Source organism: Mesorhizobium sp. B1-1-7, from assembly GCF_006442705.1.
Taxonomy (GTDB): domain Bacteria; phylum Pseudomonadota; class Alphaproteobacteria; order Rhizobiales; family Rhizobiaceae; genus Mesorhizobium; species Mesorhizobium opportunistum.
This window is the reverse complement of sequence record NZ_VFWQ01000003.1, coordinates 227,461-338,289: the sequence shown is the minus strand read 5'-3', so window position 1 is coordinate 338,289 and position 110,829 is coordinate 227,461. Positions and strand designations below refer to the sequence as shown.

The following is a 110,829-nucleotide window of genomic DNA, read 5'->3' as shown; positions in this document are numbered from 1 at the left end:
CGCTGATCCGCGAACCGCGGATCGCGCCGCGCATCAAGGAAATCGTGCTGATGGGCGGCGGCTTCTTCGAAGGCGGCAACGTCACCCCGACGGCCGAATTCAACATCTATGTCGATCCGCAGGCGGCCGACCTGGTGTTCAAGTCCGGCATTCCGATCGTGATGATGCCGCTCGACGTCACCCACAAGGCGCTGACCACAGCCAAGCGCACGCAGGCCTTCCGCAAACTCGGCACCAAGGTCGGCATCGCCGCCGCCGAGATGCTGGAATTCTTCGAGCGCTTCGACGAGGAGAAATACGGCACCGACGGCGGCCCGCTGCACGATCCCTGCGTCATCGCCTATCTGCTGAAACCGGACCTGTTCAAGGGCCGCAACTGCAACGTCAGCGTGGAAACCGCTTCGGAGCTGACCATGGGCATGACCGTCATCGACTGGTGGGGCGTCACCAATCGGAAAAAGAACGCCATGGTGATGCGCGACATCGACCATGACGGATTTTTCGCGCTGCTGGTGGAAAGGCTGGGGCGGCTTTAGGGGCCGTCCTTTTGCCTTCTCCCCCTGCGGGAGAAGGTGGCCGAGCGAAGCTCGGTCGGATGAGGGGTGCTCCAGGGAACACCAACGTCTCACTCTGCTGGAACACCCCTCATCCGTCTCGGCGCTGCGCGCCGATCCACCTTCTCCCACAGGGGGAGAAGGAGGCAAGGTTCCGCTTCACTTCGACCGTGAAAACGCCAGCCACAGGCCGCCGCCGACCAGGAAGCTGCCGCTGATCCTGGACATGAGCTTGATACGGCTGGCCGACAGCAGGCGCCCGGCGCGGCCGGCAGCGAGCGCATAGGACGAATCCGAGAAGGCGGCGAAGATCATGGCGGTGAGGCCCATGACGGCGATCTGCAGCGAATAATTGCCTTGCGGGGCGATGAACTGCGGGAAGAAAGCGCCGAAGAACACCAGCGTCTTGGGATTGCTCAGCGCCACCAGCAGGCCCTGCAGGAAGAAGCCGCCGCGCGGCTTTCGCGCCGTTCCGTCGGCATTCAGCGTGCCCTTGGAGCGGAACATCTGCACGCCCATCCAGATCAGGTAGGCGGCGCCGATCAGCCTGACCCATTCGAACCAGTGGCCCATGCCCGCGATCAGCGTGTTGAGGCCGATGCCGACGATGGCGATCATGATGGCAAGCCCGGCCTGCGTGCCGGCGACATTGGCAAGGCCGGCGCGGGAGCCGTGGCGGATGCTGTTGGCGATGATCAGCGTGACCGTCGGACCGGGCACAAGGATGATGACGATGCAGGCGAGGACATAGGCGGCGTAGAGTTCCAGCGACATGGATTTTTCCCTTGGAATGCCGCCGATGCGGTGCGGCTGGCGGCAATCAATGCATGGCGGCGATGGCGATGCAAGCCGGCGCGCGAAGCGTTGCGATACGCCGATGCGCCCGGGTCAGGCGCCGGCCTGCCAGGGCAGTGTCGCCTCATAGGCCGCCGCCGCCTTGAGCACGGCGAGGTCGGCGCGCGGCCGGCCGATCAGCTGCATGCCCATTGGCCGGCCCTTGTCGTCGAAGCCAATGGGCACGTTGACCGCCGGGCAGCCGCCCAGCGTGGCGAAGGCCGAAACCTGCATCCAGCGATGATAGCTGTCCATCGCCCGGCCGGCGACCTCGCGCGGCCAGTGGGTGCCGACGTCGAAGGGAAAGACCTGCGCGGTCGGCAGCGCGATGAGGTCGAAGCGATCGAAGATCGACAGCAGCATCCGATGCCAGGACGTGCGGATGACCGATGCCGCGCGGATCTGCGGTGCCGTCAGCCGCATTGCGTTTTCCACCTCCCAGATGGCTTCCGGCTTCAGCAGGCCACGCCTGGAAGGATCGTCATAATGGGTTTTGAGCGCACAGCCGCTGCTGGCCTGGCGCAGCGTCACGAAGGCCTGCCACAGCGCCTCCAAATCGAAATCCGGCTTGAAAGGGTCGGCCAGGAAGGATGCTTCCGCGAACCGGCCGAGTGCCGCCTCGCAGAGGTCGAGGATGCCCGGTTCGACCGGCAGATGGCCGCCGAGATCGCCGAACCAGGCGATGCGGCCGCCTTTCACCGGCGTTCCAAGCTCCTCGAGGAACGAGCCTTCCTTCTCATAGGACAAGGGCGCTTGCGGATGGTAACCCGCCTGCACGTCGAGCAGCAGCGCCATGTCGGCGACATTGCGGCCCATCGGCCCGTCGACGCCCATCTGTGCGTGGAAGACCTCGAAGTCCGGCCCGCCGGGGACAAGCCCCTGCGACGGGCGGAAGCCGTAGACGTTGTTCCAGGCCGCCGGATTGCGCAGCGAGCCGCCGAAATCGCTGCCATCGGCGACGGGCACCATGTCGAGCGCCAGCGCCACCGCCGCGCCGCCGCTCGATCCGCCGGCGGTGAGCGCCGGATCGAAAGCGTTCAGTGTCGGCCCGAATACGGGGTTGTAGGTGTTCGAGCCGAGCCCGAATTCGGGGACATTGGTCTTGCCGATGATGATGGCGCCGGCGCTGCGGATGCGCTCGACGAAGAAATCGTCTTCCTGGGGCACGAAATCGGCGAAGATCGGCGAGCCGAAAGAGGTTCTGAGGCCGGTGGTCGAGGCGAGGTCCTTGATGGCGATCGGCAGGCCGAAGAGCGGGCCTGTATCGTCCTCCCGGCGACTATCGGCCGCATCGGCCTCGCGCAGGATGTCGCCACGGTCGCGCAAGGAGACGATGGCGTTGACCTGCGGATTGACCGCCTCGATGCGGTCGAGGAAGGCCGCCACCACCTCGCGCACGGAAAGTTTCTTGTGCCGGATCGCGGCGGCCAGGTCGATCGCCGACAGGCGGCAGATGTCACCGGCCGGCGGCACGGCATGTTTCGTCTGGGGACGCGTCATTTCAGCTGACTTCCCGCAAGGCTTGATCGACATCCTTGGCCAGCGGGATTGCCGGCTGGGCGCCGGGCTTGAGGCATGCCAGCGAGCCGGCCGCACCGGCGCGCGCCAGCGCCTTGTCGAGCGCAAGGCCGGACGACAGGCCGGCGGCGAAGTAACCGCAGAACGTGTCGCCGGCGCCGACCGTGTCGACAGGCGCGATCTTCATGGCCGGAACAGTCAGGAAGTCGGCTGGCGTCGCCGCCATGACGCCGTCGCCGCCGAGTGTGACGACGATGGTGCGGCCGGTTTTCGCCGCGAAGTCGCGCATGCGTGCCGCCCGGTCGCGGCCGCTCAGCTTCAACGCTTCGCCATAGAGGTCGAACTCGGTCTCGTTGGCGATCGCGTAGTCGGCCTTGCCGAGGAAGGCCGCTGCTTCGCCCTGGAAGGGCGCCGTGTTGAGCACGGTGATGGCGCCGGCCGCCCTGGCCTGGTCGAGTACTGCATCGACGGTCGCCAGCGGGATCTCGTGCTGCAAAAGCACGATATCGCCCTTTTTCAGAAAGGCCTTGGAGAGGTCGCCGGGCAGGACGGAAGCGTTGGCGCCCGGCACCACGGCGATGATGTTCTCGCCGTCATCGCCGACCATGATCAGCGCCGTACCCGTCGAGGCAAAGGTTTCGGCGACGCCGGACAGGTCGACCTTGCCGTCGCGCAGCAGTGCCAGCGCCTCCGCGGCGAAGCTGTCCTTGCCAACGGCGCCCACCATGCGCACTTGGCCACCGGCGCGCGCGGCGGCCAGCGCCTGGTTGGCGCCCTTGCCGCCTGGCGCGGTGGCGAAACTCGAGCCGCTCACCGTCTCGCCAGGGCTCGGCAATCGGTCGACATTGGCGATAAGATCGAGGTTGATCGAGCCGACAACGATAATCAAGCAAGGCCTCCTGCCGGTACAAATTCAAGACGCCGGAGCGTCGCTTGCGCATCCTGCCGACGCACGTCGCTCCAATCGCGCGGGAAGCTAGCCTGTAAGGCCGCAGCTTGCCAGACCACGCGAGTGGTCCAGCCGGATTTGTCCTGCCGGAGCCTATTCGCAGCGCACGGTGACCGTGCCCTGATAGCTGCCGGCAGGAAAGATTCCGCTCGATTTGGTGGCGATGAGGTCGACCTGCATGCTGTGCGTTCCGTTGACGACCTTCTGCGCCACGCTGCCGGTGTTGTCGACCCCGGCACCATCGAGGCGGAAGACCGAGGCAAAGGTCACGTTGGTGCCGCCGCCGCTCGGCGCGGACGAGAATGCGGCAGGCGCTGGGGCCGAAACGGAATAGCAGTCCAGCAGGTTGAACAGGGAGCACAGCAGCGAGCTTGCCACGATGGTCGCGCTCGCGCTCGATCCGCCTGCCTGCTTGGAACTCAGTATGCCGATGGCCGGATTGGCGGTCATCGTCCCCGATCCCCCGACCATGATGGTGCAAGTGCCGATGATAGCGGCCTGCGCCGGAAGGCAAAGGCCGGCAAGTGCGGCAATCGCCAGCAGCGCGCGGTTATTTCTTCTTCTTTTTCCTGCCGTCGCCATTTCCGGTCCTGATGCTCCAGCCTTCATTGGCCCACCCAGGTGACGCGGCCGTGGGCGCGGCGGCGACGCTCGCCGTCTGGCCGTCGGCACCGAGGCCCATCTTGAGAAGTTTCAGCTCCAGCTGCAGGCGCTCGACCTCAAGTTCGTAGAGGCGGCTGCAATCGACACGCTTGGGCGTACGCCCGATCGGGATCACCACGCGGCCGTAGGTGGCGACGTCATTGTTCGACTGGCTGTTGCCTCTGATGACGCCGAGATCGAGATAGGCGCCGCTTCCCGAAACCGCCGAGCGGCAGGTGGTGCCGTCAGCGGCATGAACCTCGTCCTGGCCCTGGGGCAAGGTGACGCCGGGCAGGTTGAAGCCGCTCTCGTTCTGGTTGAGGTTGTAGACATCCTCGGCCAGCACCGGACTGATCCCCGCCGACGCGGCCGCGAGCGCGGCTGTCAGGACTTGCGGCGCCCAAAAAACTTTCCGCATATCTGTGCCCTTATCTGCGTCTGTTGATTGGGGAAGGGGATGCTTTCGGTACAGATACGCACTTTACGCTCGGCGGCGCCGTCGAAGGGCACGACCACAAGGACAGGGCGGGAAGCCTGGGAAGCGAGTTGAAAGGCAGGCGGAGATATCCTGGCGTCCACCGGCTCAAAATCCTGATCGTAGACATGGATTTCGACCTTGATCTTCCGATCGTAGGGATTGGCCGGGAAAACGCGAACCGCGAAGACGTCGGTGAAGCTGTTGACCTCGCCGCGCATCGGCGACATCGACTGGGCGCCGGCGGCAATCGGCAGCAAGCCGAGAGTCAGGGCCATCAGGATTCGAGCTTGTTTCAAGGATACCTCCTTCGCGATGACGCTATTCGCAGCGCAGCGTGACCGTTGCCTGATAGTTTCCGTTCGCGAAGCGGTTGCTGCCGCCCTTGGTGCCGGCGAGATGGACCGAGACGAGGTCGGCGCCGGGTGTGCCGATGCTGGTGGCCGAGCCGGTCTCGGCGATGGAATGCGCGCCGGCGGCGAAGTAGGTCGGCGTCCAGGTGGTCGAGGTGGTGTCGGCGGACGGCACCGTGGTGGTGGTGACGGGATCGACGCTCAGCGACACGCCTCCGGTTGTCGTCAGCGTGACGGTTCCGGCTGAGCCGCCGCTGTTGTGGGAACTGAGGGACTGGAGATCGGGACTGACCATCATCGTGCCATTGGTGGCAACGACAAGCGTGCAGGTCGGGTTGATCGTGCCATTGAAAGTGACGTTCTGCGTTGTGGCCAATGCGGCCCGGTCAAAACAGACAACCAGCAGAGCGGCGCCGAAGGCGGCGCGAAACGACAGCATCGAGACCCTCCTATCAAGCCGGCTCGCCCGAATTAATACAGGTCATCATCGCGGTATCGTGGTTAATTTAGCGTTAACTTAAATAATAGACGAAAATAACATTCGTAATAACCATAGGTTGTTGCTGGTTGCATAAAGGAAAATTCGGAACAACAATCGCAGTAATACTCAATCAGAACGGCATTTATATATTTCTTCGGCGAAAATAGAAAAATCGACATTCACGTCGACACTTGCCCGGCCTCCCATCCAAGGATGGCGCGCTTGCGGGTCAGGCCCCAGTGATAGCCGGTGAGGTCGCCGGACTTGCCGATGGCGCGGTGGCAGGGAACCACGAAGGAGAGCGGATTGGCGCCGTTGGCGGCGCCGACCGCCCGGCTGGCGCTTGGCGCGCCTATGCTGGCGGCGATCGAGGAATAGGTGCGGGCCTTGCCCATCGGGATCTTGAGCAGCGCCTCCCAGACACGAACCTGGAAGTCGGTACCGATCATGACGACATGCAGCGGCTGATCGGGACGCCACAGCGTCGGGTCGAAGATGCGCGCGGCATAGGGGCCGGTCGCGGCCATGTCCTCGACATAGTTGGCGTTCGGCCAGCGGCTTGACATGTCGGCGAAGGCGGTGCGCTCCTCGCCCGGATCGCTGAAGGCAAGGCCGGCAAGTCCGCGGTCGGTGGCCATGATCAGGGCGGTGCCGAACGGCGAGGGGTGATAGCCGTAGCGGATGGTGAGGCCCGCGCCGCGCGTCTTGTAGTCGCCCGGCGACATCGCCTCATGGGTGACGAACAGGTCATGCAGCCGGCCGGGGCCGGACATGCCAAGTTCGAACGAGGTTTCAAGCAGCGGCATGCCGGAATCGAGCAATCTGCGCGCATGGTCCAGCGTCACTGCCTGGAGGAACGCCTTGGGCGACAGGCCGGCCCAGCGGGTGAAGAGTTTTTGCAGGCCGGTCGGTGTCTCGCCGACCTCTTCGGCCAGTTCTTCCAGCGATGGCTGGTCACGGTAGTCGAGGCTGATCTTCTCGATGGCGCGGCGCACGATCTCGTAGTCGCTGCCTTGCGGCGTGATGTCCTTCTCGAGGACTGCTGTGTGTGTGCTCATGGAAGCATCTCCTTGAGCCGGAATATCGCCCCTTGGGGCGCCGATCGCCACCCGAAACTTGCCTTCTTGCGGCGCATACCCAGATAGACACCCAATTTCGAACCACGAGGCACCGATGGCTGGCGAGAAAGTGCATCTGACCGGGGAAAGGGAAACCTTGCTGATGACGCTCTACGGCAAGGCGCTGGAGAGCCGGCTGCCCAATTCGCTGCTGGAGGACCATTTTGCCGACGAGGCGGTTGGCAAGATCGACTATGATTTTGCCAGGCTCAAGGTCGACGTCAATCTTGGCATCGGCCTGGCGATCCGGGCCAAGACACTGGACGTCCACGTGCAGGATTTTCTAGCCAGAAATCCCGGCGCCATCGTGCTGCATCTGGGTTGCGGGCTCGATACGCGTGTCTTTCGGGTCGATCCACCATCAGGCGTGGACTGGTTCGACGTCGACTATCCCGAGGCCATCGAACTCAGGCGCAAACTTTACCCGCCACGCGATCGCTACCATTTGGTCGGTTCGTCGCTGACCCATCCCGATTGGCTGGCTGAAATGCCGCGCAACCGCGCAGCCATCGTCGTGGCGGAGGGGCTGACGCCCTATCTCCCGGCCGAAGAAGGGCCACGCCTGCTTTCGAGGCTTGTCTCCCATCTTGCCGGCGGCGAGCTGATATTCGACGCCTATAGCCGTTTCGGCCTGAAGCTGCTTCGCCTCAATCCGGCGGTCAGGGCGACAGGCGCCGAGGTCCATTGGGCGATCGAGGATCCGCACGAGCTGGAACTGGCGATTCCGAAGCTGCGGTTCGTCGAGGATATCCCAGCCTACAAGCCCGAACACGCCGCCCGCATGGGCTGGCCCGCCAAGCTGTTCGTTCGCCTCTGGAAGCACATTCCCGCATTGCGCAAGATCGGCAGGCTTTTGCGCTACAGGTTCTGAATACGTTGTTTGCCGTAGTTCCCCGGGTTGAACGATGGGCCGCATTCGACCCTTCTCTGCCGCTGGTCGTTATGAATGACGTTCCTCATTCCGGGCGCCAAGGTGGCCAAAGCTGTCGCATGTTTTGGGGAATTTCGCGATGCCAAACTGGCATGGGCTCTTTTCAATTTCAGATTCGACGGTCGCAAATGACTGTGCAATCTGGCATTCTTTAGGCCCAATCATGATTGACCGGAGGAACAATGAGCGATCATCAAGAACACAACCCATTTGATGGCCCTCAGATGCAGGGAATGCATTACGAGCGGGCCGATATGTCGGGCGCTCATTTCGATGGTGTAAACCTCGCAGACGCACGATTTTACGCAGTTTTGACTAAGGCAAAATTCACCGACACCAATTTAAGCGAAGCGCTTTTTGACGATATCAGCCTTGCAGACGCGCGCTTTAACAACGTCAATCTGTCCGGAACCACCATCACGAACGCAAATCTATCGCGATTGACCATACGCGATGTCACATTGGCAAATTCAGACATCAAAGACGCCGATTTGACTGGGATGCGGATCAACGGCGTTCTCGTAACCGATCTATTCATGGCCTATGAACAGACGAAAACCTAAAGAAACCAGACTTGCGCGACAGATTTTTTGCAAACATTGGAAGTCCGCTTTATCGCATCGTCAGCCCGGAAGCTGACTGATCGGTTCACCAAAAGCTGCCCATCCAGGGGAGCCGAACCCACCGACATTAGGACTGGGCACCAGGTCGCGCGCAACCCGTCAAATCCTCTGCGCAGAGCTACTAGCGCGTCTTGGCGGTCGCGAGCGCCAGTGAAAAGGCTGTGGCAAAACTCTCGCGTGACTCGGGATCGAGAAAGCCGCCGATTGGTACGTTCTGGCCTTGCCCCTCGACCGTCATTTTGGTGATCCCGATCTCGGCGTGGCGGGCGACCGAAAACCTTGCCCAGAACGGATTGAAGCGATGCGCTTCCGATTTTCCGGAGGGTGCGGTCTTGCGGATGTCGAGGCTGGTGCGGGAGACCGACACCTCCTCGCGGGCGCGGGCAGCCCGATAGTTGACGCGAAAGGCGATGTAGACGGCAACCACGTCGAGGCCGAAGAAGCCGAACACCGGCCAGGCGCCGCGCGACAGGAAAAACGCGCCCGTCACCAGCCAGCCGAACAGCAGCGCTCCCATCAGCACGAAGAAACCCGTCCTGCCCAGCGACCGGTGTGGGGTCAGCAGTGCCTGGAAGAATGGTTCGTCGGCCTGGAATGAGGCGTTTGTGTCGCTCATGACTGGATATTATAGGAAGGGAATGGCGAGCCCCAAGTCCAAAGAGTCTTCCATGCCCAAAAAAGAACTCGCTCCCGGCCGGCGTGACGGCTCGAACGCCAAACCACGCCCACGTCCGGCACGGGGTTCGTCGCGCTACAGCCCGGCCGAAGTGCACGAGATATTCCGGCGCTTTTCCGTCCAGCGGCCGGAGCCGAAGGGCGAACTCGAACACATCAACGCCTTCACGCTGCTGGTGGCGGTGGTGCTGTCGGCGCAGGCGACAGATGCCGGCGTCAACAAGGCGACACGAGCCCTGTTCAAGGCCGCCGATACGCCGCAGAAGATGCTGGCGCTGGGTGAGGCCAAGGTTGGCGACCACATCAGAACCATCGGCCTGTGGCGCAACAAGGCCAAGAACGTCATCGCGTTGTCCGAAGCGCTGATCCGCGACCATGGCGGCGCGGTGCCTGACGACCGCGACGAGCTGGTCAAGTTGCCCGGGGTCGGACGCAAGACCGCCAATGTCGTGCTCAACATGGCTTTCGGCCAGCATACGATGGCGGTCGACACGCATATTTTCCGGATCGGCAACCGGCTCGGGCTGGCGCCCGGCAAAACGCCGGAGCAGGTCGAGCAGGGGCTGCTAAGGATAATCCCGGACGAATACATGCGCCATGCGCATCACTGGCTGATCCTGCATGGCCGCTATGTCTGCAAGGCGCGCAAACCGGATTGCCCGGCCTGCGTCATTGCCGACATCTGCAAGGCGGAGGTGAAGACGACCAGCATTCCGGCGCCCCTGGTGCCGATCGCTCCGCTCGAAACGGTTGCCGCTGGTTAGTAGCCGTAGCCGCGCGCCATCGCCGCCGCGAAGACCGGGATCAGCAGGAAGACGAAGGCTTCGGCGCGGATATAGGTCTTGACCGAAGCCAGTTCGGTTGCTGGTACGGCGAAGGCTGGATTGGCGCTGGCCTGCCTGTTCCAGGAGATGAAACGGATGGTCGGGATGATCGACAGCAGGCCGACAACACCAAACGCCGCCATCTTGGCCCAGAACACCCAGTTGTAGACGTAGAATTCCCAACCCTTGAGGCCCCAGAAGACACGGCCGATGCCGACGATGATGATCAGCGCAGCGATGATGCCATAGTGGCGGTCGATGCCAGCGAGCCGCTTGAGCGTGGCGGCGGCGAGGTCGCCGCGGATCAGCACGAACTCGGCGCCGATGGTGCCCGCAAGGGAAAACACCAGCAGATGATGGACGATGGCAAGCACAAGGTCAGTGGTGTCCATGCTCATTCCCTTGGGTTTGATGACGGCACCAGAAGGGTGCTTGAATCCGCCTGCCGGGAAAATAACACTCCCGGACAAAATTCCCAGAGCGAGCTTGTGTAGCGCCACGGCGCCCTGGACGATGGCGCGTGTCGCCCTGGCCCTTGCGCCGCAGCGGCGATTTGATAAGCGCTGACGACCAGCGAGGCAGATCATCATGAACAATCCGCACGGCGTTCCGGTCATCGAGACGCAGCGAACCATCCTGCGGGCGCATCGGCTCGGCGATTTCGATGCCTATGTCGCCATGTGGGCCGATCCGATCGTCACCCGCTTCATCGGCGGCAAGCCACGCACGCGCGAGGAAAGCTGGATCCGCTTCCTGCGCCACGCCGGCCTATGGTCGCTGCTCGGCTACGGCTTCTGGGCCATCGAGGAGAAGGCGACGGGCCGCTTCGTCGGCGAGGCCGGTTTTCATGACCTGAAGCGCGATATCCAGCCATCGATAGAGGGTATCCCGGAGGCTGGCTGGGCGCTGGCGCCGACGGTGCATGGCGCCGGCCTTGCCACCGAGGTCGTCGGCCGCGTGCTTTCATGGGGTGAAGAGACATTCGGGCGCACGAAAACCGTCTGCATCATCGATCCGGAGAATACCGCCTCATTGAACGTCGCGACGAAGTGCGGCTACCGGGAAGTGGTTCGGACAAGCTATCACGACGCCCCGATCGTCCTGCTGGAGCGGCAGCCTTAAAACCTGGATTGGAGACCTTGGCCCGCCTTGCGGCGCAGCTTGCGCGCCTGATCGGCTCAAGGATCGGCGGTGTCGGCTGTGGCTGGAGTGCTTCTCGGGCCGAGCGCACCGCCGAGGCATCGAAGGGCTGCGGCATGGCGATCCCATAGCCCTGGGCATTGACGCCGATCGCCGGCAGAGCGGCTGCAATGCCGTCGCTTTCGACGACCTCGGCGATGGTGCGCTTGCCCATGGCCTTGCCTCAGGCAGCGTCGACCGGCAGGGGCTCGGGAAGCTTCAAGGTCTTCACCAGCGTCGAGAGATCGGGCTCATCGATGAGCATCGCCGCGTCGGCCGGCGCCAGCCAGGCCCGCTGCCGCCGCTTGGCTTCCTGCCAGTCGGCAAGCTCTTCCGTCACTTCAAGCAGATAGACGATGACGTCGACGCGGACAAAACGGTTGGCCAGCCGCTTCCAGTAGGAATAGAGGCCCGCCGGCTGCTTCAGCGTCCTGCCGAGCACGCCGGCTTCCTCTTGCGCCTCGATGGTGGCCGCCTTGCGCCCGCTCTTGCCTTTCATTGGCCAGCCCTTGGGCACGATGAAGCGTCTCGTCGTTCTCGATGTGACCAGCATCACCTCGATGCCGCCGTGCGCGTTCAGCCGAAAGGGGATAGCCGCCACCTGGCGGATCCTCTCGCCTTTCTTGGCTTTGCGCACGGCCTTTTTCTTGGTGGCTGCCATTCGTAAAAATCCAGTCGGTGCAGTGCCCCATAGCGTGATGCGGCATCTTTGCAAAACCCAAACTGCCGCAGGGGCACTTGAAGGCCCCTACCATGTAAGTCGGCTAAATAAAAGAAGGTAGCCGCCTGTCAGCGGCAGGTGCTCACGGCGGTGTTGCCAATTATCTGCGTCTGACAGCTCGGCTTGACCCGCGGCACGACCGGCTGCGGCGGCTGGACGATCACGCGGTCCTGGGCACGATACTGTTGCTGCTGCTGCTGGAATTGCTGGCGCTGAACCCGGTTCTGCAAGGCCTGCAGGTCGTTCTGCTGGATCTGGGCATTGCCGTTGGCCGAGGGTATGACGATCTGCGCGGAAGCAGATTGACCAAAGCCCGCCAGGACCACAGCGGCCAGTAGCGCCGCGGCAATGGCCGCCGGTGTTCGACGCGCTGACATTCGCTCGTTCCTGCAAAAAATCCTGTTCATCCCTTGCATATAGGGCGTTTGTCCGGCGATGCCATGGCCGGCACATGGATCGCCTTCGCGGCGGCGGAGAATCTGCCCGGCAACCCAGCATTGCACTTGACGGAAGCGATCGATTCGCCGCTCTATCGGGTTGGCGCCGGTCTCGAAACGAATGGCGTCAATGGTGTCGGCGTGTCCGTCAGGTACAACGGCGCTTTCGGGGAAACGGTCAAACAGAATGCAGTCAGCGCGTCTCTCAAGGTCGGTTTCCAGGCTGGCTCGAGGCGGAGCTGGGCGGGAGAGATCTTGATGCGGAAGTCCGTGTATTTCGTGGCGATGCTGGGTGCCGCCTGCATCGCCGGCCTGCCGGCAGCGGCGGCGCAAACCAAGGGCGACAAGGTGGCGGCGCCGCCGGCAGCCGATGCGCCACAACTGCCCGGCGGGGCATCGGCACTGTCCGAAACCCATGGCGACTGGACCGTCAACTGCCAGATATCGGGCACGAACAAGATCTGCAGCCTGTCGCATCAACAGTTCAACAAGCAAAACAACCAGCGCCTGCTGGCGATAGAACTGTCGAGCAAGACCGGCGATGACGCGACGGGTACGCTCGCCTTGCCGTTCGGACTGGCGCTCGCCAAGGGCGTCAGCCTGACCATCGACGACCAGAAACTCGACGGCAGCCTGTCATTCAACACGTGTCAGGCGGTCGGCTGCCTGGTGCCGGTGGCGTTCGATGCCAACACCACGCCGCTGCTCAAGACGGGCACGACGCTCAAGATCGACGCCTTCGCCGCCGATACCGGCCAGGCGGTGAGTTTCTCCATTCCACTCAACGGTTTCGGTGGGGCGCTGGCTCGAACCGCGGAACTCCTGTCCAATTGACGGAGCAGTTCACTGTCAACGGAACCGGTGAACTGCTCTAACTCTTTGTTTTGACGCAATTCCCAAGGGAAAGCGCTACGCGCTTTTCCCGGGAAAACCGTTCACACTTTTCCTGGAATTGCTCTGACGGCGATCGTTTTCAGCCGCTCGGCGATGAGGGCGGCGAGCCGTGCCGCCACCTCGTCCTTGGTCATCTCGGGCCATTCCTCGACACCGGCCTCGGACACGATCCGCACCCGGTTGCGATCACCGCCCATCACGCCCGAAGCGCCGATGCCGCTTTCCTGCGACACGTCGTTGGCGACGATGAAATCGGCGCCCTTCTTCCTGAGCTTGGCCTCGGCGTTGCGCAGGAGATCCTGGGTCTCGGCCGCGAAGCCGACGACAAGGCGGGGCCGCTGCTTGTGATGGCCGACCCCTGCAAGGATGTCGGGGTTCTCGACCATGCGCAGTACCGGTGGCCCTTCGCCAGCCACCTTCTTGATCTTTTCATCGGCTGAATTTTCGGTGCGCCAGTCGGCGACGGCGGCGACGAACACCGCCGCGTCGGCGGGCAGGAGCTGTTCCACCGCGTCACGCATTTCCTGTGCACGCTCGACATGGATGGTCTTCACGCCGGCGGGATCGGCGATGCCGACAGGACCGGAGACGAGGCGCACGTCGGCGCCAAGCCTTGCCAATGCGGCGGCGATCGCATGGCCCTGCTTGCCGGACGAACGGTTGGCGATATAGCGCACCGGGTCGATCGGCTCGTGCGTCGGGCCGGAGGTGACGATAATCTTGCGCCCCGCCAGCGGCTTGGGGCCGACATCGAGCAGCGCCTCGACGGCGGCCACGATCTCCAGCGGTTCGGCCATGCGGCCTTCGCCGGCCTCGTTGCTCTCGGCCATCTCGCCTTTGGCCGGGCCGACGAAGCCGACGCCATCCTTGCCCAGGGTCGCGCGATTGCGGCGGGTGGCGGGGTGTGACCACATCCTGGGGTTCATGGCCGGCGCCATCAGCACCGGCTTGTCGGTGGCGATGAGCACTGTCGAGGCAAGATCGTTGGCATGGCCGTTGGCGAGCTTGGCCATCAGGTCGGCGGTGGCGGGAGCGACCACCAAAAGGTCGGCTTCGCGCGACAGCCTGATGTGGCCGACATCGTGCTCGTCGTTGCGGTCGAACAGTTCGGTGAAGACATGATCGGCCGAGAGCGCGCCGACCGACAATGTGGTGACGAATTCCTGCGCCGCCAGTGTCATGACCACGCGCACCTTGGCACCGCGCTCGCGCAGCCGGCGGATGAGATCGAGCGATTTGTAGGCGGCGATGCCACCGCCGATGATGAGCAGGATGCGTTTGCCGGAAAGGGCACCGCGCGGCGACATCTTGCCTGCCGGGGCGGCAGCCGGGATCGCCGTACCGTGCACGCTGGTCAGCTCGCGCAGGGTCTTTTCTATCTGGTCGATACGGGCTGGCCCGATCTGGTCGATACGGGCCGGCCCGATCTGCCCGTCGACAGCGGCCCGGATCATCACCCGCGCCTGTTCTTCCATGGAACGGTTATTGTCCGCCGCCAGTCGGCGCAGCAGTTCCTTGACCTCATCGTCGAGATTGCGGATCGTGATGCTAGCCATATGATTGCACTTTGCCGAGATTGATCGATTGCAATGGTATCAATGCAATCAAATGCTCGCAAGCTATGGCGCTATGGCGATAGCCGAGCCTAAAAGATCTTCCAGGCGATATAGACCAGCGTCAGCGCGATCACCCATAACGCGACGCGGCCGGAGCGGCTGTAGCGCGCTTCGGCCTTGCCGATGGCGCGAGCGGTGGCCTCGTCGAAGCGCAGTCCGTGCTCGGCCATCAAGTCGATCTCGCGCGACAGCCGCTCGGTGCGGACCGCAAGCTCAGGCACCTGGCGAAGCAGCGCCAGCATCGCCTTGCCGCCGTCGCGCGCATCGGCCATCAGGCCACGCGGGCCGAGATTGCCTGATATCCAGCCGCCGACGACCGGTTCGGCCGTCTTCCACATGTTGAAGCCCGGATCGAGCGTACGCGCCACGCCCTCGACCACCACCATGGTCTTCTGCAGCAGGATCAGTTCGGGCCGTGTCGCCATGTCGAAGAGCTCGGTCACCTCGAACAGCAGCGTCAGAAGCTTGGCCATCGAAATCGTTTCGGCCGGCTGGCCATGGATCGGCTCTCCGATGGCGCGGATCGCCTGCGCGAAGGCCGAGACATTGTGCTGGCGCGGAACGTAGCCAGCCTCGAAATGGACTTCGGCAACGCGCAAATAGTCGCGCGTGATGAAGCCGTAGAGGATTTCCGCGAGAAAGCGGCGCTCCTTCTTGCCGAGCCGGCCGGCGATGCCGAGATCGACGGCGACGATGGTGCCGTTTGCTTCGACGAACAAATTGCCCGGATGCATATCGGCATGGAAGAAGCCGTCGCGCAGCGTATGGCGCAGGAAGGACTGGATGAGGTTAGCGGCGATCGCCTTCAGATCGTGGCCGGCGGCTTCGAGGCCGACAATGTCGTTCATCTTGACGCCGTCGACCCACTCCATGGTCAGCACGTCACGGCCGGTGCGCTCCCAGTCGACGGATGGCACGCGAAAACCAGGATCATTCCTGGTGCTTTCGCCGAGTTCCGAGAGTGCCGCCGCCTCGAGGCGCAGATCCATCTCGATCCTGGTGGTCTGCGCCAGCGTCTCGGTCACCTCCACCGGCCGCAGCCGGCGTGACGACGGGATGTATTTCTCCTGCAGGCGCGCGGCCAGAAAATAGCTTTCGAGGTCCTGGAAGAAGCGGCGGCGCACGCCCGGCCGGATCACCTTGACCGCCACCTTGGTCACGGCGCCAGCCTGGACGGTTTCAGCGGCATGAACTTGGGCGATCGAGGCAGCGGCGACCGGATCGCCGAATTGCGTGTAGAGATCGCCTATCTTGCGCCCGAGCGAAGCCTCGATGGCCGCGACCGCCTCGGCCTTCGGGAAGGTGTGCATCTTGTCTTGCAGCATGGCGAGATCGAGCGCCATGTCGTTGCCGACGACGTCGGGCCGTGTCGCCAGGAATTGGCCGAGCTTGACATAGGATGGTCCGAGCCGGACCACTGCCTTGGCCAGCCGGTCGCTGCGCTCATAGGCCAGCGCGCGGCGGCGGGTGAACAGGCGCGCCAGCCGCCAGCCGAGTTTCGGCAGGCCTGAGAGTTCCTCGCCCGGCAAGGCGGCGACGACGCCCTCGCGCACCAGCACCCAGCCGGCCCGCACGAGCCTGAAACCGGCGCCGACGCTGCTCATGGCTGCATCCATCCGGTCGGTTCAAGGAACCGACTGGAGCCATATCGAGGATGGGAAATGCGGTCGAACCTCAAAGCTTCCAGCCCGAATGCAGTGCCGCGATGCCGCCGGAATAATTGCGGAAGGAAACGCGGTCGAAGCCCGCGTGCGTGATCATGGAGGCAAAGTTTGCCTGGTTGGGGAATTTCGCGATCGATTCGACCAGATAGGAATAGGGCTCGCCGTCGCCGGTGACCATCTTGCCGATCTTGGGAATGGCGTTGAAGGACCAGGCTTCGTAGACCTTGTCGAGCAGCGGCATCTCGACCTCGGAAAATTCCAGGCACAGGAAACGGCCGCCCGGCTTCAGCACGCGGAACGCTTCACCCAGAGCGACGTCGATATGCGGCACGTTGCGAATGCCGAAAGCGATGGTGTACGCGTCGAAAGTGGCGTCGGCGAAAGGCAGTTCCTCGGCATTTGCCTCGACGAAGTCGGTGTTGCCGGACAAGCCTTTCTTCTGCGCCCTGTCGCGGCCGACAGCGAGCATCGAGCCATTGATGTCGAGCACGGTGGCATGTGCGTTGCCATGGCTTGCGTCGACGATGCGAAACGCGATGTCGCCGGTGCCGCCGGCCACGTCGAGCACCTTCCAGCCCACTCTTTTCGGAGGGTTCAGCCACGTCACCATGGCATCCTTCCACAGCCGGTGCAGGCCGCCCGACATCAGATCGTTCATCAGGTCGTAGCGGTTGGCGACCTTGTGGAAAACATCGTTGACCAGGGACTGCTTTTCGCCTTCCCCTACACGCTTGAAACCATAGGAGGTTTCCATGCCGCCCGAGGCCGTGGTTCTCTCAACTGACATTTTTTTGATCCGTCATAAAACCGGCGGGACCATAGCCGATCGATGGTGCGGGCGCTATTGTTTAAGGCGCGGTGTTCAGCCGCGCTTCCAGGTGCTGGTTTTCAAGGACCTGGACTGACCGACGGGATGTTTGAATGCCTTTGAAAGCGGAACTGCACTGCCACATCGAAGGGGCAGCGGCGCCCGAACTCGTCATCCGCCAGGCGCAGAAATACGGCAAGGATACCTCGCCCTATATCCAGAACGGTTCCTTCGTCTGGCATGATTTCACGTCCTTTCTCGCGGCCTATGACTTCTCATCCGATCTGTTTCGGACCGAGGAGGATTATGCGCGGCTGGCCGACCATTATCTGACCAGCCTGGCCCGCGACGGCGCCATCTATTCCGAGGTCTTCACCTCGCCGGACCACGCGGCGAAAGCCGGGCTGTCACCCAAGGCCTATACCGACGCGCTTGGCGAAGGCATGCTCCGCGCCAAGGCCAAGACGGGCATAGAGGGCCGCATGATCGTCACCGGCGTGCGTCATGTCGGCGTGGAATCGATCGAGCGGGCGGCGCGCTTCGCGGCGCGCTGCGGGCATCCGCTGGTCACCGGCTTCGGTGTCGCCGGCGATGAGCGCATGGGCGACATGGAGGACTATGTCAGGGCTTTCGAGATCGCCCGCGAGGCCGGGCTCGGCATCACCGTCCATGCCGGCGAACTGACCGGCTGGGAGACTGTCCAGGCAGCGCTCGACCATATCCGTCCCTCGCGCATCGGCCATGGCGTGCGCGCCATCGAAAACCCGGACCTTGTCCGGCGCATCGCGGACGAAGGCGTCGTTCTGGAGTGCTGCCCGGGTTCCAACATCGCGCTCAAAGTGTTCGACAGCTTTGCCGATCATCCGTTTCCAGCGCTCAAGGCCGCCGGCTGCAAGGTGACGCTCAACTCCGACGACCCGCCCTATTTCTGGACCTCGCTGAAGCGCGAATACGACATCGCCGCCGAACATTTCGCGATGAGCGAGAAGGCGCTGGCCGCCGTCACCCGAACGGCGATCGAGGCCGCTTTCGTCGATCGCAAGACCAAGTCCGCGCTTCTTGCCCGGCTGAACGCGGCGGCGCGCTGATTTCTGCGAAATCTGTGGTCCACCGAGCCCAGGCGGTTCCTTGGCCGGCGCATAGCCGCTAGGGTCGTCCGAGCTGCCTGCCGCGCCTGCGCGCATAGGGCGACACGCATGAGGAGAACATCATGAAGGGCGTCACCGTCGTCGACCATCCGCTTGTCCAGCACAAGCTGACCATCATGCGCAAGAAGGAGACCTCCACGGCCGGCTTCCGGCGGTTGCTGCGCGAAATATCGCTGCTGCTCGGCTACGAGGTCACCCGCAATCTCGAACTGACGACGACGACGATCGAAACGCCGATGGAGACCATGGAAGCGCCGACGCTCGAGGGCAAGAAGCTGGTCTTCGCCTCGGTGCTGCGCGCCGGCAACGGCTTGCTGGAAGGCCTGCTCGACCTGGTGCCGGCGGCTCGCGTCGCCCATGTCGGCCTCTACCGCGATCACGAAACGCTGGAAGCAGTCGAGTATTTCTTCAAGGCGCCGAGCGATCTGGCCGACCGGCTGGTGATCGTCGTCGATCCGATGCTGGCGACAGCCAATTCGGCGATCGCGGCGATCGACAAATTGAAAGAGCGCGGCGCCACCAACATCCGCTTCCTGTGCCTGCTGGCGGCACCCGAAGGCATCGAGCGCTTCACCACCGCGCATCCCGACGTTCCGGTCTTCACCGCGTCCATCGACCGCCAGCTCAACGAGAAGGGCTATATCATGCCCGGCCTCGGCGACGCCGGCGACCGCATGTACGGGACCAAATAATTTACCAAATGTTTACGCAACGGCGCGGTTTTAGCGCCCGTTAAAGCGGCAAACACCATCCGGCGCTAAAGGATCGGTACTCACAAAGGCCGATCCATGCTGCGCAAACTTCTCATCTTCAGTGTCTTTGCCGGCACATCGGCGTCGATCCCGGTTGTCTACCAGTCAAATCCGCAGGTCTTCGAAAACCTTCTGAGATCGGCGGTTACGGCCAAGCCCGACGCCGAGGCTCAGGCCCAGCCGGACATCAACCTGGCATCGGTGCCCGACAAGCCGGTGGCGCCGCAGCCGGCCGGCCGCAAGGTCGTCGTCGCGGCGGACGAGCGCGGACACTTTTCATCGACCTTCAAGCTCAACGGCCGTCAGGTCGATGGCATGATCGACACCGGCGCGACACTGGTCGCGGTCAATACCTCGACGGCGCGCAGGATCGGGCTGTCGCTCAATCCGTCCGATTTCAGCCGTGAGGTCAGCACCGCCAACGGCACCATCAAGGCGGCCGTGGTGATGATCGATCGGCTGCAGATAGGCAGCATCACCGTCAATGACGTGCAGGCCATCGTGCTCGACGACAAGGCGCTGCACACCAACCTGATCGGCATGAGCTTCCTCAACAGGCTTGGCAAATACCAGGCCGAGAACGGCACCTTGCTGCTCGCCCAATAGGAAGGGTTTGGCCCGGTCAACCGCGCGCCAGAATCCGCCGCATGACAGTTTTATCCGCCGGTGGTTTCGAAGCCCCAATGGTGTAGGCGGAAAGCACGGTTGCGGCCGCGGCCTCGGCATCGGATGGCGAGCGGGCATGCACCAGCGCCAGCGGCTCGCCAGCCCCCACCTCGGCGCCGATGGGCAGCAGCCTGGTGATGCCGACCGCCGGATCGATCTTGTCGTCCGGCCGCGTGCGCCCGCCGCCCAGGCCAACCACCGCCAGGCCGATGTCGCGGGTGGCGATGCCGGTGACGAAGCCGTCGGTCGTTGCCTTGACCGCTAATTCGGTTGCCGCCTCGGCCAGGTATTTTTCCGGTCTCTCGATGAAATCGGCGGGGCCACCGAGCACCGACACCATGCGCGCGAAGGTGGCGGCAGCGCGGCCGCTGACAAGCGTCTCCGCGGCGCGCCGCATGCCGTCCTGGTTGGATGATACCAGTCCCGCCGACTGCAGCATTTCGGCCGCCAGCGCCAGCGTCACATCCTCCAGCCGCCGGTCGCGAAAACGGCCGGTCAGGAAATCGACGGCGTTGCGCACCTCGACGGCGTTGCCGGCGGCGGACGCCAGCGGCTCGTTCATGCCGGTGATCAGCGCCGAGACCTTCAACCCTGCGCCGCTGGCGACCTCGACCAGGCTGTTGGCGAGTGCGGTCGCGTCGCGCGACTTCTCCATGAAGGCGCCATTGCCGACCTTGACGTCGAGCACCAGCGAGCCGAGGCCGGCGGCCAGCTTCTTCGACAGGATCGAGGCGGTGATCAGCGGCACCGATTCCACGGTTCCGGTGACGTCGCGAATGGCGTAAAGCCGGCGGTCCGCCGGCGCGAGATCGGCGGTCTGGCCGATAATGGCGCAACCCGTTTCCAGCACCGCCTTGCGAAACAGCGCGATGTCGGGCTGGCTGGCATAGCCGGGGATGGCATCCATCTTGTCCAGCGTGCCGCCAGTATGGCCGAGGCCACGACCCGATATCATCGGTACATAGGCGCCGCAGGCGGCAACGATCGGCGCCAGCATCAGCGAGACATTGTCGCCGACGCCGCCCGTTGAATGCTTGTCGGTGACGGGACCCGGCAGATCCGACCAGTCGAGCACGTCGCCGGAATCGCGCATGGCCAGCGTCAACGCCACGGCCTCGTCGCGGCTCATGCCGTTGAAGAACACCGCCATGGCGAAAGCCGCGACCTGGCCATCGGTGACGGTGCCCAACGTGACGCCGTCGATGAAGGCAGCGATCTCACGAGCCGGCAGCCTCTGGCCGTCACGCTTGTGCCGGATGATTTCCTGCGGAAGCATCAGGTCTCCAGCAGTCCGTCGCGAAACACACGCTGCAGGACCGTCGCCAGCCGCGACCCGCCGACCGGCGCCATGTCCTTGGTCTCCTGGTGCGAAAGCTCGGCTCCGGTCATGCCGGCTGCCAGGTTGGTGATGACCGAGCAGGCGGCGACGCGCAGGCCAAGGAAGCGGGCGAGGATGACCTCCGGCACGGTCGACATGCCGACGGCGTTGGCGCCCATGATGCGCGCCATGCGGATCTCGGCCGGCGTTTCGAAGCACGGGCCGGAAAACCACATATAGACGCCCTTGTGCAGCGCCGTGCCGGTTGCCTTCGCGGCCTGTTCAATCGCTTTGCGGATGCCGGCATCATAGGCTTCGGTGAGACCGACGAAGCGGCGATCGCTCGGTTCGCCGATCAGCGGATTCGTGCCGGAGAAGTTGATATGGTCCGATATCAGCATGATCGAGCCCGGCAGCATCTCGGGATCGACCGAGCCGGCGGCGTTGGTGAGGATCAGTTTGGTGATGCCGATGCCGGCAAGCACTTCCAGCACCGGTCGCATCGCCGCGGCATTGCCATGCTCGTAATAGTGAGCACGGCCGGACAGCATCAGCACCGGCGTGCCGGCAAACAGCCCGGCCACCACTTCGCCGGCATGGCCGCTGACGCCGCTTCTGGGGAAGCCGGGCAGGTCGGCATAGGAGACACGGATCGGGTTCTCGATCCGGTCGACCAAGCCGCCGAGGCCCGAACCCAGCACCAGCGCCGTGGTCGGTGCCAAGCCGTCCAGCTTTTCGATAAGACGATCCACGGCCTTTTCGATCATTCCAACCTGCCCTTCATTGGAGCCGATCTTTCACTTGAGAATATCGCCGCGAAAACCGTAGGGCAGCATGTCGCCCATGGTCACGGTCTCGGCGACGCCGGTGTTGTCGCAGAGGTAGAGCTTGGTTTCCGGCCGGCAAAATTCGGCCAGCCGCTGGCGGCAGCCGCCGCAAGGCGAGCATTTGGCCATGCGCTCGGCAAGGACGGCGATTTCGACGATCTTGCCGCCGCCGCCCATGATGTAGTGGCCAAGCGCGGTGGTCTCGGCGCACCAGCCTTCGGGATAGGAGGCGACCTCGATGTTGGCGCCGGTGAAGACGCGCCCGTCCTCGGTGCGCAAGGCAGCACCCACCGGAAACTTCGAGTAGGGCGCATAGGCTTTGGCCATGGCGGCCCTGGCCGCCTCGAACAGATCATGCGACATTTTAGTACTTCTCTCCCATGATCTTGTTCAAAAAGCTGGTGCCGATTTCGACCGCTGCGATTTCCCGCTGGTGCGGTCTCAGCGTTCCTTGACATAGGGCACGCCGCCGGCGCGCGGCGGGATCGCCTTGCCGATGAAGCCGGCAAGCAGGATGACGGTGAGGATATAGGGCAGGGCCTGCATGAACTGCACCGGCACCTTGCCGATCAAGGGCAGCGGTGATCCCTGCAGGCGGATTGCCGCCGCATCGAGGAAGCCAAACAGAAGGCAAGCGAACATGGCGTTGACCGGCTTCCATTTGGCGAAGATCAGCGCGGCCAGCGCGATGTAGCCCTTGCCGGCGGTCATGTCCTTCACGAAGCCGCCATTCTGCACCATCGACAGATAAGCGCCGGCGACGCCGGTGAGGATGCCGGTGCAGATCAGCGCGCGGTAGCGCAGCCAGGCGACCGAGATGCCGGCGGTGTCGACGGCAGCCGGGTTTTCGCCGACGGCGCGCAGCCTGAGGCCGAAGCGGGTGCGAAACAGCACCCACCAGGTGAACGGCACCATCAGGAAGGCGAGATAGACCAGAATCGAATGGCCGGAGATCAGTTCCGCGTAGATTGGGCCCATGATCGGCACGCTGCGAACCGCCTCGGCGCCGGGCCAGATGATCGCGTCGAACCGCTCGCCAGGTCCGAGTGCCGGCGTGCGCCCGCCTTGCTGGAACCAGGCCTGGCCGAGGATGATGGTCGATCCGGCGGCGATGAAATTGATAGCCACGCCGGAGACGATCTGGTTGCCGCGGTGTGTAATCGAGGCGAAGCCGTGCACCAGCGCGAAGGCGACCGAGATCAGGATGGCCATGCCGAGGCCGAGAAGGGCCGAATGGAACACGGAAGCGGCGGCGGCACCGGCGAAAGCGCCGACCAGCATCTTGCCCTCGAGCCCGATGTCGAAGATGCCGGCACGCTCGGAATAAAGGCCGGCGAGGCAGGCCAGCAGCAGCGGCACCGACAGGCGGATGGTCGAGTCGAGTATCTGCACGATGGCGATAAAGACATCCATCTCAGGCACCCTTTCCCTTGACCGCTTCCATCCCGACCGATCCCGGACTGAACGAGGCGAACAGCGCCTGGATGTATGGTCTGAACATGTGCTCCAGCGCGCCGGCGAACAGGATCACCAACCCCTGGATGATGACGATCATGTCGCGGCTGATCGCGGGCATCTCGAACGCGAGTTCGGCGCCGCCCTGGTAGAGCATGCCGAACAGGATCGCCGCCAGCACGATGCCGACCGGATGCAGGCGCCCCATCAGCGCCACGGCGATGCCGACGAAGCCGGCGCCGGAAACGAAGTCGATCGCGACATTGTGCTGGTCGCCCATCACCGGATTGAGCGCCATCATGCCGGCGAGCGCGCCCGAGATCATCATGGCGGTGATGATGATGCGGGTCTCCGAAATGCCGGCATAGCGCGCCGCCTTCGGGCTGTGGCCATAGGTGCGCATTTCGTAGCCGAGCTTGGTACGCCAGATCAGCAGCCAGACCAGGAAGGCCATGACCAGCGCCAGCAGGAAGGTGACGTTGAGCGGCGCCGAGCGGATCTTGGCGCCGAACAGTTCGATGATCCAGTTGAGCTTCGGCAATTCGGCGCCGGCGAGGAAGTTGCGCGTCTGCGGTGCTTGCGAGGCCGCCGGCTTCAAGGGGCCGACCAGCAGGTAGACCATGATGGAGGCGGCGATGAAGTTGAACATGATGGTGGTGATGACGATGTGGGACCCGCGCCTGGCCTGCAGATAGGCGGGAATCAGCGCCCACAACGCGCCCACAAGCGCCGAAGCGACGATCGCCAGCGGAAATGTCAGCCACCACGGGAACACGCTGTCCAAGGGCAGGCAGACGATGGCGATGCCGAGGCCGGCGATATAGGCCTGCCCCTCGGTGCCGATGTTGAACAGGCCACAATGCGCCGCCACCGCAACCGAAAGCCCGGTGAAGATGAACGTGGTGGCATAGAAGAGGGTGAAGGCGATGCCCGTTCCCCTGCCGAAGGCGCCCTCGACCAGGATGATTGCGGCGCGGAACGGATTTTCGCCGACCAGAAGCACGACGAAGCCGGCGACGATGAAAGCCACCGCCAGGTTGATCAGCGGGATCAGCCCGTAGTCGGCCCAGGCCGGCAGTTTGGCATAAGGCGTGCTCATTCCGCAGCCTCCTGGCGCTCGACGCCCGCCATCAGCAGGCCAAGCTCGCCTTCGGTCGCCTCGGGGCCGCGCTCGCCGACGATGCGGCCGGCAAACATCACCAGGATACGGTCGGAGAGCGAACGGATCTCGTCGAGCTCGACCGACACCACCAGCACTGCCTTGCCCTGGTCGCGCATGGCAATCAGGCGCTTGTGGATGAATTCGATGGCGCCGACGTCGACGCCGCGCGTCGGCTGGCCCACGATCAGCACACCGGGGTCCTGTTCCATCTCCCGCGCGAGCACGATCTTCTGCTGGTTGCCGCCGGAGAAATTGGCGGTCTTCAGGCGCGGATTGCCGGGGCGGATGTCGTATTTCTCGATCTTGTCCTTGGCATCGGCGATGATGGCCTCGATGTTGAGCAGCGGCCCTTTGAGATAGCGCGGGTCGTCGTGATAGCCGAGGATCGAATTCTCGTTCTCCTCGAAGGCCAGCACCAGCCCGACATGGTGGCGATCCTCCGGCACATGGGCCAAGCCCCGGTCGCGCAGTTCGCCCGGATCGGCGGCACCCGTCAGGTCGATCGGCGTGCCGTCGAGCATGACAGAGCCTGAAACGGCGCGCCTGATGCCGGAAATCGCCTCGAGCAGTTCGGATTGTCCGTTGCCGGCGACGCCGGCGATGCCGACGATCTCGCCGGCGCGCACGTCGAAGGAGATGTCGTCGACCATGGTGACGCCGCGGGAATCCTTGACCGTCAGGTTCTTGACCGCGAGCTTGACGCCGCCGGCTTCCGCCTCGCCCTTTTCCACCCGAAGCAGCACGCGCCGCCCCACCATCAGTTCGGCCAGTTCCCCGACGGTGGTTTTCTTGGTCTCGCGGGTCGCCACCATCGTGCCCTGGCGCATCACCGACACTGTGTCGGTGATGGCCATGATCTCGCGCAGCTTGTGCGTGATCAGCACCACCGTCTTGCCCTGTTCCTTCAACTGCTTGAGGATACGGAAGAGATGGTCGGCCTCGGCCGGCGTGAGCACGCCCGTCGGTTCGTCGAGGATCAGGATATCGGCGCCGCGATAAAGCGCCTTGAGGATTTCGACACGCTGCTGCAGGCCGACCGGCAGTTCCTCGATGATGGCGTCGGGATCGACTTCGAGCCCGTATTCGCGCTCGAGCCGCTCCAGCTCGGAACGCGCCTTGGCGATGCTGCTCTTCAGCAAGGCGTTGGTTTCGGCGCCGAGGATGATGTTTTCCAGTACCGAGAAATTGTCGACCAGCATGAAATGCTGGTGCACCATGCCGATGCCGAGCGCGATCGCATCGTTGGGCGTCTTGATCGATGCCAGCTTGCCGCCAACGTGGATCTCGCCGCTGTCGGCCTGGTAGAAGCCATAGAGGATCGACATCAGCGTCGATTTGCCGGCGCCGTTTTCGCCGACGATGCCGTGGATGGTGCCGCGCGCGATCTCCAGGTTGATGTCGCGGTTGGCGCGTACGGCGCCAAAGCTCTTGTTGATGCCAATCAGTTCGATCGCGGCTTGCGCCATGCAGCCAGTCCCACTCTTATTTTTTTATCGCTTGGTCAAAATGCCTAGCATGACGCTCGGCCCATGCCAATCGGCCGGAGCGGCGTCCACTCTCGGCAAATCCCGCTGCGCTTGTCAATTTCCAACGTGTCGGTGGCCTTCATATTCGCTAATATGACGAGCCGAAATCAGCATCTTGATGAAAGCCAGGGATTGCCAATGACCATGCCCGCCGACCGGCTGACGACGCTGGAAATTCGCGCCGCCGAGCAGGAGAAGACCATCGAGGAACTGTCAGGCCAGATTGCCGAGCAGTGGAAGGTGATCGAGCGCATGCAGCGCAAGCTCGACGCGCTGACCGACCGTTTCCTGGCGCTGGAGGAGCAGTCCGCTCCCGACGTGCCGGTGACCAAGCCGCCACATTGGTGAGGAAAAAGGGGAGGGCGCAATCATGAGCGACCGCATCGCAAGGGCCGGTGACTATGTGCTTGGCCTCATGAACGACGCGGAGCGCGAACGGGCCGAGCGCGATCTGGAAATCGACCCCGCCTTCCGCGACGCCGTGGTGCAGCTTGCCGAACGCATGCACATGTTCGACCGCGCCGAAAAGCCAGGTGGCGCCGATCACTGGGCGCTGGTGACGAAACGCATCGCCGAACTGCCGCAGATGCGTGTGGTCGGCCAGGACGGGGCGAAGCCGACGCCGGTGATCAGCAAGCTGGAGCACCGTCCCCATGGCGTCGGCGTGCATTCGCTTGGCGGCCGGCGCGGGGCCATCATCGCCATCGTGCTGATTGCGGTTTTCGCGCTTGGCTATCTCGCTGGGCTTTGGTCGACGGGTAGCGCGCTTCTGCCCTGACCTGCGAGCCAATCAAATAAGATTCTTGCGAACAAGGACCCGTAACGCCGGAACTGCCATCTCCCCCCCTTGCGGGGGAAATGGCCGGCAGGCCAGAGGGGGGGTGTGAAGGATCGCCAACCTGAATGACTTCCGAATAACGGCGAATTGGCTGTTAGGCCGAGGGACAGCACCCCCCTCTGCCTTGCCAGGCATCTCCCCCGCAAGGGGGGAGATCGGATATCGCCGAGACCTTCGCCAATCTTCAGCGTCCTTCGAGATTCCTCCAAAAAACAAAACCGCCGGGCTTTCACCCGGCGGTTCGAAACCTGGTGCCTACCGATCAGTACGGGCAGGCGTTGTCGGCGGTGTAGTCGTGCACTTCGAGCTTGCCGGCGATGATGTCGGCCTTGGCCTTTTCGACCGCCGCCTTCATCTCGTCGGTCACCAGCGCCTTGTTGTTGTCGTCCAGGGCGTAGTCGACGCCGCCTTCCTTGAGGCCGAGATTTTGCAAGCCGCCCTTGAAGGTGCCGTTCTTGCCGTCCATGAAGGCAGTGTAGACGGCAACGTCGACGCGTTTCATCATCGAGGTCAGCACCTTGCCTGGCTGCAGGCCGTTCTGGTTGGAATCGACGCCGATGCCAAGTTTGCCGGCATCCGCCGCCGCCTGCAGCACGCCGACGCCGGTACCGCCGGCCGCCGCGTAGACCACGTCGGAGCCCTGGTCGATCTGCGTCTTGGCGATCTCGCCACCTTTGGCCGGGTCGTTCCAGGCCGCCGGCGTGTCGCCGGTCATGTTCTGGATGACGTCGGTCGCTCCGGCCGACTTGGCGCCGCCGACATAGCCGCATTCGAACTTGCGGATCAGCGGAATGTCCATGCCGCCGATAAAGCTAACCTTCTTGGTCTTCGAAGCCATCGCCGCCAGGATGCCGACGAGATAGGAGCCTTCATTCTCCTTGAAGACAAGCGAGCGGACATTGGGCAGATCGACGGCGTCGTCGATGATGGCGAAGTTGAGGTCAGGATATTCCTTGGCGACCACCTTCAGCGCATCCTCCCAGGCAAAGCCGGCCATGACGATCGGGTTGCGGCCGTCCTCGGCGAAGCGGCGCAGCGCCTGCTCGCGCTGCGAAGCGTTGGAGACCTCGAACTCGACATAGGCGGTTCCGGTCTCGGTCTTGAATTTCTCGGCGCCGTGATAGGCAGCCTCGTTGAAGGATTTGTCGAACTTGCCGCCGAGATCATAAAGGATGGCCGGCTGCACATCCGCGGCGAAAGCCGGAAGAACCATTGCGGTTGCGGCCAGGAGGCCGAGAACGATACGTTTCATGTGATCCACACCCTGTCGGTTATTTTTTCCGTTACGCACCGCTTGCCTGCCCGGTTCACCGGCAGGCATGCGACGTCAGCCAGGAGTGTATTCCCCTCCCGCTCCCGGGCAATCTGGCACGGCCTGAAACAAAATTCACGTGGAATTTTGACCTTTTGGAAAAGCGTGCCACGGGCGAGCCGCGCCGCAGTCCGATGCTTGCGCGCAAGCCGTTGGAAGGTGGCCCGTCGCTGGGCAGGGAGCAGGAAATCGATCAGTTGGCGGCGAACTGCCCCGTGCGCCGCTGCCGCCTGTAGCCGATGGCGTAAAGCAGGAAGGCCAGCACCGCGAACACCGCAAATCCCGGCTGGTTGAGCACCCACGCGATGGCGCCGTCCCACAGCAACGGACCCGCCTTGGCGCGGACGAAGGTTTCGAAGGCCGCCCGCGTGTCCGGCGAGACGGCCAGCCAGCTTGCGTTGAGCGGGGTCAGCACAAGCGCCGAGGCCGCCACCGTGCGTGTCGCGTCGAGCACCGCCATGATGACGGAAACCGACAGCGCGACCATGGCCGCTAGCCGAAAGACGAAACGAAACATCAAGCTCTCCCCCGGCCGATCCTGGACGCTTTCCAAGAGATCGCCGGCACGTGTCCCGAAATGACAAATAGAGTGGGTGTGACTGGTCCGCAATCACGATACGCGAATTTGAGGGCTTGCGCGTTCTCTCCCCATGCGATGCGGCTGGCCCTATGCGACCGGCCCCTGTACGGCTGGCTTGCGCCTGCGCCGGTGAACGAGCCAGACAGCGAGAATGCCGCCGACGATGGCGCCGACCACCAGCCCGGCCAGACCGATGAACGCCGCGAAATATCCGCAGCCGCCCTCGAAGCAGCTTACTTCGGCGACATCGGCAATCACCGAGCCGGCGAAAAAACCGCCGAGGGCGCCGATGACGGCGCCGAGGATGATGCCGAGCACGGCCGCGACAATCGAAACGAAGACCGACGGCGCTTCGGTCTCCGGCTTGGCGTAGACGGTTTCGGCGCCGGAGCCGCGGCGCAGCAGGTAGATGCAAAGCAGGCCGATGGCGATCTCGGCGCCGGTGATGGCCAGGTTCTCGGCGGAGAAAACGAAGCTCGGCGAGGCAAGCACATAGGCTTGCCTCGCCAGCGACCAGATGATGAGAACGGCCTGCCAGATGATGAAGTGGCGCGGGAAGCGCGCTGAGCGGCCAAAGGCGAGGCCGAGCAGGTAAAGCCCCCACAGGATCGTGACGACGTCGACGATGAGCCCGCCGATGAGGAAATAGAAGATGTCGTCCGGCAGGCCGGAATTCCCGAACAGCCACCAGGATGACGCCAGACCGTAGACCGACCACGCCATGACGAAGATGAGCCATGCCACCGGGACGAAGGACAATCCGCTATCTGGGCCGTTGTGCGGACTGTTGCCTGGGCGCCCGAACGGCGCCTTGTCATTGTCCGGCGCGTTGCCCGGAATTCCGCTGCTTGACGTCATGTCCGGCTGGTGCCCCCGCAAAGCCTCCCGGTCACTCGACAGTTGGTTCGAGGCGAAGTCAAGCACGGCCGCCTCCGCGGTCCTGGCTGTGCACATCATTCGGGTGGCGGCGCTTCAAAAGCGGATCTGCCGGCGGCCCGCGAAATCCCATGTCGCCGGCAAAGCGAATAGACTGCCGTTATGGCTTGGCATTCGGCGCGGGATCGACTAGATGAGCCCCGCGCCTGTTGCTTCGACGGCTCAGGTGCAGGGGAAGGACGTTCGCTGGTTGGGCGGCGTTCATGGCGCGGACGTTCCGCATCGCAGCCCCAAGGGAGATGCATCTCCCCAACCCGCGCGGCGAAACCGGCCGGCGCGACATGCAAGGACGGAGAGGTGGCCGAGTGGTTGAAGGCGCACGCCTGGAAAGTGTGTTTACGGGAGACCGTAACGCGGGTTCGAATCCCGCTCTCTCCGCCATTATTCCACATTTCTGTCCAGCAAGGGCTAAACTGTCAGGGCGTTGGCAGCCTGTATCCGCTGATCCGCCATGGCGGGTCGCAGATAAACTACAGTGCCGAGCCTCTGTAGCGGGTGGCTTCCTTCCATAAAGCGATCGTCGGCCCCGGGGTGCGTCCCTTCACCTCGAAATTACGACCCCGATAGCTTCCCCTGGCCACCCACACTGTTTTTGAACGTCGATAGATCTTGATGCCCAATGCGCACGCCCTCGCAAGCAGTTCTGCATCATTTCGCATTTGATCGACCCTCGTCACCCGCTCCTTGAAAATTGACGTACCGATCATGCCCAACGCGCGTTGCAGCACTGTGTCGGAGCACGTTCCGTTGGGTAACGTGTCGCCACTTAAGCCTTCCGCGTTCGCGTAATATTGCGATCAATTAGAATCACCTAATTTTGGATTGCGGCGGTACCCAACTCACCGCCAAGGTCGGCGCGGGCTTTCAGGCAATGCCGCGTCGACCACTCCTGGCGCTTTCACTTTCGGGGTTCGTTGGCATGCCATTGCCCGTGCCCGCCGACGCCGTGTGAGCTATGTCATAGTCTGTTTCAGTCCACCCGATATCTTGATTGGCATAGTTGCATGTTTCGCCACATCGGGAGGAAAGCAGTGCCTGGTCCCCAGCGCAACGTTGATGGTTATCTGGCCAGTTATGGAGGCCCTCTGGCAACGCGTGTTGAAGTGATTGAGGCCGACGGTGAGTGGTTAGTGCGAATTGTTGAACATGACGAGGAGCGCACCTACTCTTTCACGTTGAAATCTTTCGCTCTGGCCTTTGCCGAAGGCCAGAGGATTCACGCAAAGCCTCCCACGGTCGTGCGGCTCGAGCGCAACCCATCGCTCCTATTCGCACATGCCCGGTTCACAGCGGTGAACGATCGATTCTAGGATGCCGCGAGACGTGGGTCGGGTCGCGGACCTAGCCGCCCGATATCGGTGTTTGGCGCTGCCTTCCGCCTTTGCCTGCTATCATTCTGTTGCCGGACGGGACAGTGATCGCCACGTCCTGCTTATCCCGCTGATCCGCCATTGATGCCGGCGGTCCCACGGGGCCAGCCACGCTGCCGCCCCGAAAACCTTTATGAAATTCCTATTTCTTTCCGCTTCGCCCCGTCTCGAACCTTTATGGCGATCGGGTCCATATTCCATCTCAAGCAAAACGTCGGACGCCGTCACCAATCGAGGTGCGGCGCGCCGTTTTCACGTAATTGCCAACCTGCTTTCGCAGCAGGCGCAAAATAGAAAAGTGGAAGCAAGGAATAAACGCGATGGATATCGTCGTTCTCGGAATAGGGATTTTGTTTTTCGTTCTTTCCTTCTCCTACATCAAAGCCTGCGACATTCTTTAACGCGAGGACGAAAAGATGCTTGTCGACTACATTCTCGGTGTCGGCGTGACGCTGTTCCTGCTCGTTTACCTGACATACGCCCTCGTTCGTCCAGAACGCTTCTGAAGGCCGGAAACCATGACTCTCAACGGATGGCTACAGATCCTCGTCTACTGCGGGATCGTCGTTTTGCTGGTGAAGCCGCTCGGCGGCTACATGTACCGCGTCTTCAATGGCGACCGGACATTCCTGTCGCCGGTTCTGGGACCGGTCGAACGCGGGCTCTATCGCATTTCGGGAACCAGCGAGCGCGAGGAACAACATTGGACCGCCTATGCGGCGGGCATCCTGTTCTTCAGCGTCGCCAGCTTCCTGGTGCTTTATGTCCTGCAGCGGCTCCAGGGCGTGCTGCCCTACAATCCTGCCGGCATGGCGTCTGTCGACGCCAATCTCGCCTTCAACACCGCCGCCAGCTTCGTCACCAACACCAACTGGCAGAACTATGGCGGCGAGAGCACGATGTCCTACCTCGTGCAGATGGCCGGCCTCACCGTGCAGAACTTCATGTCGGCCGCCGTCGGTGTCGCGATCGCCGTCGCGCTGATCCGCGGCTTTGCCCGTGCCTCGGCAAAGTCGATCGGCAATTTCTGGGTCGATATGACCCGCTGCACGCTCTACATCCTCCTGCCGCTCTGCATCGTGCTGACGTTGGTCTATGTCTGGCTCGGCATACCGCAGACGCTCGGTCCCTATGTCGACGCCACCACGCTGGAGGGCGCCAAGCAGACCCTCGCGCTCGGCCCGGTCGCTTCGCAGGTGGCCATCAAGATGCTCGGCACCAATGGCGGCGGTTTCTTCAATGCCAATGCCGCGCATCCGTTCGAAAATCCCGACGCCATCTCCAATCTGATCCAGATGGTGACGATCTTCGCGCTGGGTGCGGCGCTGACCAACGTGTTCGGCCGTATGGTCGGCAACCAGCGCCAGGGCTGGGCGATCCTGGCCACCATGGGCGTGCTGTTCATCGCCGGCGTCGCCATCTGCTACTGGGCGGAGGCATCCGGCAATCCGCTGGTCCATGCGCTCGGCATCGACGGCGGCAACATGGAAGGCAAGGAGAGCCGCTTCGGAATTGCCCTCTCGGCACTGTTCGCGGTCATCACTACGGCCGCCTCGTGCGGCGCCGTCAACGCCATGCATGACAGCTTCACCGCGCTCGGCGGGCTGATTCCGATGGTCAACATGCAGCTCGGCGAGGTCATCGTCGGCGGCGTCGGCGCCGGTTTCTACGGCATGATGATGTTCATCGTCCTCGCCGTCTTCGTCGCCGGGCTGATGGTCGGCCGCACGCCGGAATATCTCGGCAAGAAGATCGAGGCCAAGGAAGTCAAGATGGCGATGCTGGCCATACTGTGCCTGCCGCTGGCCATGCTGATCTTCACGGCAATCGCCGTGGTGCTGCCGACGGGTGTCGCGTCCATGGCCAATGGCGGGCCGCACGGCTTCTCCGAGGTGCTCTACGCCTATACTTCGGCGGCGGCGAACAATGGCTCGGCCTTTGGCGGCCTCAGCGGCAACACGCCCTGGTACAATGTCACGCTCGGCATCACCATGCTGATGGGCCGCTTCCTGGTCATCATCCCGGCGCTCGCCATCGCCGGCTCGCTGGTGGCGAAGAAGACGGTCCCGGCCTCGGCCGGCACCTTCCCGACAGACGGCCCGCTGTTCGTCGGCCTGCTGGTCGGCGTCATCCTGATTGTCGCCGGCCTGACCTTCTTCCCGGCACTGGCGATCGGACCGATCGTCGAACACCTGGCCATGATCCATGGGCAGACATTCTGACACGGCCCGGCCTTGGATCAACATCATGTCCTGGTTCAACATCATGCGACGGAAGAGCCGGCCCCGGGCCGGAAACGAGGGAGAGGCAACGCCTCCTCCCTTCCCGACCATCTCCACATTCCTGGGCATTGCGGCGGTCATGATCGTGATCTGGCTGCTGGTCTATGGCCCACCCTTTTCGGCATCCGATCGATCGGTGCCTGCCAACAACATCGATACTGGAGCCAACAAATGAGCCAGTCCAAATCCGCCAGCATCATGGATGCCGGCATCCTGTGGCCCGCCGTCGGTGGAGCCTTCAGGAAGCTGAATCCGCGCACCCTGATCAGGAACCCGGTCATGTTCGTCGTTGCCGTCGTCTCGGCGCTGACGACCGTCCTGTTCGCCAAGGACCTGATCACCGGCGGCGGCGATTCCAAATTCACGCTGCAGATCATCATCTGGCTGTGGTTCACCGTGCTGTTCGCCAATTTCGCCGAGGCCGTCGCCGAAGGCCGCGGCAAGGCGCAGGCCGATTCGCTGCGCAAGGCGCGCACCGAAACCCAGGCCAAGCTTCTGACCGGTGAGGACCGCACGAAATACAAACTGGTGCCCGGCACCAGCCTGAAGGTCGGGGATGCCGTGCTGGTCGAGGCCGGCGACATCATCCCGTCGGACGGCGAGGTGGTCGAAGGCGTCGCCTCGGTGAACGAGGCGGCGATAACAGGCGAATCCGCGCCGGTCATCCGTGAATCCGGCGGCGACCGTTCTGCGGTCACCGGCGGCACGCAGGTGCTGTCCGACTGGATTCGCGTGCGCATCACGGCGGCATCGGGCCATACTTTCCTCGACCGCATGATCTCGCTGGTCGAGGGCGCCGAGCGCCAGAAGACGCCGAACGAGATAGCGCTCAACATCCTGCTGGTCGGCATGACGCTGATCTTCGTGCTAGCCACCGCCACCATCCCGAGCTTTGCCTCCTATTCGGGCGGCTACATCCCGGTGACCGTCCTGGTCGCCCTGTTCGTCACCCTGATCCCGACCACCATCGGCGCGCTGCTGTCGGCCATCGGCATCGCCGGCATGGACCGGCTGGTGCGGTTCAACGTGCTGGCGATGTCCGGCCGCGCCGTCGAGGCGGCGGGTGACGTCGACACGCTGCTGCTCGACAAGACCGGCACGATCACGCTCGGCAATCGCCAGGCGACGCAATTTCGCCCGGTCAAAGGTGTCACCGAGCAGGAGCTGGCCGACGCGGCGCAGCTCGCCTCGCTCGCCGACGAAACGCCGGAAGGCCGCTCGATCGTGGTGCTGGCCAAGGAGAAATACGCAATCCGCGCCCGCGACATGGCAACGCTGCACGCCACCTTCGTGCCCTTCACCGCGCAGACCCGTATGAGCGGCGTCGACATCGACGGTTCGTCGGTGCGCAAGGGTGCCGTCGATTCGGTGCTCGCCCATGTCAACCAGTCGGCATCGGCCGCCCATGGCGTGCGCCCGAGCAGTGACTCCATCCGCGACCTCCAGGCCATCGCAGACGAGGTCGCCAAGTCCGGCGGCACACCGCTGGCGGTGGAACGCGATGGGCGCCTGCTCGGCGTCGTCCACCTCAAGGACATCGTCAAAGGCGGCATCAGCGAGCGCTTCACAGAACTGCGCCGCATGGGCATCCGAACTGTGATGATCACCGGCGACAATCCGATGACGGCCGCTGCGATCGCCGCGGAGGCCGGCGTCGACGACTTCCTGGCCCAGGCGACGCCCGAGGACAAGCTGAAGCTGATCCGCGACGAACAGGCCAAGGGCAAGCTGGTCGCCATGTGCGGCGACGGCACCAACGATGCGCCCGCTCTTGCCCAGGCCGATGTCGGCGTGGCCATGAACACCGGCACCGTCGCGGCTCGCGAGGCCGGCAACATGATCGATCTCGACAGCGATCCGACCAAGCTGATCGAGATCGTCGAGATCGGCAAGGCGCTGTTGATGACGCGCGGCTCGCTGACGACGTTCTCGATCGCCAACGACGTCGCCAAGTACTTCGCCATCATCCCGGCGATGTTTGCCGTCTTCTACGTCGCGCCGGGACAGACGACCGGCCCGCTGCAGGCGCTCAACATCATGCATCTGGGGACGCCGCAGAGCGCCATCCTGTCGGCGATCATCTTCAACGCGCTGATCATCATCGCACTGATCCCGCTGTCGCTGAAAGGCGTCAAGTATCGTGCCATTGGCGCCGGTGCGCTGCTCAGCCGCAACCTTTTGGTCTACGGCCTCGGCGGCATCATCGTCCCCTTCGTCGGCATCAAGGCGATCGACGTGATCGTCACCGCCCTAGGCCTCGCTTAACTCTTCGTTTTAACGCAATTCCTGTGGGAAACCGGTTCACACTTTTCCTGGAATTGCTTTGAGGAAAATTTCCATGCTCTCCCAGATAAGACCCGCGATCATCATGATCGTCTTCTTCACGGTGCTGACCGGCCTGATCTATCCGTTGGGCATGACCGGCATCGCCCAGGCGCTGTTCCCGCGCCAGGCCAATGGCAGCCTGATCGAAAAGGACGGCAAGGTCATCGGCTCCGGCCTGATCGGCCAGGGCTTTGCCAGCGACAAGTATTTCCATGGCCGGCCTTCGGCGGCCGGCAGCAGCGGCTACGACGCAACCGCCTCCGGCGGCAGCAATCTCGGCCCGACCAATCCGAAGCTGATCGATCGCATCAAGGGCGATGCCGAAAAGCTGAAGGCGGAGAATCCGAACCAGCCGGTCCCGATCGACCTGGTGACGACGTCCGGCAGCGGCCTCGATCCGGCCATCAGTCCCGAGGCCGCCTACTTCCAGGTCGCCAGGGTGGCGAAGGCCCGGGGCCTCGACGAGGCCAAGGTCAAGGCGCTCGTCGACAGCCACATCGATGGCCGCGAACTCGGCTTCCTCGGTGAGCCGGTCGTCAATGTGCTGGCGCTCAACCTCGCACTCGACGATGCGAAATGACGAAGGGATGACCGGGGATCGACAGTACCCCTGGCGCCGTCCATGATCGAAGCTGATGCCGGACGACCGAAGCAACGAATCCAGACCTTCTCCCGACGCACTGCTCGATCATGCCGAGCGGGAAGGTCGCGGTCGTTTGCGGATATTCCTCGGTGCGGCACCAGGTGTCGGCAAGACCTATGAAATGCTGATGTCGGGCCGTGCCCGCCTGGCCGACGGCGCGGACGTGGTGATCGGCGTCGTCGAGACGCATGGCCGCAAGGAGACGATGGCCCTGGTCGAGGGTTATGAGGTCATTCCCCGCCGCAAGGTCGACTACAAGGGCCGCATCCTCGACGAGATGGATATAGACGCCATCCTCGCCCGGCGTCCGGCGCTGGTTCTCGTCGACGAACTCGCCCACACCAACGCGCCCGGCAGCCGCCATCCCAAGCGCTATCTCGACGTCCAGGAAATCCTGACGCAAGGCATCGACGTCTACACGACGCTCAACATCCAGCATGTCGAAAGCCTGAACGATGTCGTCGCCCAGATCACCAAGGTCAGGGTGCGCGAGACGGTTCCCGATTCCATCATCGACCAGGCCGACGACGTCGAGATCATCGACCTCACGCCCGACGACCTGATCAAGCGGCTCGAGGAAGGCAAGGTCTATTTCCCCAACACCGCCCAGCGCGCGATCGAGAACTATTTCTCGCCGGGCAATCTGACCGCGCTTAGGGAACTGGCGCTGCGCCGCACGGCGCAGCGCGTCGACGACCAGTTGCTGATCCATATGCAGGCCCACGCCATTCCGGGGCCGTGGGCCGCGGGCGAGCGGGTGCTCGTCTGCGTCGACGCGCGTCCGGGCGGGGCGGCCCGCATTCGCTATGCGCGCCGGCTGGCCGACCGGCTGCGCGCGCCGTGGACGGCGCTGCATGTGGATACGCCTCGTTCGGCCGCCATGTCCGAGGAGGACAAGGACCGGCTCGCGGCATTGCTGCGCCTTGCCGAACAGCTCGGCGCCGAGGTGACGACCATTCCCGGCCAGAACGTCGCTCAGGACATCGTGCGGCATGCGACGGCCAACAATTTCACCCACATCGTGGTCGGCCGGCCGACCCGGTCGCGCTGGCGCGAATTGATCGAAGGTTCGCTCACCTATGATCTCATCCGCAATGCCGGCGACATCAGCGTCCATGTCATTTCGGGAACCGAGCGCAACACCGAGGCGACGTCGAGAAGCGTCAAGGCGGCGGACGAGCAGTGGCAGTTCCAGATCTGGCCTTATCTCAGCGCCACGGGTTTTGTCGCCGGTTCGCTCGCCTTCGCCGTCCTGCTCGATCAGTTTCTCGACGTTCGCAATCTGGCGATCATCTTTCTCATCGGGGTGCTGACGTCGGCGGTGACCGGCGGCCTCTGGCCGGCCCTGTATGCCTGTCTCGCCAGCGCCGTCGCCTTCAACTATTTCTTCCTGGAGCCGCGTTACACGCTGACGATCCGGGATCCGGAGAGCATCGTCGCGCTCGGCGTGTTCCTGGTCGTGGCCGTCATCGCCAGCAATCTGACGGCGCGCGTGCAACGCCAGGCGGTCGCCGCCCGCTCGCGGGCGCGGGCCACGGAGGACATCTACCTTTTTTCCAAGAAGCTTGCCGGTGCCGGCACGCTCGACGACGTTCTGTGGGCCACCGCCTTCCAGATCGCCTCGATGCTGAAGCTGCGCGTGGTGCTGCTTTTGCCGGAAGATGGAACGATCACCGTCAAGGCCGGCTATCCGCCCGACGACACGCTGGCCGAGGCCGACATCGCCGCCGCCCGCTGGGCCTGGGAGCACAACCGCGCGGCAGGACGCGGCGCCGACACGCTCCCCGGCGCCAAGCGCCTCTATCTGCCCCTGCGGACAGGGCGCACCGCGATCGGCGTCGTCGGCCTCGACAACGACAAGCAGGGTCCGCTGCTGACGCCAGAGCAGCAGCGCCTGCTCGACGCGCTGGCCGACCAGGCGGCGGTCGCCATCGAACGTATTCAGTTGGTCGCCGACGTCGACCGTGCCAAGCTCGCCGCCGAGGCGGACAGGCTGCGTTCGGCGCTGCTCACTTCGATCTCGCATGATCTGAAAACGCCGCTCGCCGCCATCATGGGTGCGGCCGGCACGCTGCGGGAATTCGCACCGGCATTGCCGGAACAGGATCGGGCGGAGCTGCTGTCGACCGTGCTCGACGAATCCGAGCGGTTGAACCGCTTCATCGCCAATCTGCTCGACATGACCAAGATCGAGTCCGGGGCGATGGAGCCCAACTACGCTTTCCACTATGTCGGCGATATCGTCGGCTCGGCCCTGCAGAGGGCGAGGAAGATCATCGCCGAGCACAAGACCGAGATCGACATCCCCCGGGATCTGCCGATGTTGAAGGTCGATCCCGTCCTGTTCGAGCAGGCGCTGTTCAATCTCCTCGACAATGCGGCGAAATACGCCCCACCCGGCTCGACGATCCGCGTGCAGGGCTGGACCGACAATGGTTCCGTCATCCTGCAGGTCATGGATGAAGGGCCGGGCATTCCGCCCGGAGACGTGGAACGGATTTTCGACACCTTCTACCGGGTGCGCAAGCGCGACCAGGTCCGCGCCGGCACCGGGCTCGGCCTGTCGATCTGCCGTGGTTTCATCGAAGCGATGGGCGGCACGATCACAGCCGCGAACCGAACCGACCGTCCGGGCGCGGTTTTCACCATCAGCATGCCGAAGCCGGCGATCCCGCCCGACCTCGACACCTCCACTACCGACGATGTGGGTGACTTGGCATGACAAACTCGACCGTCAGGATACTGGTCGTGGATGACGAGCCGCCGATCCGCAAGCTGCTGCGGGTAGGGCTCGGCAGCCAGGGCTATGCCATCAGCGAGGCGCCGAGCGCCAAGGCGGCGATCGAATTGATGGAGACGGAAAAGCCTGATCTCGTCCTGCTCGACCTCGGCCTGCCGGGCATGAGCGGCCATGAACTGCTGCGCAAATGGCGTGACGACGGCCTCGACATTCCCGTCGTCATCCTCTCCAGCCGCACCGACGAGGCCGGCATCGTTAACGCGCTCGAACTCGGCGCCGACGACTATGTCACCAAGCCGTTCGGCATGAACGAGCTGGTCGCCCGCATCCGCGTGGCGCTGCGCCACAAATTCCAGCAGCAGGGCGAGAGGCCGGTTTTCCAGACCGGCGACCTCAGCGTCGACCTGGTCAAGCGCGTCGTCAAGGTCGAGGGCAAGGAGGTGAAGCTCTCGCCGAAGGAATACGAGATCCTGCGCATGCTGGTGCAGCATGCCGGCAAGGTGCTGACCCACCATTTCCTGTTGAAGCAGGTCTGGGGCGATTCGACCGACGTGCAGTATCTCAGGGTCTATGTCCGGCAACTCAGGCAGAAGATCGAGAAGACCCCCGACCAGCCACGCTATATCACCACGGAGACCGGCGTCGGCTATCGCCTGCGCGAGGTCGAGTAGGCGAGAGCCGTCACTTAACCGATTGCTTCCTGCTGCAGTCGGTTCGGGGTCGATGATGCCCGCAAGGCGGCCAGGCAGCCGAGAATTCCAAGCGGCACGAAGGCCAGGAACAGCCAGCTCGCGACATTGGCGGCCGCGTCGTGGTTCAACCCTTGCGAAAAACCGCTGGCATTGGCGACGATGCCGGCAAGGGCGGCACCCACGGCATAGCCGATGCGCTGCATGGTCGGCACCGCTGCCGAGGCAATTGTCTGCTCCTCATCCGGGGCGGAGGCAACGATGACGCGGGTCAGGAACGGCCAGGCGATGCCGAAGCCGCCGCCCTGCAACAGGGCGCAGACCAGGATCAGCGGGATAGAGCCCAGCGGTATCGTATAGGCAAAGCCGGCGATGCCGGCGGCGATCATCAGCGCGCCGCAGACGATGATCAGCCGCTCGCGGCGCGGTGGCGCGTTGGCGACGAGGATCGACAGGATCGACCAGGCGATCGATTCGGCGGCGATGATATAACCGGTGGTCAGCAGCGGGATGTCGTGCAGGCTGGTCAACAGCAGCGGCCCGTAGACGCCGAAGGAGCAGGTCGCCACCGAGAAGGCGGCGACCATGGTCATGCCGGCGCCTACCGGCGTGCGCCACGAGAACAGCCGCGCCGGGAACAGCCGGGACCGCGGCTTCAGCGCGTCGATGCAGAAGAACAGCGCCAGGCCGCCGAGACCGAGGGCGATCAGCAGCGAAGAGCGCAGCAAGGCGATGTCGACGCCGGCAGAGGCGATCAGCACCACGGCCACGGCAAGGCAGGCGAGGGCGGCGAACGGGAAGGGCGGCGCCTTGCCCTTGCTCGTGGTGGGTCTCGTCGCCTCGGGCGTGTCGAGCACGATGAAGCTTGCCAACGCCATGGCCGTGCCGCCGACGGTGAAGACGCCGAATGCCCAGCGCCATGAGAGAAGCTCGGTCATGATCGCGCCGAGCAACGGGCCGCTGAAGGCCGCGACGCCCCAGATCGCGGACATGATGCCGAAAAGCTGCGGCCAGATGGCACGCGAAAACAACCGCTCGACCGAGACGAAGGCCAGCGACACCAGCGCGCCGCCGCCAAGCCCCTCGATCAGGCGGCCGGCGAGGAACAGCTGCATGGAAGGCGAGGTGGCGCAGATCAATGCTCCGGCCGCGTAGAGCAGGGCGGCGACCACCATGTTGGTGCGCAGCGCCACATAACTCACCAGCCGTCCGGCCGCGGCACCGGCGACGATGGCGCCGAGCTCGTAGATCGCCAGCGACCAGCCGACGAGCTGCACGCCGGCCAGTTCACCGACCATGGCGGGCATGACGGTCGCCACCATCGTCTCATTGGTCGCGTGCAGCAGGATGCCGAGGCTGATGAAGCAGAAGCGCGCCAGGTCGCCGCTCGCCCACAATGCGCGCCAGTCGACCCTGTTTATACCGATTTCAGTCATCTCTACCCCGGCCTTGCATAGCTCGATGACGGCGCTGGGCACCAGAAGCCAGAAAGGGTTTCCGGCAGGACCATGCGTGTCGGCAACGCCGGATCGCGCGTCAGACCGGGGCGCTGTTCCGGTCGGGCAGGCTTGTAAAACCTCAACCGCGATTGAGCTCAAGCGAAATTTTCGAGATGTTTGCGGCCGGCGGCCGGCGGTTCAATTCTCGGTGCTGCGCAGCTGGAACTGGCTGACGCCGATGGCCAGATTGATGCCGGTCTGGGTCTGCAGGCTGAGCGGCTGGAGGGTGAAGGCCTGCGACGAACCGCCAACCAGCAGATTGGCGCCGGCGCCGACGGCCGCCGTCACCTCGGCACTGGCGCCAATATAGTCGCCCGCCAGCGCACCCGGCGCGTAGATGTTCTTCAGCGGCGTCAGCACCAACCATCGCATCACCGCTTGCTTCGTCGTGCCGATGTCGAGGCCGTATTTGTTGACGGCGCCGAAATAAGCTTCCGGCGCGAAGGTCTTGTCGGAGGGGGTGAAGGTGCAGCTCAAATCCTTGGTCGAGCCGAAAATGAAGCCGGTGCCGCCTGATATGGCGCATTCAAGCGCGCCGAGTTCGATGCCACGGTCCTGGGCTCGTGCCGCACCGGCAAGCGCGGTTGCAATCACGGCAGCGGCGATGGCTGTCTTCGGCATTCTGTTCCCCTCAAAAATGAAACGGCGCGGAACCATCCTATCTGGTTCCGCGCCGCGAAGTGAGGGGTCGTGGAGCCCATGGCTCCATGCATTCATTTGAGCGAGTGGATCAGCTCGAGCGACGTCACGGCGACGGCAAGATTGACGCCGGTCTGCGCCTGGACGCTGAGCGGCTCGAGCATGAAGGCGCTGTCGAAGCCACCAACCAGCAGATTGGCGCCACCGCCGGTCACGACGCTGGCCTCGGCGTTGACGCCGTAATAGCTGCCGGCGAGGTCGCCCGCGTCACGGTCTCGTGTCGCGGCAAAAACGGCCCAGACCAACTGGCCCTGATGAGTCTTTCCGAGATCGACGCCAAGCTTGGAGATGACGCCTGTGTAAACCTCGGACGGTCCATGATGGTGGGGCCGGAAGACGCAGGACACGCCCTTGTTGGACGTCACGATATAACCAGTGCCGCCATCGATGGTGCAGTCGAGCGTGCCGAGCTGCAGCTTGCCGGCGCTGGCCGGTGCGGCAGCGAACGCGGTCATGGCGAGAGCGGCGGCGCAGGCGAGTTTCTTGATCATGGGAGGGTCCTTTCGCGATTGCTTCCAAGTAACGGCTTTGATGGCCAGACCGTTCCGCTGAAAACTTGGCGCGAACAAGGCAAGGGTTGACGGGTTGCAGCGGGGGTTAACGCGCGGTTGCCGGATTGCCGGCGAAAGCCAGAGCAGCGTGTCCTTTTGGACACGCTAACGATCTGGAATGTTTAGCGGATCTGGCGAAACCGATGTCAGCTGACGCGGGCGAGGCCGTCCTTGGCCGGCTGATAGGTCGGGTTGAGGCGGACGGCTTCCTTGTAGGATTTCGCGGCCTTCGCCTTGTCGCCGCGCCGCTCGTAGATCAGCGCCTGGTTGGCCCAGGCCTCGGCGTTCTTGCCGTCAAGCTTGATGGCCATGTTGAAGTCGGAGAAGGCATTGTCCTCGTCGCCTGTCGCCAGATAGGAAAGGCCACGGCCGTTGTACGGTTCGGCTGCGTCCGGCGCCAGCGAGATGGCAGTCGAGAAATCCTCGATGGCGAATTTGTGCTGGCCCTGGCTCTGATAGATCAGGCCGCGATTGTGATAGGCGCGGGCATCGGTGGTGTCGAGCTGGATCGCCTTCTGGAAGTCGTTGAAGGCATCCTGGGTGCGGCCCGCCTTGCGGTAGAGATTGCCGCGGCCGATATAGGCGGCGTCATAGTTGCCGTTGATCTGGATCGAGCGGTTGTAGTCCGCAAGCGCGGCTTCCTGATTGCCGAGGAAGCGCTGGATGAGCGCCCGGTTCGAATAGGCCTGGTAGAAATTCGGGTTGAGCTGGATGGCCTGGTTGAAATCCTTGAGCGCCGCCTGGTACTGGCCGCCACGGCCATAGGCCGAGCCGCGCACATTGTAGCCTTCGGGATCCTGGGGATTGCGCTGGATCACCGCCGACAGCGAGGAGATGTTCTCGCTCGACCCTTGCGCCTTGTCGATGTTGTTGAACTCGCCGGTCGGACCCGATGTCTGGCAGCCGGCAAGCACCAGTCCGGAAAGCAGGGCCGCTGTCAGGGCAAAACCACGCAATGCGGTCCCGCGCTCCACGCTCGTTGCGTTCATGTCTGCCCTGTCCTCACTTGCGCCGCGTCATTCAGGCCCGGATCCCCCCTCCGGGCCGGTCACATCAAAATAAAAAGGTGGCGGCGATTCCACATCGCGCCACCTTGGTATCCTTCGAAAAGGACGAAATATTGGCGTTAATCAGCGCGGCGGACGCGCTGCACCGGCAGCACCGCCGGCAGCCACCGGACGCGGCGTCATCGGCAGCAGCCCTTCGCGCTGTGCGCGCTTGCGGGCCAGCTTGCGGGCGCGGCGAACGGCCTCGGCCTTTTCACGGGCGCGCTTCTCGGAAGGCTTCTCGTAGTGACCGCGCATCTTCATTTCGCGGAAAATGCCTTCGCGCTGCATCTTCTTCTTGAGCGCGCGAAGCGCCTGATCAACGTTGTTGTCGCGGACGAGTACCTGCACGGGCAATCCTGTCTTTCGGGTTTGATATCAACAGGCAAGCAGCCATAGCCACTAGCCTCCGCGGCGCTCGACACCACGAATTGTGGCGGCTGATAGCAGAATCAAGCCGCGCTGTCCACAGTCGAAATGAAGGACAACGGCCAAATTGCCACGGTTGCCTGGTAGATAGGCCATCAGCTACGCCGTGGCCAGATGCAGCCGCTCGAAATCCTCGAAGAACTCGCCGTAGTCGCAGGTGATCTCTTCGCCGACGGCGATATCGCGGGTCGCCGTCGCGCCGCCATATTGCGAGAAATCCGTATTCGGCGTCGCCGAATGGTTCATGAAGCGACCATTGTCGACTTCATAGACCATGAAACCCGGCCGGTCCGGGCTCGGATAGGCATAACGATCGAGCAATTCCTTCAGCGGTGGCGGCGCTGCCTCGTATCTGTCCATCGGGATCAGCCGATCGAAATCAGGATCGAGGCGCCAGATCGAGGCGCCCTTGCGGATCGGCTCGGCGGCGAACATGCCGACGCCCTCGATCGCGCTCGCGGCCACATAGGTTCGGATCAGCATCATGGTTTCAGGACCTGTTTCGGCAAGAAGACCGGTTTCGACAAAACGGAATCGCCAAATCGCGCCGAAAAAGCAAGACCGGCGGTCTGCGTCACTTGGACGAACGGGCCTGTTCGCCGGGTTCACGTCCGGTTGATCGAGACGCCGCCATCGGCAAACAGCGCGGTTCCCGTGGTGAAGCTCGAGGCATCGGAGGCGAGATAAAGCGCCGAGCGGGCAATCTCCTCCGGCTGCGCCATACGCTTCAAGGCATGGATGCCTTCGACGAAGGCGCGTGCCTGCGGCGTGGTGGTCGTCGCGCCGGGTGTGTCGGTGCCGCCGGGCAGCAGCGCGTTGACGCGTAGCCCCCTTGGCCCATACTCGGCGGCCAGCACCTGCGTCAGGCCGATCAGGCCGGCCTTGGCAGCGGCATAGGCGGCCATGCCCGGCATGCCGGCAGTGTAGCCGACAAAGCTCGAGGTAAAGATCAGCGACCCGCCGCCCCGCTCCAGCATGGCCGGTATCTGGTGCTTTGCCCCGAGAAAGGCGCTTGTCAGGTTGATGTCCATCGTCTCGTGCCATGCCGCCGGCACCATGTCGGGCAGGGGCGCCATCACGCCGACGGCGCCGGCGTTGTTGAAGGCGATGTCGAGGCCGCCGAACTTTTCCAACGCCAGATCGACAAGAGCCTTTGCATAGGCTTCGTCCCTGACGTCGCCGGCAAGCGCGACGGCGGTGCCGTCCGCGTCCGATATTTCGGCGACGAGCGCGTCGAGCTCTGCCTGGCGCCGCGCGGCGACGACGAGCTTCGCGCCTTCCTCGGCAAAGAGTTTTGCGGTGGCGCGGCCAATGCCGGAACTGGCGCCGGTGACGATGGCGATCTTGTTGGCGAGTGCGAGCATTTTTTGCATCCTTTGCTTGGCGCCAGTTCTGCCGGCGATCGGATGCTTGGTCGCAAATGGGGTTGGTCGGAGCCACCCGATACCTGCGAAGGCTGCGTCGTCCCTGAACTATTGCTTCAGCAGCCAACCGAGCCGGTCGAGCGAAAATGCGTAGCTCATGGCGATAAGCAGGGCGACGATGATGCCCGTGGTCGTGTAACCGGCCACATGGAATCCAGCAGCGCCGCCGAACAGGATGACCAATTCCAACGCCAGCCGCACCGTGCCCGGAACCGGTACTGGCGCACGGCCTGATCGGCTCGGGTCGTCGAGTACCGCGAAAGTGCCCCACAGCACGGCTGCAACAAGCGGCAGGACCAGGGCCAGGCCCCATCGCCACCATCCCTCGGAGAGGTTCCAGCCCGCGACGCCGAGACCAAGCAAGGCGGCAAGCTCCAACAGGAAGCGTAGCGTCAGATTCCACCAGGCGTTGCCCATACTCGTCCTCTCGTCCTCAAGAATCTCGCGACAGGCAGTGTGACTGACCGCAGCCATGGCAGCCAGCCCGCATGCCTGTTTCTCGTCGCGGCGCAAAACGGCAAGCGCCGTCGCAAACAGCGCAAGGGTGGAAGCGCTGTTTCGCTAGTGATACACCTCGCGCGCCGGGGCCAAGTGAACGCCTCGCCGCCATTTGCGAGGCTGGAACGTTGAAAAAATATTCGGTATTCGCCATCGCCCGCGAGGCCATGCGCGGCCATAAGGGCTGGGAGGAGCAATGGTCCTCGCCCGAGCCGAAGAAGGAATACGACGTCATCATCGTCGGCGCCGGCGGCCATGGGCTGGCCACCGCCTACTATCTCGCCAGCGTGCATGGCATCACCAATGTCGCTGTGCTGGAAAAGGGTTGGTTGGGCGGCGGCAACACCGGCCGCAACACCACCATCATCCGCTCCAACTATCTCTATGACGAGAGCGCCGGCATCTACGACCATGCGCTGAAGCTGTGGGATGGGCTTTCCCAGGAGCTCAACTACAACGTCATGTATTCGGCGCGCGGCGTCATGATGCTCGCCCACAATGTGCACGACGTCCAGGTGCTGAAGCGCCATGTCCATGCCAACCGGCTGAACGGCATCGACAATGAATGGCTGTCGCCGGAGCAGGCCAAGGAATTCTGCCCGCCGCTCAACATCTCCAGGGATGCGCGCTATCCGGTGGTCGGGGCCGCCTTGCAGCGGCGCGGCGGCACGGCGCGCCACGATGCGGTGGCCTGGGGTTACGCGCGCGGCGCTTCGGCGCGCGGCGTGCACATCATCCAGAATTGCGAGGTCACCGGCGTCAAGCGGGCCGCCAATGGCGCGGTCATGGGCGTCGACACGACACGCGGCTTCATCGGCGCCAAGAAGGTCGGCGTCGTCGCTGCTGGCCATTCGTCTGTCATCATGAACATGGCCGGCGTGCGCATGCCGCTGGAAAGCTATCCGCTGCAAGCGCTGGTGTCGGAGCCGGTCAAGCCGGTGGTGCCTTGCGTGGTGATGTCCAACACCGTGCACGCCTATATCTCGCAGTCCGACAAGGGCGAGCTGGTCATCGGCGCCGGCACCGACCAGTATGTCTCCTATTCGCAGACCGGCGGCCTGCACATCTTGCAGCATACGCTCGACGCAATCTGCGAGATGTTCCCGATCTTCACGCGCATGAAGATGCTGCGCTCGTGGGGCGGCATCGTCGACGTCACGCCCGACCGCTCGCCGATCCTGGCCAAGACGCCGGTGCCCGGCCTCTACGTCAATTGCGGCTGGGGCACCGGCGGCTTCAAGGCGACGCCCGGCTCGGGCCATGTCTTTGCCCACACCATCGCCAAGGACGATCCGCATCCGATCAACGCGCCCTTCACCATCGAACGCTTCCGCACCGGCCGCCTCATCGACGAGGCCGCGGCGGCGGCGGTGGCGCATTGATGATGACGGAACTCGCTGTCGCCATGCCGCTGGTGCTGGCGGGGGAACAGGGCATGTTCCATTTGCCGTCGCCGGAAGAGGTGCGGCTGCAGCCGATCGAACGTGCCGGCAACGAGGCCGGCTGGCCGTTTTCGGTCGACAACGGGACGCTGGCATGCGTGTGGAGCGCCGGCCAGAAAGTGGTGATGTTCTTTGAAGGCCGGCCGCACGGGCTGGACGAGGACGAGGATTTCGAGCCGCGTGGCGTGATCGTCACCACCGACCCGATGCAACTGACGCTCGGCAACATGGCCAACCGCGCTTTGTTTCGCGATGCGACAAACGTCGAGGAGCGCCTGCGGCTCGTCGCTCCATTCATGACCATGGGCCAGAAGCTTTGCGACCAACCCGCCGGCGCCCACGTCGGCCACGGCGAATTGTAGGAACGAAGACGATGCTGCTCATACGCTGCCCCTATTGCGAGGAAGAGCGCCCGGAGCTCGAATTTCGCAACGCCGGCGAGGCCCATATCGCGCGCTCGGCCAATATGGCCGGCGAGAGCGACGATGATTTCGAGAAATTCTTCTTCATCCGCTCGAACCCCAAGGGCATCATCTACGAGCGCTGGCGGCACATGCATGGCTGCGCCCGCTTCTTCAACGCAGTGCGCGACACCGTCACCGATAAGTTCGTCATGACCTACAAGGCCGGTGAGCCGAAACCCGCCAAGCTGCCCAAAAACTCCAACGAAGTGGTTACCAAATGAGCGGCGGGTTCCGCATTCCGAGCGCCGGTCGCCTCAGCCAGGCCAAGACCGCGCGGTTCAGCTTCGACGGCCAGTCCTATACCGGCATCGAGGGCGACACGTTGGCCTCGGCGCTGCTTGCCAATGGCGTGCATCTGGTCGGCCGCTCGTTCAAGTACCACCGGCCGCGCGGCATTCTGTCGGCGGGCGCGGAAGAGCCTAACGCGCTGGTGCAGATCGTGCGTGACGCCGCGCGCAAGACGCCGAATGTGCGCGCCACCGTGCAGGAGCTTTATGACGGACTTGCCGCCAATTCGCAGAACCGCTGGCCGTCGCTGTCCTTCGACATAGGCGCGGTCAACGACATCGCATCGCCGATGTTTTCGGCCGGCTTCTACTACAAGACCTTCATGTGGCCCAAGGCGGCCTGGAAGAGCTTTTACGAACCCAAGATCCGCGAAGCCGCCGGCCTTGGCGTTTCTCCGGACAAACCCGATCCCGACCATTATTCCTCGCGCTACGCGCATTGCGACGTGCTGGTGCTGGGCGGCGGTGCCGCAGGTATCGCGGCGGCATTGGCGGCGGCGGAGACCGGCGTGCGGGTCATCCTCGCCGACGAGCAGGTCGAATTCGGCGGTAGCCTGCGTTTCGAGAGTGGCGCGAAAATAGACGGCCAGGACGGTTTTGCCTGGGCACAGGCGGCGATCGCCAGACTGAGCGCGATGGACAATGTCCGCGTGCTCTCGCGCACAACTGCTTTTGGCTACTACGCGCAGAATTTCGTCGGCCTGGTCGAGCGTGTCAGCGATCATCTGAAGGCCCCCGGCCATGATTTGCCGCGCGAGCGGCTGTGGCAGGTCCGCGCCAAGCGCGTCGTGCTGGCCTCCGGCGCCATCGAGCGCCATATGGTGTTCGCGAACAACGACCGGCCGGGCATCATGCTGGCGGGCGCGGCGCGCACCTTCCTCAACCATTATGGCGTGGCGGTCGGCAGGAATGTCGGCGTCTACACTGCTAATGACTCGGCCTACGCGGCGGCGATCGACCTGAAGAAGGCCGGCGTCAATGTGGCGGCGATCGTCGACCTGCGCGACAACCCGACAGGACCGGTGATCGACGAGGCGAGGGCGCTCGGCATCGAGATCAATTTCGGCCGCGCGGTGATCCGTGCCGGCGGCAAATTGCGGGTGTCGTCGATGACCGTGCAGCCGAAGAATGGCGGCGGCGAACGCACTATCTCCGTCGACGCGATCCTGATGTCGGCCGGCTGGACGCCGTCGGTGCATCTGTTCTCGCAATCGCGCGGCAAGGTCGCCTTCAACGACGAGACCAAGCGTTTCGTGCCGGGCATCTACGCACAAGACTGCGTCTCCGTCGGCGCCTGCAACGGCACTGACGGGCTGTCGGCAACGGTCGACGAGGCCTACGCGGCTGGCGCCAAGGCAGCGAAAGATGCCGGCGCGAAAACCGCGAAGGGCGCCAAGCCGAAGGTCGATGCCTCGGAGAGCTGGTCGCGCGGCATGCTGGGGGCTGGCCCCGGCGCCGGACCGGACACGACGGTGAAGGCGTTCGTCGATTTCCAGAACGACGTCACCGCCAAGGATATTCGCCAGGCGGTGCATGAGGGCATGCGCTCGATCGAGCACGTCAAGCGCTTCACCACCAACGGCATGGCGACCGACCAGGGCAAGACCTCCAACATGCACGGCCTGGCGATCGCCGCCGAGACGCTGGGCAAGCCGATCCCCGAGGTCGGCCTGACCACGTTCCGCGCGCCCTACACGCCGGTCACCTTCGGCGCGATCGTCAGCCATGCGCGCGGGCCGCTGTTCGACCCGACACGCAAGACCGCGATCCATCCCTGGGCCGAAGCGCAGGGCGCGGTATTCGAGGATGTCGGCCAGTGGAAGCGCGCCTGGTATTTCCCGAAGGCGGGCGAAGACATGCATGCAGCGGTCGACCGCGAATGCGTTGCGGTTCGTAACAAGGCAGGGCTGTTCGATGCCTCGACGCTCGGCAAGATCGAAGTGGTCGGGCCGGATGCCGCCAAGTTCATGGAGTTGCTCTACACCAATCCGTGGGAGAAGCTGGAACCCGGCCGCTGCCGCTATGGCATCATGCTGCGCGAGGACGGCTTTATCTATGATGACGGCGTCGTCGGCCGACTGGCACCGGACCGTTTCCATGTGACGACGACGACCGGTGGCGCGCCGCGGGTCATGAACCACATGGAGGACTATCTCCAGACCGAGTTCCCGCATCTCAATGTCTGGCTGACCTCGATCACCGAACAATGGGCGGTGATCGCCGTGCAAGGGCCAAAGTCGCGCGACATCATCGCACCGCTGGTCGAGGGCATCGACATGTCCGACGAGGCGCTGCCGCATATGTCGGTGCGCGAAGGCAAGATCTGCGGCGTGCCAACGCGGCTGTTCCGCATGTCGTTCACCGGCGAGCGCGGCTTCGAGGTCAATGTCCCGGCCGACTACGGCCAGGCCGTCTGGGAAGCGCTGTGGGCCGAGGGCCAGAAGCATGGCGCCGCCGCCTACGGAACCGAGGCCATGCACGTATTGCGCGCCGAAAAAGGCTATATCATCGTTGGCCAGGACACCGACGGCACGGTGACCCCTGGTGATGCCGGCCTCGACTGGGCGGTCGGCAAGAAGAAGGCCGATTTCGTCGGCATCCGCGGCCTGACGCGGCCGGATCTGGTGGCCAAGGGCCGCAAGCAGCTGGTGGGCCTCAAGACCAAGGACCCGAAGGTGGTGCTGGAGGAAGGCGCGCAGATCGTCGAGGACCCGAAGCAGGCGATCCCGATGAAGATGATCGGCCACGTCACCTCGAGCTACTGGTCGGAAAATTGCGGCCGCTCCATCGCGCTGGCGCTGGTCGCCGGCGGCCGCGACCGCATGGGCGACACGCTCTACGTGCCGATGCCGAACGGAGTGATCGAAGTGGAGGTTACCGGCATGGTGTTCTTCGACGAGACGGGAGGGCGCCTCAATGGCTAAGGCTGCTGCAAGGAAGACGGTTTCCGCCGTATCGCCTTCGGTTGAGCGTCGCCCGGCACTGGCTGGACGTAGCACCACCGCAACCAACGCCAAGGTCGAGATCCTGCCGCCGGCAGAGCGTATTTCGCTGCGCGCGCCGGAGGCTTCCGTCGCGGCGCTGTCGAAGGCGCTCGGCGTGACCTTGCCGAAAAAGCCGAAGACGTCCGTATCGAAGGCTGGCCGCACCGCGCTGTGGCTTGGGCCGGACGAATGGTTTGTCATCGACGAGGCCGGCAACGATCCGCTCGCCGCTTGCGCCACGGTTGCCGCGCTCCATTCGGCAGTGGGTGTCTCTCACCGCAATATCGCGATTGCCGTTACCGGCGCGGCGGCGGCCGCAACGATCAATTCGGGTTGCCCGCAGGATCTGTCGCTCGATGCGTTCCCGGTGGGGGCTGCCTCGCGCACTATCCTTGGCAAGGCCGAAATCGTGCTGTTGCGTACGGCCGCGGACGCCTTCCGGGTCGAGTGCTGGCGTTCCTTCTCGGACTATGTCTTTACTTTCCTGTCCGAAGGGGCACGCGACGCGGCGGTCTGAACCCGGAACGTTTGCCGCGCGCGTCCGTTGTGCGGCAACAAGTCGAGGGAGAATGTCGATGCCGTCCAAGTCCGCGCCGAAGTCGCCGCCGCAATCCAAAACCGCGGCGGTCCGCTCGCTCGAACACGAGCGGCATCACGAGGCCAATGCCGAAGAGGAACTCGAGGAGGGCCTCGAGGACACTTTTCCGGCCAGCGATCCGGTGTCGATCACCGGATCAGTCATCTCAGGCGCTCCTGCCAAACCCGGCAAGGCCAAGACCGTTGCGGGACGGAAAACCCGCAAGCCCTGATTTCCCCAGTTTCGATCTTGGCGGTACCTTCTCAAGGTCCCGTCACATGCGCTATTTAAAGCGCTTTGGGAGATGAAAATGCCGATAAAAGCAGTCGTCTGGGGCGAGAACGTGCACGAGCAGACCAATGCCGCCGTGCGTGATCTCTATCCCTTGGGCATGCATGGCACTATTGCCGCCGCGCTCAACCAGGACAAGGGCATCGAGGCGAGTACGGCCACCTTGCAGGAGCCCGAACATGGCCTGGGCGAGAAGCGCCTGGCCGGCACCGATGTGCTCTTGTGGTGGGGCCACGCCGCCCATGGCGAGGTCAAGGACGAGATCGTCGAACGCGTGCAGAAGCGGGTCTGGGAAGGCATGGGGCTGATCGTGCTCCATTCCGGGCACTACTCGAAGATCTTCAAGCGCCTGATGGGTACGCCTTGCTCGCTGAAATGGCGCGAGGCGGGCGAGCGTGAACGCGTCTGGGCGATCAATCGCGGCCATCCGATCGCGCAAGGTATCGGCGAATGCCTGGAGATCGGCGAGACGGAAATGTATGGCGAGCCGTTCGCCGTGCCGGAGCCGCTGGAAACGGTATTCATCTCCTGGTACGAGGGCGGCGAGGTGTTCCGGTCGGGACTGACTTATCAGCGCGGCGCGGGACGGATCTTCTATTTTTCGCCGGGCCACGAGACCTATCCGATCTACCACAATGACGGGGTGCAACAGGTGCTGCGCAACGCCGTGCACTGGGCGCACAATCCCGCACCCGCATGGTCCGGCATCACCAATGCGCCGAACGTGCCGACGGACAGGGCCAAGGAGAAGATCGTCCAGAAAGGCCTGCGCCTGCATGCCGATGGCGACAAGGGTCTTAGTTGATCGGCCTAAGCTGATCGGGGCCTCGGCTGATCGGGCCTGGGCTGATCGGGGCATGAACTGGTTGGGGGTGGGTTGATGCACCGAATTCTTCTGCTCGGCACCGGCGGCATCGCCGGGCATCATGTCGAGGAGTTCGCCGGGATTCCCGGCTGCAGCATCGTGGCCTGTGTCGACCAGGTGCCAGGCCGCGCGGCGACGTTCGCCGGGGCAAACAAGATTGGCGACTGCTTCGAGAGCCTGGAGGCGGCGATCGCCTGGGGCCAGTTCGATGCCGCCATCAACGCCACGCCGGACGGCGTGCACAAGGCAACGACGCTGGCGCTGCTTGCCGCGGGCAAACACGTCTTTTGCGAGAAGCCGCTGGCGCCGAACCATGCCGACGCGCTTGCCATGACCGAAGCCGCCGAGGCAGCAGGCGTCGTCAACATGGTCAACCTGACCTACCGCAATTCGCCGGCCATCCAGGAAGCGCGGCGCATGGTGCAGGCCGGCGCCATCGGCGAACTCCGCCATGTCGAGGCGAGTTATCGGCAAAGCTGGCTGGTCAGCAAATCCTGGGGCAACTGGCGGGTCGAGGACAAATGGCTGTGGCGCCTGTCTAGCCGGCATGGTTCGACAGGCGTGCTGGGTGATGTCGGCATACACATACTGGACTTCGCCACCTATGGCGCCGCCCAGGACATCGTCAGCCTGCATGCCGACCTGGTGACGTTTCCGAAGGCCGAGGGCGAGCAGATCGGCGACTATGTGCTGGACGCCAATGACAGCGTGGCGATGACGGCGCGGCTGAAGTCAGGCGCGCTCGCCATGATCATGGCGAGCCGCTACACGACAGGCCACGCCAACGATCTGTCGCTGACGCTGCACGGCACCAGGGGAGCCATCAAGGTCGAGACCGACGGCAAGGTTTCGCACCTGTCCGCCTGTCTCGGCGGGGATGTCGACCTGCAGCGCTGGCGGACTCTGGCGCCGCCGGATGTCAAGCGTAACGCAAGGCGCTTCGCCGATGCGCTGGATAGCGGGCAGAACGGCGATCCGTCGTTCCGGCGCGCCGCCGACATGCAGAAGCTGATCGATGCGGCGTTCGAGAGTTCGGCGACCAGGCTGCCGGTCTCGATCGGCTGACGTCACCGAATGGCCGGCCGCGCCGGCCAGAAGCGTTTGGCGCAAATGTTAGAAAGCGCTCGGCACGATCCACGGGTTGATGCTGATGCCGAGGCGCGGGCCCTTGCCCTCAGCGGTGTTTTCCGTGGTGCCCTTCTTCTCGACCGAGCCGGTCGAAGCGCAATCGAGCTTCACATGGGTCCTGGTGTCGACGCAGGTCGCGGCCGGCAGGTGCTTGACCGGCTGGGTGGCACTGGCGGCGAAAGCCGAGCCCGAAAGGGCCAGAATGGCGGCGAGGGTGAGGACGGTCTTTTTCATTGTCAGTCTCCGTTCCGACGGGTGAATTTCTTCGTACGTGTACGTTATGCCGTACAGATACGCCTGCCGCTCACGAAGTTCAAGCCGAAATCGTACATGTACGGAAATTTTTTGTTAACCAAGAAATCTGCCACCGGTTCGGGTGGTAACGACGAGGTTCTGCAGGAAAGGAGATATCGTTCAGCAGTTGACCGGGGTCTCGGTCAGCGGAGGCACATTTTGCGTGCGCAGTGTCGCAAGCGTGAAATCGCACATCCGCTTCACAAAGGCCTGCGGGTCGCCGAAGGGGTAGAACGGAAAGGTGATCAGCAGCGAGATCGTGCCATGGCCGACCGCCCACAGCATGGTGGCGATGGCGCGCGGATCGCCCTGCAACTCGCCTGCGGCGACGCAGGCCTCGACCCGGCTGATCAGCGCCTTCATCGCCGGGTTGCCTTCCTCCATGTCCGCGTAGCTCCTGCCTTCCGGCAGCTTGGTCTTTTCGGTCATGAAGACGGTGCGGTATTCATTGGGATTGCCGAGGCCGAAGGCGGCATATTCGGTCATGACCGCCTGCAAAGCCGCGATCGGATCGTCTGATGGATGCTCCTCGATGCGCCGGGCAAGGGTCTCGAACGCATCTTCGGCCAGCGCGAACAGGATGTCCTGCTTGTCGGCGAAGTAGGAATAGACCGACATCGGTGCATAGCCGACCCGCTTGGCCAGCTTGCGGATGGTCAGACCCTCATAGCCTTCTTCCTGGACGAGCTTGTGCGCGGCTGCGACCAGTTCGGAGCGTAGCTCGGCCTTTTGTTTCTCGCGGCGTGTCTGGACGCTCGGCGGCAAGTCGGGTGCCTTTCGGTTGGTGGTGTCCGGCTAAATTATATACGCTGTACGGAAATGGACAAGGGCGCCCCAGGTTCCCAAACGGCAGGCATCAGATCGCTACGACGCAGCCGTCTCTCCCATCACGTCACATCTCTTTGTCGATCAGTTTGACTGCAAGATGCGACAAGAGCTTCACCGCCTCGCCATAGGTTCTGGCCTTTTCGGGATTGGAGGCATTGCCGTCCAACGCACGCTTGTAGACACCCTGGCAGATCGCGGCCAGGCGGAAGAAGGAGAAGGCGAGGAAGAACGGCCAATTGCCGATGCCTTCGAGCCGACGTCGGCGGCAATAGGCGGCGACATACTCCTCTTCCGAGGGCAGGCCGAGCGCCGCACGGTCAATGCCGCCGAGGCCGCGAAAGCCGGATGCGTGCGGCAGGCGCCACTGCATGCACTGATAGGCGATGTCGGCGAAGGGATGGCCCGATGTCGACAGTTCCCAGTCGAGCACTGCCAGCACCTTTGGCTGGTCCGGCGCGAAGATCAGATTGTCCAGCCGGTAGTCGCCATGGACCAGCGAGACACGGCCGTTATCGGCGGGCATATGTGTTTCCAGCCACGCGATCAACCGGTCCATGTCGGCGATGGTGCCGGTTTCCGAAGCGCGGTACTGGCTGGTCCAGCGCGCCAGCTGCCGCTCGAAATAATTGCCCGGCCGGCCGAAATCGCCGAGGCCCACGGCCTCGGCATCGACGTCGTGCAGGGCCGCCAGCGTACCGTTCATGGCGTCGTAAATGGCGGAACGCTCATCGTTGTCGCGCGCCTCGGGCAGTGCCGGATCCCAGAAGATGCGGCCGTCGAGGAAATCCATGACGTAGAACATGCGGCCGATCGGCGAATCCTCGGCCGACAGATGCAGCATCCGGGGGACGGGCACCGCGCTGCCGGCAAGCGCCTTCATGACGCGAAATTCGCGGTCGACCTGATGCGCCGATTTCAGCAAATGACCCGGCGGCTTGGCACGCAGCACATAGCGGCCGCTCGCCGCCGTCAGCAGATAGGTCGGGTTCGACTGGCCGGATTTGAACTTTTCGATTGCGGCGAGCCCGGAAAAGCCAGGGATTTCCGCCTCGAGGTAGGACGCGAGCGCCGCCTGGTCGAGCGCGTTCGGGTCGTTCATGCGGTCTCGGGCTGGCGTTCGATCAGGGTCAGCGTCAGCCAGCGGGCGGTGAGTGCTGGTTTCTTCGAGCCCTCGATCTCGATCGTCACGTCGTGCGCGGTCTGCACCCAGCCCGACGGCCTGACCTTGACGTCGGCCAGCACGAAACGGGTGCGGATGCGGGCGCCAGTCTTGACCGGCGCCAGGAAGCGCAGCGAATCGAAGCCGTGATTGACACCCATCTTGCTGTTTTCCAGCGGCGGCATGGTCTCGAAGGTCATCGCCGACAGCAGCGACAGCGACAGGAAGCCATGGGCGATGGTGCCACCGAACGGCGTCTCGCGCTTGGCCCGCTCCGGGTCGCAGTGGATGAACTGGTGATCGTCGGTGGCGTCCGCGAACTGGTCGATCATGCGTTGCGTGACCGCCCGCCAGGGTGAGACGCCAACCTCTTTGCCGACGCTGGCCAGAAGCACATCGAGACTGATCGGTTCCACGCTCATGTCCTCCAGTTCACCCCCGGCTTCTGCGGCCGGCAAATGTCATTCCTTGAACAAGGTCAATCCATGCTGCACCGATTGCCCGCCGTCGATCGGCAGGATGGCGCCGGTGACATAGCTGCCTGCACGGCTGCACAAATAGAGCGTTGCGCCGGCAATGTCATCCGGTGTGCCGATACGGCCGATCGGAACATGACTGCCGACATGGTCGGCCTGTTCCTGGGTGCCGGTGGCAAAGGCAGTCATGCGGCTTTGGAAGGGGCCGGGTGCGAAGGCATTGACGGTGATGCGGCGAGGGGCGAATTCGAGCGCCAGCGTGCGCGTCAGATGATGAACGGCGGCCTTCGAGGCGGTGTAGGAATAGGCGTCGTCGGCGAGCGGCTGCGTGCCCATCACCGAACCCAGATTGATCACCCGGGCCGGGTCGACGTCGCTGGCGGCGGCCTCGAGCAGCGGCAGCAATTCGCGCGTCAGGTGGAAGACCGCGGTGACATTGACGCCAAAAACCTTGGCCCAAGCGTGGTAGGGAAAGCTCTCCAGCGGCGCGCCCCAGGAAATCCCGGCATTGTTGATCAGAATATCGAGCTGATCGGTCCGCGCCTTGACCTCGGCGACAAGCGCGGCAATGCCGGCCTCGCTGGAGACGTCGCCTGTAAAGCCATCGGCCCGCCCCGAGGTGCCGAGATCGTTCAATTCGGCGGCGACCTTGACGCAATCTTCGCCCTTGCGCGAGGCAATCATGACGCTGGCGCCGGCCTTGACCAGCGCGGTGGCCGCCATGCGGCCGATGCCGGTCGCCGCGCCCGTCACCAGCGCGGTCTTGTCGGCCACCGAAAACAGTTCGTCCAGATAGCCCATCACAATCCTCCGCGCCCTGCCTCGGCATGCGGCAATCAGTTCGCGTTGACAAGGCTATCCGAAGTACGGTCATCCTTGCCACGGGTAAAATGCCCGGCCTGTATGAAGGGTTAGCGACCGATGACGGAGATGAACCTCGGCATGACCGAGCGGCTGAAGCCGATCCACGCCCGCGTCGCGGCCATGGTGCGCGACGAGATCATGCCGCTGGACAAGGAATTCCTCGGCGAAGTGGGCAAGGACGGCGACCGCTGGGTCTACAGCGCGCGACAAAGCGAGATCCTCGAAGGACTCAAGAAGGCTGCACGGGAGCGCGGCCTGTGGAATTTCTGGCTGACCGGCTCGGAGCGCGGCTATGGCCTGTCGACTGTCGAATACGCCTATCTGGCCGAGGAGATGGGCAAGGCGCATCTCGGCGCGGAGACCTTCAACTGCTCGGCGCCAGACACCGGCAACATGGAGGTGCTGGAACGCTACGGTTCGGCCGACCACAAGAAGACGTGGCTCGAGCCGCTGCTCGACGGCAAGATCCGCTCGGCCTATCTGATGACCGAGCCGGATGTGGCCTCGTCGGACGCCACCAACATTTTGATGCGCTGCGAGCGGCAGGGCGACGACTATGTGCTCAATGGCGAGAAATGGTGGGCGTCGGGCGCCGGCGATCCGCGTTGCGCCATTTACATCGTCATGGTGCGGACCGGCGGCGACCAGGAACCGCGGCACCGTCGCCATTCGATGATCCTGGTGCCATCGGACACCAAGGGCGTGACCAAGGTCCGCGCCATGCAGGTCTATGGCGACGACGACGCGCCGCATGGCCACCTGCACCTTCGCTTCGACAATGTCCGAGTACCCGCCTCGAACCTCATTCTCGGTGAGGGGAGGGGCTTCGAGATCGCGCAAGGCCGGCTCGGGCCGGGCCGCATCCACCACTGCATGCGCGCCATCGGCCAGGCCGAGATGGCCCTCGAGATGCTGTGCCAGCGCTCCGTGCGCCGCGAGGCCTTCGGCCAGCCCCTGGCGAAACTCGGCGCCAATTTCGACATCATCGCCGAATGCCGCATGGAGATCGAGATGGCGCGGCTGCTGTGTCTGAAGGCGGCGTGGATGATCGACCAGGGCGATGCGCGCGCCGCGGCCCCCTGGATCAGCCAGATCAAGGTCATCGCACCACGCGTCGCGCTCAAGGTGACCGACGAGGCGGTGCAGATGTTCGGGGCCCAGGGCATCAGCCAGGATACGCCGCTTGCCCGCTCGTGGACGCATCTGAGGACGTTGCGCCTCGCCGACGGACCCGACGCCGTGCATCGCCGCCAGGTGGCGCGGACGGAGCTGAAGAAATACACGCAGGAAAAGGTCTGAGCCGCTGCCTGACCTCTGCCGGCAAGCAAGGAGCCCGCGATGACCATCCCCTCCGAAATGCAGGCGCTGCTGCTGGTCGGCGACGGCTACACCAGGACGCCGAGCGGCAGCGTGCTGGAGGCGATGGAGCCCTACATCGAACCGGGCAGCATCGCGGTGCCGGCGCCTGGACCGAGCCAGGTGCTGATCAGGGTCAGTCTCGCCTCGATCAATCCTTCCGACGTCGCCTTCATCAAGGGCCAGTACGGCCAGCCGCGCGCCAAGGGCCAACCGGCCGGCTTCGAGGGCGTCGGCACGGTCGTTGCCGGCGGTGATGAGCCCTATTCGAAAAGCCTGATCGGCAAGCGGGTCGCCTTCGCCACCGGCGTCACCAACTGGGGTTCGTGGGCGCAATATGCCGTCGCCGAGGCGGCGGTCTGCATTCCGCTCCTCGACACCGTGCGTGATGAGGATGGGGCGGCGATGATCGTCAATCCGCTCACCGCGATCGCCATGTTCGACATCGTCAAACAGGAGGGCGAAAAGGCCTTCGTCATGACCGCCGGCGCCAGCCAGCTCTGCAAGCTGATCATCGGCCTGGCTGGGGAAGCGGGGTTCCGGCCTATCGTCACCGTGCGCCGTGACGACCAGATCGCATTGCTGAAAGAGCTTGGCGCGGCGCATGTCCTCAATGAAAAGGCGCCGGATTTCAAGGCAGCGCTGCGTCAAGTGATGAAGGAAGAGCAGCCGCGCATCTTCCTCGATGCGGTGACCGGACCATTGGCCTCGGCCATCTTCGACGCCATGCCGAAGCGTTCGCGCTGGATCATCTACGGCCGGCTCGACACTGACGCCACTGTCATCCGCGAGCCCGGCCAGCTGATCTTTCAGCACAAGCACATAGAAGGCTTCTGGCTGAGCGAATGGATGCGGCAATTCAAGGACCGGCGCGGCCCGGCGATCCTGGAGGCGCAGAAGCGGTTTTCCGACGGGCGCTGGTCGACCGACGTGACGGCGGTGGTGCCGCTCGCCGAGGCCATGGCGCGGTTGCCGGCGGAACTGGCCAAGCCCAATGGCAAGGTTTTCATCCGGCCTTAAAGCAACTTCCGGAAAAGTGGGAAGCCGTTTTCCCGGGAAAAGCGCATAGCGCTTCCCTTGGAAATTGCGTCAAAACAAAGCGTTAGCGCAATTCCTAGGGCATCTGCAGTTCGAAGCCGAGGCCTTCAAAAGGCCATCGATGGTCATCAACAAAGGCCGGTCTTTGGCTTCAGGGTGGGCCGGCGGTTTCGAAGTCCGCGTCTTCCGGCCCCTCTATGCCACGCTGCTTTGTCCGTGATATGCCGCCTTCAAATACAGGCGGTGATGGGAAATCGTTCTGGAATTGTGTGGGGTGCGCGGATGACGCTTTCCAAGCCGGTTTTCGACCGTTTGGGACTTGGCATGTGGATCGGAGCCTTCCTGGTCGTTCTTGCGCTCGTCCTGTGGTCACCGCACACGCGTACTGTCTGGCAGGCCTATATAGACGGCAGCGAGGCCCTTCTGGCCGGCCGGCCGCTCTACAATCTCAGCTCCGAGATGGGGTATCTCTACGCGCCGGCCTTTGCCGCGCTCTACGTTCCGCTGGTCAAGCTCGGCCCGCATCTCGGCGGCCTGATCTGGCATATTATCGGTTTCGCGGTGCTGACATTGGCCGCCATGCGGCAGGTGCGCAAGCTCGGCGGCGGGGAACTGCCATGGCTGCTTTCCTTCGGGCTCTTTCTTGCCCTGCCGATGGCGATGGGTGCAATCCGCAACGGCCAGGCGACGATCCTCTTGGCCGGCGCCTGCTGGCTCCTTACCTTTTCGGCGCTCGAGGGGCGTCGCGCCGAAACGTTCTTTTGGGCTTCCGTCGCCATCATCGCCAAGCCGACGGCGATTATCATGCTGCTGTTGGTGGGAGCCCTGCGCCTCCGGTTGATACCGGTCCTGGTGCTGGCGGTGCTGTTCGTGCTCGCCTTGCCTTACGCTTTCGCACCTGCAGGCTATCTCAACGACCAGTATCGTCTTTTCGCCGAGATGCTGACCTCGATGGCCGTTGACAACACCAGCCACTTCGTCCCCACCGATTTCACAGCCCCCTTCACCCGGATGGGACTGCCGCTGCCGGAAATCGGCGCCACGGTCATACGCATCGTCATGGCCCTGTTTGCGCTCTGCGCGGTCATCTGGTTCGACCGCAGGCTCGAGCGCGGAACGGCTGATCTCGTCATCTTCCTGACGGCGACGTTCTACATGTGCGTCTTCAACCCGCGTGTCGAGCCCAACACTTATGCCATGATCGCCGTGCCCGCCGGCCTAGCCATTGCCTTGTTATGGCGCGAGGAAAAAGGCGGTGTCCTGGCCTCGGTGCTGTCGGTGATGCTGTTCCTGACCGGATTGACGGGCGTCGAGCGCCATATCCAAGATTTGACCTATCCCTGGTTTCGGCCGATCGCGGTCACCATTATCGCCGGGTCCCTGATCTGGTGGTTCTGGGCCAAGGCGCAAGGCAAGGTGACGCGGGAAAAGGTGATGAATGAAGGGCCTGTCGCAAATGGCTGAGTCGCGACCCACTCTCGATATCGTGGCGCCGTTCTTCAACGAGGCGCAATCGGCTTCGGCTTTTGCCGAATTGCTCGACAGGCTCGAAGCCACGGTGTCGCAACGTTTCGGCATGGCCGTCCACAAGATCCTGATCGACGACGGCAGCCGCGACGATGGCGCCGAGCGATTTTCGCAGGCGCTGTCGGGTTCCTGGGAGATCGTGCGGCTCAGCCGCAATTTCGGCAAGGAAGTCGCGGTGCTTGCCGGCCTCGACCAGTCGCGGAGCGACATGGTCCTGATCATGGACGCCGATCTCCAGCATTCGATGGACATCAGCCTGAAGATGATCGCCGAACTGGTGGAAAACCCCGACATCGACGTCATCTACGCGCAGAACGACCGGCGCGAGGCCAGCTGGCGGCGCAGCCAGCTGGCACGGCTTTTCTACAGCCTGATCAACAGCAGCCAGCGCTTCGACATTCCGGAGAACGCGGGTGATTTCCGCGTCATGCGGGCCGCTGTGGCACGCGCGCTGACGAGCTTGCGCGACAAGCGGCGCTTCAACAAGGGTCTGTTCGCCTGGGCCGGCTTCCGCCAGAAGGCCATAGAATATTCGCCGGAGAACCGCGCCAGCGGTACCTCGAAATGGAGCCGCCTCAACCTGATCGCGTTCTCGTTGGAAGGGTTTACGTCGTTTTCCGTCATCCCGCTGCGCATCATCAGCCTGAGCGGGATGCTGGCGGCGCTGGCGGGCCTGCTTTACGGCGCCAAAGTGTTCTTCGAAGTCATGTTCTACGGCATTGCGGTGCCCGGCTATCCCAGCCTGATGGTCGCCGTCGTCCTGCTCGGCGGCCTCAACCTCACACTGCTCGGGCTGATCGGCGAATATGTCTGGGTCACGCTCTCGGAGAGCAAGGATCGACCGGTCTACATCGTGCGCGATGTCTTGCGTGGTGAGATCTTGCGTGGTGAGGCCTCGCATAGTGAGGCCTTGCGCGGCGAGGTCGCCCCTGACAGGTTGCCAGGCGCACCCGGGGCATGACGCGGCGCATCCGCCTGATCGCCGACGATTACGGCCTGGCGCCAGGCGTTTCCGCCGGGATTCTCGACCTGCTCGATCGAGGGCGCCTGACGGGCACCAGCTGCATGACCGGCTTTCCCGAATGGGCAGAGGCGGCAGCGCTCATAAAGCCACTGTGCGGCCGCGCGGCGGTAGGACTGCATCTTACCTTGACGGACCAGCCTGCGGTCACCGGCCGATCGAGCCTGGCGCCGGAAGGCCGGTTGCCGGCGCTCCGCCGGCTGGCACTGCCGGTCCTGCGCGGCCGCGTCGATGAGCGCGATGTCCATGCCGAGCTCGACGCACAGTACGGCCGCTTCGTCGAGGCGTTGGGCCGGCGGCCGGCCTTCATCGACGGGCACCAGCACGTGCATTTCCTGCCGGTCGTACGCACATGGCTGCGGGCGCGTTTTTCAGAAGCTTCCGAGAAGCCGGTGCTGCGCGGGGCGCCAGCGCTCGACAATGCCGCTGTGGCGCCGAAAGTCGCGGCAATCGCCGCCGTGGCCGCCGGCTTCAACCGCTCGATGGCGCGCGCCGGCTTCATCATTTTCGAGCCGCTCGCCGGCATCTATGATTGGCGGCAACCCGAGAGATTTGCTCCGGTTCTGCAAGCCGCTGTCGAGACACTGCCGGAACGAGGCCTGTTCATGTGCCATCCCGGCCATGTCGACGACACATTGCGAGGGCGTGATCCGATGCAGCGGGTGCGCGAAGTGGAATTCGGCGTGCTGGCCTCGGACGCGTTCGGCGAAAGCCTCGCCCGCGCCGATGTCGAGATCATGGATGGCATGGGATGAGCGGCGCCGACCAGCCCCAGCGTTCGACCGGCAGCAAGATCGTGCGCTTCGCCATTGTCGGGCTGGTGAACACGGCCATCGACCTTGCCGGTTTTTTCCTGCTGCTCAGGCTGCATGTCCCGCCGCTGCCCGCCAACATCGTCTCCTGGTCCATCGCCGTCGTCTTCTCCTTCGTGGCGAATGGCTTCTGGTCGTTCGAGCGCAATCGCGCGATCCGGCTGCATGACGCCTTCCTTCGCTTCGTCTCGCTTGGAGCGCTGATCTCGCTCGGCGTCTCCAGCCTGTCGATCGCACTCTTTGCCGGCATCGCCGGCGTGTGGCCGGCAAAGATCGGCGGTGTCATCGTGGCGGCGGTGCTGAATTTCATCGCCGCGCGCTGGTCGATCGAGGGCCGGCTCTTAAGATAGCGTATTCTGTTCCGGCGAAATTCCGGATGGAATATCGCAACGCACTTTCGTGGAATTTTTTATTCCGCCGGCTCCACATTGGTGTAGGCGGCTTCCTCGAGTTCGCGCTTAAGCCGTGCTTCCTCATGCGTCTTGGGCGTGACGAAGCGGCCAAGCAGGAGGTAGGCGACCGGCGTCAGGAACAGCGTCGAGACGGTGGCCAGGCCGAGCCCGCCGACGATCACCCAGCCGAGCGCCACGCGCGCCTCGGCGCCGGCGCCGGCGGCCAGCACCAGCGGCACGCCGCCAAGTATGGTGCAGATCATCGTCATCATCACCGGCCGCAGGCGAATGGTCGAGGCTTGTTCGATCGCCTCGCGCACGCCAAGCCCGCGATCGCGCAGCTGGTTGGCGAATTCGACGATCAGGATGCCGTTCTTGGCCATGACGCCGACCAGAAGCACCAGGCCGATCTGGCTGTAGGCATTGAGGCTGGTGCCGCTCAACAGCAGTGCGATGATGGCGCAGGCAAGACCAAGCGGCACCGTCGCCATGATGATGACGGCGCTGACGAAACTCTCGAACTGCGCGGCCAGCACCAGGAGGATGATGACCAGCGCGAAGCCGAAGATGGTGACCATGGCGCTGTTGGTTTCGCCCAGCGTCGCGGCTTCGGCCAATGGCAAGATGCGGCTGCCTGGCGGCAGCAGCGGCGTGGCGATCTCCTCGGCGCGGGCCAAGGCATCGCCAAGCGCGAAATTGCCTGAGAGGTTGGAGGTGATCGCCACCGACGGCTGCTGCTGTTCGCGCGACAGCGATGGCGGCACGGCGCGCTCGGTCAGCGTGGCGATGGTCGACATCGGCACGAAACGGCCGTCCGCCGTCTTCAGGAAGACGTTTTCGAGGTCGGTCGGATCGTTGATCGGATTGGTGGTGGAAACCAGCTTCACGCCATAGCTGCGGTCGGCGATGTAGACGTCGACGACATCATTGCCGTCGAGCATGGCCTGCATGGTGTTGGCGAGCCCGGTGATGTCGATGCCGAGGTCGGAGGCGCGCTCGCGGTCGATGGCGACGGCAAGCTGCGGCTGGGTCGGGTCGATCGACAGGCGCGGCGTCTGGAAGCGCGGGTCCTTCTGCATCTCGGCGATGATCTTCAGCGCCGCGTCGCCGAGCGCCTTGCGGTCGTTGCCGACCAGCGCGAATTGCAGACCGTTGCCGGCGCCGCGGATGCCGAGGCTGTTGGGCTGCACCGGGAAAATGCGCACGCTCGGCACCTGCTTGGTGAGCTGGCTGATCTCGGCCATGATCTCCTGCTGGCTGCGGCTGCGTTCGTTCCAGGGGGCGAGCGTCATCACCATGAAGCCGGAATTGTAGGAGCCGTTCTGGCCGGCATTCTCGAAGGTCGAGCGGATCTCGCCGGAATCGCGCATCGGCTGGATCAGCTTCTCGATCTTCTGCATCTGCTGTGTCGTGTAGTCGAGGCTGACGCCTTGCGGAGCGCTGATGCGCAACAAGACGGCGGCGCGGTCCTCGGTCGGCGTCAGTTCCTGGCGGATGGTGCCGAACAGCGTGAAGGCGGTACCGGCAAACAGCACCGCGACCAGAACCACGATCCAGGGCGCGTCGAGGCAAGCGTGCAGGCCGCGCCGATAGCCTGCATTCAAGGCACCGCCGATGCGGGCGCCGATGCCGTGGCCGCCTTCGTGGTGAAGCGATGCGCCGGTCAGCATGCGCGAGGCGAGCATCGGGCAGAGCGTGAGCGCCACCACGCAGGACAGAAGCACCGACATGGCGAGCACGAAGCCGAATTCGCGAAACAGGCCGCCGGTCTGGCCGGGCAGGAACGAGATCGGCACGAAGACGGCGACCAGCGTCAACGTGGTCGCAACGACTGCGAAGAATACTTCCTGCGCGCCGAGCACGGCGGCCGCGCGCGGCCCCATGCCTTCGTTGCGCCGTCGCACGATGTTTTCGAGCACCACGATGGCGTCGTCCACCACCAGTCCAGTTGCCAGAACCAAGGCGAGCAGCGTCAGGATGTTGACCGAGAAGCCGGCCAGATAGATGGCGGCGATGGTGCCGATCATGGCCACCGGCATCGACAGGCCGGGGATCAGCGTTGCGCGCCAGTCGAGCAGGAAGACATAGATGACGATCAGCACCATGGTGACCGACAGGCCGAGCGCGATCTCGACCTCGTGCACGGCGCCCTTGACGAAGACGGCGTCGTCGCTGGTGATCTTGATCGCCATGCCCTTGGGCAGGTTCTGCTGCAATTTGGCGACGGCGGCCTGGACGCCGGTCGAAATGTCCAAAGTGTTCGATTCCGCCTGGCGGATGATGCCGATGCCGATGCCGGTCTTGCCATCCGAACGCAGCGTCGTCTGGCCGATATCGGGGCCGAGGGTGACGGTGGCGACATCGCGGATGCGCGTCGTGCCGCCGATGATGATGTTTTCGAATTCCTCGGGCGTTGTCACGTCGGCGGTCGTGCGCACGATCAGGTCCTGGTTGGTCGTGGTGATCGAGCCGGCCGGGGAATCGAAAGCGACGGACGCAAGCGCCGTCCTGAGGTCGGCGACCGTGAAGCCGAGGCTGGCGAGCTTGTTCTGGTCGACGTCGATGCGGAAGATCTTGTCGCGGTCGCCATAGACCTGGACGTCGGCGACGCCGGGCACGGCCGCCAGTTCGTCTTCGATCTGGTCCTGGACCACGACCGTCATGTCCTGGATCGACATGTTGTCGGAGGTCACCGCCAGCCGCATCACCGCGTCGGAATTGGCATCGGCCTTGACGATGCGTGGCGGATCGGCGGTGTCCGGCATCTGGTTGGCGACGCGGCCGACGGCGTCGCGCACATCGGAGGCGGCCACATTCAGGTCGACGCCGTCATTGAACTCGATGGTGACGCGGCTCGAGCCGAAGGACGACGAGGACGAGATCGACTTGACGCCGGAGACGCGGGCAACGGCACCCTCGATCGTGTCGGTCAACTCGCGGTCGACGGTTTCGGCCGCCGCCCCCTCGAAGGTGGTGGAAACGGTGACGACGGCGCGGTCGACGTCAGGCAGTTCACGGATCTCTACGCCATAGAAGGCGGCGAGGCCGGCAACGGCAATGAGGGTGTTCAGCACGAAGGCCATCACCGGCCTGCGGATGAACAGGGCGGTGAAGCCGGTGTCGCTGGCGGCGTTGACGGTGCCGGTCATGAGCCTTCGGCGGCGTTGGGGTTGGGCTGCTCCTGGCCGGCGATGCGAACCTCGCCGCCCTCGCTGACGCTCTGCGTTCCTTCGGTGACCACCATGTCGCCGCTGTCGATCTTCGCGTCGATCAGCACGGTTTCAGTGTTGCGCTGGATGATGCGCACCGGCACCCGCTTGGCCTTGCCGTCTTCGATCTGCCAGACATAGGCACCGTCCGATCCCCACAGGATCGCCAGCGGACTGACAGCCGGATAGGTCTCGCCGGGGAATTTCATGGTGATGCCGAACGACATGCCGGCGCGCAGCGAATCGGCCGGGTTGGCGATCTTGGCCTTGACCAGCAGCGTGCGGCTCTTTTCGTCGATGTGATTGTCGATGGCCGAAACCGTGCCGGTATAGGCGCTGCTAGGATTGGCAATGGGCGTCGCCGTCAATTGGGCGCCGACCTTGATGGCGGCGGCGAAGCGCTCGGGCACCTGGAAATCGACCAGGATCGAGGAACGGTCGTCGAGCGTGGCAATCGCCGACTGGTTGGTCACATAGTTGCCGGCGGAGATCGGCAGGATGCCGACGGTGCCGGCGATCGGCGCCGGGATCGAGCGGCGCTGCAATGCAAGTTCGGCATCCTGAAGCGCCAGCTTGGCGCCTGCCAGAACCACTTCGGCGTCGGCAACGGCGACAGGGGTCGCCGCGTTGGAGGCGCGCAGCGACTTGACGCGGTCAAGCTTGGATTGCGCATCCTGCAAAGCGAGCTTGGCCCTGTCCTGAGAGATGATCTCGGTCTCGGAATCGAGTATCGCGATGATCTGGCCCTTGTCGACATGACTGCCCGATTCCACCAGCAGTTCGGCAAGGCGGCCGGAGCTATAGGGATTGACGGTCACCGAGGCGTTGGCGCGGCCGGTGCCGATCGCCTGCAGGCGGTCGTTGATGGTTGCGGAGGCGGCCGGCGATGCGACGATGGTGACGATCTGGGCGCCGTTGCGCCCACCCCGCCGGGAACCGGCGGTCGAGGCCTCTTTCGCCGGAGGTGTCGCGCCATACGCCCAATCCATCCCCCAGCGCGCCAGCACTTCGGGAGCACCGGGGTAGAAGCGCGCCCAGGCGGCCGCGGCGGCGACCAAAATCACAAGCGAAAGGACAATCTGTTTCCAGCGCGACATCGACACTCCAGCGGCAAGAATCGTCTGCCGGTTCCAGATGGAAACGAATGCAGAGACGATACGGGCTGGGGGCGAAAACCGGCCACGCCATATCCCGATATCATCGGTTTATGGCAATTATCACGCGATCGTGCACATTAAATCTCGGTAACATGAGATCCGGACGCTCCCTGGAGCCGTTGCGATTTGCCTTGGAAACCTACCTAGCGCAGGCCTTCCATTTCCCGAATACGCCGGGCGCCATCGGCCTCGAGTTGTCTGGTGACGGCGCCGATCAGCGTTTCGGCGACGACGAAAAGCGCTGCCGAGGAATCCCATGCGGAAGGCACGGCGGTGCGTCCGGCGATAACATGGCGGGCAAACCGGGCAATCGGCGACAGCCACTGGTCGGTGAAGAGCACGATCTGAACGCCGCGCTGATGCGCCTTTTCGGCGAAGCGGACGAGGCTGTCCTGGTAGCGCCTGATGTCGAAGATCACCAGCACGTCGCGCTTGCCCATGTCGATCAGCCGGTCGCGCCACATGCTTTCCTGGCCGGCGAGATGGAACACATCGGGCTGGATGACGGCGAGGTGGGCGGCCATGTAGCGCGCCAGCGGATCGGTGAAGCGGCCGCCGATGAGGAATGTCTTGCCGCGCCGCTCGGCAAGCCGGGCGGCAATGTCGGCAAGCTGCCTTTCGGAGAGGTGGCGGAAGGTCTCGCGCATGTTGTCGAGCGTCGCTTCCAGCATCGGCGACACCGTGCCGCCGCCGGGCGAGGGCGGGTTGAGCGTTCGCGTGGCCGGCGATTGTAGTTGCGCCGCCAACTCGTCCTGCAGGCTCGACTGGAATTCCGGATAGTTCTGGAAGCCCAGCCGGGCAACGAAGCGCAGGATCGTCGGCGAGGAGACGCCGGCCGCGGCCGAGAATTCGGCGACCGTCTTGAGGCCGATCAAGGGATAGCTTGCGATCAGCGTCTGGGCCGCGCGACGTTCGCCGGCCGGCATTGTGCCGACGCGGTCGGCGATCAGTTCGGCAATGCTGGAAATCATGTTTTCCCCACCCCTTGGCCTGGCCCACGAGATCGCATTTGACAAAGCCGGCCAAACTGTATGAAATCATCCATAGGGACGCAATGAGGCAAAATACGTAACATACGATACAGCGCTCCCCGGGGACCGCAGACTATGGAGAAAGCACGGCCCGCCAGCCTTGCATCGTCCGATACCGTGAGGGTGACCAACCCGGGCGGATCGAGCCCTTTCGTGCTGACCTGCGATCACGCTTCCAATTTCCTGCCCGCCGAATTCGGCACGCTCGGCCTTGCCACCGAAGACCTTTCCCGCCACATCGCCTGGGATCCCGGTGCGCTGCCGGTGGCGACGCGCATGGCGCAGGCACTTGATGCCACGCTGGTCGAAACCCGCATTTCGCGTCTCGTCATCGACTGCAATCGGCCGCTCGATGCGCCGGACCTGGTGCCGCCGGTCAGCGAGACAACGGCCATACCCGGCAATACGGGCCTGTCGGAAAAACAGCGCGCGGCGCGGATCGCCCTTTCCTGGCAGCCGTTTCACGACGCCATCGAGCATATTGTCGAGGACAGGCTGGTGCGCGGCCAGGAGACGCGCCTGGTGTCCGTGCATTCCTTCACACCGGTCTACAAGGGCCGCAACCGGCCCTGGCATATCGGCATCATCCATGACGATGACCGCCGGCTGGCGTCACCACTGATATCGGCGCTCAAACGGCTCGCCGGCATCGCCGTCGGCGTCAACGAACCCTATTCGCCCGCTGACCGCGTCTATTTCACGCTGGAACGGCATGCACGCTCGCGCGGGCTGGCCTGCGCCATGATCGAAATCCGCAACGATGAAATCTCCGGCGACACCGGGCAGCGGAAATGGGCGGATCTGCTCACGGGTATTTTTTCGGATCTGGAACCAGAGGAGGCCACGCGGCCCAGATCGCATTCAATCAGAAAGTCAGTCCAATCGGCCAGCTGAGAAACAAACAGGGGAATACCAATGGCAGCACCGGGTTATACAGACATTGACAAGGCGGAGGACGTAAAGGCCCTCCATAGCATGGGCTACGCCCAGGAACTGGAGCGGCGTCTCAGCCGTTTCTCGAACTTCGCGGTTTCCTTCTCCATCATCTGCATCCTGTCGGGCGGCATCAACTCGCTGGCGCAAGGCACGTCGGGCGCCGGCGGCATCGGCATCGGCATCGGCTGGCTGGTCGGCTGCTTCGTGTCGCTGACTTTCGCGGTCGCCATGTCGCAGATCAGTTCGGCCTATCCGACCGCCGGCGGCCTCTATCACTGGGGTTCGATTCTCGGCAATCGCGGTACCGGCTGGGTGACGGCCTGGCTCAACCTGCTCGGCCTGATCACCGTTCTCGGCGCCATCAATGTCGGCACCTGGACGTTCTTCATCGGCGCCTTCGGTCCGGCTCTCGGCATCGAAGGCACGCTGACCAACCAGATGATCTTCCTGGTCGTCGTCACCGGTCTTCAGGCACTGATCAACCATCTCGGCATCAAGCTGACGGCCAAGCTGACCGACTTCTCCGGCTATCTGATCTTCTTCGGCGCCATCCTGATCGCGGTGGTCTGCCTGATTTCTGCCGAGCATTGGGACTTCAGCCGTCTCTTCACCTTCCATAACTATTCCGGCGATGCGGGCGGCGGCGTCTGGCCGTCGGTGTCGAATGCCTGGGTGTTCGCGCTTGGCCTGTTGCTGCCGATCTATACGATCACCGGCTACGATGCCTCGGCGCACACCTCGGAAGAAACCATCAAGGCGGCCTCTTCCGTGCCACGCGCCATGGTCATGTCGGTGATCTGGTCGGCCTTGTTCGGCTACCTGTTCCTCGCGGCTTTCGTGCTGATGATCCCGAACATGGACGACGCCGCCAAGCAGGGCTGGAACGTGTTCTTCTGGGCCTTCGACCAGCGCGTCAGCCCCGGCATCAAGGAGTTCGTCTACCTCGTCGTGTTCGTCGCGCAGCTGCTGTGCGGCCTGGCAACCGTCACCTCAGCGTCGCGCATGATCTTCGCCTTCTCGCGTGACGGCGGCCTGCCTGGCTCGTCGGCACTGGCCAAGGTCAGCCCGACCTACCGCACGCCAGTGGCGGCGATCTGGACGGCATCGATCCTGTCGGTGCTGTTCGTCTGGGGCTCGACCCTGGTTTCGGTCGCCGGCACTTCGGCCTACACCATCGTGGTGTCCTGCACCGTCATCTTCCTGTTCCTGTCCTTCACCGTGCCGATCGTGCTCGGCATGCTGGCCTGGGGAACGCCGAAGTGGGACAAGATGGGACCGTGGAACATGGGGCGCGGCGTGTTCATGCTGTTCGCCTTCCTGTCGATCCTGTCGATGATCCTGATCTTCGTCATCGGCATCCAGCCGCCCAACGACTGGGCGCTCTACATCACCGTCGGCTTCTTCATTCTGACGGCGATCGTCTGGTTTGCCTTCGAGCGGAACCGCTTCCAGGGTCCGCCGCTCGGCGACATCATCGCGGCGCGTCAGGCGGCCATCAAGGCAGCGGAGCAGGCGGTCGGCGAGACCGGCCACTGAGATGACCATCACTAACCATGGCCGGCATCGCGCCGGCCATGGTTTCGTTATCCCTTTCAACGACCAAGCACTGGAGTGCCACAGGAATGGCCGGAAATTTCTCGTTCGATCAGTTGAAGAAAGCGGTCTCCAGCGGCGAGATCGACACGGTGCTCGCCTGCATCGTCGACCTGCAGGGCCGGTTGGCGGGAAAGCGATTCCTGGCGCAGTACTTCGTCGATTCCGCGCATAACGAAACGCATGGCTGCAACTATCTGCTGGCCGCCGACATCGATATGGAGCCGGTGCCCGGCTACAAGGCGGCAAGCTGGTCGAAGGGCTATGGCGACTTCGTCATGAAGCCGGATCTCGCCACGCTGCGGCGCATCCCCTGGCTGGAGAAGACCGCGCTGGTGATCTGCGACGTGCTCGACCACCACACCCATGACGACCTGCCGCATTCGCCGCGCGCCATCCTGAAGAAGCAGATCAAGCGGCTGACGGAACGCGGCTATATCGGCTATTTTGCGTCCGAGCTTGAATTCTATCTGTTCAACGAAACCTACGATTCCGCCCGCAAGAAGCACTGGCAGGGTCTCGACACCGCTTCGCCCTATATCGGCGACTACCAGATCGGCATCACCACCAAGGAAGAAGGCGTCATGCGCCGGCTTCGCAACGAGATGGAAGCGGCCGGCATCCCGATCGAGAATTCCAAGGGCGAGTGGGGTCCGGGTCAGGAAGAGATCAATGTGCGCTATGCCGAGGCGCTGGACATGGCCGACCGCCACGTCATCCTGAAGAATGGCGCCAAGGAGATTGCCGAATCCGAGGGCAAGGCGATCTCGTTCATGTCGAAATATAATTACGGGCTCGCCGGCAACTCCAGCCACATCCATAATTCGCTGTGGAGCGCCGACGGCAAGACGCCGCTGTTCTTCGACAAGAAGGCTGATTGGACGCTGTCCACGCTCGGCCAGCAATGGGCGGCGGGCCAGCTCAAATACGCCAAGGAGTTCACCTGGTTCCTGGCGCCCTACATCAACTCCTACAAGCGCTTCCAGGCCGGCACCTTCGCGCCGACCAAGATCATGTGGAGCGAGGACAACCGCACGGCCGGCTTCCGCCTGTGCGGCGAGGGCACCAAGGGCATCCGCATGGAATGCCGCATCGGTGGCGCCGATTTGAACCCCTATCTCGCCTTCGCGGCGCTGATCGCGGCCGGCCTTGCCGGCATCGACGAGAAGCTCGAATTGCAGAAACCCTTCGTCGGCGATGCCTATCAGGCCTCTCGCCTGCCCGAGATTCCGAAGACGCTGCGCGATGCCACCGAGACGCTGGCGAAGTCGAAGATGCTGAAACAGGCGCTTGGCGAGGACGTGCTCGAACACTACGTCCACACCGCCAAGTGGGAGCAGTTCGAATACGATCGCCGCATTACGGATTGGGAACTGCACAGGGGATTCGAGCGGTACTAGATTGGCTGCGAAGCGTCCGCGCTGCCCCTCACCCTCTCCCAGTGAAGAACGGGTGGAGGATGCGTCGACCTTGGAGCGTTCCCTTCTCCCCGTCACTATACGGGGAAGGTGCCGGCGGGCGGATGAGGCAGCACAAAGACCGATGATTTTCGATTTTAAAGAAGTGCGAGGACTTAAACGATGACCGAAACGGTCAAACTCATCACCCCCGTCGATGGCTCGATCTATGCCGAGCGGCCGATCGCAACGGACCAGGCGGTCAATGCGGCAGTCGAGCGCGCCAAGGCGGCGCAGGAGAAGTGGGCGCAGGTGCCGATCGTCGAGCGCGGCAAATACATGCTCGCCATGCTGGAAGCGCTGGTCGCGATGACCGACGAGATCGTGCCGGAGATCGCCTGGCAGATGGGGCGGCCGGTCCGCTATGGCGGCGAGTTCGGAGGCGTCAAGGAACGCACCAACTACATGGTCGAGATCGCCGAGGCGGCGCTCAAATCCGTGCCGGCCTCCAACCCGAAGGACGGGTTCCGCCGCTATGTGAAGAAGGATCCGCTCGGCGTGGTCATGGTTATCGCGCCCTGGAACTATCCCTATCTCACGGCCGTCAACACCATCGTGCCGGCGCTGATGGCCGGCAACAGCGTCATCCTGAAACACGCGGCGCAGACGCTGCTCGTCGGCGAGCGTTTTCAGCAGGCCTTCGACAAGGTCGGCCTGCCCAAGGGCGTGTTCCAGAATGTCGTGCTCAACCATGCCCAGACCGAAAAGCTGCTCGGTTCGGGCAAGATCGACCATGTCAATTTCACCGGCTCGGTCGCCGGCGGCCGTGCCATCGAAAAGGCGGCGGCGGGCACCTTCATGACGCTCGGGCTCGAGCTTGGCGGCAAGGACCCGGCCTATGTGCTGCCCGACGCCAAGATGGACCATGCGGTCGCCAATCTGGTTGACGGCGCCTTCTACAATTCCGGCCAATGCTGCTGCGGCATCGAGCGTGTCTATGTGCACGAAAAGGTCTATGATGAATTCGTCGAGGGCTTCATCGCTGAGACGAAGAACTATGTCGTCGGCAATCCGCTCGATCAGGCAACGACGATGGGGCCGATGGCGCAGGCTCGTTTCGCCGATCTGATCCGCGAGCAGAAGGCCGAGGCGCTGCGCAAGGGTGCCAAGGCGCACATCAACATGAAGGTGGCCAACGACAAGGCTGGCTCGCCCTATCTGGCGCCGGAGGTGCTGACCGAGGTCGATCACCAGATGAGCGTCATGCGCGAGGAGAGTTTCGGTCCGATCGTCGGCATCATGAAGGTGCGCAACGACGAGGAGGCGATCGCGCTAATGAACGACAGTCCCTATGGGCTGACGGCCTCGATCTGGACGCGCGATACCGAGCACGCGGTGGCGATCGGCAACCGCGTCGAGACCGGCACGGTGTTCATGAACCGCTGCGACTATCTCGATCCGGCCCTGGTCTGGACTGGCGTCAAGGACACCGGCAAGGGCGCGGGGCTGTCAGCCATCGGCTACGACAATCTGACCCGGCCGAAATCCTTCCACCTGCGCGAAGCCATCTGATTTTTCGAAAGACAAAAAATGTCCAAGCTGATCTCCAAATGGAACTACCCCACCACCGTTCGCTTCGGCGCCGGGCGTATCAAGGAACTGCCCGAGGTGCTTGGTGCCACCGGCATCAAGCGGCCTCTGTTCGTCACCGATCCGGGCTTGGCCAAACTGCCGGTCGTGGCCTCTACCCTGAAGATCCTCGACGATGCCAAGATCCCATACGGGGTCTTCTCCGAGGTGAGGCCGAACCCGGTCGAGTCCAACCTGACCGCCGGCATTGCCGTGTTCAAGAAGGGCAAGCATGACGGCGTCATCGCTTTCGGCGGCGGCTCGGCGCTCGATCTCGGCAAGCTGATCGCCTTCCAGGCCGGCCAGACGCGGCCGGTGTGGGATTTCGAGGATGTCGACGATTGGTGGACGCGCGCCAATTCGGATGCGATCGCTCCGATCATCGCGGTGCCGACCACGGCCGGCACCGGGTCGGAAGTCGGCCGCGCCGGGGTCATCACCAATGAGGCGACCCACACCAAGAAGGTCATCTTCCATCCCAAGCTGCTGCCGGCGATCGTGATCGCCGATCCGGAATTGTCGGTCGGCATGCCGGACTTCATCACCGCCGGCACCGGCATGGACGCGCTGGCCCATTGCCTCGAAGCCTATTGCGCGCCGGGCTATCATCCGATGGCCGACGGCATTGCGGTCGAAGGCGTGCGTCTGGTGTTCGAAAACCTGCCCAAGGCCTTCGCCAACGGCCGGGATCTCGTCGCCCGCGCGCACATGATGAGTGCCGCCGCGATGGGCGCCACCGCCTTCCAGAAGGGGCTCGGCGCCATCCATTCGCTGTCGCATCCGATCGGTGCGCTCTACGACACCCATCACGGCATGACCAACGCCGTGTTCATGCCCTATGTGCTCGCCTTCAACCGTGACGCCATCGAGGAGCGTATCGCCAGGCTCGCCGCCTACTGTGGCATCAAGGGCGGTTTCGACGGCTTCGCCAAGGCGATCATCAAGCTGCGCAAGGAATTGAAGGTGCCGCATGCGCTGCCGGGCCTGATCAAGGGGCTCGACATGGACAAGAAGCGCAAGGCGCTGATCGCCGACATGGCGGTGGTCGATCCGACGGCCGGCGGCAATCCGGTCAAGCTGACCAAGAAGGCGGCACTGACGCTGCTGGAAAACGCTATCGCCGGCACGATCTGAGACGGCTTGCCGTTGCGGAAAGTTGATCTGAAAATAAGCGCTAACCAAGGGGGAAGGGATGGAGAACAAGGCAGAAAGTGATTAGCCGGAAAAATAAGTGACGGCTAATTGCTACAGCCCGTTAAAAAGAGTTAACTTTTTCTGCTGCCGGCCAATGGTTTCACAAACCTTTCATCTGGCTGTCACACGAAAACGCTACCGCATCGCAGGCGTCCAACGGCGTCAGTTCAACGGAGAGAACACATGTTCAAATTCACGGGGAAAGTGCTTTCCCTTTCGGCCGCGACACTGATGGTGTCGTCGGTGATTTCGTCCGCGGCTTCGCTGGATGATCTCGTCAAGGCCGCCAAGGCTGAAGGCCAGCTAACCACCATCGCGCTGCCGCACGACTGGTGCGGTTACGGCGACGTCATCGCCGGCTTCAAGGCCAAGTATCCCGAAATCACCATCAATGAGCTCAACCCCGATGCCGGCTCCGGCGACGAGGTCGAGGCGATCAAGGCCAACAAGGACAACAAGGGCCCGCAGGCTCCCGACGTCATCGACGTCGGCCTGTCCTTCGGTCCGACCGCCAAGGCCGACGGCCTGCTGATGCCTTACAAGGTGTCGACCTGGGACTCGATCCCGGACAGCGCCAAGGATGCCGACGGCGCCTGGTACGGCGATTACTACGGCGTTCTTTCGTTCATGGTGAACAAGGATCTGATCAAGGAAGCGCCGGCTGACTGGGCGGACCTGCTGAAGCCTGAATTCGCCAACGCGGTTGCCGTCGCCGGTGATCCGCGCGCTTCGAACCAGGCCATCCAGGCGGTTTATGCCGCCGGCCTGTCGTCGGGGGCTGCCGCTGGTGAAGCTGCCGGTACCGCTGGTCTCGACTTCTTCAAGAAGCTCAACGCCGCCGGCAATTTCGTCCCGGTCGTTGGCAAGCCCGCTACGCTCGCCCAAGGCCAGACGCCGATCCTGATCAACTGGGACTATAACGCGCTTGCTGGCCGCGACACGCTGAAGGGCAACCCGCCCGTCGACGTCATCGTGCCGAAGACCGGCGTCGTCGCCGGTGTCTACGTGCAGGCCATCAGCGCCTTTGCGCCGCATCCGAACGCAGCGAAGCTCTGGATGGAATACCTCTATTCCGACGAAGGCCAGGTCGGCTGGCTGAAGGGCTATTGCCACCCGATCCGCTTCAACGATCTCGCCAAGAACGGCAAGATCCCGGCGGACGTGCTGGCCAAGCTGCCGCCGGCGGAATCCTACGCCTCGGCCGCATTCCCGACGCTCGACGAGCAGGGCAAGGCCAAGGAAGTCATCAGCAAGAACTGGGACGCCGTTGTCGGCGCCAACGTCAAGTAAGACTTGAAATCCACCGGGCGGTCGCGAGGCCGCCCGGCCTTCCCTCGAAGACGGTAGCCGGCGCATGACCGACCTCTCGCTTTCAAATCGAACGATTGCCACCAAGCCCGCGCCACCGAACGAGGCGACCGCTTTCCGCTTGCCGACGCAATGGATCGGTGTGGCGCCGTTCTTCATCTTCGCCCTGATGTTCCTGATCCTGCCCACTATCTATCTCGTGGTGGGAGCTTTCCAGCGAAGCGATGGCCAGTTCACGCTGGACAACATCCTGCAACTGGTCAGCGATCCCTCGATCAGCAGTTCCTATTGGGTCTCGATCAAGATCAGTTTCTGGTCGGCCATCATCGGCGCCTTTGCCGGCCTGGCGATTGCCATCGCCATCGTGCGCGGCGGGCTGCCAAGCTGGACGCGTTCCGCGACCCTGACTTTTTCGGGTGTCGCGTCGAATTTCGCGGGCTTGCCGCTCGCCTTCGCGTTCCTGGCCACGCTCGGCCGTGTCGGCATCGTCACGACGCTTCTGCGTGACGTGCTCAATATCAACATCTATGCGATGGGCTTCAATTTCCTCACCACGTCGGGCCTGATCGCGGTCTATCTGTTCTTCCAGATTCCGCTGATGGTGGTCATCATCGTGCCGGCCATTGACGGACTGAAGAAGGAATGGGGCGAGGCGGCAGCGACGCTCGGCGCCACTCAGGCGCAGTATTGGCGCATGGTGGTCATACCGGTGATATGGCCGAGCTTCCTTGGAACCGTCATCCTTCTGTTCGCCAACGCCTTCGGCGCCATCGCCACCGCTTACGCGTTTGCCGGCCCGGCGCTCAACATCGTTCCCATCAAGCTGTACTCGCAGATCAACGGCGACGTGCTGCACAATCCGCAGCTCGGCTATGCCATCGCCTTCGGCATGATCGTCATCACCGGGCTCGCCAATGTCTTCTACATCTGGTTCCGGACTCGCTCGGAGAGGTGGCTGAAATGAAGTCGGGAAAATTCTGGGCCTGGGTCGTCTTCATCATCGGTGCGGCCTATTTCTTCATTCCGCTGATGGCGACGGTCGAGTTTTCGCTGCGCATGCGCCGAGGCGTCCATTCCTTCGACGCCTATCAGATCGTGCTGGGCGACGCGCGCTTCCAGTCGACTTTCCTGTATTCGGTGGTCGCTGCCATCTTCACCATCATTCTGGGTGTACTGATCGTGGTGCCGGCGGCCTACTGGATCCGGCTGCGCCTGCCGCAGCTCAGGCCGATCGTCGAATTCATCACGCTGCTGCCGCTGGTCATTCCGGCCATCGTCATCGTCTTCGGCTATATCAGGATGTACGGCTCCAATTCGCCGCTGCCGTTCCTGGGCAGCAATATGGGCGCCAATGCCTTGCTGGTGATCGGTTACGCGACACTGGCGCTGCCTTACATGTATCGCGCGGTCGATACCGGATTGCGCACCATCGACGTGCGCACCTTGACGGAAGCGGCACAGATCCTGGGCGCCGGCTGGGGAACGATCATCGGCCGCGTCATCCTGCCCAATGTGCTGATCGCCGTGCTGTCGGGCGCCTTCCTGACCTTTGCCATCGTCATCGGCGAGTTCACAATGGCAAGCCTGCTCAATCGCCCGGCCTTCGGCCCGTATCTGCAGAACATCGGCGCCAACCGCGCCTATGAACCGGCAGCCCTTGCGATCATCGCCTTCGCCATTACCTGGGGCTGTATGTCGCTGATCCAGATCCTGTCCCGCTTCGCGCCGAAATCGGCGAACCGCCCGAACTGAACGAAAAGCACTGACCTGAGAGAAAAAGCCATGGCCGAGCCATTCCTGTCCATCCAGCATGTGCGAAAATCCTACGGTTCCAACACCGTGGTCCAAGATTTCAGCCTCGACGTCGAGCCCGGTGAATTCGTTTCCTTCCTCGGGCCGTCCGGTTGCGGCAAGACCACCGTGCTGCGCATGGTCGCCGGCTTTGAGGAGCCGTCGGCCGGCAAGATCGTCGTCGCAGGCAAGGACATTACGAGGCTGAAGCCCAACCAGCGCAATGTCGGCATGGTGTTCCAGGCCTACGCGCTGTTTCCCAACCTGACCGTGGCACAGAACATCGCTTTCGGGCTGAAGGTCGCCGGCATGTCGAAGGCCGATGCCGACAGGCGCGTCGCCGAGATGCTCGACATGATCAAACTGCCGCAGATGGCCGATCGTTATCCCTACCAGCTCTCCGGTGGCCAGCAGCAGCGCATCGCGCTGGCGCGCGCCATCGCGCCGAAGCCGAAGCTTCTGCTGCTCGACGAGCCGCTCTCGGCGCTCGACGCCAAGGTTCGCGTGTCGCTGCGCGAGGAGATCCGCTCGATCCAGAAGAAGCTCGGCATCACCACCATTTTCGTCACCCATGACCAGGAAGAGGCGCTGTCGATCTCCGACCGCATCGCGGTCATGTATGGCGGCAAGGCCGAGCAGGTCGGCACGCCGTTCGAGATCTACAACCGGCCGGCGACCAAGTTCGTCGCCAATTTCGTCGGCACGCTGAACGTGCTCGAAGGCAAGGTCACCGATGCCGCGGCCGGCACGGTGCAGGTGAACACGCAGGAAGTCTCGCTCAAGGGCAAGCTCAATGGTTCGAAGTCCGGCGACACGCTGTCGCTGGCGCTGCGGCCGGAAGCGATTTCGCTCGGCCGCCAGCCTGGCCGCGATTCCAGCCTGTCCGGCGAGATTTCCGAAGTCCACTTCCTCGGCTCGGTCATCCGTGTTCGCGTCGGCATCGGCGGCAACACGGTTTCGCTCGACACGTTCAACAGCCCGGCGACGCCGCCGCCCGCCGTCGGCGAGAAGGCCGAGATTTCGTTCTCGTCGGGCGACATGCTGGTACTTCACTAACCACGGCGCTACCAGACGGCACGTAACTGCCTACTGTAATGACTTTGGCACTGCCAATCGGCTTGTTCCGTCGCTACGATGAGCCATGGCTCTTTTCGAACTGACGCTTGTCCTGCTTTTGACCGCCGTTGCGCTGACGGCGCTGTCGCGACGGCTGGAGATTCCCTATCCGTCGCTGCTGGCGCTGGCCGGGGTTGCGATCGCCTTCGTACCAGGTGCGCCAACGATCGAGATCGATCCGGAACTGGCGCTTGCCCTGTTCATCGCGCCGGTGCTTCTCGATGCCGCCTATGACACGTCGCTGCGCGACCTCAAGCGCTACCGGCTGTCGCTGGCGCTGCTGGCGCTGGGCGCCGTTGTTTTCACCACTGCCGTCGTGGCCTTCGTCGGCTGGAAGATGGCCGGCCTGCCGATCGCGGCGGCCATCGCGCTCGGCGCCATCGTGGCGCCACCGGATGCGGTGGCGGCAAGCGCTGTGCTCAGCCAGTTCAAGGTACCGCATCGCATCACCGCCATCCTGCAAGGCGAGAGCCTGCTCAACGACGCCACCGCGCTGCTGATCTACCGGTTGGCGGTTTCGGCCGCGCTCGGCTCGATCATGCTGAGCAACGCCGTTCCGACGATCCTGCTGGGGACGATCGGCAGCCTGATCGCGGGTTATCTGTTTGGCCGCATCTCACTCTTGACGCTCACCCGTATCGAGGACGCGGCAAGCAGCACGGTGGTGCAATTCGCCGGGACTTTCGGGGTCTGGATACTGGCTGACAGGCTGGGCCTGTCCGCCATCATCACCATCGTCGTCTATGCCATGACGATTGCGCGCACAGCGCCGCGCCGCATGTCGGCGAGACGCCGCGTCAGCACCTATTCGGTATGGGAATCGGCAGTGTTCGTGCTCAACGTGCTGGCCTTCGTGCTGATGGGCCTGCAGGCGCGTTCGATCGTCGGCCGGCTGGCCGGAGACGGGCAAGGCGAAGCCTTCCTTTTCGCCGCAACGGTGCTGGTCGTCGTTATCGTCGCACGTCTTGTCTGGGTGGCGAGTTACGTCGCGATCATCCGATGGATTGCCCGCTTCGGTGGCAAAGAGGCAAGGCGGGAGTCGCCGACGTTCGGCGGCGCCATTCTCGTCGGCTGGTGCGGCATGCGGGGGCTGGTGACGCTGGTGGTGGCCATTGCACTGCCGGCCAATTTTCCCGGTCGTGATCCGATCGTGCTTGCGGCCTTCGCGGTGGTTCTGGGCACGCTCGTGCTGCAAGGCATGACGCTGAAGCCCCTGCTGCGGATACTCGACTTCGAACGGGATACGACAATAGATCGCGAAGTGGCTCAGGCACGCGTCGCCGTCATGCAGGCCGCGCTCGACGTGTTGAGCCGCAAGACGTCGGCGGCGGCCGCCGTTGTGCGCGAGCAGTATGAGGCTCAGCGTGTGATCGCTGAAAACCCGGACGACGCGCAAGCCGCCACCGAATATGACCGGTTGCGCCTCTATGCCATCAACCGCCAGCGCGACACGCTCGAGGAATTGCGCAGCAACGGCACGATCGGCGATGAAGCCTATCACCGGCTGGAGGAAGAGATCGACTGGTCGGAACTGGCGGCGTCGCCGGCTGGCCGGTTCCAACCGCTGACGACCGACTAGGCGGACTAGGCAGCCGGGCCGGCAGGGAGGCTTCTGGCCCAAGCCGATGCCATTTCGCTGCACATTGCAACCAATTCGCCGAACCGCTACTGCCAACGTCGAAATTGAGCCGGATAAGCAATGAAGCTGGTCAGCTACAACATCCAGTACGGGTTCGGCAGCGACGGCCGCTACGATCTTTCGCGCGCGGCGCGGATCGTTGCCGGCGCCGACATCATTGCGCTGCAAGAGGTGGAGCGGCACTGGCAGCGCAGCAATTTCGACGACCAGCCCGAACTGCTTTCACGCCTGCTGCCGGATTATCATTGGGTCTATGGACCGGCCTTCGACATGGACGCCAGCGAGCGGCGCGACGGCCGCCTGGTCAATCGGCGCCGGCAGTTCGGCACCATGGTGCTGTCGAAGCTGCCGATCGCCTGGTCGCGGCTTCACGCGCTGCCGATGCGGCGTACGCTGCGGCCGCTCAACACCCGCAACGCTGCACTCGAATGCATGATCCGCACACCGGCCGGGCCGCTGCGGGTGCTGTCGCTGCACCTCGCCCACATCGCGGCGGAGGAGCGGCTGGAGCAGATCGACTATCTGCTCGCCCAACACCGCCGGGCGCCTTCCGAGGGTGGCCCGTGGAGCGGCGCCGACGACGAGCCGTCGCGCAACTGGACCAGCGGCGAGGCCGAGCCGGAAAATCCGCTGGCGGCGATCTGGATGGGCGATTTCAACATGGAGCCGGGCAGCGCGGAATACCGCCGCATCGTCGGCAGCACGCCCTATCATCGCGGTGCCGCCTATCTGGACGGCTTCGTTGACGCAGCCGCTGTCGCCAGCGAGCCGGTCCTGGATTTCCACACCCGGGATTTCCACACTCATGTGAAGACCATCGACGGCAAACTGACGAACCGCCGGCTCGACCATTGCTTTGTCGGCGGCATGTTCGCGGGCCGCGTGCGCTCGGTTGGCGCCGACATCGGCGAGGTTGCGTCTGATCATTTTCCGCTGCGGATCGACATCGATCTGGAGACGCCGGGCATCGCCACATGAGCTGTGCATGACCCTGTTCGTCTTCTTCGCGGTGCTTGCCGCCGCCGCCATGCACGCGATCTGGAACGCGCTGGTCAAGGTCCATCTCGACCGTTTCCTGTCGATCACGCTGATGACGCTGGGCATGGGTGTCGCGGGCCTGGTGGTATTGCCCTTCGTCGAGGTGCCGAAGGCAGAAGTATGGCCCTACATCGTCGCCTCGGTCTTCTTTCACATGGGCTACCGCACCTTCCTGATCGGCGCCTACCAGGCCGGCGATTTCGCCCAGACCTATCCGCTGGCGCGCGGCACGGCACCTTTGCTGGCAGCCCTCGGCGGCATGTTCGTCGTTGCCGAAGTGCCGGCGCCGCTTGCCATTCTGGGCATCTTCCTGTTGTCGGCCGGCACGCTGGTGATGTCGTTTCGCGGCGGCGCGCATCTGGAGAAGCTGAACCTGCGCGCGGTCGGTTTTGCGCTCGGCACATCGATCTTCATCGCCAGCTACACGCTGTCGGACGGCAGCGGCGCGCGGCTGGCGGCCACCGCGCAGAGCTATGCCGCCTGGCTGTTCATTTGCGATGCTTTTGGCGCCCTGGTGCTGTGCCTGATCTTCCGGGGTCCCAAGGCGCTTCCTGTTCTGGCGCGCGACTGGAAGACCGGACTGTTCACAGGCGTGCTCAGCGGCGCTGCCTACTGGATCGTGATGTGGGCGATGACCAAGGCGCCGATCGCCTCGGTGGCCTCGCTGCGCGAGACCTCGATCCTGTTTGCCATGATGATCTCGGTCTTCGCGCTCGGCGAGAAGATGACGGGCTGGCGCGGCGCGGCCGCGCTCAGCATTGTCGCCGGTGTGGTGGCGCTCAGACTCGGCTGACCTCGTGGTCCAGCACCGTCATGACCTGGCCGCGCCGTTCGGGACTGAAGCGGATGACGACGATGATGCAGATGGCGACCACGCCGGCAAACAGCGCCAGTGCGTAGCCATAGCTGCCTCCGGGCGCTTCGGCGATGCCGGCCTGATACGGGCCGCCATAGGACGCCGCCAGATTGCCGGCCTGGTAGATGAAACCGGGCAAGGTCGCGCGCACCGCGCCGGGCGACAGCTCGTTCAAATGCACCGGGATGACACCCCAGGCGCCCTGGACGGCGACCTGCATGACGAAGGCGCCGACGGCGAGCATGAACGGTGTCGAGCTGTAGGCCCATAGCGGAATCGACGGCAGCGCTATCAGGCAGGCGAGCGTGATGGCGTTGACGCGGCCGATCTTCTCGGACAACGCGCCGAACGCCAGGCCGCCGACGATGGCGCCGATGTTGGCGACGATGGTGATCCAACTCACCGTATGCGGATCGAAGCCATGCTGCTTCTTCAGGAAGGTCGGATAGAGATCCTGCGTGCCATGGCTGAAGAAATTGAAGAACATCATCAGCACGACGGCATAGAGCGCAATACCCCAGTGCTTGCGCAGCGTTTCCAGCATGCCGGGCCTGGCGGTCTTCTGCGCCTCGACGAAGGCCGGCGATTCCGGCACATGCGAGCGGATGAAGAGCACGATCAGCGCCGGGATGAAGGAGAGCAGGAACATGGCACGCCAGCCGATCGTGTAACCGGCGATCGTCTGCTGATAGAGCAGGCCATAGACCACGGCCGCCAGCAGGTAGCCGGCTGGATAGCCGCATTGCAGGATGCCCGAGATGAAGCCGCGTGCGCTCGGCGGGACGGATTCCATGGCGAGCGAACTGCCGAGCCCCCATTCGCCGCCCATGGCGATGCCGAACAGCGCACGCAGCGCCAGGAAGATGCCGAGACTGGGCGAGAAGGCGGCGAGTGCGCCGATCACCGAGTAGCTGACGATGTTGAGCATGAGGATGGGTTTGCGCCCGTATTTGTCGGCGAGCATGCCAAAGAAGAACGCGCCGATGAAGCGCATCGCCAAGGTCAGGAACAGTGCCTTTGAGACCGCCGGGACGTCTGTCTGGAATTCACTCGCAATATCGGTGAGCAGGAATGTCAGCAGGAAGAAATCAAAAGCGTCCAGCGTCCACCCCAGGAACGAGGCCAGGACGGTTTTCTTCTGCTCGGCAGTGAGGTTCAAGGCGTCCTCCTTTGTATCCCCCAAAGGAACGATATGTCGCCCGATTGGCAAAAGAGAACAGCATTCAGCCGGCCTTCGAAAGGCTAAGCGGTCACTTTTTCGTAAGCTCGAGGTCGAAGACCATCAACCCGTCGGTGCCGCCTTCGAGTGCGGCGACCAGCCGGGCCCCGGCCCGCTGATGCGCTTCATGCACCAGATAGGCGTCGCGCGCGGCGGCATCGCGGAAATCGATGGTGAAGCCATGGCTGAAGCCGCGCGCAAACGGCTCCGGGCTGACATTGGCACTGAAATGGACGGTGTCCATGCCGTCGATCACCTGGCGCAACGCCTCGAGGTCGGCATGGATCGCCTTGTGTTCACCGACACCGACGTCATTGCGGAATTTGACGAAGACACAGTGCCTGATCATCTTTTGCTCCTAAGCAGCCCGGTTGCCGGAAAACACAGCCGGCGGCAAGGGCTCGCGGCCGAGTATCAGGTCGGCACCCTTCTCGCCGACCATGATGGTCGGTGCGTTGGTGTTGGACGAGGGCACGCGGGGCATCACCGAAGCGTCACAGACACGCAAGGCTTCGATGCCGCGCAGCCGCAGGTCCGGCGCCACCACGGCCATGTCGTCATGGCCCATGCGGCAGGTGCCGACAGGATGGTGATCGGTCTTGGAGGCGCGGCAGGCATAGTCGAACAGCTCGTCGTCGCTGGCGAGCGAAGGGCCGGGCAGCACTTCGCGCAGCACGTAGGGAGCAAGCGCCTTCTGCCGCATGATCTCGCGCGCGAGCCTCAAGCCCTTGATCGACATTGCGCAGTCGTAGGGATCGGACCAGTAGTTCGGATCGATCAACGGATGGTCGGCCGGGTCGGCGCTCTTCAGGCGAACCGTGCCGCGCGAGCGTGGCCGCAGGAAGGCCGAGTTCAAGGTGACGCCGGGATTGTTCAGCTTCTCGACGCCGGCCTCGATGCCTGAGCCCAGGCCGAGATGGAACTGGATGTCGGGCGAGCCGGCGGTCGGGTCTGCGTACCAGAAACCGCCGGTCTCGAACAGGCTGGAGGCGACCGGCCCCTTTTTCAAAAGCAGATATTGCAGGCCGGCCCAGGCGGTGCGGTGCAGCTTGGCGTAATTGTCATAGGTGTGGTCGCCGGTGCATTCGGCGATGACGAACAAATCGAGATGGTCCTGCATGTTGGAGCCGACGCCGGGCAGGTCGTGCACCGGCGTGATGCCGACCGACTTGAGATGGTCCGCTGGGCCGATGCCCGATTGCATCAGCAGCTTCGGCGACCCGATGGCGCCGGACGAGACGATCACCTCGCGCTCGGCGCGCAAGATTTTCTTCTCGCCGCCTGGCCTGTCGACGATCTCGACGCCGATGGCGCGACTGTTCTCGACGACGATGCGGATCACCAGCACATCAGTCCTGACGGTCAGGTTCTTGCGGGCTCGGATTGGTTTGAGATAGGCCACCGAAGCGGAGGAACGCCTGGCATCCTTCTGGGTGAGCTGATAATAGCCGACGCCTTCCTGGGCAGCGCCGTTGAAGTCCGGGTTGAAGGGAATGCCCATCTCCTGGCCAGCGCGGAAATAGGCCTCGCAGATCGGCAGCGGCGAAATCGGGTTCGACACGCCGAGCGGGCCCTGGTCGCCGTGGAAGTCGTTGGCAAAGCGCTGGTTGTTCTCGGCCCGCTTGAAGTAGGGCAGCACGTCGCGATAGCCCCAGCCGGCAAGACCCTCTTCCTTCTCCCAGGCGTCATAGTCGCGGGCATTGCCACGCGTGTAGATCTGGGCGTTGATGGAGGAACCGCCGCCGATCACCTTGGCCTGCGTGTACCAGAAGACGCGGTCCTTCATGTGTTTTTGCGGCACGGTCGACCAGCCCCAGGACGCGATGCCCTTGGTCATCTTGGCGAAGCCCGCCGGCATATGGATATAGGGATGCCAGTCCTTGCCACCGGCCTCCAGCAGCAGCACGGAATTGGCCGGGTCCTCGCTCAGCCGGTTGGCCAGAACGCAGCCGGCCGGGCCGGCGCCCACGATGATGTAGTCGGTCATGATACTGTCCACTTACAGCCGCGGCACGGAGAGGGCGCCGTCGACATTGATGATCGAGCCGGTCGAAAAGCCGAGCTTGCCGGCGGCAAGCGTCGCCACCACGGCGCCGATGTCTGATGCTTCGCCCCAGCGCTTTGCCGGCACCAGTCCACCGTCGATCAGGGCGTCGTATTTGGCGGTCACGCCTGCCGTCATGTCGGTGCGAATGATGCCCGGCCTCACCTCGAACACGCCGATGTTCTCCGGAGCGAGCCTGAGCGCAAGGTTCTTCACCCACATCGAAAGCCCGGCCTTGGAGATGCAGTAGTCCGGGCGTTCGGGCGACGCCATTTCGGCGCTGACCGAGGTGATGGTGATGATCGATTTTGGGCCGTCGCCTGGTGCGGCCAGCATCGCCTTGGCGACGGCCTGGCTGAGGAACACGGTGCCGCGCAGGTTGATGCCGAGCGTGCGGTCGAAATTCTCCGGTTTTAGCTCCAGCAAATCGCCGCGCATGACGGCGCCGACGCCGGCATTGTTGACGAGGCAGTCGATGCGGCCGAAGGCTTGCATGACGGCATCGACAAGTGCTGTGTGGCTGTCGAGGTCTGCGATGTCGCATTGGGCGTAGGCGAATTTCGCGCCGCGCTCGATGATGTCGGTCGCGAGTCCGTCGGGGGCTTGTTCGGCAAGGTCGGCGATCAGAAGGTCAAAGCCGGTATCGGCAAGCGCCTGGGCACAGGCAAGGCCGATGCCGCGCACGCCGCCGGTGATGATCGCGGCCGGGCGGGTCATTGGAGGCTGGCCTTACGAAAGTCAGCGCCGCCCCTCATCGCCCTGCCGGGCACTTCTCCCCGTAAAGTGACGGGGAGAAGGACGCCGTCGTCGCCGGTTTCGCCAACTACCGGCGCTGCAAAAAGAGCGCCGAGGTTGCGGCCAGCTCTCTTCTCCCCGTTTACGGGGAGAAGGTGCCGGCAGACGGATGAGGGGCGGCGCAAACCTATCATAGCTCGCTCTTGCGGATGTGATCAGCCACACGCAGCGCCTGAGCTGCGATCGACAGCGCGGGGTTCACAGCGGCCGAATTGGGCAAAAAGCTGCCGTCGACGACGAACAGGTTCTGGTGGTCGAAGGACCGGCAGAACGGATCGAGCGGCGCGGTCGCCGGATCGTCGCCCATCTTGACCGTGCCGCACTGGTGCGAGGGGGTGCGCTTGTCGAAGGGGCGCGACAGCACGATCGGGTAACCGCAGGCGCGGAAGTTTTCGCGCATCACCTTGGTCAGTCCGTCGAGCGACTGCATGTTGGAGCGCCGCCACTGCATGACGATGTCCTTGCCGTCGACCATGATGCGGCTTTCCGGATCGGGCAGGTCCTCGCACATCAGGTACCAGTCGACGGCGTGGCCGGCCATGAAGTCGAGCGCGAATTTCGGCATCGACTTCACGTTGGCCTTCAGCATATTGCCGTCGATCTTGCCGAGCAGCTGGACATTGCCCAGAGGTTTGCCGCCCTTGCCGTCGGACAGGTAGTAATCGTTCAGCATCAGCGTCTTCTGGTAGACGGCATCGTTGCGGCGGCGCGGATCGATCGCCAGCATGGCGCTCGAATTGTGGTTCATGAAATTGCGGCCGACCTGGTCGGAGCTGTTGGCGAGGCCTTTGCCATCGGAAGACGGCGAGCGCAGCAGGATGACGGCGGAATTGACCGCGCCGGCGGACAGGATCACCAGCTTCGGCGCGACCTTTTTCAGCTCGCCATTCTGCCGATAGTGGATGGCAGCAATCGTTTTGCCGTCGGCCGAGGTCTCCAGGTATTCGACATAGCAGCCAGTTTCGAGCCGGATATTGGTGTCCGTCAGTGCCGCCGTCAGCGGTCCGGTCTGCGCGTCGACCTTGCCCTGGCCGGTGTTGGGGAACGCGTCCCAGCCGGTCTTGCCTTCCTTCAACCAAGTGTCGATATCGACGCTGAGCGGCAGCGAGGCGGGATGCAGGCCCAGTCCCTTGAGCTCGGCGCGGGCGCGCGCGATCGGCGCCTCGTCGGGCACCGGCTTATAGGCATAGGGGACCGAGTGGAACGGCTCGGTCGGATCCTCGCCCAGTGCGCCGCGGACGCGAAACAGCTGCTCGGCCTTGGAGTACCAGGGCTCGAATTCGTCATAGGAAAAAGGCCAAGCCGGCGAGACGCCGCCGAAATGTTCCATGGCCGAAAAATCTTGCCTGCGATAGCGGATCAGCACCGCGCCGTAGAATTTCGAATTGCCGCCGACATAATAGTAATTACCGGGGTTGAAGGCCGCTCCACCGGCCTCGCGCCACATCTCCTTCGGCCGGTAGTGGCCGTCGACGAAGATGGAACGCGTATCGCGCGCATGCGGCGTTGCCGGCAAGGGGTCGCCGCGCTCCAGCATCAGGATCGAGGCGCCGCTGCCGGCCAGGCCGGAAGCAATTGTCGAGCCGCCAATGCCGGAGCCGATGATGACGATATCGGGATTTGTCATTTCGCTCAGAGGATGCGGTTTTCGGTCGCCGGATCGAAGAATACCGCCTTGGTCAGATTGAAGGCGAGTGGCGTGCTGGTGCCCGGCTGGATGTTGGCGTCGGCACGCAGCCGCGCCACCACGCCCTTGCCGCCGAGATTGGTGACGGCGAAAGTGTCGGAACCAGCCGGCTCGACCACTTCGATGTGCAGGTCAGCGGTGGCGATGTTCGAGGCGTTTCGTTCCGCACCTTCCGGATCGGTCAGTGCCTCCGGGCGGACGCCGAAGATGATCGGCTTGCCCTGGAAAGCCGACAGGCCCGCCGGGGCATTGGCCATCGGCAAGGTGATGGGCTCGCGCGCCTCGCGCTGCAGCACGACGGACAGTGCATTGCCTGAGGTGGCGATGGTCGCCGGGATCAGGTTCATCGCCGGCGAGCCCATGAAGTCGGCAACGAACAAATTGCTGGGGTTGTTGTAGATCTCGGCCGGCGTGCCGAACTGCTGCACCTCGCCGTCGCGCATGACGGCGATCTTGGTCGCCAGCGTCATCGCCTCGATCTGATCGTGGGTGACGTAGACGATTGTGGTGCCGGTGGTGGCATGCAGGCGCTTGATCTCGATGCGCATGTCGACGCGCAGCTTGGCGTCGAGGTTGGACAAAGGCTCGTCGAACAGGAACAGCTTGGGGTCGCGCACCAGCGCCCGCCCCATGGCGACGCGCTGGCGCTGGCCGCCTGAAAGCTGGCTCGGCTTGCGCTGCAGCAGATGGCCGATCTGCAAGACTTTGGCCACCTTGTCGATCGCCTTCTGTCGCTCCGCCGCCGGTACGCCGCGCATCTCCATGCCAAAGGCGATGTTGCCGGCCACCGTCATGTTCGGATATAGCGCGTAGCTCTGGAACACCATGGCGATGTCGCGCTTCGAAGGGTGCAGGTCGTTGATGGTGCGGCCGTCGACACGGATCTCGCCCGAGGTGATCGTCTCCAGCCCGGCAATGGTGTTGAGAAGCGTGGACTTGCCGCAGCCGGACGGGCCGACCAGCACCAGGAAGCCACCCTTTTCCAGCTCGAGGTCGATCCCCTTGAGTATCTCGACCTGGCCGAAGCGCTTCCTCAGACTATCAATTTCCAGAAAAGCCATCGGGTTATCCTTTGACGGCGCCGGCCATAAGACCGCGCACGAAATAGCGGCCGGCGAGCACATAGACGAGAAGGGTTGGGAGTGCGGCGATCATCGCCGCCGCCATGTTGACGTTGTATTCGACGACGCCGGTCGAGGTGTTGACGACGTTGTTGAGCGCCACCGTCATCGGCATCGAGTCGCCGGTGCCGGCATAGGCGGAGGCGAACAGGAAGTCGTTCCAGATGTTGGTGAACTGGTAGATCACGGTGACGACGAAGATCGGCATCGAGTTCGGCAGCATGATGCGGCGGAAGATCTGGAAGAAGGACGCACCATCGACCTGGGCGGCTTTCACCAATTCCGTCGGGAACGCCTCGTAATAGTTGCGGAAGAACAAGGTGGTGAAGCCGAGGCCGTAGACGACGTGGACGAAGACCAGGTTTACGGTCGGATTGCCGAGGCCGAAGCTGGTTCCGATCGAATTCTGCAGCGACACGCCGAAGCGGCCGAGGCTGCCGAGGATGGTGGCCATCGGCAACAGCACCGACTGGAACGGGATGAAGCAGGCGAACAGCATCAGCCCGAACACCAGCGTGGCGCCGCGAAACCGCCATTTGGTCAGCACGTAGCCGTTCAGCGCTCCGAGCATCGTTGAGATGATGACGGCCGGAACCACCATCTTGATGGAGTTCCAGAAATAGCCCTTGATGCCGGCGCAGGTGAGGCCGACGCAGGTCTCGCCCCAGGCCTTCAGCCATGGATCGAAGGTCGGCGCCTTGGGCAGCGCCAGCATGTTGCCGTTCTGGATCTCGTCCATGGTCTTGAACGAGGTGACCAGCATGACGAACAGCGGCATCAGGTAGAACAGCGCGAACAGCGCCAGCAGCCCATAGATGACGATGCGGTTGACGAGTTTGACATTGACGCCGCCGGAGGCTTGGCGGGCGGGAGTGGTGACAGCGCTCATCGCGGCTTCTCCCGCAGTTCGGAATAGAGATAGGGCACGATGATGGCGACGATGGTCATCAGCATGATCACCGCACTTGCCGAGCCGACAGCCATCTCGTTACGCTTGAAAGTGTACTCGTACATGAAGTTGGATGGCAGCCAGGCCGAGCCGCCGGGTCCACCGGAGGTCAGCGCCACGACAAGGTCATAGGACTTGATGGCAAGGTGGGCGAGCACGATGAAGGCCGACAGGAAGATCGGCCGCAGCAGCGGAATGACGATGCGGCGATAGAGCTGGAAGGTGGTGGCGCCGTCGATCTGCGCCGCCTTCATGATTTCGCCATCGATGCCGCGCAGGCCGGCCAGGAACATCGCCATGATGAAGCCGGAAGCCTGCCAGACGCCGGCAATGACCACGGTGTAGATGACGAAATCCTTGTTCTTGATCCAGTCGAAATGGAAGCTCGTCCAGCCCCACTGGTGCAACGTCTGCTCGAGGCCAAGACCCGGATCGAGGAACCATTTCCAGGCGACACCGGTGACGATGAAGGAGAGCGCCATGGGATAGAGGTAGATGGGGCGCAGCACGCCTTCGCCGCGGATCTTCTGGTCGAGCAGGATGGCCAGGAACAGACCGAGCGCCAGGCAGATCAGGATATAGAGAAAGCCGAAAATACCCATGTTGGTGATCGACGTGTACCAGCTCGACGGCGGGTCGGTGTCGAAGGTCCAGCCCCACAGCCGCTGATAGGCGCGCGAGCCGGTGATGACATAGGACGGGAAGGTCTTGGAGTTGGTGAAGGACAGATAGATCGTCCACAGGATGAAGCCGTAGACGAAGACGATGGTGATGGCGAAGCTCGGCGCCAGCACGATCTTCGGCAAGGCGTCCTGCAGGCGCGAGCGCACCGAGGCGCGTGGCCTGGTGTGCTCCGGCGTCAGCTTGATTTGGCTTGTCGCTACCGTGCTCATGAGCTCCTCCCGTTTTGGGTCGTCCGTGCTCTGCCGTCAGGCGGCAAGGCGGCCCGTGCATACGGGTCTTCGGTCGGCATGCTGTTGAGCCGGCCAATCGTTGAGATAAAACCTTCCCCGCCGAAGCGGGGAAGGTGTTTTCTGGCGTAGCGCCTACTTGGCGTCGTCGATCGCCTTGACCAGCTCGGTCACGGCTTCGTCGGAGGTCTTGATCTGACCATGGACGAACTTGGAGACGACGTCCTTGTAGGCATTGGCGACTGCCGGAGGCGCGCCGTAGCCCTGGGCCAGCGAACCGAACAGCGTGCCACCTTCATTGGCGGCCTTCAGGTCGGCGATGCCCTTCTTGCCGCAAGCGTCGAAGTCGGTGTCCGGAACGTCGGTACGGGCCGGAACGGAACCCTTGACGACGTTGAAGGCCGACTGGAAGCTCTTCGACAGGGTGGCGGTGGCCAGTGCGACCTGGGCGGCCTTGCGGTCGTCCGGAACGTTGAACATGCCGAACATGTCGGAGTTGTAGATCACCGAGCCGTCGGTGCCCGGGAAGCGATAGCACAGGAAGTCCGTGCCCGGGGTCTTCTTGGCGGCGTGGAACTCGCCTTTGGCCCAGTCGCCCATGACCTGCACCAGGGCATCGCCCTTGATGACCATGGCGGTGGCAAGGTTCCAGTCGCGGCCCGAGAAATTCGGGTCGACATAGGTGACGAGCTTGGCGAGGTTGTCGAACGACTTCTTCATCGTGTCGGACTTGAGCGACGCGTCGTCGAGGTCGTTGAAAGCCTTCTTGTAGAACTCAGGTCCGCCGGTCGACAGCACGACCGAGTCGAACATGGTGGCCTCCTGCCAGTTCTGGCCGCCGAGAGCGAGCGGGATCACGCCTGCCGCCTTGGCTTTGTCGAGCAGCGCAACGAAGTCGTCGAAAGTCTTCGGCTCGGCGCCGCCGATCTTGTCCATGACGGCCTTGTTGATCCACAGCCAGTTGACCGAGTGGACGTTGACCGGAGCCGCGACCCACTTGCCGTCATAGACAGAGAACTTCTGCAGGGCCGCCGGAACCGACTTGTCCCAGCCTTCCTTCTTCGCCGTCTCGGTCAGGTCGCCCATGACGCCGGCGGCGGCATAGTCGAGCACGGTGTAGCCGAGCATCTGCGAGGCGGTCGGATAATTGCCCGCCGCGACCATCGCCTTCAGCGCGGTCATGGCAGCGTCGCCACCGCCACCGGCGACCGGCACGTCCTTCCAGGCATAACCTTCCTTGGCCAGATCGCCCTTGAGGACGTTGAGGGCAGCCGCTTCGCCGCCCGACGTCCACCAATGGAGCATCTGCACTTCCTTGACGTCCTCGGCATGGGCTGCGAAAGCGAGCCCCGATGCGAGAGCCGTTCCGATAAGCAGTTTGCGCAACATGTACTTCCTCCCTTGTTGCATTACACGACCGGTGGAAGCCCACCGGGTTCTTCCCAACTCAGCCGACCCACCATCCGGTGCGCTGGCCGCGATGAAACTGGATTGTCTTTTCCTCGGTATAATCCTCGACGGCGCGCTTGCCGAGTTCGCGCCCGAGACCGGACTGCTTGTAGCCCCCGAAAGGCAGCTCGGGATAACCTTCCATGAATGTGTTCACCCAAACCGTCCCCGAACGCACCTCACGCGCTACCGACATGCAAGTGTCGATGCTGGCGCTCCACACGCCCGCCGACAAACCATAGGGCGTGTTGTTGGCGATGCGCAACGCCTTTTCAATCGATTCAAAAGTCAGCACGGAGAGCACCGGGCCGAACACTTCCTCACGCGCGATGGCCATGTCATCGGTGACGCCGCGGATGATGGTCGGGTCGAGATATTGGCCGGCATTGGAGGCCAATTGCTTGCCGCCGCTGTAGATGCTGCTGCCGTCGCTTGCCGCTGCCGTAACGTAATCGGTCACCTTGGCCAGGTGGTCCGACGAGATCATCGCACCGACCTTGGTTCGGTCGTCGAGCGGATCGCCGACTGTCACCTTGGCCGTAAGTGCCTTCACGGCGGCAAGAAAATCGTCGGCGATCGCCTCGTGTACGATCAGCCGGCTGCCGGCATTGCAGCATTCGCCGGCATTGAAGAAGCCGCCGAACACCGCCGCGTCGGCCGCCGCTTCGAGGTCGGCATCGGGGAAGACGATCTGGCCGTTCTTGCCGCCGAGCTCCATCGAGACCTTCTTCAGCGACTGCGCGGCGGAAGCCATGGTCATCTTGCCGACGCGGGTGGAGCCGGTGAAGGACACCATCTCGACCAAGGGGTGGCTGACCATCGGTGCGCCGACATCGCTGCCCAGGCCGGCCAGGATGTTGACGACGCCGGCAGGCAGGCCGGCCTCGATCAGGATGTCGCCGAGCACGAAGGTCGAGGCCGAGGTCATTTCGCTCGGCTTGACCACCGCCGTGCAGCCGGCGGCGAGTGCGAAGGGCAGTTTCTGGCTGACGATCAGGAACGGGAAATTCCACGGCGTGATGATCGAGACGACGCCGATCGGTTCGCGCAGCACGACGCCCAGCATGGCGTCGCCGAGATTGGCGTAGCTCTCGCCATGCAGCGTGCGGGCGAGCGAAGCGGCATAGCGCCAGATGTCGACGGCGCCGCCGATCTCGCCGCGGGCCTGGGCGATCGGCTTGCCGGATTCCAGCGCATCGAGACGGGCAATGTCTTCAAGCCGAGCTTCGATCAGGTCGGCCGCCTTGTGCAGGAGCGCGGCGCGTTCGGCCGCCTTCATGCGCGGCCAGGGACCGGTCTCGAACGCCCTGTGCGCGGCTTGCATCGCCGCTTCCACCTCGGCCTCGCCGGCCTGCGCGTAACGCGAAACCGTGAAGCCATGGCCGGGGCTGTTGCGTTCCAGCGTCCTGCCGTCGCGGGCATCGACATGTTTGCCATCGATCAGCAGCCGATAGGTCTTCGGCGCTGCCGAGGCCTCGGCGGGCATGGCGATGTTGAGAGGCGCGTTCATCTTGGTCGTGAATCCTCAGGATCTCGAAAATGCCGGCTTCTGCCTGGCCTTGAAGGCGCCGACGCCGGCTTTGAGGTCGCCGGTCAGCGCAATGAAGCCGCTGGCCAGCGCTTCGGTCGCGGCGGCACTTTCCTCACCTTCGGCAACCGCGATCATCAGCTTGGCCGCTTCCGTCGCCAGCGGACCGCGCTCGGCGATCTTCTCGGCCCAGGCCTTGGCCTCGGCGAGTGCCTTGCCGGTTTCGACCACCCGGTCGACCACGCCCAGGGCCAGCGCTTCAGGAGCAAGGAGAACCTCGCCGCCCAGCGCCATGCGACGCACCGTCTGCGCGCCGAAACGGCGCACGGCGCGCTGCGTGCCGGACCAGCCGGGAACGACGCCGATGGAGGTTTCGGGGAAGCCCAATTTCACCTGTGTTTCCGCGACCCGGAAATCGCAGGCCGCCGCCAGTTCCAGCCCGCCGCCCAGCGCGTGGCCCGACAGCACGGCGACGGTCGGTTGCCGCAGCCGCGCCAGCCGGTCGAAGACGCGGTGGCCGTAGCGCACCCATTGCACCTGGAAATCGGCGGCACTCATGGCGGCCCAGGCCTCGACATCGCCACCGGCACAGAAGCCCTTGCCTTCGCCGCGGATGAGCGCGACGCGAACGTCGTCGGCCGCCTCCGCTTCATCGAGCACTGTTTCGAGCGCGCGAAGCATCGGAATATCCAGCGCGTTCAATTTCTCCGGGCGGCGCAAGGTGACGATGCCGACGGCGCCGTCCTGCTCGAAGGTGACGAGGCGTTCAGCCATGCGCGCCTCCGAGCGAGGCGCCGCCATTGAGCGACAGGCCGATCGGCTGGTTGTGATAGAGTGCCGCCGGCGTCACCTTGAGGTCGTTGGCGACACCGAGCGCGATCTCCGACTGCCCCAGCACGTCGCGCTCGAGATCGATGCCCGGCGCCAGTTCCGTCACCATCAACCCGTCAGGCGTCAGCTTCATCACGCAGCGCTCGGTGACATAGGTGATGTCCTGTCCTTGCGCGACCGCGCGCTTGCCGGAGAAGGAGATGTGCTCGACTTCGCCGACGACTTTCTTGACCTTGCCCTCCTGGTCGATGCGGATGCCGCCATCGGCCAATGACAGTTTTGCCCCGGCATTGAAGAAACCCGAGAAAACAATCTTCTTTGCACGTGCGGTGATGTCGACGAAACCGCCGGCGCCGGCGGTGACATGCGGCCGCGCCGACAGTTTCGAGACGTTGACCGAGCCATGGCGGTCGATCTGCAGGAAGGAGAGCAGCGAAGCATCGAAGCCGCCGGCCTGGAAATAGATGAACTGGTGCGGCGAGGGCATGAAGGCGTCGGCGTTCGACGAGCAGCCGAACTTGAAGTCGAGCAGCGGCACGCCGCCGACCGCGCCCTGCTCGATCACCCAGGTGACCTTGCCATGCTGGCCTTCTTCCAGAAGGATGCGCGGAACATTGGCGGAGATGCCGAAACCGATGTTGACGGCCATGCCGTCGCGCAACTCCATGGCGACACGGCGGGCGATCACCTTCTGGACGTTCATCTCGGCGTTGCGGAAAGTGGACAGCGGCCGGAAGATCTCGCCTGATATGGTCGGGTCGTAAGGCGTCAGCGTCGTCTGCAACTGGTCGGGCGCGACGACGATGTGGTCGACCAGCACGCCCGGCACGCGCACGTCATGCGGCTTCAGCGTGCCGTTTTCGACGACGCGCTTGACCTGTGCGATAACGACGCCGCCATTGTTGCGGGCGGCGAGTGCCTGTTCGAGGCCGCCGAGATAGGCGCCTTCATGTTCATAGGTGAGGTTGCCGCGCTCATCCGCCGTGGTGGCGCGGATGATCGAGACGTGGGGCACGATCGAGCGGAAATACAGCCATTCCTCGCCGTCGAACTGCTGCACCGAGACGATCGGTTCGCTGGCCGCCGCGTTCATGGCACAGCCCTGATGGCGCGGGTCGGCGAAGGTGTCGAGCCCGACCTTGGTCAGCACGCCCGGCCGCTTGGCGGCGGCTTCGCGGTGCATGTCGAACAGGATGCCGGACGGCACGTTGTAGGCGGCCACCGAATTGTCGCCGATCATCTTCCAGATCCGCGGCGGTTCGGAAGAGGAGGGACCGGATGGATAGGAGCCGCACAAGGTGCGCTTCAAAAGGCCAGGCTTTGCCAGATGGTCGATGCCCTTGATGCCGTACATGTCGCCCGCGGCGATCGGGTGCAGCGTGGTGATATCTTTCGGGTGGCCTTCCCCGTCGAAGCGCTCACCGATGGCGGCGAGCACGGCGTCCGGGCAACCGAGGCCACTCGACGAGGACACGGACACCGTCATGCCATCCTTGATCAGACCGGCTGCCTGCGCCGCTGAAACGACCTTGCTCACTTCGTGCTCCCGAGTTTCGGGTCGATCTCGACGGCCTTGCCGGAGCTGGCCGATTGCAATGCCGCCTCGGCCGAGGCGAGGGACCAGATGCCGTCCTCGCCGGTGGCGGCAGGCTGGCCGTCGCCGTGGATCGCGGCATGGAACCGCCGCACGGACCTGACGTAGAGATCCTCGTGGTCGAAGCTCAACTCCTCCTCGCCGCCTGCCGTGCGCAGCATCACCGTGCCGACCGGCTTCTGCGTCATCACATTGCTGGCAATCAGCGAACCTTCCGAGCCATGCACCTCGAAGCCGGTGCCGGCATAGCTGGTGGTGAAACCTTCATGCGACTGCGCGATGAGGCCGGACTTGAAGCGCCAGATGCACATGGCGCCATCCTCCAGCCCGCTGCCGGCCATGCCGGCGGACTGTGTGAAAGCCGAAACCTCGACCGGATCGTCGCCGAGCACGAAGCGCAGCGTGTCGGCGTCGTGCACTGTGATGTCGAGCACCACGCCGCCGCCCGCCTCGGGCCTGGCGATGCGCCAGCCCTGCAGGTTTTCGGGCAGGTAGACGGCGTGGAAGACACGCGCCGCGATCGGCCTGCCGATGCGGCCGGCAGCGACGGCCTCGCGCATGGCACGATGCGCGCCGGCGTTGCGCAGGTGGTGGTTGGTGCCGAGTACGATGCCGGCCGCCCTGGCGGCAGCGACCATCGTGCGCGCATCGGCACTCGTCAGTGCCAGCGGCTTTTCGCACAGCACGTGCTTGCCCGCCTTGATCGCGGCGAGCGCCTGTTCCAGGTGCAATTCGTTGGTGGTCGAGATGTAGACGGCGTCGATATCCTCGGCGAGCAGCTCGTCAAGCGTCGAGACCGCAAGCGCAATGTTGTTTTCCACGGCATAGGCTTGGGCCCGCTCCGGGCTGGAACTCATCACCGCCGCGATCTTGCCATCGGCCTGCACGCGGATGGCGTTGACCATGAATTGCCTGGCGATCGTGCTGGCGCCGATCAGTCCCCATTTGAGGCTCATGCGGCGCCTCCCGTTCCCGACCACCTGTTTCTGGCGCGGCGGTCCGGACCGCAGCTTTCCCTGACCACGAGATTGACCGCCCCGATATGATCCTCGGCACGTGTGGTGCGCGACTGGATCATCTTGATCATGACATGGGCGGCGCGTTCGCCGAGGCCGGCGCTGTCCACTGCGACGCTGGTCAGCGCAGGCATGTAGTGTTCGGCTTCCGTCACATCGTCAAAGCCGACGACGGCGAAATCCGGTCCCGGCTCAAGTCCACGCTTGCGCAGCGCCAGCATGGCGCCAAAGGCGACCGCATCGTTAAAACACAGGGCCGCACTCGGCGGTTCAGCCATTGCAAGCGCGGTTTCCAGGCAAGCGATGCCACCCCGACGGCTTGTCTCACCTTCGATGACGAGCATGTCACGCGTATCTATCCCGAGCGTCTCGCATGCCTCGCGAAAGCCGCCCAGCCGGTCATGATAGACCACGAGGTCGGACGAGCCGCCGAAGAAGGCCAACCGGCGATGCCCCTTGCCGATGAGGTGAGCGGCGGCGAGATAGGCGCCGCGATGATTGTCGGGAGCGATCACCGGAATGCGGCTCTCGGGCAGCCGGCGCATGGCGAAGGCAATCGGAACACCGGCCATTTCCAGCCGCCGGAATGCCCCCGGGGTCGTGCCGCGCGCCGGCGACACGATGAGCCCGGCGACGCCCTGTTCCATCAGCGATTTCAGCACTTCTTCCTGGCGCACCGGATTCTCCGCCGTATTGGCGATGAAAGGCACAATGCCGGCGGACTGGAAGACACGCTCCATGCCGACCGCCAGTTCGGCGAAGAACGGATTGGTGAGGTCGTTGATGACCATGCCGATGACGTTGGAGTGGGCCTTGCGCAGATTGGCGGCGCCGCGGTTGTAGACATAGCCGACGTCCTCGATCGCCTTGCGCACCTTGACCGCGGTCTCGGGGCGGATCAGCCCGCTGCCCTGGAGGACGAGCGACACCGTCGATTTGGACACGCCCGCCTCGCGGGCGATGTCGAAGATCGTCGCCTTGGCCCGGCTGGCCATCCTGATGCCTCCTCCCCAGTTTCTGTCAAATCTATTGGAACGTTCTAATCACTGCTCCAATCGGGAGTCAATCGGGAATTTTTGGATTCCCGAATATCGATAATCCGACGCCGCAGGCCCTGTAATTGCAGAGCTATCGTGCTGCGTTGCAGCAATCCGAGGGAGGTGAATCTCGAATCTTAAAGGTTCTTGATTTATTGGAACGTTCCATTTAATAGGCGCGATTACAGGGAGAGATCGATGGACATAGCCTTGCCTGGTGAGGGTGGCCGCAGCAGCCGCTATGCGCTTGTCGGCCAGCCGGTGCGGCCGATGATCGGCGCGCGGTTTTCGCGCATTGCCTATGCGGCGGCGCATGTCGTTGCCGATCCGCTCGGGATGACCGATCCATGGTCGCGGCCGGCGGTCGACTGGGAGCGGACGATGGCGTTCCGCCATCATCTGTGGCGGCTCGGCTTCCGTATCGCCGAGGCGATGGACACCTCGCAGCGCGGGATGGGTTTCGACTGGGCAAATGCGCAGGAATTGATCCGCCGCTCGATCGCCGAGGCGCGGACCGTCGAAGGCGCCGACCTCGCTTCGGGCGCCGGCACCGATCATCTGGCGCCGGCGGCGGCCCGGACACCAGACGATGTGATCGCCGCCTATGAAGAGCAGTTCGCTTTCATCGAAGGCCAAGGCGGCAAGGTGATCATGATGGCGAGCCGGGCACTGGCGGCTGTCGCAGAGGGCCCGGAAGATTATGCGCGCGTCTACGACCGCCTTTTGAGCCAGACGTCCGGCAAGGTGATCCTGCACTGGCTGGGCGACATGTTCGACCCGGCCTTGAAAGGCTATTGGGGCAGCAGCGATTTCGAGACAGCGCTCGATACTGTGGTCGCCATCATCGAGCGTCATGCCGGCAAGGTCGAAGGCATAAAAATCTCGCTGCTCGATGCCGGCAAGGAAGTCGCGCTGCGCAACCGGCTGCCGGATGGGGTCGTGATGTTCACCGGCGACGACTTCAATTATCCCGAACTGATCGCCGGAGACGGCCATGGTCATTCGCACGCGCTGCTCGGCATTTTCGACGCCATCGCACCGGTCGCCAATGCCGCCCTGGCGAAACTCGCCGAGGGCGACCGCGCAGGCTATGACGCGCTGATGGCGCCGACGGTGCCGCTGTCGCGAAAGATCTTCGAGGCACCGACCGAATATTACAAGGCCGGCATCGTCTTCATGGCCTGGCTGAACGGCCATCAGGACCATTTCACGATGGTCGGCGGCATGCAGTCGGCGCGTGGCATCCGCCACTATGCCGATATCTTTCGCCTAGCCGACCAGGCAGGCCTGCTGGCCGATCCGGAACTGGCCGTATCCAGGATGAAGAGCCTGTGCGCGGTCGCGGGTTTCTGAGCCCATCGGGATCGACCAGAAGTATCCCCGCATGGGGTGATTTGTGATCTCGGCGATCGGAGCCGCTGCGTGGGGCCGCCCCGACGTGGCGTGTACCGTTTTAATACAATCCCCAATTGGTAGACTCGCGCGGCGCACCGGCAGTTAATTCCTCCGTCAGGCCAAAAGGAGGGAAAAGGCCGCGGATCGGGAGGAAACGATGTCTGTGCGAAAAGAAGACTATCGAACCAACAAAGCCGACTATGTAATTGCCGCGACGTATGGCCGAATGGCCGCGGATGATGATGAGCGCGACGAGCCCATGGCAAAGGAGAAGTTCCTGCAGCTAAGAGACCGGCGCTTCGCCAAATTGGCCGCAAATCCAGCGGAAAGTTCGCCGGGGCCGAAAGCCAGGCCGCGTGGTTACGGCCACTCGTTCTAGCGAGTTGAACGCATGGTGAGTTGAAACGCATGGAAAAGCCCCGCCGACCGGGAGTCAGGCGGGGCTGTCTGGACAGGTTTTTGGGATGTCCAACGATCCTTCAAAGCGCTGTCTCATCCCGGCCAACGGCTACTACGAGCGGACGGTATCGCTCGCCGACAAGAAGTGGGATCCTGGGCACTTCTCCAGCCATGCGCCGTTTTCAATGACCACGCTGGGATGATCGAGCCGATCGCACTCCTACAAGAACGTCGTCAAAGGCTTCTAGCAAGACGTCGGCAGATATCAGGCAGGACGCGTTCTTTGCCATGTTCCCGCGCTTGTAACGCAGTACATCCAGGCGTAGTTGGCGCACTCTTGATCCTTCTTGGCGACTGCCATTGTTAGCGCCCCAACGGCTGTTTCGAAAGCGAGGCGAGTTCGTCCTCGTCGACCACACCCGCCATGTAGTTTGCTATAATGCGGGATGCGATTGCGTCGCGTGCATCGGCCGACTGGCCATCAAGCTTGAGCCTATCAAAGACCCGCCCGAGGAGAGCTATCTCTGAAGCGTCAAAAATACCTACCTCAGTCGCCTTCCGTCGAATCGGCATGATCTTCCTCCCGAAATTCCTGCAGTGAAGCGTGCCGCAAATCTTCCTTTCCGCGCAAGTGCTTAATGCGGTCGACGATGCCGGGCTGACCCATTGTGTTGCCGGCCGCTTCATGACCTTCGGCGCCGGCCCCACGTGCTTGGATCCGCTTTCACAGTCGGTCTCGGATGGCGCCGCTCGTTGAGCAATGCCCCTACGGCGGGCGCAGTTGTTGCCTTCATATTCCGTGGGTCAGTACAACGTAGATAGCGGGGACTAACATCAACCAGCCGCCCATTCCTAGAACCACCCAAAGAGCAGTGCGCTCGGTTCGTCTGACAAGATCGGCAATATTTTCCTCGTCGGTCAAGGAGACAGCGTCCAGCAACACAGGCTGATCATTGTCATTCGCAGGGTCGTTCGCGTTGCCACTTTCATTCGATTTCTGGATCAATGTCATCGTCCTTTGCTCACCAGATAATAGAGGACCCGCCAGCTGCCCTAAGCGGCTCGCGGGTCCTGTCAGCACAGGAAGGGACGTAGCTGTGCCGATCCACGACATGTCAGCCAAGAGCTATGCCGATCACCAGAAAGGTGACGGCCGTCGCGAAAACCGGTGCGAGCAACCACCGCGCTTGGCCAACACTCCTATCCATCTGCTTTCTCCGATTTGGAGAGGCAACTACGCCGGACGTATGCCGTTCCGACCAGTCCCGAGAGGCAAGACCATTGCGCTTTGCGGCCGGACTTTGGTCCTATCCTGTTTCAGACTGAAGCCCGGCAGCGGAACGTTTGGCCGGACGAGGTGTTCGGACGGCTGGCGCGCAGCCGGTCGTGCTGTCGCCCGGACTATAAGAGGAGAAAACCATGAGAATGCACCTTACCAGCAGCGCTGCGGCGCTACTGCTTTTAGCCGGCGTCGGCGCAGTTGCGGCACAGGACGTTGTCATCACGCCGGAGCAGGACACCGTCGTGCGCGAATACGTGAAGAAGCAGCCACTTGCTTCCGTGAAGGTTCCTGGTGTGGAACTGAACGTCGGAACGGCTCTGCCGGACACGGTTGAACTTCATGAGATCCCCAACGTCAAATACCGCTACGTGATGGTCGACAACCACACGGTTCTGGTGGACCCAGGCACCCGCAAGATTGTCAAAGTCTACGACTGAACTTCGAACTACCACTCCCGCCGCCACCCCATGGCGGCGGGCAGTGCATGTCGGTCGCCACTCAACCGGACAAGTGAAGATGATGAACCTTGAAGTCGAAACATCTCAAGCCCTCGAGGCGCGCTTGGTTGATCTCCAGGCGAGAGTGCGGGCAGCTCGCATAACCGAGACCGAAATAAGAACCTTCCAAAAGGTCGCAGCGATCATGGATGACGGGCGCGGCCAGATTGCTGGCGACGATCCGATCGCAGCATCGTTCGTTGTCGAACCGGAGACCTGAATAGGTAGCGCACTAGCGGTGGCGCCCTGTCCTTCAGCAAGCGGGCAGCTGTTATACATAGCCTTGCGACGCCCGGCTTCGACCCAGCAACAATTCCCTTTGCCATTGCTTTCCAAGGAGCCTGCAATGGAAAGCGCAAATTCAAAAGGGACGCCGGCGCGCGTTGAAGTGGTCGAAGCCTGCCGGAATGGTTCATGCGCATAGTGGCCGACGACGATGAACTTAGCCGTTCATTCGATTTGGAATCGTTCGCCCTCGGCCTTTGCCGAAGGCCAGCGGATACGGGTGGGGCTTGCCGAGTTCAGGCGCCGTAGGCACGCGTCCAAGCCCCGAAAAAAGCCCGCCACTGAGGAAGCAGTGACGGGCCTTTCCAGTGTTCTGCTTGGTGAGGGAACCCAAGCGGCTTCCAAACTCCAATCTCGAAAACAGGTTCCTTGATCGGCCAAAAATTGCCGTTGCAGCGGTCCGCTCCGCATCTGGAGCTCCGTTGAACCGAGGAAGTACGGTTTCAAACAAAATGAGCCCGCACCGCCGGGTTGGGACGATGCGGGCCGACCAAGAGTGAATTCTCCTGGCCGCAGCGGAGGGGGTTGCTGCACTACTGAAACTGAGAGCCTGTATATTAGGTTCCACTTAAGGAAAAAGAGATCCTTGTCCCATTTACAACCTCCCAGTGTGTGGGTCCGCACCACGGGCGGCACGGTGCGGATCCGGCCGAAGGTTGCCTTTCTCGGCCAGCGCACATCGCGCTGCTGGCCATGCAACCGGCCTTGCTCGCAGGCATCGATTTGGGAAGCGGCCGGCGCGCTCGGCGTGTCGGCCAACACGATCGATAAGCCACGTCGTCAGGGAGTTAGCTAAGTCTTTGAAAGGATGGTGGGCGTGACAGGGATTGAACCTGTGACCCCTGCAATGTCAATGCAGTGCTCTCCCGCTGAGCTACACGCCCATCCGAAGCCGCGCATACACCATTTTTGATCCAGCGCGTCAATAGCAGGAAAAAGGAAAGAAGGCGTCGTCTCGCCGCAGCCGCGATGCCTTGGCCGAAGGCGGCTCAGGCCGCCTGCAGCATCTTCTCGACCTCGTTGACGAGATCGCGCAGATGGAAGGGCTTCGACAGCACCTTGGCGTCTTTCGGCGCCTTGGAATCCGGGTTCAGCGCAACGGCGGCGAAACCGGTGATGAACATGACCTTGAGGTCGGGATCGATCTCGGTGGCGCGGCGTGCCAGTTCGATGCCGTCCATCTCCGGCATGACGATGTCCGTCAACAGCAGCGAGAACGGTTCCTCGCGCAGGCGCTCATAGGCGCTGGCGCCATTGTCGAAATCGCTGACCTGATAACCAGCGCGCTCCAGCGCCTTGACGAGGAACCGACGCATATCGTCGTCGTCTTCCGCCAGAAGAATGCGTGCCATGATGTCCCGTCCGAATCACCCGCCCGAGACTGCCGTGGGGCAGGCCCGTTAACCATCCTGTATATGAGGAGGTGAGGGTAAACATCAAGTGAACGAGGACGAGGAAGACCCACATTTGGTAAGCGGCGAGGCCGCCGAAATGCTGGACATGCGGCCAGCAAGGTGGCAGTTTCATATCATGATGCACTGGTGTTTTCGGGTTCGTTCAAATTGAAGACGGCAGCCGAGGATTTTTCGGTCGTTCCACCCTTCGAAATCCGATCGGGCGCCGAACAGCGCGTCCCCTTCCTCTTCAACTCACCACACAGCGGCCGCTACTATCCCGAACGCTTCCTTGCCATGGCAAGGCTCGACCGCAACGCCATCCGCCGCTCGGAGGATTGCTACGTCGATGAGCTGTTCGGGGGCGCGGTGGCGCTGGGCGCGCCGATGCTGGCGGCAAATTTCCCGCGCGCCTATCTTGACGTCAATCGCGAGCCCTGGGAACTCGACCCGCGCATGTTCGCCGAGCCGGTGCCGTCCTTCTGCAACATCCGCTCGGCGCGGGTGGCGGGCGGGCTCGGCACGGTACCCAAGCTGGTCGGCGAGGGGCTCGACATCTATTCCGGCCGCTTGCCGCTTGCCGAAGCGGTCGCCCGCATCGAGGCCGTCTACAAGCCCTATCACGAGACGCTGAAGCGGCTTTTGACGAGAACCCATGCTCTTTTCGGCTTTGCGGTGCTGATCGATTGCCATTCGATGCCGGCGAGCATCCGTGTCGGCGACAATGGCCTGAGGCCGGACTTCATCATCGGCGACCGTTTCGGCATCTCGGCCACCGCTGCGCTGACCGAAACCGCGATCGGCCTGCTCTGCGCCATGGGCTACACCGTCGCCCACAACAAGCCTTATGCAGGCGGCTTCATCACCGAGCACTATGGCCGCCCGGCGCGTCATCTGCATGCACTGCAGATCGAGGTCAATCGCGGGCTCTACATGAACGAGCGGACATTCGAGAAGGCGGCCGGCTTTGATGCGCTGGCGGATGATTTGACGCGATTTTCGGCCGATCTGATGGCGATGCCCGACCATCATTTCATCGACCTGCCGCTGGCCGCGGAGTGAGACCGCGCCCCGGATGGGCAGCTCAGGATTTGCGGCGTAAAAAAAGACCGCATCGTTTTCACGATACGGTCGAAGTCTAGGGAGGAAACGCCCAAGGAGGGCATGGACAGGATAACCTGTCCGAGATTGAGGGTATTGTGCGCTGCACAAATGTCAAGCGACGTTCAGGCTTTTTTAATTCAGAGTGATGTGGAAACTGCGTTTCGATGACGCTGGCGTGACATTCCGGCAACAGTCGCGGCAGCGGATAAATCGATAAACAGGCTTGTTTTAGCAGGAAAGTGGCGGCAGAGCCCTATTCGGGCATGCCGTATGCGGGAGAATCAGTTGGACATCAGCATCGATTTCATGCGCCGCATCGCGCAGGCGGCAGCGGCGGAGACCTTGCCGCGCTTCCGTGCCCAAGGGGCTGTCGCCAACAAGGAAAAGGGCAGTTTCGATCCGGTCACCGAAGCCGATCGCGAGACCGAGCGCGCCATCCGGGCGCTGATCTCGGCCGAGTATCCCGACCACGGCATTCTCGGTGAGGAGCATGGCAGCGAAAATATCTCCAGCAGGCATGTCTGGGTGATCGATCCGATCGACGGCACGCGCGCCTTCATCTCCGGCCTGCCGGTATGGGGGACGCTGGTCGGGCTGACGGTCGACGGGGACGCGGTCGCCGGCATGATGGCGCAACCCTTCACCGGCGAGTTGTTCTATGCCAACGCATCTGGCTCGCACTATGAGGGGCCGGGAGGGCCGCGCAAGCTTTCGACCCGCAAGACGACGAAGCTTTCCGAGGCAACCCTGTTCACCACCACGCCGGCGCTGTTCAAGGGCGAGGCGCGCAATCGCTATGACGCCTTCGAGAGGCAGATCCAGCTCGCCCGGTACGGCGCCGATTGCTACGCCTTCGCCATGATCGCCTCAGGAAGCGTCGACATTGTCGCCGATCCCGGATTGCAGCCCTACGACATCGTGGCGCTGATCCCGATCATCGAGAAGGCGGGTGGTGTCATCACCACCTTCGACGGCGGACCGGCGGAAAAGGGCGGCGATGTGCTGGCGGCGGCAACGCCGGAGCTTCACGCGGCCGCCATGGCTGCCCTGCGCGGCTGATATCTCGGCGCCTTCTTTGACGCGATTCAATCAGCGCGACCCGATCGAGCGCTGGAATTCCGCTGGGGTGCGCCCGTAGACCTGTCTGAACGTCGAGCTGAAATGGCTGTGGCTGGAGAAGCCAAGATCCATGCCCAGCGTGGTCAGATTGTCGTAGCGGCCGAGCAGGTCGAGCGCGCGCGCCAGCCGCAGGCGCAGGTGATAGCGATAGAGCGGCATCGCCTCGACCTGCTGGAAGACTTGCGTCAGGTAGACCGGCGAGACGCCGACGTCGGCGGCAATCTCGGCCAGCGTCCAGCGCCGCGACAGGTCCGAGGACAGGACGAGCTTGGCGCGGTCGACCAATTTCTGCCGTCCAGGGCTGGCGCCCGCGACATGCGAGGTGTGTTCGCCGAGCGAGCGCCGCACCAGCGTCAAGGCGAGCGTCTCGGCTTCCAAGGTCTCGGCGACATTGCGGCTGAGGCTATGGCGCAGCAACGCCACCAGAGCCTGCGCGCGCGGGTCGATGCGCCGGCGCTGGCGGCGGAACGCCAGGCGGTCGCCGGCGCGCAGCTGTCCCTTCGGCGCCAGTTCGCGCAATTGGCCTTCCTCGACCACAAGGTCGAGACAGGCATCGCCACCTTCGACGGGATGGCTGACCTGATAGGCCTCAGCCGCGTTGAAGAACAGCAGCTGATTGGCCTCAGCGACGACGTCGTTGCGCCCGACATGGCGCACGAAGACGCCGCGATAGGGAAACACCAGATGTGTGGCCGTGCTGCACTCTTCGTCGCTCCGGTGCCGGCATTCGCCGCTGCAGACGATGTCGCGCACCCTGACGGTGCCGGTGTCCAGGAGCGGCTGTACCGTGAATTGCGACATGGCCGTTGCGTCCCGTGCCGGAAAAATGATTCCGGAATTTGCGAAGACATTCTACGCAATCGGCCGGTCTGATCCTGTCAGGAGACTTCCGGACGGTGCCTCAATCCCACAAGCGGCGCCTGAATTCGCAATAGGCGTCGCCGCGCGACAGGCCGATGTCCTTGAGCTGTTCGTCGGTCATTTCGAGCAAGGCAATGCGGCTTCGGCGTTTTTCCATCTGGCGACCGACCCATCGGGCTGCCGCCAGGCATTGGGCGTGCAAGGACTGGCGGAAGGTTTCGGTGCGAACTGTCGGCGCGGCGACGTGGCCGGCCAAGCGCTGCGCTATTGAATGATCGGGGCGCATGGCTCAGTCCTCACTGGCGCCGGCCGCCGAAGCGCCGGCTTCGTTGAGTGCCTGGGCGCATTCCTCGCAGCAGACCTCGACGGTCTTGCCGCCGACCTTGACGCGGATCGGATTGGCGTCCAGCTGGCAATCGCAGGCGGCGCAGGTTTTGTCGGTCATGATCTCATCTCCTCGGCGTTCAATTCGACGCGAGCAGATGAGCATTCCGATACGGGCGCGGACTGTCAGAATCTTTAGCACTTTTGAGTGCTGCGGGCGCCCACGCCCCATCTTCCTGACAACGGAGTGTCAGCTATGCCGGCCGATCCGTGAAGGGCTTTGGCGCCAGTCAGGCCGTCGGGTCGTCGGAGCCAGGAATGAAGGCATCGAAGGCGGCGAGGAATTGTTCGCGGTAGAGGTCGGCCTCCTGCAGGATTTCGTGCTTGGCGCCGTCGATCATCAGTATCGAGCCGAGCCTCAGATTTCTGGCGTATGCTTCCACCGCCCTGGTCGAGACGACCTGGTCGGCGCCGGCGGCGATGATCAGCAGAGGAACCTGGATCCTGGCCATGAAGTCGGGATCGCTGATCGCTTCCGAAGCCTTTGCCGCCGCCTGCAGCCAACGGATCGTCGGGCCGCCGAGGGCCAGTTGCGGATACTCTTCATAGATGCGGGTGTTGCGACGATAGCGCTGTGGATCCGACGTCACCTTGTTGGCTTCGAAAGGCAGCGTGTCTCTCGGCCGTGGGCCCCAGGCGGCATAGAGCCTGCCAAGGCCCAAAGCGCAGAAAAACGAACAGACGCGGCGAACGGTGCTTATCGAGACCGGCAGGTCGGGCAGCGTCAGGAACGGCGCGATCAGCACCATGCGCCGCACGCGGTTGACCATCGACGGCGCCGCAAGCAGCGTGATCACCGCGCCGGCGGAATGAGCCAGGATGTAGTAGGGTCCACGGCAGTCGGGCAGCACGATCTCCTCGAAGAACTGCTCGAGGTCGGCCGTATAATCGCGGAAGGACCTGACATAACCGCGCTGGCGATCGCGGATCAGCCGGTCGGAATCGCCCTGGCCGCGCCAGTCGAGCGTGGCGACGCCAAGGCCCCGGGCGGCAAGATCGCGGATGGTTTCGAAATATTTCTCGATGCACTCGTTGCGGCCTGGCAGCAGCACCACGGTGCCTCTCACCGGGCGCGCGACCGCTCCGAACAGGCCGTAGCGGATCTTCTTGCGATCGCGCGTGGTGAAAAAGCCGCCGGCGGCGTTCTCCGGCCGCGGATTGCCCTCAGTCTCATGGAAAAGGGAGGTGTCTTGGAGGATGTCCGTCATGCGGCGTTTTGTGCTCGGCGTCTTCACGTGCCAGCCTGTCGGGACCGGCCTCTCAAGGTGATAGACGTCAATACATCAAAAGCAAAGGAATTCCAGGTGACGGGAGATGCAGCACAGGGAAGGCCGGAAGCGGCATTGAGCGCGTTTCCGGCCTTCTGTCGATCCGGGAGGAAGGGACGTTAACACCCGGTTCGGCCTCGTTGCGGCCCCTCTGCAAATTCGGCGCCGCCAATCCTTGATCTTGAGAGCCACTTTAGCGGCAGCTGTCTGAACGCGCGCCGAAGCGCCGGTTCATCTGCCGTTCATCACGGCAGGCCGCGCTGCTTTTTTTGCCGTCCGGCCAAATCTTGAAATGCCTTCGAACGCTCCCCAAATGTGGTTTGCGGTCGCCAATGTCGGGGCCGCTGGTCTAGCCGAAACGCCGCTCGTGGGTTTCGCACCGACCATACGCAAACCATGTTGCTCAACAGGAGAACACCTCATGCGTCACGTTGATTTTTCCCCGCTTTATCGTTCGACCGTCGGCTTCGATCGTCTCTTCACCATGCTCGATTCGCTTGCGCAGCCTGATGGCGCGCAGACCTATCCGCCTTATAATATCGAGCGCACCGGCGAGGATTCCTACCGGATTTCGATGGCGGTCGCCGGTTTCTCGGATGAGGAAATCTCGATCGAAGCCCATCGCAACGTGCTGACCGTGAAGGGTGAGCGCAAGGACGAGGGCACCGGCGAAGGTTCCGAACTGCTCTATCGTGGTATTGCCTCGAGGGCTTTCGAGCGCCGCTTCCAGCTTGCCGATCACGTTGAAGTCGTCGGCGCCGCGCTGAAGAACGGCCTGCTCTTCGTCGACCTCAAGCGCAACATCCCCGAGGAACTGAAGCCGCGCAAGATCGCGATCACCTCGGCTCCGGCCAAGGCCAAGCAGATCGAGGCCAAGACCGCCGCCTGACAAGACGGCTTGCTAACGCGTAAAGTTAAAGTCTCCTCCCGAGACGGAAGCGGCGCCGAAA

Annotated in this window: 114 protein-coding genes and 2 tRNA genes (1 of these 116 only partly in view); 54 read left to right on the top strand and 62 right to left on the bottom strand. The window is 63.5% G+C overall.

What is annotated here, in order from left to right:
• Positions 1-536: the 3' portion of a nucleoside hydrolase gene (locus FJ978_RS06415; RefSeq protein ID WP_140571057.1), read on the top strand. Its footprint begins 406 nt before the window's first position; 536 of the gene's 942 nt are visible here — the last part of the coding sequence; its start codon lies beyond the left edge, outside the window; its stop codon occupies positions 534-536.
• 177 nt (positions 537-713) lie between these two features.
• On the opposite strand, the gene FJ978_RS06410 is transcribed toward FJ978_RS06415, so the two are convergent.
• From FJ978_RS06410 to FJ978_RS06375, 8 genes are all read right to left on the bottom strand, one after another.
• The gene (locus FJ978_RS06410) at positions 714-1,328 is read right to left on the bottom strand and encodes a LysE family translocator (protein ID WP_013893016.1); all 615 of its coding nucleotides are present in this window, start codon (positions 1,326-1,328) and stop codon (positions 714-716) included.
• Positions 1,329-1,442: 114 nt separating this feature from the next.
• Entirely contained in the window at positions 1,443-2,888 is a 1,446-nt protein-coding gene (locus FJ978_RS06405; RefSeq protein ID WP_140571055.1) for an amidase, read from the bottom strand.
• A 1-nt stretch (position 2,889) separates the two neighbouring features.
• Positions 2,890-3,795, bottom strand: a complete 906-nt coding sequence (locus tag FJ978_RS06400) for a ribokinase (RefSeq protein ID WP_140571053.1) — start codon at positions 3,793-3,795, stop codon at positions 2,890-2,892.
• A gap of 153 nt (positions 3,796-3,948) precedes the next feature.
• Entirely contained in the window at positions 3,949-4,437 is a 489-nt protein-coding gene (locus FJ978_RS06395) for a hypothetical protein (protein ID WP_140571051.1), read from the bottom strand.
• Positions 4,406-4,915, bottom strand: coding sequence for a hypothetical protein (locus FJ978_RS06390; protein ID WP_013893020.1), 510 nt, complete (start codon positions 4,913-4,915; stop codon positions 4,406-4,408). The genes FJ978_RS06395 and FJ978_RS06390 overlap by 32 nt, the downstream gene beginning before the upstream one ends.
• Positions 4,882-5,271 (bottom strand): hypothetical protein, encoded by a 390-nt coding sequence (locus FJ978_RS06385; RefSeq protein WP_013893021.1) that lies wholly within the window; start codon positions 5,269-5,271, stop codon positions 4,882-4,884. The genes FJ978_RS06390 and FJ978_RS06385 overlap by 34 nt, the downstream gene beginning before the upstream one ends.
• A gap of 22 nt (positions 5,272-5,293) precedes the next feature.
• Positions 5,294-5,764: a hypothetical protein gene (locus FJ978_RS06380; RefSeq protein ID WP_013893022.1), complete on the bottom strand. Its 471-nt coding sequence runs from the start codon at positions 5,762-5,764 to the stop codon at positions 5,294-5,296.
• A 221-nt stretch (positions 5,765-5,985) separates the two neighbouring features.
• Positions 5,986-6,864, bottom strand: coding sequence for a bifunctional helix-turn-helix domain-containing protein/methylated-DNA--[protein]-cysteine S-methyltransferase (locus tag FJ978_RS06375; RefSeq protein WP_013893023.1), 879 nt, complete (start codon positions 6,862-6,864; stop codon positions 5,986-5,988).
• A 115-nt stretch (positions 6,865-6,979) separates the two neighbouring features.
• Between FJ978_RS06375 and FJ978_RS06370 the strand changes: the two genes are divergently transcribed.
• Together FJ978_RS06370 and FJ978_RS06365 are read left to right on the top strand one after the other, a co-directional pair.
• Positions 6,980-7,795, top strand: a complete 816-nt coding sequence (locus FJ978_RS06370) for a class I SAM-dependent methyltransferase (protein ID WP_013893024.1) — start codon at positions 6,980-6,982, stop codon at positions 7,793-7,795.
• Positions 7,796-8,037: 242 nt separating this feature from the next.
• Positions 8,038-8,418: a pentapeptide repeat-containing protein gene (locus tag FJ978_RS06365; RefSeq protein WP_013893025.1), complete on the top strand. Its 381-nt coding sequence runs from the start codon at positions 8,038-8,040 to the stop codon at positions 8,416-8,418.
• Between the two features lie 181 nt (positions 8,419-8,599).
• On the opposite strand, the gene FJ978_RS06360 is transcribed toward FJ978_RS06365, so the two are convergent.
• Positions 8,600-9,094: a DUF2244 domain-containing protein gene (locus FJ978_RS06360; protein ID WP_140571049.1), complete on the bottom strand. Its 495-nt coding sequence runs from the start codon at positions 9,092-9,094 to the stop codon at positions 8,600-8,602.
• Positions 9,095-9,116: 22 nt separating this feature from the next.
• Between FJ978_RS06360 and nth the strand changes: the two genes are divergently transcribed.
• Entirely contained in the window at positions 9,117-9,917 is an 801-nt protein-coding gene (gene nth, locus FJ978_RS06355; protein WP_140571047.1) for an endonuclease III, read from the top strand.
• Here nth and FJ978_RS06350 read toward each other — a convergent pair.
• A complete protein-coding gene (locus FJ978_RS06350) occupies positions 9,914-10,369 on the bottom strand; it encodes a DUF2214 family protein (protein WP_140571045.1) in 456 nt (151 codons plus the stop codon). The two genes, nth and FJ978_RS06350, sit on opposite strands and share 4 nt — an antisense overlap.
• Positions 10,370-10,565: 196 nt before the next feature.
• Here FJ978_RS06350 and FJ978_RS06345 point away from each other — a divergent pair, with 196 nt between their 5' ends.
• The gene (locus FJ978_RS06345; RefSeq protein WP_140571043.1) at positions 10,566-11,099 is read left to right on the top strand and encodes a GNAT family N-acetyltransferase; all 534 of its coding nucleotides are present in this window, start codon (positions 10,566-10,568) and stop codon (positions 11,097-11,099) included.
• Positions 11,100-11,340: 241 nt separating this feature from the next.
• On the opposite strand, the gene FJ978_RS06335 is transcribed toward FJ978_RS06345, so the two are convergent.
• Together FJ978_RS06335 and FJ978_RS06330 are read right to left on the bottom strand one after the other, a co-directional pair.
• Positions 11,341-11,817: an NUDIX hydrolase gene (locus FJ978_RS06335; protein WP_013893030.1), complete on the bottom strand. Its 477-nt coding sequence runs from the start codon at positions 11,815-11,817 to the stop codon at positions 11,341-11,343.
• Between the two features lie 128 nt (positions 11,818-11,945).
• The gene (locus FJ978_RS06330) at positions 11,946-12,254 is read right to left on the bottom strand and encodes a hypothetical protein (RefSeq protein ID WP_140571041.1); all 309 of its coding nucleotides are present in this window, start codon (positions 12,252-12,254) and stop codon (positions 11,946-11,948) included.
• Positions 12,255-12,572: 318 nt separating this feature from the next.
• Here FJ978_RS06330 and FJ978_RS06325 point away from each other — a divergent pair, with 318 nt between their 5' ends.
• A complete protein-coding gene (locus FJ978_RS06325; protein WP_041164583.1) occupies positions 12,573-13,148 on the top strand; it encodes an invasion associated locus B family protein in 576 nt (191 codons plus the stop codon).
• A gap of 101 nt (positions 13,149-13,249) precedes the next feature.
• On the opposite strand, the gene coaBC is transcribed toward FJ978_RS06325, so the two are convergent.
• The 3 genes from coaBC to ubiE all read right to left on the bottom strand — a co-directional run bounded on the left by coaBC (position 13,250) and on the right by ubiE (position 17,275).
• Entirely contained in the window at positions 13,250-14,764 is a 1,515-nt protein-coding gene (gene coaBC / locus FJ978_RS06320; RefSeq protein ID WP_210241436.1) for a bifunctional phosphopantothenoylcysteine decarboxylase/phosphopantothenate--cysteine ligase CoaBC, read from the bottom strand.
• A gap of 89 nt (positions 14,765-14,853) precedes the next feature.
• Positions 14,854-16,428: a 2-polyprenylphenol 6-hydroxylase gene (ubiB, locus tag FJ978_RS06315; RefSeq protein ID WP_140571039.1), complete on the bottom strand. Its 1,575-nt coding sequence runs from the start codon at positions 16,426-16,428 to the stop codon at positions 14,854-14,856.
• Positions 16,429-16,498: 70 nt separating this feature from the next.
• A complete protein-coding gene (ubiE, locus tag FJ978_RS06310; protein ID WP_140571037.1) occupies positions 16,499-17,275 on the bottom strand; it encodes a bifunctional demethylmenaquinone methyltransferase/2-methoxy-6-polyprenyl-1,4-benzoquinol methylase UbiE in 777 nt (258 codons plus the stop codon).
• Between the two features lie 134 nt (positions 17,276-17,409).
• On the opposite strand from ubiE, the gene FJ978_RS06305 reads away from it, so the two are divergent.
• The 3 genes from FJ978_RS06305 (at position 17,410) to FJ978_RS06295 (ending at position 19,802) form a co-directional block, all read left to right on the top strand.
• A complete protein-coding gene (locus FJ978_RS06305; protein WP_140571035.1) occupies positions 17,410-18,384 on the top strand; it encodes an adenosine deaminase in 975 nt (324 codons plus the stop codon).
• 122 nt (positions 18,385-18,506) lie between these two features.
• Positions 18,507-19,136: a uracil phosphoribosyltransferase gene (gene upp / locus FJ978_RS06300; RefSeq protein WP_013893037.1), complete on the top strand. Its 630-nt coding sequence runs from the start codon at positions 18,507-18,509 to the stop codon at positions 19,134-19,136.
• A gap of 96 nt (positions 19,137-19,232) precedes the next feature.
• Positions 19,233-19,802, top strand: coding sequence for a TIGR02281 family clan AA aspartic protease (locus FJ978_RS06295; RefSeq protein WP_013893038.1), 570 nt, complete (start codon positions 19,233-19,235; stop codon positions 19,800-19,802).
• Between the two features lie 16 nt (positions 19,803-19,818).
• On the opposite strand, the gene deoA is transcribed toward FJ978_RS06295, so the two are convergent.
• The 6 genes from deoA to FJ978_RS06265 form a co-directional block, all read right to left on the bottom strand.
• Positions 19,819-21,138: a thymidine phosphorylase gene (gene deoA / locus FJ978_RS06290; RefSeq protein WP_140571033.1), complete on the bottom strand. Its 1,320-nt coding sequence runs from the start codon at positions 21,136-21,138 to the stop codon at positions 19,819-19,821.
• Complete coding sequence (locus FJ978_RS06285) at positions 21,138-21,947, bottom strand: purine-nucleoside phosphorylase (protein ID WP_140571031.1); 810 nt, start codon at positions 21,945-21,947, stop codon at positions 21,138-21,140. Before FJ978_RS06285 ends, deoA begins: the two co-directional genes overlap by 1 nt.
• Before the next feature lie 30 nt (positions 21,948-21,977).
• A complete protein-coding gene (cdd, locus tag FJ978_RS06280) occupies positions 21,978-22,370 on the bottom strand; it encodes a cytidine deaminase (protein WP_023779295.1) in 393 nt (130 codons plus the stop codon).
• Positions 22,371-22,448: 78 nt separating this feature from the next.
• Positions 22,449-23,420 carry an ABC transporter permease gene (locus FJ978_RS06275; RefSeq protein ID WP_140571029.1) on the bottom strand — a complete coding sequence of 324 codons (972 nt, stop codon included), beginning with the start codon at positions 23,418-23,420 and terminating at the stop codon, positions 22,449-22,451.
• Between the two features lies 1 nt (position 23,421).
• Complete coding sequence (locus FJ978_RS06270) at positions 23,422-24,561, bottom strand: ABC transporter permease (protein ID WP_140571027.1); 1,140 nt, start codon at positions 24,559-24,561, stop codon at positions 23,422-23,424.
• Entirely contained in the window at positions 24,558-26,090 is a 1,533-nt protein-coding gene (locus FJ978_RS06265) for an ABC transporter ATP-binding protein (RefSeq protein ID WP_013893044.1), read from the bottom strand. The genes FJ978_RS06270 and FJ978_RS06265 overlap by 4 nt, the downstream gene beginning before the upstream one ends.
• 198 nt (positions 26,091-26,288) lie before the next feature.
• Here FJ978_RS06265 and FJ978_RS06260 point away from each other — a divergent pair, with 198 nt between their 5' ends.
• Positions 26,289-26,498 carry a SlyX family protein gene (locus FJ978_RS06260; RefSeq protein ID WP_013893045.1) on the top strand — a complete coding sequence of 70 codons (210 nt, stop codon included), beginning with the start codon at positions 26,289-26,291 and terminating at the stop codon, positions 26,496-26,498.
• A 22-nt stretch (positions 26,499-26,520) separates the two neighbouring features.
• Positions 26,521-26,928, top strand: a complete 408-nt coding sequence (locus FJ978_RS06255) for a hypothetical protein (protein WP_140571025.1) — start codon at positions 26,521-26,523, stop codon at positions 26,926-26,928.
• Positions 26,929-27,250: 322 nt separating this feature from the next.
• Here FJ978_RS06255 and FJ978_RS06245 read toward each other — a convergent pair whose 3' ends face one another.
• The 3 genes from FJ978_RS06245 to FJ978_RS06235 form a co-directional block, all read right to left on the bottom strand.
• Positions 27,251-28,240 carry a BMP family ABC transporter substrate-binding protein gene (locus FJ978_RS06245; RefSeq protein WP_013893047.1) on the bottom strand — a complete coding sequence of 330 codons (990 nt, stop codon included), beginning with the start codon at positions 28,238-28,240 and terminating at the stop codon, positions 27,251-27,253.
• 253 nt (positions 28,241-28,493) lie between these two features.
• Entirely contained in the window at positions 28,494-28,817 is a 324-nt protein-coding gene (locus FJ978_RS06240; protein WP_013893048.1) for a hypothetical protein, read from the bottom strand.
• A gap of 150 nt (positions 28,818-28,967) precedes the next feature.
• Positions 28,968-29,804: a DUF2569 domain-containing protein gene (locus FJ978_RS06235; protein ID WP_140571023.1), complete on the bottom strand. Its 837-nt coding sequence runs from the start codon at positions 29,802-29,804 to the stop codon at positions 28,968-28,970.
• 303 nt (positions 29,805-30,107) lie between these two features.
• Here FJ978_RS06235 and FJ978_RS06230 point away from each other — a divergent pair.
• The 9 genes from FJ978_RS06230 (at position 30,108) to FJ978_RS06190 (ending at position 39,847) form a co-directional block, all read left to right on the top strand.
• A tRNA-Ser gene (locus tag FJ978_RS06230) sits at positions 30,108-30,197 on the top strand.
• Positions 30,198-30,820: 623 nt separating this feature from the next.
• Entirely contained in the window at positions 30,821-31,126 is a 306-nt protein-coding gene (locus tag FJ978_RS06225; protein WP_246678074.1) for a hypothetical protein, read from the top strand.
• 476 nt (positions 31,127-31,602) lie between these two features.
• Complete coding sequence (gene kdpF, locus FJ978_RS06220) at positions 31,603-31,692, top strand: K(+)-transporting ATPase subunit F (RefSeq protein ID WP_140571021.1); 90 nt, start codon at positions 31,603-31,605, stop codon at positions 31,690-31,692.
• 12 nt (positions 31,693-31,704) lie between these two features.
• Positions 31,705-33,408, top strand: a complete 1,704-nt coding sequence (gene kdpA / locus FJ978_RS06215; protein WP_140571019.1) for a potassium-transporting ATPase subunit KdpA — start codon at positions 31,705-31,707, stop codon at positions 33,406-33,408.
• A 25-nt stretch (positions 33,409-33,433) separates the two neighbouring features.
• The gene (locus FJ978_RS06210; protein ID WP_013893052.1) at positions 33,434-33,643 is read left to right on the top strand and encodes a hypothetical protein; all 210 of its coding nucleotides are present in this window, start codon (positions 33,434-33,436) and stop codon (positions 33,641-33,643) included.
• The gene (kdpB, locus tag FJ978_RS06205; RefSeq protein WP_140571017.1) at positions 33,640-35,733 is read left to right on the top strand and encodes a potassium-transporting ATPase subunit KdpB; all 2,094 of its coding nucleotides are present in this window, start codon (positions 33,640-33,642) and stop codon (positions 35,731-35,733) included. The genes FJ978_RS06210 and kdpB overlap by 4 nt, the downstream gene beginning before the upstream one ends.
• Positions 35,734-35,806: 73 nt before the next feature.
• Entirely contained in the window at positions 35,807-36,373 is a 567-nt protein-coding gene (kdpC, locus tag FJ978_RS06200; protein WP_140571015.1) for a potassium-transporting ATPase subunit KdpC, read from the top strand.
• Between the two features lie 55 nt (positions 36,374-36,428).
• On the top strand, positions 36,429-39,158 hold the full coding sequence (locus tag FJ978_RS06195; protein ID WP_140571013.1) for a sensor histidine kinase KdpD: 2,730 nt from the start codon (positions 36,429-36,431) through the stop codon (positions 39,156-39,158).
• Positions 39,155-39,847, top strand: a complete 693-nt coding sequence (locus FJ978_RS06190) for a response regulator transcription factor (protein WP_140571011.1) — start codon at positions 39,155-39,157, stop codon at positions 39,845-39,847. The genes FJ978_RS06195 and FJ978_RS06190 overlap by 4 nt, the downstream gene beginning before the upstream one ends.
• Positions 39,848-39,861: 14 nt before the next feature.
• Here FJ978_RS06190 and FJ978_RS06185 read toward each other — a convergent pair whose 3' ends face one another.
• The 8 genes from FJ978_RS06185 to FJ978_RS06150 all read right to left on the bottom strand — a co-directional run bounded on the left by FJ978_RS06185 (position 39,862) and on the right by FJ978_RS06150 (position 45,930).
• Positions 39,862-41,301, bottom strand: a complete 1,440-nt coding sequence (locus FJ978_RS06185; protein WP_140571009.1) for an MFS transporter — start codon at positions 41,299-41,301, stop codon at positions 39,862-39,864.
• A gap of 201 nt (positions 41,302-41,502) precedes the next feature.
• On the bottom strand, positions 41,503-41,985 hold the full coding sequence (locus FJ978_RS06180; RefSeq protein ID WP_013893058.1) for a DUF992 domain-containing protein: 483 nt from the start codon (positions 41,983-41,985) through the stop codon (positions 41,503-41,505).
• A 92-nt stretch (positions 41,986-42,077) separates the two neighbouring features.
• Positions 42,078-42,554: a DUF992 domain-containing protein gene (locus FJ978_RS06175; protein WP_013893059.1), complete on the bottom strand. Its 477-nt coding sequence runs from the start codon at positions 42,552-42,554 to the stop codon at positions 42,078-42,080.
• Positions 42,555-42,760: 206 nt separating this feature from the next.
• Positions 42,761-43,603: a tetratricopeptide repeat protein gene (locus FJ978_RS06170; protein WP_013893060.1), complete on the bottom strand. Its 843-nt coding sequence runs from the start codon at positions 43,601-43,603 to the stop codon at positions 42,761-42,763.
• A gap of 141 nt (positions 43,604-43,744) precedes the next feature.
• On the bottom strand, positions 43,745-44,011 hold the full coding sequence (gene rpsU / locus FJ978_RS06165; RefSeq protein WP_010911429.1) for a 30S ribosomal protein S21: 267 nt from the start codon (positions 44,009-44,011) through the stop codon (positions 43,745-43,747).
• Between the two features lie 177 nt (positions 44,012-44,188).
• Positions 44,189-44,575 carry an SET domain-containing protein-lysine N-methyltransferase gene (locus tag FJ978_RS06160; protein WP_140571007.1) on the bottom strand — a complete coding sequence of 129 codons (387 nt, stop codon included), beginning with the start codon at positions 44,573-44,575 and terminating at the stop codon, positions 44,189-44,191.
• Positions 44,576-44,694: 119 nt separating this feature from the next.
• Positions 44,695-45,453, bottom strand: a complete 759-nt coding sequence (locus tag FJ978_RS06155; protein WP_140571005.1) for an SDR family oxidoreductase — start codon at positions 45,451-45,453, stop codon at positions 44,695-44,697.
• A 108-nt stretch (positions 45,454-45,561) separates the two neighbouring features.
• Positions 45,562-45,930: a YrdB family protein gene (locus FJ978_RS06150; protein ID WP_013893063.1), complete on the bottom strand. Its 369-nt coding sequence runs from the start codon at positions 45,928-45,930 to the stop codon at positions 45,562-45,564.
• 209 nt (positions 45,931-46,139) lie between these two features.
• On the opposite strand from FJ978_RS06150, the gene FJ978_RS06145 reads away from it, so the two are divergent.
• The 8 genes from FJ978_RS06145 to FJ978_RS06110 all read left to right on the top strand — a co-directional run bounded on the left by FJ978_RS06145 (position 46,140) and on the right by FJ978_RS06110 (position 53,986).
• The gene (locus tag FJ978_RS06145) at positions 46,140-47,393 is read left to right on the top strand and encodes a sarcosine oxidase subunit beta (protein WP_140571003.1); all 1,254 of its coding nucleotides are present in this window, start codon (positions 46,140-46,142) and stop codon (positions 47,391-47,393) included.
• Complete coding sequence (locus FJ978_RS06140) at positions 47,393-47,815, top strand: hypothetical protein (protein WP_140571001.1); 423 nt, start codon at positions 47,393-47,395, stop codon at positions 47,813-47,815. Before FJ978_RS06145 ends, FJ978_RS06140 begins: the two co-directional genes overlap by 1 nt.
• A gap of 11 nt (positions 47,816-47,826) precedes the next feature.
• Positions 47,827-48,138 carry a sarcosine oxidase subunit delta gene (locus tag FJ978_RS06135; RefSeq protein ID WP_013893066.1) on the top strand — a complete coding sequence of 104 codons (312 nt, stop codon included), beginning with the start codon at positions 47,827-47,829 and terminating at the stop codon, positions 48,136-48,138.
• Positions 48,135-51,128, top strand: coding sequence for a sarcosine oxidase subunit alpha (locus tag FJ978_RS06130; RefSeq protein ID WP_140570999.1), 2,994 nt, complete (start codon positions 48,135-48,137; stop codon positions 51,126-51,128). Before FJ978_RS06135 ends, FJ978_RS06130 begins: the two co-directional genes overlap by 4 nt.
• Complete coding sequence (locus FJ978_RS06125) at positions 51,121-51,705, top strand: sarcosine oxidase subunit gamma (protein WP_140570997.1); 585 nt, start codon at positions 51,121-51,123, stop codon at positions 51,703-51,705. The genes FJ978_RS06130 and FJ978_RS06125 overlap by 8 nt, the downstream gene beginning before the upstream one ends.
• Positions 51,706-51,763: 58 nt before the next feature.
• On the top strand, positions 51,764-51,997 hold the full coding sequence (locus FJ978_RS06120; protein ID WP_013893069.1) for a hypothetical protein: 234 nt from the start codon (positions 51,764-51,766) through the stop codon (positions 51,995-51,997).
• Between the two features lie 78 nt (positions 51,998-52,075).
• Complete coding sequence (locus tag FJ978_RS06115) at positions 52,076-52,861, top strand: ThuA domain-containing protein (protein WP_140570995.1); 786 nt, start codon at positions 52,076-52,078, stop codon at positions 52,859-52,861.
• A gap of 75 nt (positions 52,862-52,936) precedes the next feature.
• Positions 52,937-53,986, top strand: a complete 1,050-nt coding sequence (locus tag FJ978_RS06110) for a Gfo/Idh/MocA family oxidoreductase (protein WP_140570993.1) — start codon at positions 52,937-52,939, stop codon at positions 53,984-53,986.
• 48 nt (positions 53,987-54,034) lie between these two features.
• On the opposite strand, the gene FJ978_RS06105 is transcribed toward FJ978_RS06110, so the two are convergent.
• From FJ978_RS06105 to FJ978_RS06085, 5 genes are all read right to left on the bottom strand, one after another.
• Positions 54,035-54,283, bottom strand: a complete 249-nt coding sequence (locus FJ978_RS06105) for a DUF680 domain-containing protein (RefSeq protein ID WP_140570991.1) — start codon at positions 54,281-54,283, stop codon at positions 54,035-54,037.
• Between the two features lie 180 nt (positions 54,284-54,463).
• Positions 54,464-55,108: a TetR/AcrR family transcriptional regulator gene (locus tag FJ978_RS06100; protein ID WP_013893073.1), complete on the bottom strand. Its 645-nt coding sequence runs from the start codon at positions 55,106-55,108 to the stop codon at positions 54,464-54,466.
• Between the two features lie 127 nt (positions 55,109-55,235).
• Positions 55,236-56,270 carry a phosphotransferase family protein gene (locus tag FJ978_RS06095; protein WP_140570989.1) on the bottom strand — a complete coding sequence of 345 codons (1,035 nt, stop codon included), beginning with the start codon at positions 56,268-56,270 and terminating at the stop codon, positions 55,236-55,238.
• Positions 56,267-56,752, bottom strand: coding sequence for a MaoC family dehydratase (locus tag FJ978_RS06090; protein WP_281405988.1), 486 nt, complete (start codon positions 56,750-56,752; stop codon positions 56,267-56,269). The genes FJ978_RS06095 and FJ978_RS06090 overlap by 4 nt, the downstream gene beginning before the upstream one ends.
• A 39-nt stretch (positions 56,753-56,791) precedes the next feature.
• The gene (locus tag FJ978_RS06085) at positions 56,792-57,607 is read right to left on the bottom strand and encodes an SDR family oxidoreductase (RefSeq protein WP_140570987.1); all 816 of its coding nucleotides are present in this window, start codon (positions 57,605-57,607) and stop codon (positions 56,792-56,794) included.
• A gap of 120 nt (positions 57,608-57,727) precedes the next feature.
• On the opposite strand from FJ978_RS06085, the gene FJ978_RS06080 reads away from it, so the two are divergent.
• From FJ978_RS06080 to FJ978_RS06055, 6 genes are all read left to right on the top strand, one after another.
• The gene (locus FJ978_RS06080) at positions 57,728-58,969 is read left to right on the top strand and encodes an acyl-CoA dehydrogenase family protein (protein WP_140570985.1); all 1,242 of its coding nucleotides are present in this window, start codon (positions 57,728-57,730) and stop codon (positions 58,967-58,969) included.
• Positions 58,970-59,008: 39 nt separating this feature from the next.
• Positions 59,009-60,046 (top strand): zinc-binding dehydrogenase, encoded by a 1,038-nt coding sequence (locus FJ978_RS06075; RefSeq protein ID WP_140570983.1) that lies wholly within the window; start codon positions 59,009-59,011, stop codon positions 60,044-60,046.
• A 300-nt stretch (positions 60,047-60,346) separates the two neighbouring features.
• The gene (locus tag FJ978_RS06070; protein WP_140570981.1) at positions 60,347-61,528 is read left to right on the top strand and encodes a glycosyltransferase family 87 protein; all 1,182 of its coding nucleotides are present in this window, start codon (positions 60,347-60,349) and stop codon (positions 61,526-61,528) included.
• Positions 61,521-62,552, top strand: coding sequence for a glycosyltransferase family 2 protein (locus tag FJ978_RS06065; protein ID WP_246678073.1), 1,032 nt, complete (start codon positions 61,521-61,523; stop codon positions 62,550-62,552). The genes FJ978_RS06070 and FJ978_RS06065 overlap by 8 nt, the downstream gene beginning before the upstream one ends.
• Complete coding sequence (locus FJ978_RS06060; RefSeq protein WP_140570977.1) at positions 62,549-63,367, top strand: ChbG/HpnK family deacetylase; 819 nt, start codon at positions 62,549-62,551, stop codon at positions 63,365-63,367. The genes FJ978_RS06065 and FJ978_RS06060 overlap by 4 nt, the downstream gene beginning before the upstream one ends.
• Positions 63,364-63,774 (top strand): GtrA family protein, encoded by a 411-nt coding sequence (locus FJ978_RS06055; protein WP_140570975.1) that lies wholly within the window; start codon positions 63,364-63,366, stop codon positions 63,772-63,774. The genes FJ978_RS06060 and FJ978_RS06055 overlap by 4 nt, the downstream gene beginning before the upstream one ends.
• Positions 63,775-63,833: 59 nt before the next feature.
• On the opposite strand, the gene FJ978_RS06050 is transcribed toward FJ978_RS06055, so the two are convergent.
• The 3 genes from FJ978_RS06050 to FJ978_RS06040 all read right to left on the bottom strand — a co-directional run bounded on the left by FJ978_RS06050 (position 63,834) and on the right by FJ978_RS06040 (position 69,153).
• Entirely contained in the window at positions 63,834-66,965 is a 3,132-nt protein-coding gene (locus FJ978_RS06050) for an efflux RND transporter permease subunit (RefSeq protein WP_140570973.1), read from the bottom strand.
• Positions 66,962-68,122, bottom strand: a complete 1,161-nt coding sequence (locus tag FJ978_RS06045; protein WP_140570971.1) for an efflux RND transporter periplasmic adaptor subunit — start codon at positions 68,120-68,122, stop codon at positions 66,962-66,964. The genes FJ978_RS06050 and FJ978_RS06045 overlap by 4 nt, the downstream gene beginning before the upstream one ends.
• Positions 68,123-68,325: 203 nt before the next feature.
• Complete coding sequence (locus FJ978_RS06040) at positions 68,326-69,153, bottom strand: MurR/RpiR family transcriptional regulator (RefSeq protein WP_140570969.1); 828 nt, start codon at positions 69,151-69,153, stop codon at positions 68,326-68,328.
• A 135-nt stretch (positions 69,154-69,288) separates the two neighbouring features.
• Between FJ978_RS06040 and FJ978_RS06035 the strand changes: the two genes are divergently transcribed.
• The 12 genes from FJ978_RS06035 to FJ978_RS05980 all read left to right on the top strand — a co-directional run bounded on the left by FJ978_RS06035 (position 69,289) and on the right by FJ978_RS05980 (position 83,647).
• Entirely contained in the window at positions 69,289-70,107 is an 819-nt protein-coding gene (locus tag FJ978_RS06035; protein ID WP_140570967.1) for an N-formylglutamate amidohydrolase, read from the top strand.
• Positions 70,108-70,128: 21 nt separating this feature from the next.
• Positions 70,129-71,685: an amino acid permease gene (locus FJ978_RS06030; protein WP_140570965.1), complete on the top strand. Its 1,557-nt coding sequence runs from the start codon at positions 70,129-70,131 to the stop codon at positions 71,683-71,685.
• Positions 71,686-71,771: 86 nt separating this feature from the next.
• Positions 71,772-73,142, top strand: a complete 1,371-nt coding sequence (locus FJ978_RS06025) for a glutamine synthetase family protein (protein ID WP_140570963.1) — start codon at positions 71,772-71,774, stop codon at positions 73,140-73,142.
• 180 nt (positions 73,143-73,322) lie between these two features.
• Positions 73,323-74,711 (top strand): aldehyde dehydrogenase family protein, encoded by a 1,389-nt coding sequence (locus FJ978_RS06020; protein WP_140570961.1) that lies wholly within the window; start codon positions 73,323-73,325, stop codon positions 74,709-74,711.
• Between the two features lie 18 nt (positions 74,712-74,729).
• Positions 74,730-75,902 (top strand): iron-containing alcohol dehydrogenase, encoded by a 1,173-nt coding sequence (locus tag FJ978_RS06015; RefSeq protein WP_140570959.1) that lies wholly within the window; start codon positions 74,730-74,732, stop codon positions 75,900-75,902.
• 243 nt (positions 75,903-76,145) lie between these two features.
• Complete coding sequence (locus tag FJ978_RS06010; protein ID WP_140570957.1) at positions 76,146-77,252, top strand: ABC transporter substrate-binding protein; 1,107 nt, start codon at positions 76,146-76,148, stop codon at positions 77,250-77,252.
• Positions 77,253-77,439: 187 nt separating this feature from the next.
• On the top strand, positions 77,440-78,234 hold the full coding sequence (locus tag FJ978_RS06005) for an ABC transporter permease subunit (RefSeq protein ID WP_224686349.1): 795 nt from the start codon (positions 77,440-77,442) through the stop codon (positions 78,232-78,234).
• The gene (locus FJ978_RS06000) at positions 78,231-79,022 is read left to right on the top strand and encodes an ABC transporter permease (RefSeq protein WP_013893093.1); all 792 of its coding nucleotides are present in this window, start codon (positions 78,231-78,233) and stop codon (positions 79,020-79,022) included. The genes FJ978_RS06005 and FJ978_RS06000 overlap by 4 nt, the downstream gene beginning before the upstream one ends.
• A gap of 30 nt (positions 79,023-79,052) precedes the next feature.
• Complete coding sequence (locus FJ978_RS05995) at positions 79,053-80,117, top strand: ABC transporter ATP-binding protein (protein WP_013893094.1); 1,065 nt, start codon at positions 79,053-79,055, stop codon at positions 80,115-80,117.
• 85 nt (positions 80,118-80,202) lie between these two features.
• Positions 80,203-81,756, top strand: coding sequence for a sodium:proton antiporter (locus FJ978_RS05990; protein ID WP_013893095.1), 1,554 nt, complete (start codon positions 80,203-80,205; stop codon positions 81,754-81,756).
• Between the two features lie 120 nt (positions 81,757-81,876).
• The gene (locus FJ978_RS05985; RefSeq protein WP_013893096.1) at positions 81,877-82,794 is read left to right on the top strand and encodes an endonuclease/exonuclease/phosphatase family protein; all 918 of its coding nucleotides are present in this window, start codon (positions 81,877-81,879) and stop codon (positions 82,792-82,794) included.
• A gap of 7 nt (positions 82,795-82,801) precedes the next feature.
• Positions 82,802-83,647: an EamA family transporter gene (locus FJ978_RS05980; protein ID WP_140570955.1), complete on the top strand. Its 846-nt coding sequence runs from the start codon at positions 82,802-82,804 to the stop codon at positions 83,645-83,647.
• Here the strand turns inward: FJ978_RS05980 and FJ978_RS05975 are convergent.
• The 14 genes from FJ978_RS05975 to FJ978_RS05905 form a co-directional block, all read right to left on the bottom strand.
• Entirely contained in the window at positions 83,634-84,869 is a 1,236-nt protein-coding gene (locus tag FJ978_RS05975; protein WP_181180376.1) for an MFS transporter, read from the bottom strand. The two genes, FJ978_RS05980 and FJ978_RS05975, sit on opposite strands and share 14 nt — an antisense overlap.
• 91 nt (positions 84,870-84,960) lie before the next feature.
• Complete coding sequence (locus tag FJ978_RS05970) at positions 84,961-85,278, bottom strand: Dabb family protein (protein WP_023765848.1); 318 nt, start codon at positions 85,276-85,278, stop codon at positions 84,961-84,963.
• A gap of 9 nt (positions 85,279-85,287) precedes the next feature.
• On the bottom strand, positions 85,288-86,919 hold the full coding sequence (locus FJ978_RS05965; protein WP_181176706.1) for a GMC family oxidoreductase N-terminal domain-containing protein: 1,632 nt from the start codon (positions 86,917-86,919) through the stop codon (positions 85,288-85,290).
• 9 nt (positions 86,920-86,928) lie between these two features.
• A complete protein-coding gene (locus tag FJ978_RS05960; RefSeq protein WP_140570951.1) occupies positions 86,929-87,690 on the bottom strand; it encodes a 3-ketoacyl-ACP reductase in 762 nt (253 codons plus the stop codon).
• A 208-nt stretch (positions 87,691-87,898) separates the two neighbouring features.
• A complete protein-coding gene (locus FJ978_RS05950) occupies positions 87,899-89,395 on the bottom strand; it encodes a GMC family oxidoreductase (RefSeq protein WP_140570950.1) in 1,497 nt (498 codons plus the stop codon).
• Between the two features lie 5 nt (positions 89,396-89,400).
• Positions 89,401-90,516 carry an ABC transporter ATP-binding protein gene (locus FJ978_RS05945; RefSeq protein ID WP_140570948.1) on the bottom strand — a complete coding sequence of 372 codons (1,116 nt, stop codon included), beginning with the start codon at positions 90,514-90,516 and terminating at the stop codon, positions 89,401-89,403.
• Between the two features lie 4 nt (positions 90,517-90,520).
• Positions 90,521-91,465 (bottom strand): carbohydrate ABC transporter permease, encoded by a 945-nt coding sequence (locus tag FJ978_RS05940; protein WP_140570943.1) that lies wholly within the window; start codon positions 91,463-91,465, stop codon positions 90,521-90,523.
• Positions 91,462-92,418 carry a sugar ABC transporter permease gene (locus FJ978_RS05935; protein ID WP_013893105.1) on the bottom strand — a complete coding sequence of 319 codons (957 nt, stop codon included), beginning with the start codon at positions 92,416-92,418 and terminating at the stop codon, positions 91,462-91,464. The genes FJ978_RS05940 and FJ978_RS05935 overlap by 4 nt, the downstream gene beginning before the upstream one ends.
• A 153-nt stretch (positions 92,419-92,571) precedes the next feature.
• A complete protein-coding gene (locus FJ978_RS05930; RefSeq protein ID WP_013893106.1) occupies positions 92,572-93,825 on the bottom strand; it encodes an ABC transporter substrate-binding protein in 1,254 nt (417 codons plus the stop codon).
• 58 nt (positions 93,826-93,883) lie between these two features.
• A complete protein-coding gene (locus FJ978_RS05925) occupies positions 93,884-95,395 on the bottom strand; it encodes an aldehyde dehydrogenase family protein (protein ID WP_140570941.1) in 1,512 nt (503 codons plus the stop codon).
• 15 nt (positions 95,396-95,410) lie between these two features.
• Positions 95,411-96,187, bottom strand: coding sequence for an enoyl-CoA hydratase/isomerase family protein (locus FJ978_RS05920; RefSeq protein ID WP_140570939.1), 777 nt, complete (start codon positions 96,185-96,187; stop codon positions 95,411-95,413).
• The gene (locus FJ978_RS05915) at positions 96,180-97,781 is read right to left on the bottom strand and encodes an acyl CoA:acetate/3-ketoacid CoA transferase (protein WP_140570937.1); all 1,602 of its coding nucleotides are present in this window, start codon (positions 97,779-97,781) and stop codon (positions 96,180-96,182) included. Before FJ978_RS05915 ends, FJ978_RS05920 begins: the two co-directional genes overlap by 8 nt.
• Positions 97,778-98,794, bottom strand: a complete 1,017-nt coding sequence (locus tag FJ978_RS05910; RefSeq protein WP_140570935.1) for a Gfo/Idh/MocA family oxidoreductase — start codon at positions 98,792-98,794, stop codon at positions 97,778-97,780. Before FJ978_RS05910 ends, FJ978_RS05915 begins: the two co-directional genes overlap by 4 nt.
• Positions 98,791-99,849, bottom strand: a complete 1,059-nt coding sequence (locus tag FJ978_RS05905; protein ID WP_013893111.1) for a LacI family DNA-binding transcriptional regulator — start codon at positions 99,847-99,849, stop codon at positions 98,791-98,793. Before FJ978_RS05905 ends, FJ978_RS05910 begins: the two co-directional genes overlap by 4 nt.
• Positions 99,850-100,089: 240 nt before the next feature.
• Between FJ978_RS05905 and FJ978_RS05900 the strand changes: the two genes are divergently transcribed.
• The 3 genes from FJ978_RS05900 (at position 100,090) to FJ978_RS32710 (ending at position 101,888) form a co-directional block, all read left to right on the top strand.
• Positions 100,090-101,244, top strand: a complete 1,155-nt coding sequence (locus FJ978_RS05900; RefSeq protein ID WP_140570933.1) for a dihydrodipicolinate synthase family protein — start codon at positions 100,090-100,092, stop codon at positions 101,242-101,244.
• A gap of 199 nt (positions 101,245-101,443) precedes the next feature.
• On the top strand, positions 101,444-101,665 hold the full coding sequence (locus tag FJ978_RS05895) for a hypothetical protein (RefSeq protein WP_013893113.1): 222 nt from the start codon (positions 101,444-101,446) through the stop codon (positions 101,663-101,665).
• A gap of 85 nt (positions 101,666-101,750) precedes the next feature.
• Positions 101,751-101,888 carry a hypothetical protein gene (locus FJ978_RS32710; RefSeq protein WP_181176697.1) on the top strand — a complete coding sequence of 46 codons (138 nt, stop codon included), beginning with the start codon at positions 101,751-101,753 and terminating at the stop codon, positions 101,886-101,888.
• Between the two features lie 160 nt (positions 101,889-102,048).
• Here the strand turns inward: FJ978_RS32710 and FJ978_RS05890 are convergent, their stop codons facing one another.
• Together FJ978_RS05890 and FJ978_RS05880 are read right to left on the bottom strand one after the other, a co-directional pair.
• Complete coding sequence (locus FJ978_RS05890) at positions 102,049-102,258, bottom strand: hypothetical protein (RefSeq protein ID WP_140570931.1); 210 nt, start codon at positions 102,256-102,258, stop codon at positions 102,049-102,051.
• A gap of 217 nt (positions 102,259-102,475) precedes the next feature.
• Positions 102,476-102,697, bottom strand: a complete 222-nt coding sequence (locus tag FJ978_RS05880; RefSeq protein WP_140570928.1) for a hypothetical protein — start codon at positions 102,695-102,697, stop codon at positions 102,476-102,478.
• Between the two features lie 407 nt (positions 102,698-103,104).
• On the opposite strand from FJ978_RS05880, the gene FJ978_RS05875 reads away from it, so the two are divergent.
• Both FJ978_RS05875 and FJ978_RS05870 read left to right on the top strand, forming a co-directional pair.
• Positions 103,105-103,404: a DUF1236 domain-containing protein gene (locus FJ978_RS05875; protein WP_013893116.1), complete on the top strand. Its 300-nt coding sequence runs from the start codon at positions 103,105-103,107 to the stop codon at positions 103,402-103,404.
• A 79-nt stretch (positions 103,405-103,483) separates the two neighbouring features.
• The gene (locus FJ978_RS05870) at positions 103,484-103,684 is read left to right on the top strand and encodes a hypothetical protein (RefSeq protein ID WP_140570926.1); all 201 of its coding nucleotides are present in this window, start codon (positions 103,484-103,486) and stop codon (positions 103,682-103,684) included.
• Positions 103,685-104,558: 874 nt separating this feature from the next.
• Here FJ978_RS05870 and FJ978_RS05860 read toward each other — a convergent pair.
• Positions 104,559-104,633: transfer RNA gene (locus tag FJ978_RS05860), tRNA-Val, on the bottom strand.
• A 105-nt stretch (positions 104,634-104,738) separates the two neighbouring features.
• On the bottom strand, positions 104,739-105,101 hold the full coding sequence (locus FJ978_RS05855) for a response regulator (protein ID WP_006199474.1): 363 nt from the start codon (positions 105,099-105,101) through the stop codon (positions 104,739-104,741).
• Between the two features lie 162 nt (positions 105,102-105,263).
• Here FJ978_RS05855 and FJ978_RS05850 point away from each other — a divergent pair, with 162 nt between their 5' ends.
• The gene (locus FJ978_RS05850; protein ID WP_140570924.1) at positions 105,264-106,205 is read left to right on the top strand and encodes an N-formylglutamate amidohydrolase; all 942 of its coding nucleotides are present in this window, start codon (positions 105,264-105,266) and stop codon (positions 106,203-106,205) included.
• Between the two features lie 327 nt (positions 106,206-106,532).
• Positions 106,533-107,306 carry a histidinol-phosphatase gene (hisN, locus tag FJ978_RS05845; RefSeq protein WP_140570922.1) on the top strand — a complete coding sequence of 258 codons (774 nt, stop codon included), beginning with the start codon at positions 106,533-106,535 and terminating at the stop codon, positions 107,304-107,306.
• A gap of 30 nt (positions 107,307-107,336) precedes the next feature.
• On the opposite strand, the gene FJ978_RS05840 is transcribed toward hisN, so the two are convergent.
• From FJ978_RS05840 to FJ978_RS05830, 4 genes are all read right to left on the bottom strand, one after another.
• Positions 107,337-108,167 carry an AraC family transcriptional regulator gene (locus tag FJ978_RS05840; RefSeq protein WP_140570920.1) on the bottom strand — a complete coding sequence of 277 codons (831 nt, stop codon included), beginning with the start codon at positions 108,165-108,167 and terminating at the stop codon, positions 107,337-107,339.
• A 100-nt stretch (positions 108,168-108,267) separates the two neighbouring features.
• Complete coding sequence (locus FJ978_RS05835) at positions 108,268-108,513, bottom strand: DUF1127 domain-containing protein (protein WP_140570918.1); 246 nt, start codon at positions 108,511-108,513, stop codon at positions 108,268-108,270.
• A 3-nt stretch (positions 108,514-108,516) separates the two neighbouring features.
• Positions 108,517-108,672 carry a hypothetical protein gene (locus FJ978_RS32705; protein ID WP_181176698.1) on the bottom strand — a complete coding sequence of 52 codons (156 nt, stop codon included), beginning with the start codon at positions 108,670-108,672 and terminating at the stop codon, positions 108,517-108,519.
• A gap of 169 nt (positions 108,673-108,841) precedes the next feature.
• Entirely contained in the window at positions 108,842-109,819 is a 978-nt protein-coding gene (locus FJ978_RS05830) for an alpha/beta hydrolase (RefSeq protein ID WP_140570916.1), read from the bottom strand.
• Positions 109,820-110,300: 481 nt separating this feature from the next.
• On the opposite strand from FJ978_RS05830, the gene FJ978_RS05825 reads away from it, so the two are divergent.
• Positions 110,301-110,768 (top strand): Hsp20 family protein, encoded by a 468-nt coding sequence (locus FJ978_RS05825; protein ID WP_013893124.1) that lies wholly within the window; start codon positions 110,301-110,303, stop codon positions 110,766-110,768.
• The last annotated feature ends 61 nt before the right edge of the window (positions 110,769-110,829 follow it).

What these genes read in the sequence shown, in the direction of transcription:
- FJ978_RS06265 (WP_013893044.1), bottom strand. Translation starts at nt 26,090, where the DNA reads ATGGCGCAAGCCGCGATCGAACTGATTGGCATCAACAAGAGCTTTGGC.
- FJ978_RS06360 (WP_140571049.1), bottom strand. Translation starts at nt 9,094, where the DNA reads ATGAGCGACACAAACGCCTCATTCCAGGCCGACGAACCATTCTTCCAG.
- ubiE (WP_140571037.1), bottom strand. Translation starts at nt 17,275, where the DNA reads ATGTCAGTTGAGAGAACCACGGCCTCGGGCGGCATGGAAACCTCCTAT.
- FJ978_RS06405 (WP_140571055.1), bottom strand. Translation starts at nt 2,888, where the DNA reads ATGACGCGTCCCCAGACGAAACATGCCGTGCCGCCGGCCGGTGACATC.
- FJ978_RS06325 (WP_041164583.1), top strand. Translation starts at nt 12,573, where the DNA reads ATGCGGAAGTCCGTGTATTTCGTGGCGATGCTGGGTGCCGCCTGCATC.
- FJ978_RS05935 (WP_013893105.1), bottom strand. Translation starts at nt 92,418, where the DNA reads ATGAGCACGGTAGCGACAAGCCAAATCAAGCTGACGCCGGAGCACACC.
- kdpB (WP_140571017.1), top strand. Translation starts at nt 33,640, where the DNA reads ATGAGCCAGTCCAAATCCGCCAGCATCATGGATGCCGGCATCCTGTGG.
- FJ978_RS05840 (WP_140570920.1), bottom strand. Translation starts at nt 108,167, where the DNA reads ATGTCGCAATTCACGGTACAGCCGCTCCTGGACACCGGCACCGTCAGG.
- FJ978_RS06010 (WP_140570957.1), top strand. Translation starts at nt 76,146, where the DNA reads ATGTTCAAATTCACGGGGAAAGTGCTTTCCCTTTCGGCCGCGACACTG.
- FJ978_RS06170 (WP_013893060.1), bottom strand. Translation starts at nt 43,603, where the DNA reads ATGAACGCAACGAGCGTGGAGCGCGGGACCGCATTGCGTGGTTTTGCC.
- FJ978_RS06090 (WP_281405988.1), bottom strand. Translation starts at nt 56,752, where the DNA reads ATGAGCGTGGAACCGATCAGTCTCGATGTGCTTCTGGCCAGCGTCGGC.
- FJ978_RS05870 (WP_140570926.1), top strand. Translation starts at nt 103,484, where the DNA reads ATGATGAACCTTGAAGTCGAAACATCTCAAGCCCTCGAGGCGCGCTTG.
- FJ978_RS05985 (WP_013893096.1), top strand. Translation starts at nt 81,877, where the DNA reads ATGAAGCTGGTCAGCTACAACATCCAGTACGGGTTCGGCAGCGACGGC.
- FJ978_RS06030 (WP_140570965.1), top strand. Translation starts at nt 70,129, where the DNA reads ATGGCAGCACCGGGTTATACAGACATTGACAAGGCGGAGGACGTAAAG.
- FJ978_RS06095 (WP_140570989.1), bottom strand. Translation starts at nt 56,270, where the DNA reads ATGAACGACCCGAACGCGCTCGACCAGGCGGCGCTCGCGTCCTACCTC.
- FJ978_RS06155 (WP_140571005.1), bottom strand. Translation starts at nt 45,453, where the DNA reads ATGCTCGCACTCGCCAACAAGATCGCCATCGTCACCGGCGCCAGTTCC.
- FJ978_RS32710 (WP_181176697.1), top strand. Translation starts at nt 101,751, where the DNA reads ATGTCCAACGATCCTTCAAAGCGCTGTCTCATCCCGGCCAACGGCTAC.
- FJ978_RS06390 (WP_013893020.1), bottom strand. Translation starts at nt 4,915, where the DNA reads ATGCGGAAAGTTTTTTGGGCGCCGCAAGTCCTGACAGCCGCGCTCGCG.
- FJ978_RS06395 (WP_140571051.1), bottom strand. Translation starts at nt 4,437, where the DNA reads ATGGCGACGGCAGGAAAAAGAAGAAGAAATAACCGCGCGCTGCTGGCG.
- FJ978_RS06180 (WP_013893058.1), bottom strand. Translation starts at nt 41,985, where the DNA reads ATGCCGAAGACAGCCATCGCCGCTGCCGTGATTGCAACCGCGCTTGCC.
- FJ978_RS06115 (WP_140570995.1), top strand. Translation starts at nt 52,076, where the DNA reads ATGCCGATAAAAGCAGTCGTCTGGGGCGAGAACGTGCACGAGCAGACC.
- nth (WP_140571047.1), top strand. Translation starts at nt 9,117, where the DNA reads ATGGCGAGCCCCAAGTCCAAAGAGTCTTCCATGCCCAAAAAAGAACTC.
- FJ978_RS06065 (WP_246678073.1), top strand. Translation starts at nt 61,521, where the DNA reads ATGGCTGAGTCGCGACCCACTCTCGATATCGTGGCGCCGTTCTTCAAC.
- upp (WP_013893037.1), top strand. Translation starts at nt 18,507, where the DNA reads ATGAAGGGCGTCACCGTCGTCGACCATCCGCTTGTCCAGCACAAGCTG.
- FJ978_RS05945 (WP_140570948.1), bottom strand. Translation starts at nt 90,516, where the DNA reads ATGGCTTTTCTGGAAATTGATAGTCTGAGGAAGCGCTTCGGCCAGGTC.
- FJ978_RS06125 (WP_140570997.1), top strand. Translation starts at nt 51,121, where the DNA reads ATGGCTAAGGCTGCTGCAAGGAAGACGGTTTCCGCCGTATCGCCTTCG.
- coaBC (WP_210241436.1), bottom strand. Translation starts at nt 14,764, where the DNA reads ATGGCTAGCATCACGATCCGCAATCTCGACGATGAGGTCAAGGAACTG.
- FJ978_RS05910 (WP_140570935.1), bottom strand. Translation starts at nt 98,794, where the DNA reads ATGAGCCTCAAATGGGGACTGATCGGCGCCAGCACGATCGCCAGGCAA.
- FJ978_RS06350 (WP_140571045.1), bottom strand. Translation starts at nt 10,369, where the DNA reads ATGGACACCACTGACCTTGTGCTTGCCATCGTCCATCATCTGCTGGTG.
- FJ978_RS06110 (WP_140570993.1), top strand. Translation starts at nt 52,937, where the DNA reads ATGCACCGAATTCTTCTGCTCGGCACCGGCGGCATCGCCGGGCATCAT.
- FJ978_RS05980 (WP_140570955.1), top strand. Translation starts at nt 82,802, where the DNA reads ATGACCCTGTTCGTCTTCTTCGCGGTGCTTGCCGCCGCCGCCATGCAC.
- FJ978_RS05875 (WP_013893116.1), top strand. Translation starts at nt 103,105, where the DNA reads ATGAGAATGCACCTTACCAGCAGCGCTGCGGCGCTACTGCTTTTAGCC.
- FJ978_RS06085 (WP_140570987.1), bottom strand. Translation starts at nt 57,607, where the DNA reads ATGGGCTATCTGGACGAACTGTTTTCGGTGGCCGACAAGACCGCGCTG.
- FJ978_RS06245 (WP_013893047.1), bottom strand. Translation starts at nt 28,240, where the DNA reads ATGAAACGTATCGTTCTCGGCCTCCTGGCCGCAACCGCAATGGTTCTT.
- FJ978_RS06005 (WP_224686349.1), top strand. Translation starts at nt 77,440, where the DNA reads ATGTTCCTGATCCTGCCCACTATCTATCTCGTGGTGGGAGCTTTCCAG.
- FJ978_RS05830 (WP_140570916.1), bottom strand. Translation starts at nt 109,819, where the DNA reads ATGACGGACATCCTCCAAGACACCTCCCTTTTCCATGAGACTGAGGGC.
- FJ978_RS06330 (WP_140571041.1), bottom strand. Translation starts at nt 12,254, where the DNA reads ATGTCAGCGCGTCGAACACCGGCGGCCATTGCCGCGGCGCTACTGGCC.
- FJ978_RS06275 (WP_140571029.1), bottom strand. Translation starts at nt 23,420, where the DNA reads ATGGATGTCTTTATCGCCATCGTGCAGATACTCGACTCGACCATCCGC.
- FJ978_RS06130 (WP_140570999.1), top strand. Translation starts at nt 48,135, where the DNA reads ATGAGCGGCGGGTTCCGCATTCCGAGCGCCGGTCGCCTCAGCCAGGCC.
- FJ978_RS06295 (WP_013893038.1), top strand. Translation starts at nt 19,233, where the DNA reads ATGCTGCGCAAACTTCTCATCTTCAGTGTCTTTGCCGGCACATCGGCG.
- FJ978_RS05880 (WP_140570928.1), bottom strand. Translation starts at nt 102,697, where the DNA reads ATGACATTGATCCAGAAATCGAATGAAAGTGGCAACGCGAACGACCCT.
- FJ978_RS06210 (WP_013893052.1), top strand. Translation starts at nt 33,434, where the DNA reads ATGTCCTGGTTCAACATCATGCGACGGAAGAGCCGGCCCCGGGCCGGA.
- FJ978_RS06025 (WP_140570963.1), top strand. Translation starts at nt 71,772, where the DNA reads ATGGCCGGAAATTTCTCGTTCGATCAGTTGAAGAAAGCGGTCTCCAGC.
- FJ978_RS06070 (WP_140570981.1), top strand. Translation starts at nt 60,347, where the DNA reads ATGACGCTTTCCAAGCCGGTTTTCGACCGTTTGGGACTTGGCATGTGG.
- kdpF (WP_140571021.1), top strand. Translation starts at nt 31,603, where the DNA reads ATGCTTGTCGACTACATTCTCGGTGTCGGCGTGACGCTGTTCCTGCTC.
- FJ978_RS06410 (WP_013893016.1), bottom strand. Translation starts at nt 1,328, where the DNA reads ATGTCGCTGGAACTCTACGCCGCCTATGTCCTCGCCTGCATCGTCATC.
- FJ978_RS06075 (WP_140570983.1), top strand. Translation starts at nt 59,009, where the DNA reads ATGACCATCCCCTCCGAAATGCAGGCGCTGCTGCTGGTCGGCGACGGC.
- FJ978_RS05995 (WP_013893094.1), top strand. Translation starts at nt 79,053, where the DNA reads ATGGCCGAGCCATTCCTGTCCATCCAGCATGTGCGAAAATCCTACGGT.
- FJ978_RS05890 (WP_140570931.1), bottom strand. Translation starts at nt 102,258, where the DNA reads ATGCCGATTCGACGGAAGGCGACTGAGGTAGGTATTTTTGACGCTTCA.
- FJ978_RS06305 (WP_140571035.1), top strand. Translation starts at nt 17,410, where the DNA reads ATGCCTTTGAAAGCGGAACTGCACTGCCACATCGAAGGGGCAGCGGCG.
- FJ978_RS06050 (WP_140570973.1), bottom strand. Translation starts at nt 66,965, where the DNA reads ATGACCGGCACCGTCAACGCCGCCAGCGACACCGGCTTCACCGCCCTG.
- FJ978_RS05990 (WP_013893095.1), top strand. Translation starts at nt 80,203, where the DNA reads ATGGCTCTTTTCGAACTGACGCTTGTCCTGCTTTTGACCGCCGTTGCG.
- FJ978_RS05925 (WP_140570941.1), bottom strand. Translation starts at nt 95,395, where the DNA reads ATGAACGCGCCTCTCAACATCGCCATGCCCGCCGAGGCCTCGGCAGCG.
- FJ978_RS06380 (WP_013893022.1), bottom strand. Translation starts at nt 5,764, where the DNA reads ATGCTGTCGTTTCGCGCCGCCTTCGGCGCCGCTCTGCTGGTTGTCTGT.
- FJ978_RS06255 (WP_140571025.1), top strand. Translation starts at nt 26,521, where the DNA reads ATGAGCGACCGCATCGCAAGGGCCGGTGACTATGTGCTTGGCCTCATG.
- FJ978_RS06345 (WP_140571043.1), top strand. Translation starts at nt 10,566, where the DNA reads ATGAACAATCCGCACGGCGTTCCGGTCATCGAGACGCAGCGAACCATC.
- FJ978_RS06175 (WP_013893059.1), bottom strand. Translation starts at nt 42,554, where the DNA reads ATGATCAAGAAACTCGCCTGCGCCGCCGCTCTCGCCATGACCGCGTTC.
- FJ978_RS06015 (WP_140570959.1), top strand. Translation starts at nt 74,730, where the DNA reads ATGTCCAAGCTGATCTCCAAATGGAACTACCCCACCACCGTTCGCTTC.
- FJ978_RS05905 (WP_013893111.1), bottom strand. Translation starts at nt 99,849, where the DNA reads ATGGCCAGCCGGGCCAAGGCGACGATCTTCGACATCGCCCGCGAGGCG.
- FJ978_RS06045 (WP_140570971.1), bottom strand. Translation starts at nt 68,122, where the DNA reads ATGTCGCGCTGGAAACAGATTGTCCTTTCGCTTGTGATTTTGGTCGCC.
- deoA (WP_140571033.1), bottom strand. Translation starts at nt 21,138, where the DNA reads ATGCTTCCGCAGGAAATCATCCGGCACAAGCGTGACGGCCAGAGGCTG.
- FJ978_RS05825 (WP_013893124.1), top strand. Translation starts at nt 110,301, where the DNA reads ATGCGTCACGTTGATTTTTCCCCGCTTTATCGTTCGACCGTCGGCTTC.
- FJ978_RS05920 (WP_140570939.1), bottom strand. Translation starts at nt 96,187, where the DNA reads ATGGCTGAACGCCTCGTCACCTTCGAGCAGGACGGCGCCGTCGGCATC.
- FJ978_RS32705 (WP_181176698.1), bottom strand. Translation starts at nt 108,672, where the DNA reads ATGACCGACAAAACCTGCGCCGCCTGCGATTGCCAGCTGGACGCCAAT.
- FJ978_RS06195 (WP_140571013.1), top strand. Translation starts at nt 36,429, where the DNA reads ATGCCGGACGACCGAAGCAACGAATCCAGACCTTCTCCCGACGCACTG.
- FJ978_RS06135 (WP_013893066.1), top strand. Translation starts at nt 47,827, where the DNA reads ATGCTGCTCATACGCTGCCCCTATTGCGAGGAAGAGCGCCCGGAGCTC.
- FJ978_RS06080 (WP_140570985.1), top strand. Translation starts at nt 57,728, where the DNA reads ATGACGGAGATGAACCTCGGCATGACCGAGCGGCTGAAGCCGATCCAC.
- FJ978_RS06160 (WP_140571007.1), bottom strand. Translation starts at nt 44,575, where the DNA reads ATGATGCTGATCCGAACCTATGTGGCCGCGAGCGCGATCGAGGGCGTC.
- kdpC (WP_140571015.1), top strand. Translation starts at nt 35,807, where the DNA reads ATGCTCTCCCAGATAAGACCCGCGATCATCATGATCGTCTTCTTCACG.
- FJ978_RS06140 (WP_140571001.1), top strand. Translation starts at nt 47,393, where the DNA reads ATGATGACGGAACTCGCTGTCGCCATGCCGCTGGTGCTGGCGGGGGAA.
- FJ978_RS05835 (WP_140570918.1), bottom strand. Translation starts at nt 108,513, where the DNA reads ATGCGCCCCGATCATTCAATAGCGCAGCGCTTGGCCGGCCACGTCGCC.
- FJ978_RS06150 (WP_013893063.1), bottom strand. Translation starts at nt 45,930, where the DNA reads ATGGGCAACGCCTGGTGGAATCTGACGCTACGCTTCCTGTTGGAGCTT.
- FJ978_RS05900 (WP_140570933.1), top strand. Translation starts at nt 100,090, where the DNA reads ATGGACATAGCCTTGCCTGGTGAGGGTGGCCGCAGCAGCCGCTATGCG.
- FJ978_RS06035 (WP_140570967.1), top strand. Translation starts at nt 69,289, where the DNA reads ATGGAGAAAGCACGGCCCGCCAGCCTTGCATCGTCCGATACCGTGAGG.
- FJ978_RS06365 (WP_013893025.1), top strand. Translation starts at nt 8,038, where the DNA reads ATGAGCGATCATCAAGAACACAACCCATTTGATGGCCCTCAGATGCAG.
- cdd (WP_023779295.1), bottom strand. Translation starts at nt 22,370, where the DNA reads ATGTCGCATGATCTGTTCGAGGCGGCCAGGGCCGCCATGGCCAAAGCC.
- FJ978_RS06335 (WP_013893030.1), bottom strand. Translation starts at nt 11,817, where the DNA reads ATGGCAGCCACCAAGAAAAAGGCCGTGCGCAAAGCCAAGAAAGGCGAG.
- FJ978_RS06105 (WP_140570991.1), bottom strand. Translation starts at nt 54,283, where the DNA reads ATGAAAAAGACCGTCCTCACCCTCGCCGCCATTCTGGCCCTTTCGGGC.
- FJ978_RS05940 (WP_140570943.1), bottom strand. Translation starts at nt 91,465, where the DNA reads ATGAGCGCTGTCACCACTCCCGCCCGCCAAGCCTCCGGCGGCGTCAAT.
- FJ978_RS06190 (WP_140571011.1), top strand. Translation starts at nt 39,155, where the DNA reads ATGACAAACTCGACCGTCAGGATACTGGTCGTGGATGACGAGCCGCCG.
- FJ978_RS06000 (WP_013893093.1), top strand. Translation starts at nt 78,231, where the DNA reads ATGAAGTCGGGAAAATTCTGGGCCTGGGTCGTCTTCATCATCGGTGCG.
- FJ978_RS06020 (WP_140570961.1), top strand. Translation starts at nt 73,323, where the DNA reads ATGACCGAAACGGTCAAACTCATCACCCCCGTCGATGGCTCGATCTAT.
- FJ978_RS06055 (WP_140570975.1), top strand. Translation starts at nt 63,364, where the DNA reads ATGAGCGGCGCCGACCAGCCCCAGCGTTCGACCGGCAGCAAGATCGTG.
- FJ978_RS06270 (WP_140571027.1), bottom strand. Translation starts at nt 24,561, where the DNA reads ATGAGCACGCCTTATGCCAAACTGCCGGCCTGGGCCGACTACGGGCTG.
- FJ978_RS06260 (WP_013893045.1), top strand. Translation starts at nt 26,289, where the DNA reads ATGACCATGCCCGCCGACCGGCTGACGACGCTGGAAATTCGCGCCGCC.
- FJ978_RS06370 (WP_013893024.1), top strand. Translation starts at nt 6,980, where the DNA reads ATGGCTGGCGAGAAAGTGCATCTGACCGGGGAAAGGGAAACCTTGCTG.
- FJ978_RS06225 (WP_246678074.1), top strand. Translation starts at nt 30,821, where the DNA reads ATGTTTCGCCACATCGGGAGGAAAGCAGTGCCTGGTCCCCAGCGCAAC.
- FJ978_RS05895 (WP_013893113.1), top strand. Translation starts at nt 101,444, where the DNA reads ATGTCTGTGCGAAAAGAAGACTATCGAACCAACAAAGCCGACTATGTA.
- FJ978_RS06375 (WP_013893023.1), bottom strand. Translation starts at nt 6,864, where the DNA reads ATGAGCACACACACAGCAGTCCTCGAGAAGGACATCACGCCGCAAGGC.
- FJ978_RS06040 (WP_140570969.1), bottom strand. Translation starts at nt 69,153, where the DNA reads ATGATTTCCAGCATTGCCGAACTGATCGCCGACCGCGTCGGCACAATG.
- FJ978_RS05960 (WP_140570951.1), bottom strand. Translation starts at nt 87,690, where the DNA reads ATGACCCGCCCGGCCGCGATCATCACCGGCGGCGTGCGCGGCATCGGC.
- ubiB (WP_140571039.1), bottom strand. Translation starts at nt 16,428, where the DNA reads ATGAGCAGCGTCGGCGCCGGTTTCAGGCTCGTGCGGGCCGGCTGGGTG.
- FJ978_RS05855 (WP_006199474.1), bottom strand. Translation starts at nt 105,101, where the DNA reads ATGGCACGCATTCTTCTGGCGGAAGACGACGACGATATGCGTCGGTTC.
- FJ978_RS06120 (WP_013893069.1), top strand. Translation starts at nt 51,764, where the DNA reads ATGCCGTCCAAGTCCGCGCCGAAGTCGCCGCCGCAATCCAAAACCGCG.
- FJ978_RS06060 (WP_140570977.1), top strand. Translation starts at nt 62,549, where the DNA reads ATGACGCGGCGCATCCGCCTGATCGCCGACGATTACGGCCTGGCGCCA.
- FJ978_RS06285 (WP_140571031.1), bottom strand. Translation starts at nt 21,947, where the DNA reads ATGATCGAAAAGGCCGTGGATCGTCTTATCGAAAAGCTGGACGGCTTG.
- FJ978_RS06185 (WP_140571009.1), bottom strand. Translation starts at nt 41,301, where the DNA reads ATGACTGAAATCGGTATAAACAGGGTCGACTGGCGCGCATTGTGGGCG.
- kdpA (WP_140571019.1), top strand. Translation starts at nt 31,705, where the DNA reads ATGACTCTCAACGGATGGCTACAGATCCTCGTCTACTGCGGGATCGTC.
- FJ978_RS06240 (WP_013893048.1), bottom strand. Translation starts at nt 28,817, where the DNA reads ATGTTTCGTTTCGTCTTTCGGCTAGCGGCCATGGTCGCGCTGTCGGTT.
- FJ978_RS05970 (WP_023765848.1), bottom strand. Translation starts at nt 85,278, where the DNA reads ATGATCAGGCACTGTGTCTTCGTCAAATTCCGCAATGACGTCGGTGTC.
- FJ978_RS05950 (WP_140570950.1), bottom strand. Translation starts at nt 89,395, where the DNA reads ATGACAAATCCCGATATCGTCATCATCGGCTCCGGCATTGGCGGCTCG.
- FJ978_RS05930 (WP_013893106.1), bottom strand. Translation starts at nt 93,825, where the DNA reads ATGTTGCGCAAACTGCTTATCGGAACGGCTCTCGCATCGGGGCTCGCT.